At 57.7% G+C, this 115,343-nt stretch carries 97 protein-coding genes, 1 tRNA gene, 2 pseudogenes and 1 riboswitch (2 of these 101 only partly in view); of the genes and pseudogenes, 44 read left to right on the top strand and 56 right to left on the bottom strand.

Features of this window, described 5'->3' with window-relative positions:
• Both thiM and BJP61_RS08110 read right to left on the bottom strand, forming a co-directional pair.
• Nucleotides 1–345, bottom strand: the beginning of a protein-coding gene (thiM, locus tag BJP61_RS08115; protein ID WP_171998117.1) for a hydroxyethylthiazole kinase. It extends 453 nt beyond the left edge of the window; the window shows 345 of its 798 coding nt (coding positions 1–345); the start codon lies at nt 343–345; its stop codon lies beyond the left edge, outside the window.
• A 33-nt stretch (nt 346–378) separates the two neighbouring features.
• Nucleotides 379–475, bottom strand: a riboswitch (TPP riboswitch).
• A gap of 449 nt (nt 476–924) precedes the next feature.
• Nucleotides 925–2,072, bottom strand: a pseudogene (locus BJP61_RS08110) (IS3 family transposase).
• A 194-nt stretch (nt 2,073–2,266) separates the two neighbouring features.
• Here BJP61_RS08110 and BJP61_RS08105 point away from each other — a divergent pair.
• Entirely contained in the window at nt 2,267–2,593 is a 327-nt protein-coding gene (locus tag BJP61_RS08105; RefSeq protein ID WP_038861885.1) for an RcnB family protein, read from the top strand.
• Nucleotides 2,594–2,938: 345 nt separating this feature from the next.
• The gene (locus BJP61_RS08100) at nt 2,939–4,666 is read left to right on the top strand and encodes an ABC-F family ATP-binding cassette domain-containing protein (protein ID WP_171998116.1); all 1,728 of its coding nucleotides are present in this window, start codon (nt 2,939–2,941) and stop codon (nt 4,664–4,666) included.
• A gap of 77 nt (nt 4,667–4,743) precedes the next feature.
• Here the strand turns inward: BJP61_RS08100 and BJP61_RS08095 are convergent, their stop codons facing one another.
• The 5 genes from BJP61_RS08095 to BJP61_RS08075 form a co-directional block, all read right to left on the bottom strand.
• Entirely contained in the window at nt 4,744–5,349 is a 606-nt protein-coding gene (locus tag BJP61_RS08095; RefSeq protein WP_075192825.1) for a hypothetical protein, read from the bottom strand.
• Nucleotides 5,342–6,334, bottom strand: a complete 993-nt coding sequence (locus BJP61_RS08090) for a hypothetical protein (RefSeq protein ID WP_161581351.1) — start codon at nt 6,332–6,334, stop codon at nt 5,342–5,344. Before BJP61_RS08090 ends, BJP61_RS08095 begins: the two co-directional genes overlap by 8 nt.
• Nucleotides 6,335–6,542: 208 nt before the next feature.
• Nucleotides 6,543–8,087, bottom strand: a complete 1,545-nt coding sequence (locus tag BJP61_RS08085) for a methyl-accepting chemotaxis protein (protein WP_038861878.1) — start codon at nt 8,085–8,087, stop codon at nt 6,543–6,545.
• A 110-nt stretch (nt 8,088–8,197) separates the two neighbouring features.
• Complete coding sequence (btsR, locus tag BJP61_RS08080; RefSeq protein ID WP_038861875.1) at nt 8,198–8,923, bottom strand: two-component system response regulator BtsR; 726 nt, start codon at nt 8,921–8,923, stop codon at nt 8,198–8,200.
• On the bottom strand, nt 8,920–10,605 hold the full coding sequence (locus tag BJP61_RS08075; protein WP_038862343.1) for a sensor histidine kinase: 1,686 nt from the start codon (nt 10,603–10,605) through the stop codon (nt 8,920–8,922). Before BJP61_RS08075 ends, btsR begins: the two co-directional genes overlap by 4 nt.
• A 114-nt stretch (nt 10,606–10,719) precedes the next feature.
• Here BJP61_RS08075 and BJP61_RS08070 point away from each other — a divergent pair, with 114 nt between their 5' ends.
• Nucleotides 10,720–11,145 carry a GNAT family N-acetyltransferase gene (locus BJP61_RS08070; protein ID WP_075192821.1) on the top strand — a complete coding sequence of 142 codons (426 nt, stop codon included), beginning with the start codon at nt 10,720–10,722 and terminating at the stop codon, nt 11,143–11,145.
• A gap of 52 nt (nt 11,146–11,197) precedes the next feature.
• Here BJP61_RS08070 and apbC read toward each other — a convergent pair whose 3' ends face one another.
• The 3 genes from apbC to BJP61_RS08055 form a co-directional block, all read right to left on the bottom strand.
• On the bottom strand, nt 11,198–12,307 hold the full coding sequence (apbC, locus tag BJP61_RS08065) for an iron-sulfur cluster carrier protein ApbC (RefSeq protein WP_038861870.1): 1,110 nt from the start codon (nt 12,305–12,307) through the stop codon (nt 11,198–11,200).
• A gap of 375 nt (nt 12,308–12,682) precedes the next feature.
• Nucleotides 12,683–14,071: a diguanylate cyclase gene (locus BJP61_RS08060; protein WP_171998115.1), complete on the bottom strand. Its 1,389-nt coding sequence runs from the start codon at nt 14,069–14,071 to the stop codon at nt 12,683–12,685.
• Between the two features lie 23 nt (nt 14,072–14,094).
• Nucleotides 14,095–15,312 carry an HD domain-containing phosphohydrolase gene (locus tag BJP61_RS08055; RefSeq protein WP_171998114.1) on the bottom strand — a complete coding sequence of 406 codons (1,218 nt, stop codon included), beginning with the start codon at nt 15,310–15,312 and terminating at the stop codon, nt 14,095–14,097.
• A gap of 693 nt (nt 15,313–16,005) precedes the next feature.
• On the opposite strand from BJP61_RS08055, the gene metG reads away from it, so the two are divergent.
• The 3 genes from metG (at nt 16,006) to BJP61_RS08040 (ending at nt 19,146) form a co-directional block, all read left to right on the top strand.
• Nucleotides 16,006–18,039, top strand: coding sequence for a methionine--tRNA ligase (metG, locus tag BJP61_RS08050; RefSeq protein WP_075192818.1), 2,034 nt, complete (start codon nt 16,006–16,008; stop codon nt 18,037–18,039).
• A gap of 193 nt (nt 18,040–18,232) precedes the next feature.
• Entirely contained in the window at nt 18,233–18,976 is a 744-nt protein-coding gene (locus BJP61_RS08045; protein ID WP_038861860.1) for a MerR family transcriptional regulator, read from the top strand.
• 59 nt (nt 18,977–19,035) lie between these two features.
• On the top strand, nt 19,036–19,146 hold the full coding sequence (locus BJP61_RS08040) for a protein YohO (protein ID WP_032967300.1): 111 nt from the start codon (nt 19,036–19,038) through the stop codon (nt 19,144–19,146).
• Here BJP61_RS08040 and BJP61_RS08035 read toward each other — a convergent pair.
• The 5 genes from BJP61_RS08035 to bglX form a co-directional block, all read right to left on the bottom strand.
• The gene (locus BJP61_RS08035) at nt 19,124–19,855 is read right to left on the bottom strand and encodes an ABC transporter permease (protein WP_171998113.1); all 732 of its coding nucleotides are present in this window, start codon (nt 19,853–19,855) and stop codon (nt 19,124–19,126) included. The genes BJP61_RS08040 and BJP61_RS08035 overlap by 23 nt on opposite strands.
• Entirely contained in the window at nt 19,848–20,789 is a 942-nt protein-coding gene (locus tag BJP61_RS08030; RefSeq protein WP_161579867.1) for an ABC transporter ATP-binding protein, read from the bottom strand. Before BJP61_RS08030 ends, BJP61_RS08035 begins: the two co-directional genes overlap by 8 nt.
• The gene (locus BJP61_RS08025; RefSeq protein ID WP_171998112.1) at nt 20,782–21,939 is read right to left on the bottom strand and encodes an ABC transporter permease; all 1,158 of its coding nucleotides are present in this window, start codon (nt 21,937–21,939) and stop codon (nt 20,782–20,784) included. Before BJP61_RS08025 ends, BJP61_RS08030 begins: the two co-directional genes overlap by 8 nt.
• A 29-nt stretch (nt 21,940–21,968) precedes the next feature.
• Nucleotides 21,969–22,877 (bottom strand): ABC transporter substrate-binding protein, encoded by a 909-nt coding sequence (locus BJP61_RS08020; RefSeq protein ID WP_075192813.1) that lies wholly within the window; start codon nt 22,875–22,877, stop codon nt 21,969–21,971.
• Nucleotides 22,878–23,033: 156 nt separating this feature from the next.
• Nucleotides 23,034–25,331: a beta-glucosidase BglX gene (gene bglX / locus BJP61_RS08015; protein ID WP_038861847.1), complete on the bottom strand. Its 2,298-nt coding sequence runs from the start codon at nt 25,329–25,331 to the stop codon at nt 23,034–23,036.
• A gap of 193 nt (nt 25,332–25,524) precedes the next feature.
• Between bglX and dld the strand changes: the two genes are divergently transcribed.
• Both dld and BJP61_RS08005 read left to right on the top strand, forming a co-directional pair.
• Nucleotides 25,525–27,276, top strand: coding sequence for a D-lactate dehydrogenase (dld, locus tag BJP61_RS08010; protein WP_075192811.1), 1,752 nt, complete (start codon nt 25,525–25,527; stop codon nt 27,274–27,276).
• Between the two features lie 92 nt (nt 27,277–27,368).
• On the top strand, nt 27,369–27,923 hold the full coding sequence (locus tag BJP61_RS08005; protein ID WP_075192810.1) for a GNAT family N-acetyltransferase: 555 nt from the start codon (nt 27,369–27,371) through the stop codon (nt 27,921–27,923).
• A 1-nt stretch (nt 27,924) separates the two neighbouring features.
• Here the strand turns inward: BJP61_RS08005 and pbpG are convergent, their stop codons facing one another.
• On the bottom strand, nt 27,925–28,857 hold the full coding sequence (gene pbpG / locus BJP61_RS08000; RefSeq protein WP_038861841.1) for a D-alanyl-D-alanine endopeptidase: 933 nt from the start codon (nt 28,855–28,857) through the stop codon (nt 27,925–27,927).
• A 166-nt stretch (nt 28,858–29,023) separates the two neighbouring features.
• A complete protein-coding gene (locus BJP61_RS07995) occupies nt 29,024–29,611 on the bottom strand; it encodes a Yip1 family protein (RefSeq protein ID WP_171998111.1) in 588 nt (195 codons plus the stop codon).
• Between the two features lie 184 nt (nt 29,612–29,795).
• Here BJP61_RS07995 and BJP61_RS07990 point away from each other — a divergent pair, with 184 nt between their 5' ends.
• A complete protein-coding gene (locus BJP61_RS07990; RefSeq protein WP_161581362.1) occupies nt 29,796–30,362 on the top strand; it encodes a DedA family protein in 567 nt (188 codons plus the stop codon).
• On the opposite strand, the gene BJP61_RS07985 is transcribed toward BJP61_RS07990, so the two are convergent.
• Both BJP61_RS07985 and BJP61_RS07975 read right to left on the bottom strand, forming a co-directional pair.
• Nucleotides 30,359–31,135: an SDR family oxidoreductase gene (locus tag BJP61_RS07985; RefSeq protein ID WP_038861836.1), complete on the bottom strand. Its 777-nt coding sequence runs from the start codon at nt 31,133–31,135 to the stop codon at nt 30,359–30,361. The genes BJP61_RS07990 and BJP61_RS07985 overlap by 4 nt on opposite strands.
• Nucleotides 31,136–31,428: 293 nt before the next feature.
• Complete coding sequence (locus tag BJP61_RS07975) at nt 31,429–32,385, bottom strand: MBL fold metallo-hydrolase (protein WP_171998110.1); 957 nt, start codon at nt 32,383–32,385, stop codon at nt 31,429–31,431.
• Nucleotides 32,386–32,460: 75 nt separating this feature from the next.
• Between BJP61_RS07975 and BJP61_RS07970 the strand changes: the two genes are divergently transcribed.
• On the top strand, nt 32,461–33,399 hold the full coding sequence (locus tag BJP61_RS07970) for a LysR family transcriptional regulator (RefSeq protein ID WP_171998109.1): 939 nt from the start codon (nt 32,461–32,463) through the stop codon (nt 33,397–33,399).
• Here the strand turns inward: BJP61_RS07970 and dusC are convergent.
• A complete protein-coding gene (gene dusC, locus BJP61_RS07965; protein ID WP_038861826.1) occupies nt 33,386–34,318 on the bottom strand; it encodes a tRNA dihydrouridine(16) synthase DusC in 933 nt (310 codons plus the stop codon). The two genes, BJP61_RS07970 and dusC, sit on opposite strands and share 14 nt — an antisense overlap.
• Nucleotides 34,319–34,509: 191 nt before the next feature.
• On the opposite strand from dusC, the gene BJP61_RS07960 reads away from it, so the two are divergent.
• From BJP61_RS07960 to sanA, 4 genes are all read left to right on the top strand, one after another.
• Entirely contained in the window at nt 34,510–34,911 is a 402-nt protein-coding gene (locus tag BJP61_RS07960; RefSeq protein ID WP_075192805.1) for a CidA/LrgA family protein, read from the top strand.
• Complete coding sequence (locus tag BJP61_RS07955) at nt 34,908–35,603, top strand: CidB/LrgB family autolysis modulator (RefSeq protein ID WP_038861821.1); 696 nt, start codon at nt 34,908–34,910, stop codon at nt 35,601–35,603. Before BJP61_RS07960 ends, BJP61_RS07955 begins: the two co-directional genes overlap by 4 nt.
• Nucleotides 35,604–35,731: 128 nt before the next feature.
• On the top strand, nt 35,732–36,616 hold the full coding sequence (gene cdd, locus BJP61_RS07950; RefSeq protein ID WP_171998108.1) for a cytidine deaminase: 885 nt from the start codon (nt 35,732–35,734) through the stop codon (nt 36,614–36,616).
• Between the two features lie 124 nt (nt 36,617–36,740).
• Nucleotides 36,741–37,454 carry an outer membrane permeability protein SanA gene (gene sanA / locus BJP61_RS07945; RefSeq protein WP_007675908.1) on the top strand — a complete coding sequence of 238 codons (714 nt, stop codon included), beginning with the start codon at nt 36,741–36,743 and terminating at the stop codon, nt 37,452–37,454.
• A gap of 186 nt (nt 37,455–37,640) precedes the next feature.
• Here the strand turns inward: sanA and mglC are convergent, their stop codons facing one another.
• The 7 genes from mglC to BJP61_RS07910 form a co-directional block, all read right to left on the bottom strand.
• Nucleotides 37,641–38,651: a galactose/methyl galactoside ABC transporter permease MglC gene (gene mglC, locus BJP61_RS07940; RefSeq protein WP_038861817.1), complete on the bottom strand. Its 1,011-nt coding sequence runs from the start codon at nt 38,649–38,651 to the stop codon at nt 37,641–37,643.
• Between the two features lie 15 nt (nt 38,652–38,666).
• Nucleotides 38,667–40,187 (bottom strand): galactose/methyl galactoside ABC transporter ATP-binding protein MglA, encoded by a 1,521-nt coding sequence (gene mglA / locus BJP61_RS07935; protein ID WP_171998107.1) that lies wholly within the window; start codon nt 40,185–40,187, stop codon nt 38,667–38,669.
• Nucleotides 40,188–40,273: 86 nt separating this feature from the next.
• Nucleotides 40,274–41,269 (bottom strand): galactose/glucose ABC transporter substrate-binding protein MglB, encoded by a 996-nt coding sequence (gene mglB, locus BJP61_RS07930; RefSeq protein WP_038861814.1) that lies wholly within the window; start codon nt 41,267–41,269, stop codon nt 40,274–40,276.
• Between the two features lie 282 nt (nt 41,270–41,551).
• Nucleotides 41,552–42,577, bottom strand: coding sequence for an HTH-type transcriptional regulator GalS (gene galS / locus BJP61_RS07925; protein ID WP_038861813.1), 1,026 nt, complete (start codon nt 42,575–42,577; stop codon nt 41,552–41,554).
• Nucleotides 42,578–42,732: 155 nt separating this feature from the next.
• Nucleotides 42,733–43,890, bottom strand: a complete 1,158-nt coding sequence (gene yeiB, locus BJP61_RS07920; RefSeq protein WP_038861808.1) for a DUF418 domain-containing protein YeiB — start codon at nt 43,888–43,890, stop codon at nt 42,733–42,735.
• Nucleotides 43,891–43,899: 9 nt separating this feature from the next.
• Nucleotides 43,900–44,571, bottom strand: a complete 672-nt coding sequence (folE, locus tag BJP61_RS07915) for a GTP cyclohydrolase I FolE (protein WP_004387461.1) — start codon at nt 44,569–44,571, stop codon at nt 43,900–43,902.
• 125 nt (nt 44,572–44,696) lie between these two features.
• Nucleotides 44,697–45,821 (bottom strand): YbfB/YjiJ family MFS transporter, encoded by a 1,125-nt coding sequence (locus BJP61_RS07910; RefSeq protein ID WP_171999273.1) that lies wholly within the window; start codon nt 45,819–45,821, stop codon nt 44,697–44,699.
• Between the two features lie 123 nt (nt 45,822–45,944).
• On the opposite strand from BJP61_RS07910, the gene fghA reads away from it, so the two are divergent.
• Nucleotides 45,945–46,775, top strand: a complete 831-nt coding sequence (fghA, locus tag BJP61_RS07905; protein ID WP_171998106.1) for an S-formylglutathione hydrolase — start codon at nt 45,945–45,947, stop codon at nt 46,773–46,775.
• A 93-nt stretch (nt 46,776–46,868) separates the two neighbouring features.
• On the opposite strand, the gene BJP61_RS07900 is transcribed toward fghA, so the two are convergent.
• Nucleotides 46,869–48,338, bottom strand: coding sequence for an amino acid permease (locus tag BJP61_RS07900; protein ID WP_038862339.1), 1,470 nt, complete (start codon nt 48,336–48,338; stop codon nt 46,869–46,871).
• A 186-nt stretch (nt 48,339–48,524) separates the two neighbouring features.
• Nucleotides 48,525–49,391: a DNA-binding transcriptional regulator YeiE gene (gene yieE, locus BJP61_RS07895; protein ID WP_038861805.1), complete on the bottom strand. Its 867-nt coding sequence runs from the start codon at nt 49,389–49,391 to the stop codon at nt 48,525–48,527.
• A gap of 116 nt (nt 49,392–49,507) precedes the next feature.
• Here yieE and BJP61_RS07890 point away from each other — a divergent pair, with 116 nt between their 5' ends.
• Together BJP61_RS07890 and nfo are read left to right on the top strand one after the other, a co-directional pair.
• Nucleotides 49,508–50,557 carry a YeiH family putative sulfate export transporter gene (locus tag BJP61_RS07890; RefSeq protein WP_171998105.1) on the top strand — a complete coding sequence of 350 codons (1,050 nt, stop codon included), beginning with the start codon at nt 49,508–49,510 and terminating at the stop codon, nt 50,555–50,557.
• A gap of 73 nt (nt 50,558–50,630) precedes the next feature.
• Nucleotides 50,631–51,491, top strand: coding sequence for a deoxyribonuclease IV (nfo, locus tag BJP61_RS07885; RefSeq protein WP_171998104.1), 861 nt, complete (start codon nt 50,631–50,633; stop codon nt 51,489–51,491).
• A 12-nt stretch (nt 51,492–51,503) separates the two neighbouring features.
• Here nfo and BJP61_RS07880 read toward each other — a convergent pair whose 3' ends face one another.
• From BJP61_RS07880 to fruB, 4 genes are all read right to left on the bottom strand, one after another.
• Nucleotides 51,504–52,319, bottom strand: coding sequence for a sugar phosphate isomerase/epimerase (locus BJP61_RS07880; RefSeq protein WP_171998103.1), 816 nt, complete (start codon nt 52,317–52,319; stop codon nt 51,504–51,506).
• Between the two features lie 131 nt (nt 52,320–52,450).
• Entirely contained in the window at nt 52,451–54,151 is a 1,701-nt protein-coding gene (fruA, locus tag BJP61_RS07875) for a PTS fructose transporter subunit IIBC (RefSeq protein ID WP_075192801.1), read from the bottom strand.
• Nucleotides 54,152–54,167: 16 nt separating this feature from the next.
• The gene (fruK, locus tag BJP61_RS07870; RefSeq protein ID WP_007750403.1) at nt 54,168–55,106 is read right to left on the bottom strand and encodes a 1-phosphofructokinase; all 939 of its coding nucleotides are present in this window, start codon (nt 55,104–55,106) and stop codon (nt 54,168–54,170) included.
• Nucleotides 55,103–56,236 carry a fused PTS fructose transporter subunit IIA/HPr protein gene (gene fruB / locus BJP61_RS07865; protein WP_038861796.1) on the bottom strand — a complete coding sequence of 378 codons (1,134 nt, stop codon included), beginning with the start codon at nt 56,234–56,236 and terminating at the stop codon, nt 55,103–55,105. The genes fruK and fruB overlap by 4 nt, the downstream gene beginning before the upstream one ends.
• A 369-nt stretch (nt 56,237–56,605) precedes the next feature.
• On the opposite strand from fruB, the gene setB reads away from it, so the two are divergent.
• Nucleotides 56,606–57,787: a sugar efflux transporter SetB gene (gene setB / locus BJP61_RS07860; protein ID WP_171998102.1), complete on the top strand. Its 1,182-nt coding sequence runs from the start codon at nt 56,606–56,608 to the stop codon at nt 57,785–57,787.
• Here the strand turns inward: setB and BJP61_RS07855 are convergent.
• Both BJP61_RS07855 and BJP61_RS07850 read right to left on the bottom strand, forming a co-directional pair.
• On the bottom strand, nt 57,784–58,038 hold the full coding sequence (locus BJP61_RS07855; RefSeq protein WP_161579855.1) for a YkgJ family cysteine cluster protein: 255 nt from the start codon (nt 58,036–58,038) through the stop codon (nt 57,784–57,786). The two genes, setB and BJP61_RS07855, sit on opposite strands and share 4 nt — an antisense overlap.
• Nucleotides 58,039–58,058: 20 nt before the next feature.
• On the bottom strand, nt 58,059–58,502 hold the full coding sequence (locus BJP61_RS07850; protein WP_171998101.1) for a GNAT family N-acetyltransferase: 444 nt from the start codon (nt 58,500–58,502) through the stop codon (nt 58,059–58,061).
• A 193-nt stretch (nt 58,503–58,695) separates the two neighbouring features.
• Between BJP61_RS07850 and yeiP the strand changes: the two genes are divergently transcribed.
• Nucleotides 58,696–59,268, top strand: coding sequence for an elongation factor P-like protein YeiP (gene yeiP, locus BJP61_RS07845; RefSeq protein ID WP_007675861.1), 573 nt, complete (start codon nt 58,696–58,698; stop codon nt 59,266–59,268).
• Between the two features lie 66 nt (nt 59,269–59,334).
• On the opposite strand, the gene uxuA is transcribed toward yeiP, so the two are convergent.
• Nucleotides 59,335–60,525 carry a mannonate dehydratase gene (gene uxuA / locus BJP61_RS07840; protein WP_075192797.1) on the bottom strand — a complete coding sequence of 397 codons (1,191 nt, stop codon included), beginning with the start codon at nt 60,523–60,525 and terminating at the stop codon, nt 59,335–59,337.
• 206 nt (nt 60,526–60,731) lie between these two features.
• Between uxuA and BJP61_RS07835 the strand changes: the two genes are divergently transcribed.
• From BJP61_RS07835 to yejF, 9 genes are all read left to right on the top strand, one after another.
• Complete coding sequence (locus BJP61_RS07835; protein WP_075192796.1) at nt 60,732–62,198, top strand: fructuronate reductase; 1,467 nt, start codon at nt 60,732–60,734, stop codon at nt 62,196–62,198.
• 130 nt (nt 62,199–62,328) lie between these two features.
• Complete coding sequence (locus BJP61_RS07830) at nt 62,329–63,315, top strand: GTP-binding protein (protein WP_171998100.1); 987 nt, start codon at nt 62,329–62,331, stop codon at nt 63,313–63,315.
• Nucleotides 63,316–63,346: 31 nt separating this feature from the next.
• Nucleotides 63,347–64,054 (top strand): phosphatase PAP2 family protein, encoded by a 708-nt coding sequence (locus BJP61_RS07825; protein ID WP_171998099.1) that lies wholly within the window; start codon nt 63,347–63,349, stop codon nt 64,052–64,054.
• Nucleotides 64,055–64,479: 425 nt separating this feature from the next.
• Nucleotides 64,480–65,049: a bifunctional murein DD-endopeptidase/murein LD-carboxypeptidase gene (gene mepS / locus BJP61_RS07820; RefSeq protein ID WP_171998098.1), complete on the top strand. Its 570-nt coding sequence runs from the start codon at nt 64,480–64,482 to the stop codon at nt 65,047–65,049.
• A 167-nt stretch (nt 65,050–65,216) separates the two neighbouring features.
• A complete protein-coding gene (locus BJP61_RS07815; protein WP_161579876.1) occupies nt 65,217–66,779 on the top strand; it encodes a cyclic di-GMP phosphodiesterase in 1,563 nt (520 codons plus the stop codon).
• 95 nt (nt 66,780–66,874) lie between these two features.
• Nucleotides 66,875–68,680 carry an extracellular solute-binding protein gene (locus BJP61_RS07810; protein WP_171998097.1) on the top strand — a complete coding sequence of 602 codons (1,806 nt, stop codon included), beginning with the start codon at nt 66,875–66,877 and terminating at the stop codon, nt 68,678–68,680.
• A gap of 8 nt (nt 68,681–68,688) precedes the next feature.
• Nucleotides 68,689–69,789, top strand: a complete 1,101-nt coding sequence (locus BJP61_RS07805) for a microcin C ABC transporter permease YejB (protein ID WP_038861768.1) — start codon at nt 68,689–68,691, stop codon at nt 69,787–69,789.
• Complete coding sequence (locus BJP61_RS07800) at nt 69,786–70,811, top strand: microcin C ABC transporter permease (protein ID WP_171998096.1); 1,026 nt, start codon at nt 69,786–69,788, stop codon at nt 70,809–70,811. Before BJP61_RS07805 ends, BJP61_RS07800 begins: the two co-directional genes overlap by 4 nt.
• Before the next feature lies 1 nt (nt 70,812).
• A complete protein-coding gene (gene yejF, locus BJP61_RS07795; RefSeq protein ID WP_171998095.1) occupies nt 70,813–72,402 on the top strand; it encodes a microcin C ABC transporter ATP-binding protein YejF in 1,590 nt (529 codons plus the stop codon).
• Nucleotides 72,403–72,405: 3 nt separating this feature from the next.
• On the opposite strand, the gene BJP61_RS07790 is transcribed toward yejF, so the two are convergent.
• The 3 genes from BJP61_RS07790 to rsuA form a co-directional block, all read right to left on the bottom strand.
• Entirely contained in the window at nt 72,406–72,750 is a 345-nt protein-coding gene (locus BJP61_RS07790; RefSeq protein WP_038861762.1) for a YejG family protein, read from the bottom strand.
• Between the two features lie 331 nt (nt 72,751–73,081).
• Complete coding sequence (locus BJP61_RS07785; RefSeq protein ID WP_038861759.1) at nt 73,082–74,278, bottom strand: Bcr/CflA family multidrug efflux MFS transporter; 1,197 nt, start codon at nt 74,276–74,278, stop codon at nt 73,082–73,084.
• 15 nt (nt 74,279–74,293) lie between these two features.
• The gene (rsuA, locus tag BJP61_RS07780) at nt 74,294–75,001 is read right to left on the bottom strand and encodes a 16S rRNA pseudouridine(516) synthase RsuA (protein ID WP_038861755.1); all 708 of its coding nucleotides are present in this window, start codon (nt 74,999–75,001) and stop codon (nt 74,294–74,296) included.
• 187 nt (nt 75,002–75,188) lie between these two features.
• On the opposite strand from rsuA, the gene BJP61_RS07775 reads away from it, so the two are divergent.
• Entirely contained in the window at nt 75,189–76,949 is a 1,761-nt protein-coding gene (locus tag BJP61_RS07775) for a DEAD/DEAH box helicase (protein ID WP_171998094.1), read from the top strand.
• A 126-nt stretch (nt 76,950–77,075) separates the two neighbouring features.
• On the top strand, nt 77,076–77,360 hold the full coding sequence (gene rplY, locus BJP61_RS07770) for a 50S ribosomal protein L25 (protein ID WP_004387433.1): 285 nt from the start codon (nt 77,076–77,078) through the stop codon (nt 77,358–77,360).
• Nucleotides 77,361–77,458: 98 nt separating this feature from the next.
• Here the strand turns inward: rplY and yejK are convergent, their stop codons facing one another.
• Entirely contained in the window at nt 77,459–78,463 is a 1,005-nt protein-coding gene (gene yejK / locus BJP61_RS07765) for a nucleoid-associated protein YejK (RefSeq protein ID WP_038861752.1), read from the bottom strand.
• 134 nt (nt 78,464–78,597) lie between these two features.
• Here yejK and BJP61_RS07760 point away from each other — a divergent pair, with 134 nt between their 5' ends.
• The 3 genes from BJP61_RS07760 (at nt 78,598) to BJP61_RS07750 (ending at nt 80,759) form a co-directional block, all read left to right on the top strand.
• Nucleotides 78,598–78,825: a YejL family protein gene (locus tag BJP61_RS07760; protein WP_004387431.1), complete on the top strand. Its 228-nt coding sequence runs from the start codon at nt 78,598–78,600 to the stop codon at nt 78,823–78,825.
• A gap of 19 nt (nt 78,826–78,844) precedes the next feature.
• A complete protein-coding gene (gene yejM, locus BJP61_RS07755) occupies nt 78,845–80,608 on the top strand; it encodes an LPS biosynthesis-modulating metalloenzyme YejM (RefSeq protein ID WP_171998093.1) in 1,764 nt (587 codons plus the stop codon).
• A gap of 74 nt (nt 80,609–80,682) precedes the next feature.
• A tRNA-Pro gene (locus tag BJP61_RS07750) sits at nt 80,683–80,759 on the top strand.
• A 194-nt stretch (nt 80,760–80,953) separates the two neighbouring features.
• On the opposite strand, the gene BJP61_RS07745 is transcribed toward BJP61_RS07750, so the two are convergent.
• On the bottom strand, nt 80,954–81,523 hold the full coding sequence (locus tag BJP61_RS07745) for a DUF4142 domain-containing protein (RefSeq protein WP_075192889.1): 570 nt from the start codon (nt 81,521–81,523) through the stop codon (nt 80,954–80,956).
• Nucleotides 81,524–81,948: 425 nt separating this feature from the next.
• Here BJP61_RS07745 and BJP61_RS07740 point away from each other — a divergent pair, with 425 nt between their 5' ends.
• Both BJP61_RS07740 and BJP61_RS21675 read left to right on the top strand, forming a co-directional pair.
• Nucleotides 81,949–82,578, top strand: coding sequence for a glutathione S-transferase (locus BJP61_RS07740; RefSeq protein ID WP_161579846.1), 630 nt, complete (start codon nt 81,949–81,951; stop codon nt 82,576–82,578).
• 66 nt (nt 82,579–82,644) lie between these two features.
• Nucleotides 82,645–82,841: pseudogene (locus BJP61_RS21675) on the top strand (hypothetical protein); the annotation flags it as partial.
• A 97-nt stretch (nt 82,842–82,938) separates the two neighbouring features.
• On the opposite strand, the gene BJP61_RS07735 reads toward BJP61_RS21675, so the two are convergent.
• On the bottom strand, nt 82,939–83,286 hold the full coding sequence (locus BJP61_RS07735) for a DUF1971 domain-containing protein (RefSeq protein WP_161579845.1): 348 nt from the start codon (nt 83,284–83,286) through the stop codon (nt 82,939–82,941).
• Between the two features lie 90 nt (nt 83,287–83,376).
• Between BJP61_RS07735 and BJP61_RS07730 the strand changes: the two genes are divergently transcribed.
• The gene (locus BJP61_RS07730) at nt 83,377–83,589 is read left to right on the top strand and encodes a KTSC domain-containing protein (protein ID WP_075192886.1); all 213 of its coding nucleotides are present in this window, start codon (nt 83,377–83,379) and stop codon (nt 83,587–83,589) included.
• A 4-nt stretch (nt 83,590–83,593) separates the two neighbouring features.
• Here the strand turns inward: BJP61_RS07730 and norW are convergent, their stop codons facing one another.
• Nucleotides 83,594–84,736 carry an NADH:flavorubredoxin reductase NorW gene (norW, locus tag BJP61_RS07725; RefSeq protein WP_171998092.1) on the bottom strand — a complete coding sequence of 381 codons (1,143 nt, stop codon included), beginning with the start codon at nt 84,734–84,736 and terminating at the stop codon, nt 83,594–83,596.
• 3 nt (nt 84,737–84,739) lie between these two features.
• Nucleotides 84,740–86,170: an anaerobic nitric oxide reductase flavorubredoxin gene (norV, locus tag BJP61_RS07720; RefSeq protein WP_038861728.1), complete on the bottom strand. Its 1,431-nt coding sequence runs from the start codon at nt 86,168–86,170 to the stop codon at nt 84,740–84,742.
• Nucleotides 86,171–86,327: 157 nt separating this feature from the next.
• On the opposite strand from norV, the gene norR reads away from it, so the two are divergent.
• Together norR and BJP61_RS07710 are read left to right on the top strand one after the other, a co-directional pair.
• A complete protein-coding gene (gene norR, locus BJP61_RS07715; RefSeq protein ID WP_161579843.1) occupies nt 86,328–87,845 on the top strand; it encodes a nitric oxide reductase transcriptional regulator NorR in 1,518 nt (505 codons plus the stop codon).
• Between the two features lie 108 nt (nt 87,846–87,953).
• A complete protein-coding gene (locus BJP61_RS07710) occupies nt 87,954–89,447 on the top strand; it encodes a SulP family inorganic anion transporter (RefSeq protein WP_075192883.1) in 1,494 nt (497 codons plus the stop codon).
• A 77-nt stretch (nt 89,448–89,524) separates the two neighbouring features.
• On the opposite strand, the gene BJP61_RS07705 is transcribed toward BJP61_RS07710, so the two are convergent.
• From BJP61_RS07705 to BJP61_RS07685, 5 genes are all read right to left on the bottom strand, one after another.
• Complete coding sequence (locus BJP61_RS07705) at nt 89,525–91,171, bottom strand: multidrug ABC transporter permease/ATP-binding protein (protein ID WP_171998091.1); 1,647 nt, start codon at nt 91,169–91,171, stop codon at nt 89,525–89,527.
• A gap of 79 nt (nt 91,172–91,250) precedes the next feature.
• Nucleotides 91,251–91,895, bottom strand: coding sequence for a DNA oxidative demethylase AlkB (gene alkB / locus BJP61_RS07700; protein ID WP_038861719.1), 645 nt, complete (start codon nt 91,893–91,895; stop codon nt 91,251–91,253).
• A complete protein-coding gene (gene ada / locus BJP61_RS07695) occupies nt 91,895–92,959 on the bottom strand; it encodes a bifunctional DNA-binding transcriptional regulator/O6-methylguanine-DNA methyltransferase Ada (RefSeq protein ID WP_171998090.1) in 1,065 nt (354 codons plus the stop codon). Before ada ends, alkB begins: the two co-directional genes overlap by 1 nt.
• A gap of 72 nt (nt 92,960–93,031) precedes the next feature.
• Nucleotides 93,032–94,075 carry an FAD:protein FMN transferase ApbE gene (gene apbE / locus BJP61_RS07690; RefSeq protein WP_038861712.1) on the bottom strand — a complete coding sequence of 348 codons (1,044 nt, stop codon included), beginning with the start codon at nt 94,073–94,075 and terminating at the stop codon, nt 93,032–93,034.
• Nucleotides 94,076–94,171: 96 nt separating this feature from the next.
• A complete protein-coding gene (locus BJP61_RS07685; protein ID WP_171998089.1) occupies nt 94,172–95,314 on the bottom strand; it encodes a porin OmpC in 1,143 nt (380 codons plus the stop codon).
• Nucleotides 95,315–96,136: 822 nt separating this feature from the next.
• Here BJP61_RS07685 and rcsD point away from each other — a divergent pair.
• Both rcsD and rcsB read left to right on the top strand, forming a co-directional pair.
• Nucleotides 96,137–98,809 (top strand): phosphotransferase RcsD, encoded by a 2,673-nt coding sequence (gene rcsD, locus BJP61_RS07680; RefSeq protein ID WP_171998088.1) that lies wholly within the window; start codon nt 96,137–96,139, stop codon nt 98,807–98,809.
• Nucleotides 98,810–98,825: 16 nt separating this feature from the next.
• On the top strand, nt 98,826–99,476 hold the full coding sequence (gene rcsB, locus BJP61_RS07675; RefSeq protein WP_007676706.1) for a response regulator transcription factor RcsB: 651 nt from the start codon (nt 98,826–98,828) through the stop codon (nt 99,474–99,476).
• 164 nt (nt 99,477–99,640) lie between these two features.
• Here the strand turns inward: rcsB and rcsC are convergent, their stop codons facing one another.
• Entirely contained in the window at nt 99,641–102,490 is a 2,850-nt protein-coding gene (rcsC, locus tag BJP61_RS07670) for a two-component system sensor histidine kinase RcsC (protein ID WP_038861706.1), read from the bottom strand.
• A gap of 195 nt (nt 102,491–102,685) precedes the next feature.
• A complete protein-coding gene (gene gyrA, locus BJP61_RS07665; RefSeq protein ID WP_038861698.1) occupies nt 102,686–105,322 on the bottom strand; it encodes a DNA topoisomerase (ATP-hydrolyzing) subunit A in 2,637 nt (878 codons plus the stop codon).
• Nucleotides 105,323–105,481: 159 nt separating this feature from the next.
• Here gyrA and ubiG point away from each other — a divergent pair, with 159 nt between their 5' ends.
• The 4 genes from ubiG (at nt 105,482) to yfaE (ending at nt 110,384) form a co-directional block, all read left to right on the top strand.
• The gene (ubiG, locus tag BJP61_RS07660) at nt 105,482–106,213 is read left to right on the top strand and encodes a bifunctional 2-polyprenyl-6-hydroxyphenol methylase/3-demethylubiquinol 3-O-methyltransferase UbiG (protein ID WP_075192878.1); all 732 of its coding nucleotides are present in this window, start codon (nt 105,482–105,484) and stop codon (nt 106,211–106,213) included.
• A 340-nt stretch (nt 106,214–106,553) separates the two neighbouring features.
• Nucleotides 106,554–108,839, top strand: coding sequence for a class 1a ribonucleoside-diphosphate reductase subunit alpha (gene nrdA / locus BJP61_RS07655; protein ID WP_038861690.1), 2,286 nt, complete (start codon nt 106,554–106,556; stop codon nt 108,837–108,839).
• 158 nt (nt 108,840–108,997) lie between these two features.
• A complete protein-coding gene (gene nrdB, locus BJP61_RS07650) occupies nt 108,998–110,128 on the top strand; it encodes a class Ia ribonucleoside-diphosphate reductase subunit beta (protein WP_038861682.1) in 1,131 nt (376 codons plus the stop codon).
• Nucleotide 110,129: 1 nt separating this feature from the next.
• The gene (gene yfaE / locus BJP61_RS07645) at nt 110,130–110,384 is read left to right on the top strand and encodes a class I ribonucleotide reductase maintenance protein YfaE (RefSeq protein ID WP_007716129.1); all 255 of its coding nucleotides are present in this window, start codon (nt 110,130–110,132) and stop codon (nt 110,382–110,384) included.
• Nucleotides 110,385–110,521: 137 nt separating this feature from the next.
• Here the strand turns inward: yfaE and glpQ are convergent, their stop codons facing one another.
• The 5 genes from glpQ to BJP61_RS07620 form a co-directional block, all read right to left on the bottom strand.
• Nucleotides 110,522–111,577, bottom strand: coding sequence for a glycerophosphodiester phosphodiesterase (gene glpQ, locus BJP61_RS07640; protein ID WP_171998087.1), 1,056 nt, complete (start codon nt 111,575–111,577; stop codon nt 110,522–110,524).
• 9 nt (nt 111,578–111,586) lie between these two features.
• A complete protein-coding gene (gene glpT / locus BJP61_RS07635; RefSeq protein WP_038861675.1) occupies nt 111,587–112,939 on the bottom strand; it encodes a glycerol-3-phosphate transporter in 1,353 nt (450 codons plus the stop codon).
• 331 nt (nt 112,940–113,270) lie between these two features.
• Nucleotides 113,271–114,467 (bottom strand): nicotinamide mononucleotide deamidase-related protein YfaY, encoded by a 1,197-nt coding sequence (locus BJP61_RS07630; RefSeq protein ID WP_171998086.1) that lies wholly within the window; start codon nt 114,465–114,467, stop codon nt 113,271–113,273.
• 92 nt (nt 114,468–114,559) lie between these two features.
• Complete coding sequence (locus BJP61_RS07625; protein ID WP_038861671.1) at nt 114,560–115,102, bottom strand: YfaZ family outer membrane protein; 543 nt, start codon at nt 115,100–115,102, stop codon at nt 114,560–114,562.
• Between the two features lie 142 nt (nt 115,103–115,244).
• Nucleotides 115,245–115,343 carry the end of a sensor histidine kinase gene (locus BJP61_RS07620; protein WP_038861668.1) on the bottom strand. Its footprint extends 1,338 nt past the window's final position, so only the last 99 of its 1,437 coding nucleotides appear in the window; its start codon lies beyond the right edge, outside the window — the gene reads right to left on this strand; it ends in the stop codon at nt 115,245–115,247.

Genomic DNA, 115,343 nt, shown 5'->3' with positions numbered 1-115,343 from the left:
CTCATGCGCGAAGTCCGTGCGAAGCGTCAGCGCGCCGACCGCGACCGGGTCGAGCGTCCAGGGCGTTCCCGCCGCACGGGCGCTGTCGATAGCCGCGCGCATTCCCTGCTGCTGCGGGCGCGTGAGCGTACCTAAATTAATCAGCAGGGCATCGGCGATGGCCGCGAACTGCGCGGCTTCGTCGGCATCCACAACCATTGCGGGCGAGGCGCCCAGTGCGAGCAGGACATTAGCCGTGAAATTTTGCACCACATCATTAGTGATGCAGTGAACCAGCGGAGCGTGACGGCAAAGTTGAGTGACAACAGGCGCGGCATGGGTGCCGCAAAGCAGGTCAGAAGACATGATTCTCTCCTGCCAGGCGCGAAGACGGGATACCGGACAGGCATCTGACTTCCCTACGCTGGCATTATCCAGATCAGGTAATACGGGTATTTCTCAGCCTTCACAAAGAAGGGCACCCCGAGTCAAATCAATTACAAAACAATGAGTTACACACAAACAAGTTGTAAGTTCTTAGTGTAACCGGGGCCGTAGGCAGGGTGCAAGATTTTTCGATTTATTACAGCAGTTATCACACTCGAAATAGCTGCATCACGTAATCAAGCGCTTTAATGAGTTCATCCGCTTGTATTCCGCTTAGGGTGTACAAAGCGTAGGAAAGTGGTCATTGTCGCAAGCTTCCAATTACTGGCCCTGTCCGGCATTGCCTTCTTCACGCAAGACAGGAGCAAAAGACAAACAACGCCAGTAAAAGGGAGAAAATACTAAAGACCAAAAACGTCACAACATAACCGTATAAGCAAGGTTTTCAGATTTGCCAGAAACTTATATTGATATTCTTGATCTTCCAGACTTAACTAATGCCTTTAGCTGAGTTCTTTTTACGTGCCAGGTTAATAATATTGAATCGCCACGGATAATCTAGACACTTCTGAGCCGTTGATAATATAGGTTTTCATATTCAGCCGGTGGCATCTGCTCGCTCGAACCATGCCGACGCTTACTGTTATAAAACATTTCGATGTAATCAAAAATATCGCTTCTGGCTTCGTTTCTCGTTCCGTAGATCTTTTTCTTAATCCGTTCGCGTTTCAGTAGCTGGAAAAAGCTCGCCGCAACCGCGTTGTCGTGGCAGTTACCGCGACGACTCATGCTGCTTTCAAGACCGTGTGATTTCAGGAACGACTGCCACTCATGGCTCGTGTATTGACTGCCCTGATCAGAGTGAACCAGTACCTGTTTTTGAGGATTACGCCTCCACACCGCCATAAGTCATGCGTTCAGGACAATCTCTTTTGTCATGCGGGGTTGCATTGACCAGCCGATAACTTTTCGGGAGAACAGGTCAACCACCACGGCCAGATACAGCCAGCCTTCGTGGGTTCGGATGTAGGTTATGTCCGTCACCCAACGCTCATCCGGTGAGTCCGGATTGAACTGCCGCTGGAGCCTGTTGGGTGTCACGATGCTGGCTTCGCCTTTACGTGCCCGTGGGCTACGATACCCAACCTGAGCTTTTATTCCGGCACGCTTCATCAGTCGCCAGACCCGGTTCACTCCGCACTGCTGTCCGGTATCACGCAGATCGAGATGGATCTTGCGATAACCATAGACACAGCCAGACTCAAGCCAGAACTGTTTGATCTGCCCGGTCAACATCTGGTCTGCCTGGTGACGCTGTGAATATGGCTGCTGAAACCAAAAATAAAATCCACTCGGATGGACATCCAGAACCCGACAGAGCAAACGAACAGGCCAGCAACACCTGTTGTCGCGGATAAAGGCGTACCTCAGTCGGACAGCTTTGCGAAGTACGCCGCGGCTTTTTTTAATATGTCTCGTTCGTCGGTAACCCGCTTCAGCTCTTTCTGGAGGCGGCGGATCTCGGCCTGAGCATCTGACTGTTCATTATTAGTGGAAGAATCCGGGCCGTACTTCTTTATCCAGGCGTAAAGGCTGTGGGTGGTGACATCGAGACGTGTTGCAACGCTGGAAACAGAATGACCACGATCAATCACCTGTTTGGCTGCTTCAATTTTAAACTCTTCAGGATAACGCTTACCGCTCATGGGCACCTCTCTTTAAGCCATCTTAAATGACTCAGAGGTGTCTGTTAAACCTGTAGCGATTCACTGCGCCGATTGCTATCCGCTTCATTTTTTTATACATAATTAGCCTTGCCCCACGGGCGATGGCGCTGGAAGATGGCGGCCTGACGGTAACAGAAATCAACGGGGCGCGGGCCCTGACATGTGGAGAAGGTATGTTGAAAACCAGAATGATCGTAGCGGGAGTGCTGTTGATGTCGGTGGCTTCTGCATTCGCCGCAGACGGTGTAAAACCGAAAACCATTGATGGCTATGAGGTAAAAGAGTTTATCTCCGATTCACGTAAATTCACCATTGGCGACGTGGTGCCGGATCTCTACCGGACCGAACAGTACAACATTAAACAGTGGCAAATTCGCAACCTGCCCGCGCCGGAAGCGGGCACCCACTGGACCTACATGGGCGGCTACTACGTGCTTATCACCGACGCCGAAGGCAAAGTCGTGCGCGCCATGAACGGCGACATTTTTTATCACCGCTAACTCCCCCGCCTGAAACGCTTGCGAGGTTTCAGGCGCTTTTCTCTCCCTCCCGAAATCCAGCGCCCCCCTTAATAACAGGAGTGGCGAAAAAACACGCCGCTCGCTACACTCGCTCTACCTATTAACCTGATGAATATAAAAGGAGGACTCTTATGCTGTGCTGTGAATTGTTTGACTATTCACATCATTTTGGCGATCGCCAGAGCTCAGGCATCACCGGTATCGTGCTGCGATAACTGGCCCCTGAGCGAAGATCCCATCACCTAATCCCTTCCCAGGGCTTACCAGATTATCGTCAGCGATGTTTGACGAGGCGTTTCTGCGCCTGAAAATTCTGGGTAAGCGATGAGCACATTACTGACTGCGCAGTCTCTGCGTATTGAATCTCCGTTCGGTCCGGTGCTGAACTCTGTCTCTTTCACCCTGAAAAAAGGCGACCGTATCGGGCTTATCGGCCATAACGGTTGCGGGAAAAGCACGCTATTAAAAGCGCTGGACGACACGATTTCGCCTGCCGAAGGCGTCGTGACGCGCGCGGCGCGCTGCCTGCTGGCGCGCGTGGAGCAGCATCTGCCCGGGATGCTGCATCATCAGACCCTGCTGGAGGCGCTGCTGGCGCGGCTGCCTGAAACCGAGCGAGAAAGTAACGCCTGGCGGGCGCAGGCGCTGCTGGCAAGCATGGGCTTTGCCGAATCGGCCTGGACGCTGACCGCCAGATCGCTGAGCGGTGGTCAGCATACCCGGCTGTTACTGGCGCGCGCGCTGATTGTCTCGCCCGATCTGCTGTTGCTCGACGAGCCTGGTAACCATCTCGATCTGCCCACCCTGCTGTGGCTGGAGCAGTTCCTGTCGCGCTGGAACGGCAGCTTTATTCTGGTCTCCCATGACAGCGCGCTGCTGGACAGCGTCACCAACCGCACCTGGGTGTTGCGCGACGGCCAGTTGCACACGTTCGATCTCCCCTGCACTGCCGCACGCGCGGCGCTCTCGGCGCGTGACGACAGCGACGCGCTGCGCCGTAAAGCGGAGCAAAAAGAGATAGATCGCGTCACGGCCAGCGCGAAACGGCTGGCCACCTGGGGCCAGGTGTATGACAACGAAGATCTGGCGCGCAAAGCCAAACAGATGGAAAAACAGGTCACGCGTCTGAAGGAGGAGCAAACCGAACTGGCGCAGGGCAGCCGCTGGCAACTGACGCTTGCCGGCGACGCGCTGGCGGCGGATCGTCTGCTGGAAATGGAAAACCTGGCGGTCAGCGCCGCGCCCGGCACACCAACGCTCTTTACCCTGCCGCTTGCGCGTATTAAAAGCGGCGATCGTGTGGCGCTGCTCGGCTATAACGGCTGCGGCAAATCGTCGCTGCTGCGCCTGTTGTGGCGGCAGTGGCAGGCGCAGGCGGCCACACCGGGCGTTACGTTTCATCCGCGCGTGTCGCTCGGGTATTACGACCAGTCGCTGTATCAGTTGCCTGACGACGCCACGCTGCTGGAGGCGCTGTCGCCATTTGCGCCGGAACTGCAAACGCGCAAGCTGGCGCTCATCAGCGCCGGTTTTCCGTGGGCGCGCCACGGGCAGCAGGTAAGGACGCTCAGCGGCGGCGAGCGCTCACGCCTGCTGTTTGTCGGCCTGTCGCTTGCGCGCTATTCGCTGCTGATGCTCGACGAGCCGACCAACCATCTGGATATGGAGGGCAAAGAGGCGCTGGCGCAAACGCTGCAAACCTTTGAGGGCGGGCTGCTGCTGGTGACGCACGACAGGGCACTGCTGGAGGCGAGCTGTAACCGCTTCTGGCTTGTTGAAGATGGCGTTCTCAGCGAGTGGCATAATATGGAGGCGCTGCTGGCGCGACTGCGTAAAGCGCCAGCGGCCACGGAGGCTGCCCCGGCGAATGCAACCCCTGCTCTGGAAACGCCGGAGCCAGAGCACGACACGCATCTGCTGGAGCGGTTAGTCGAGCTGGAAGCGCGGCTCTTCGCCGATCTCGCACGCAAACCGCGTCATCAAAAACCCGCCTTACAGGCGCAGTGGCGTCAGGAGATAGCGCATATCAGCGCCGCGCTGGGGCTGGAATAAACCAAAAAGCCGCCCTCACGGGCGGCTTTTTTTATGTGGCGGTAAGTACTATGACGTTTTCCCTGTCACAGGCTCTGTTACTGCTTTATTTCATTGAACTGATGTGTGTGCAAAGAAGTTTGTTCGCGCAAGATACGATTATGCAGGCCAAGCGCAATCGTTTTAACGAAGGATTCGCTATTAACACAACGGACGCTAAGCGCCATTAATGTTATTCCCGACAGTGACCCGAAAATATTCCAGCGCCCGACATCACCAGGCGAGTGAAGAGATAGCATGACACTAATAAAAAAAATCAGGCTGGCCAGAAGTGCAACAAAAATGAGTCCCAGATAAAGCTGTAACGCGCGTAAATATCCCCTTGCTATCCACATCATTGCTGGAATTATTAGCAGGCAAAATAGTAAGTTAGTTATCAACATACCAATAATAAAGGTGGGTTCTGGCAACGACAGGCTATGCGAAACAGCCACCCAAAAATAAACTTGTGGAATGGCGAAACTTACTACCGACAACGCCATGCTGGAAATTAAGGGAAAACCAAAGCGTTGCCAGCCCATTGGCAAGCTCACTTTTTCTTTAAGTTGCGCCTTAAGTAACTCAAGTGCGTCTGTTCGCCTGGTTTTAAGGCCATTTTCAACAAAACGGCCCAACTCAATGCTTTGTTTTAAATAATTAGACATCCTTGATCCAACGACTCCCTGCCAGTGAAAACGACTGGATAAGACCAATAACAAACTGGCCGGATTTAGGTAAATTTTGCGGATTTCTGATAGTACCGGAAACGGCACTCCCAGCAAAAGCAGAGGCATTATTAAATGCTTTGATTAATTCGTGTTGCAAGCTCTTTTGTAAGGCTTCGGTAGGGTATCGGCTTGGATAAGCACCCGCCTTAATTAACGCTTTAATCCCATCATTAGAAATACCGGGATTTCTATTGCGTATGATCTCAATAGTTATTCGTTTACGTTCATGCCTGCTCAACGTCCTGAGCCAGTCAAGGGCTTTCGCTGAGGAACCTGTTTTCATCGCCATATAGGCTTTTATTGTACTTCTCAGAGCAACGCTTGCTCCAGCAATAGATATTATATCTAACGCTGTCATCGTAGAGGTATACCAATCCTGAGAATCTAACCAGGCAACATTTTCCTCATAACCGTATCCCATCGCGAATAAGCGACCGACACCTACTGCGCACTGGAAACCTGTAGCAACTGTCCCTGCAGTCATAATTCCCGCGATAATACCTGTCGCCCCTGCAGTAAAAGGAATGACGAGCGTTGCACTTACTGCGATAAATGCTGTCGCAACTAACGCTCCACAAGATATTGCCGTAGAAGTTATTTCTGTTGTAAGTGAAGGAGTCTGCAACGTTTTTGTAACTGCTTTTGCCGCATTCTGGGGTGATATATCATTTACTTTAGTAACAATGACATGGCTTACCGTAGTCTGATTTGGCGTCGCGATACGTCGTGAAGGTCTTACAAGCCATTCGCTGATTCCGTTGGAATAGATGATCCCTACGCGGCTAAAATCACGTGTACGATCCAGTTCTTTTGCTAACGCATCAAAATCAAAATCGACTAAACCCGGACCGCCCCATGTTACTGGCTTAGTGAAAGAAGGGAGATTGTCAGGTGATTTCATCCCTGATAAATAATCTGACATGGCTTTTCCTTGCAGGGTTTGTGGTAGTGAAAGGCTATAAATTTATCCCAACAAAAAAATTAAGAATATTCTCAATAAAGGCTATGTGATTCTTTTATGTGAGTTATCTCATAGCTAAAGTTAAACGTCAGCAGGCAGTTATCGTTCCATACGAATAAACCAAAAAGCCGCCCTCACGGGCGGCTTTTTTATGAGACAGAGTGCGAGATCAGGCAGAGAGGCGGAATTTCTGCACGGTGCTTTGCAGTTCTTCGGTCTGGCGCTCCAGCGCAGCCGCGGCGGCGGAAACCTGTTCCACCAGCGAGGCGTTCTGCTGGGTAACGGTATCCATCTGCGTGATGGCAAGGCCCACCTGCGAGATGCCCTTGCTCTGTTCTTCAGAAGCAGAAGCAATCTGCTTAATGATGGTGCTGACGTTGGAGACGCCACGATAGATTTCAGCCATCGAATCGCCCGCCGCGTTCACCAGTTCAGAACCTTTATCAATACGTTCGACCGATTCGGTGATAAGCGTTTCGATTTCACGGGCAGCCTCGGCGCTGCGGCTCGCGAGGTTACGCACTTCGCCCGCCACGACCGCGAAGCCGCGCCCCTGTTCGCCCGCGCGCGCCGCTTCAACGGCGGCGTTGAGCGCCAGAATGTTGGTCTGGAACGCAATGCTGTTGATCACGCTGGTAATGTCAGCAATTTTCTTCGAACTGCCGGAGATCCCCTGCATGGTCTCGATAACGTTCTGCGCCAGCTGGCCGCCTTTACCGGCGTTTTCCGAGGCAGCATGCGCGAGCTCGCTCGCCTGACGCGCGTTTTCCGCATTCAGGCGCACGGTGGAGGTGAGTTCCTCCATGCTGGCGGCGGTCTGCTCCAGCGCGGCGGCCTGTTCTTCGGTACGCGAGGAGAGATCGTTATTGCCGGCGGAGATTTCCGACGCGCCGCGCCAGATATTCTCGCTGCCGTGGCGGATGGCGCTTACGGCTTCACGCAGCTGATCCTGCATCGCGGTCAGCAGCGGCACCAGTTTCCCGACACAGTTGCGACCAAACGGCTCGACGGGCTGGCTGAGATCGCCTCCGGCGATCAGGGTGAAGTGGTTGCGGATTTTCTCAAGCGGTTTGACCAGCAGCGCCACCAGATAACGGTCAGTCAGCAGCAGAAGCAGCAGGCCGATGATAACCGCGATGATAATGACCGTTTTGGTGGTGGCGGTCATGCTGTCGACATTTTCACGCGTGGCGTCAAGCTTGCTGCCTGCCGCGGCGTTGAATTTCTCGGCGCTCGCGCCAAACGCGCGGCTGAAGACCGGGGTCACTTTACCCGCATGGGCGCGGTACGCCTCTGGCGTGCCTTCGCGCGCGAGCTTCATCTGCGGGATCACGCCTTCATCCAGCAGCTTTTGCCAGTCGGCGATCACTTTCTGCGACACGGCAGGATCGAGCGGGCCCGGCGAGAGTTTTTTAAACTGTTCGAGCTGGCGCGTCATGCTGTCGAGCGCCTGCTGGACGGATTCAAGGGCTTTGGCGTCCGGCGCGCCGTTCTCCATTGCGCGGGTTAAGCGGGTGACGAAGCGGAAATACTGATCGTTACCTTTGCTAAGTACGGTCATTTGCGACACCAGCTGGCGGTCCACGCGGTTGCCGTCGGCCATCGCCGAGAGCGAATAGACGCTGTAGACGCCCACGGCCGCCCATAACACGCAGAGTACGCCGAGCACCGTCAGCATGACGGCGCGGATGGAAAAGTCTTTAAGCAGGCCCATCAAGAAATCCTCATTTTTGCCTGGTACGGATATATCCTCCGTTATCGGCAAGCGAGGAAAAAGATGTACAAAACGGCGGTATTTATTTTACCGCCGTGATCAGCCGGTGATTATCCGCGCAATCCGAGCGCTTCTTTGAGCGTTTTGAGATAGCGACGGCTGACCGGCACCGTCTGGCCATGACGCAGCAGCAGCTCCGCCTGGCCGTTCTCTTCCAGCCGGATCTCTTTGAGGTGCGCCATGTTGACCAGATATTGCCGGTGGCAGCGCATCAGCGGTGTGCGGCTCTCCAGCGTGCGCAGCGTCAGTTCGGTAAACCCTTCCTGCCCCTGCCCGCTGGTGACGTACACGCCGCTCATGCGGCTGGCGACAAACGCCACGTCCTCCATTTGCAGCAGATAAATGCGGCTGTGGCCGGTACAGGGGATAAATTTCAGCGCCTCCTGCCGGGCGGTCAGCGGCGACATATCCTGCTCACGCCGCTCGTTGCGCATGCGCGCCAGCGTCTTTTGCAGGCGCGCGGTCTCGATGGGCTTGAGCAGATAATCAAACGCGTGTTCTTCAAATGCCTTTACCGCGTATTCGTCAAACGCGGTGAGAAAGACAATCCACGGGCGGGTGTCAGGGTCGAGCATACCTATCATCTCAAGGCCGGAGATGCGCGGCATCTGGATATCAAGAAACACCACGTCAGGGCGCAGCCGGTGCACCGCGCCGATAGCCTCAACGGCGTTGGCGCACTCGCCCACGACGTCGATATCCGGCTCCTCTTTTAGCAGCAGACGCAGGTTTTCCCGCGCCAGCGGCTCATCATCGACAATCAGCACGCTAATCATGTCGTTCCCTCCAGCGGTAAACGTAAGGTAATTCGGGTAAAGCGGTCCTGCTCACAGGCGACCGAAATGCCGCACCCGTCGCCAAAGCGCGCGCGCAGTCGTTTATCCACCAGGCTCATGCCCAGACCGTTGCTGTCGGCGTTGGGTTGATAGAGCCCGGCGTTGTCTTCTATTTCCAGCACCAGATGCTGCGCGTCGCGGCTTGCGCGCAGGGCGATTTCGCCTGTGCCGAGCAGTTGCGACGTGCCGTGCTTAATGGCGTTTTCCACAATCGGCTGCAAGGTGAATGCCGGCAGTCGGATGTGTCGCAGTTCGTCAGGCAGGCTGAGGCTGACCCGCAAATGCGACTGAAAGCGCGCCTGCTCAATTTTCAGGTACGCGTTAACGTGTTCGATTTCATCAGCCAGCGATACCACATCCGTCGGGCGCTTAAGATTTTTGCGAAAGAACGTCGAGAGATACTGCACCAGCTGGCACGCCTGGTCACTGTCGCGGCGGATCACCGCCATCAGCGTATTGAGGGCGTTAAACAGAAAATGCGGATTGACCTGGGCGTGCAACAGCTTGATTTCTGACTGGGTGAGCAGCTGTTTCTGGCGCTCATACTGCCCCGCCAGAATTTGTGCCGACAGCAGCTGCGCGATCCCCTCCCCCAGCGTGCGGTTGATAGAGCTGAACAGCCGGTTTTTCGGCTCATAGAGCTTAATGGTGCCAACCACTTTGCGGTTTTCGCCGCGCAGCGGGATAACCAGCGTCGAGCCGAGTTTGCAGTTAGGGTGCAGCGTGCAGCGGTACGGCACCTCATTGCCGTCGGCGTACACCACTTCGCCGGACTCAATCGCCCGCAGCGTCCAGGAAGACGAGATGGGGCTGCCTGGCAGATGGTGATCCATGCCGATGCCCGTAAACGCCAGCAGTTGCTCGCGGTCGGTAATGGCGACCGCGCCGATTTCCAGCTCCTGGCGGATCACCTGCGCCACCTTCATGCTGTTTTCGACGTTAAACCCCTGGCGCAAAATCCCTTCGGTGGCGGAGGCGACCTTCAGCGCTCTGGCGGAAAATGCCGTGGTGTATTTCTCAAACATGGCGCGTTTGTCGAGCAGGATGCGCATAAACATCGCGGCCCCGACGGTATTCGTCACCACCATCGGCGCGGCGATATTTTGCACCAGATGCAGCGCCTCGCTGAACGGGCGCGCGATAAGCAAAATGATGCCCATCTGGACAATCTCCGCCACCAGCGTGATAGCGCCTGCGGTGAACGGGTTGAAGATTTTATCGGTGCGTCCGCGGCGAATCAGCCAGCTGTGAACGATACCGCCCAGTAGCCCTTCGACAATCGTCGAGACCATGCAGCTTAACGCGGTCATCCCGCCGAGCGAATAACGGTGCAGCCCGCCAGTGAGCCCCACCAGACCGCCCACCAGCGGGCCGCCGAGCAATCCGCCCATCACGGCGCCGATGGCACGGGTATTGGCGATGGAATCCTGAATATGCAGCCCGAACCAGGTGCCCATGATGCAGAAAATGGAAAAAACCACGTAGCACAGAAATTTATGCGGCAGGCGAACCGTCACCTGCATCAGCGGAATAAACAGCCGCGTTTTGCTCATCAGCCAGGCGATCACGAGGAACACGCACATCTGCTGGAGCAGCAATAACACCAGATTAAATTCGTACACGGCCACGCTCCGGTCCTGCGATTAAGAGCGCGTAAAATACGCTGCTGTGCCATAACTTTCTATGAAGAAAACCAAAAAACCGTGAGTGAGCGTCGTTTATTAAGGAGGCAGCGCGTGAACATCAGACCCTGGCAGGAGAGCGATCGTCCTTTCCTGCGCACGATTTATTTACACGCCCGACGCGAGGGCTGGCCGTGGCTCGACGGCAGCGAATGGCGGCTGGAGGATTTCGACGCCGACACGCTGGGCGAAACCATACTGGTGGCGGAGGAGGACGGCCACCGGCTCGGGTTTGCGTCGCTCGCCGGGAATGATAATTTTCTGCACCATCTGTTTGTAGCGCCTGAAGCGCAGGGCAAAGGCGTCGGCGCGGCGCTGCTTGCGGCTGTACAGGCGCGCTTTACCAGCACCGGCGCGCTGAAATGTATGGTGAAAAATACGCGCGCGCTGCGCTTTTATGAGCGTCGCGGCTGGGTGCGGGAGGCGAGCGGCGAAGCGCCGGAAGGCGCGTACGAACTGCTGCATTTTCGCCAATCCTGACCCATAAAAAACGCCTCCCGAAGGAGGCGTTTTTCAGGCAGGTTATCGCCCTTTACACCGCGCGAAACGCGATGTCGCCGGGGATCACCTCGCCCTGCCAGTAGAGCTGCGCCGCCACACGGCCCGCCAGCTGGCGGTAAAGGGTGGTGAATTCGCTCTCGGGGCGGGAGACAACGGTCGGCTGACCGCGGTCGAGATCTTCGCGCAGAGTAATATGCAGCGGCATCTGACCCAGCAGTTGGGTGCGGTAGGTTTCCGCGAGTTTTTCCGCGCCGCCGGTGCCGAAGATAGGCTCATGGTGGCCGCAGTTGCTGCAAATGTGCATGCTCATGTTCTCAACAATACCGAGTACCGGCACGTCCACTTTCTCAAACATCACGATGCCTTTTTTGGCGTCGATAAGCGCAATATCCTGCGGCGTGGTCACGACCACCGCGCCGGTTACCGGGATATTCTGGGCGAGCGTTAACTGAATGTCGCCAGTGCCTGGCGGCATATCCAGCACCAGATAATCGAGATCCGGCCACATCGTTTCCTGCAACAGTTGCAGCAGCGCTTTACTCGCCATCGGGCCGCGCCACACCATCGCATTATCGTCCGTCACCAGATAGCCAATGGAGTTAGTGGCAAGCCCGTGAGACATAATCGGGGCCATATGCGTGCCGTCCGGCGACGTCGGGCGCTCGCCTTCCGCGCCCAGCATCGTCGGCACTGACGGGCCATAGATGTCAGCATCGAGAATACCCACTTTGGCCCCTTCGGCCGCCAGCGCCAGCGCCAGGTTAACGGCGGTGGACGATTTCCCCACCCCGCCCTTGCCGGAGCTTATCGCGATGATGTTTTTCACGCCGTTAACGCCCGGCTGATTTTTCACGCGTTTTAAAGTGGCGATACTGTGCGAGAGCTTCCAGTCGATAGCGCTGGCGCCGGTGAGGCGTAGCAGCTCGGCGCTCACCTGCTCTTTAAGCTCTTCAAACCCGCTGCGCCAGGCAAACGGCATTTGCAGCTCGATATGGATAGTGTCATCAAGCCAGGCGACATGATGCAGCGCTTTTAGCGCCGTCAGATTGTGCTTCAGGGTTGGGTGCTGGAAATTGGCCAGCGTCCCGGCGACCAGCGCGCGCAGCGCCTCGGGGGATTTGGCCTGGGATTGCGAATTCATCCCGACTCCTTTGTTGTTCTGATGTTAAAAAATTGCAGTCATAGAATCATAACAGAGTCGCGGGGAGTAAGACGATATTAAACGGCGCGACGGCGTTGGCCTCCCGTGCGCTATAAGCAGACCGGTATATGCCTGCCGGCACGGCGGAGAAAGGCTGACGCGTATTTTACGTCTCGCCGCAGGATGTGATCCGCGCATCCGTAATGCAAGAACCACGCTGGCGCCTTAACCCGAGGCAGCATAATGCTTACGATGCCGGCGGCGATGTGCCGGGCGACTGTAACGAAATACCATAGAGCCAGCCTTTACGGTGTCGTTACTCATAACAGGGCCCCTTTACGAAAGAACCCTGTTTTTTAATGGACGGTTTTAGCGTCAATTCCTCTGAGAGCGGCTCTTCAGTTTTTGCGCATAAAGCGCTTTATCTGCTTTGTATAGCGCGGTGTGCAGATCGTCCGTAAATTCAGCCACGCCAAAAGAGATCGATAACGGCAAAGTCAGATCGCCAAAAACCAGGGGATTAACTTTAAGTTTTGAACATATTCTTTCCGCCATTTTCCGCGCATGGATTTTTTCATTCGTACACAGCACGATAAATTCATCGCCGCCGTAGCGAACGACGACATCTTCATGTCTGACGTTACTTGAAATTATGCTGGCGATATGCGTTAAAGCCGCATCGCCCACCAGATGTCCGTGAGTGTCATTTATTACTTTAAATTCATCACAATCAAAAATGACGAGGCTATTATAATCCTTACCGGACAGATGCGGGATGATCTGACGGTTATAGACCTGCGTTAATGAATCTATGACGGCATGTTTCTGCGTGTTCAGAAAAAGATTTATTGCTTTTATAACCGCAGTAATAATAATTGAAAAAGCGAGCAAAACCGCCAAGAACGTTTTTATATTTTCTTTAATAAAAGCGTAGAGATCAACCTTTGCTTCCAGAATGAAAATTTCCGCAAGCGGTTGACGAAGTACGTTCAATGATAATGCATGAACATCGCAATGCTTCGTGGCGCACAAGCGGCCAGGCCGATCGTGTGAGATATTATTAGCGGTAACGCTGACCCATTCCGGGGCAGGATTCCTGCTAAATACATGCTGCTGCAGTTCTTCCTCACTGATGTCCGTGTACATCACGCCAATCACTTCCCGGGTATAAGAGTTAGTGACAGGCGTTGCAATTGTCATCACCAGATTTTTACTGACCGAGTCACGATAAATCTCATTGAATTCAAGGTGATTATCCCAAAAATCTAAAATGTCTTTTTTCCTTTTCTCATAGGAAAGAAATCGTGCAAAATTACCCGTGAGACTAATGACGTCGCTGTACATCGCAGGCTGTAATTTATTATATTTTTTGCCATTGAAAAAATAAACAAAACCATATTCTGGCGACGAGTAATATCTGTTTTGCAGCGTTTTTTTGGAAAGATAATTTTCAACAAAAGTCACAGCATTTATTTTACTGCAAGATTGCGCGTTAAAGTTACGGTTGGTATAAAGCGCGCCTAAAAGATCTTTTGATTCGCAGTGTTTATTCATATGCGACATCGTAGAGGTTGAAATCATCGACGCAATACTGTCATTGATCGCCTGCTCACGTAACAGAATTTCCGTGACGGATTCAATGGTATTGTTACACACTTCGCGTATGTGGTTGAATGTAATTGCCACCAGAATCATTAATGAAATAAACGCAAAAAAGAGAGTGCCGACCAGGTATCGTTTATTTTTTCTTTTGTTAACAAGCATTGAAATTTTCATACAACCAATTTTTATTTAGCGATTTCGTAGCACTCTTTAGCATTTTCTTCGAAAACGCTAAAGGTTCTTGAGCATATTTTTCCATTTGCACATTCTGTCCGTATAATTGATAAAACTTTATCGAGAGGAAGCGCCTCACGATACGTTCTTTTTTGGCATAGCGCCTGAAAAATATCTGCTATCGCCATTATCCTGCTGGGTAATGAGAGCTGTTCTCCTCTTTTTTTCATGGGATAGCCTGAGCCGTCAATACGTTCATGATGCTCCGCGGCCCAGTCAACCACACTTTCATCAATAATTATGCTACGCAGGATGCCGCGTGTGTCCGTGACGTGACGCTGAATAGTCCTGTATTCGCCCGGCGTGAGTTTCCCACATTTATTCAGTATGCCATCGGCAGTATTGATTTTCCCGAGATCGTGCAATAAGCCAGCAAGATATAATCGGTTGCAGGTTCTTTCATCAAGGTACATCTTCTTACCAATAAAGCTCGCTAACTCGCCGACTTTGAGTGAGTGATGATAGGTAAGAGGGTTTTTCATATCCACAATGGTGGAGAGCAGGCGCGCTAAACTTAGCGTATGCTCATCATTCATGACAGGTAATGATTTATCAAAATTAATCGTCCTGATCATCCCTTCAATATAATCAGCACGCAGATAAAACCAAAAATCATCCAGTTCAGTTAATTTCCTGAGTTCATCCATTAAGCCCGGATAGAATTTTTCAGGGCGCGTGCTTATTGCGAACTCATCAAATAATGAACTCGCTTGCAATGCAGAGCTTCGCTCATTTTCTAATTTTTCATACAAGCGTGATTTATGCAAAAACAGATCGAAATCGTTACTTATCTTCAAAACAGAAGAAATTAAAATATCCTCCTGTGAAATAGCTAACGCTTTCAAAAGATCATAATCATAAAACCGATAACGCGTCGGCGTTGAAAAACTCTCGAAGACCGAGCAATCGCTCAGTTCTACGCGTTGTATGTTAATGAGCGACGGATTTTCCTCGTCCTGCGCTTTTTTATTGTCCCTGGCAGGCGTGGTGTAACCCTGTAACAAGCCACAGATCAAAGCCCGCAGGCAAAAAGCATTACTTTTCTCCATCATTAACGACAGACGATAAGCAATGTACGACGCGTAGACTCCATTAAAAATTAAATTATTTCTAAACCTCTCCTTAGTTCTACATAGAAATATCAATGTATTACCAATATTAAAAACCATTTCTCCTCCTCAATATGGGCCAATCATAAATATTACCTCCTTTTCAAATTCCAAAAACAGAACCAAATCAAAGAAATCTCGAATGCGTCAGCAGATAAACGTTATCAATAATGCGTAATTGCTTATGCATGTAAATAACGTGTGATACATCTGTGTAAAAATGGACTTGATATTATTCCGACGTTGATGAGTTTATAAATAAATGTGGAGAAAAAGTGTTTCGCTCTATTTAACGCCGAGACATTATAACTAATCGCTAGTAATTATCATTCCATTTTTGTTTCTGCTTTTTGCAAATGTGCCAGCATGCTTTCTGTTCAGCTGTAAGAATGTTCGCACGATAATAAATAACCCAACGCACTCTTTTTCGCTCGCGGTAAGCCGCCTGCCACCGTTTAACGGGCTGACGGTAACGCGCTGTGCCAAAAAGAGTGAGCCACTGAACCAGACACAGCGGCGGGCACCCGTGTCCGATGAGCGAGTATGGTGACGCCGCCACACCAAAATCGTCTTACCCGCGCTCAACCCGCTCTTCGCCAGCCGCCAGCCCTGAATGGATGGCCGCGCACGGCATCGCCGCAGGTCGCTCTTTCCTCTGCTTTTTTGCGCGCTTTTGCCGCGGCGCGGTACTCAACGCGGGTTGATTCGGTTACTATGACTGCCCCATTTGCCACAGAAGACGTAATACTCACTATGACTCAAGTCGCGAAGAAAATTCTGGTAACGTGCGCGCTGCCGTACGCCAACGGCTCCATCCACCTCGGCCATATGCTGGAGCACATCCAGGCTGATGTCTGGGTCCGTTACCAGCGAATGCGCGGCCACGAGGTTAATTTCATCTGCGCCGACGACGCCCACGGCACGCCCATCATGCTCAAGGCCCAGCAACTCGGCATCACGCCGGAGCAGATGATTGCCGAGATGAGCAAAGAGCATCAGACCGATTTTGCAGGCTTTAACATCAGCTACGACAATTATCACTCAACCCACAGCGATGAAAACCGCGTGCTGTCGGAGCTTATCTACACCCGCCTGAAAGAAAACGGCTTTATTAAAAATCGCACCATTTCGCAGCTCTACGATCCGGAAAAAGGCATGTTCCTGCCGGACCGTTTTGTGAAAGGCACCTGCCCGAAATGCAAATCCCCGGATCAGTACGGCGATAACTGTGAAGTCTGCGGCGCGACCTACAGCCCGACCGAGCTTATCGAGCCGAAATCCGTGGTGTCCGGCGCCACGCCGGTGATGCGCGATTCCGAGCACTTCTTCTTCGATCTGCCGTCGTTTAGCGAAATGCTGCAAGCGTGGACCCGTTCCGGCGCGCTCCAGGAGCAGGTGGCGAACAAAATGCAGGAGTGGTTTGAATCCGGCCTGCAGCAGTGGGACATCTCCCGCGACGCGCCTTACTTCGGCTTTGAAATCCCGAACGCGCCGGGCAAATATTTCTACGTCTGGCTGGATGCACCAATTGGCTATATGGGTTCGTTCAAAAACCTGTGCGACAAGCGCGGCGACACCGAAAGCTTTGACGAATACTGGAAGAAAGACTCCGACGCCGAGCTGTATCACTTTATCGGTAAAGATATCGTCTACTTCCACAGCCTGTTCTGGCCGGCAATGCTGGAAGGCAGCGGTTTTCGCAAGCCGACCAACCTGTTTGTCCACGGCTACGTGACGGTCAACGGCGCGAAGATGTCCAAATCGCGCGGCACCTTTATTAAAGCCAGCACCTGGCTGAACCATTTCGACGCTGACAGCCTGCGTTACTACTACGCGGCGAAGCTCTCCTCGCGCATCGACGATATCGACCTGAACCTGGAAGATTTCGTGCAGCGCGTGAATGCCGACATTGTTAACAAAGTGGTAAACCTGGCGTCGCGCAACGCAGGCTTTATCGCCAAACGCTTTGACGGCGAGCTGGCGGCGGAACTCGCCGACCCGGCGCTCTACAAAACCTTTACCGACGCGGCGGTCGTCATTGGCAACGCGTGGGAGAGCCGCGAGTTTGGTAAGGCCATTCGCGAAATCATGGCGCTTGCCGATCTCGCTAACCGCTATGTCGACGAACAGGCGCCGTGGGTCGTGGCGAAGCAGGAAGGTCGAGATGCCGACCTGCAGGCGATCTGCTCCATGGGCATTAACCTGTTCCGCGTGCTGATGACCTGGCTGAAACCGGTGCTGCCGGAGCTGTGCGAGCGCGCCGAGGCGTTCCTGAATACCGGGCTGACCTGGGACGGCATCAACGCCCCGCTGCTCGGCCATAAAGTGAATAGCTTTAAGGCGCTGTATAACCGTATCGAAATGAAACAGGTGGAAGCGCTAGTGGAAGCGTCAAAAGAAGAAGTGAAAGCCGCGGCCGCGCCGGCGACCGGCGAACTGGCAGACAACCCTATTCAGGACACCATCACGTTTGACGATTTCGCGAAAATCGACCTGCGCGTGGCGCTTATCGAAAATGCGGAATTTGTGGAAGGCTCCGACAAGCTGCTGCGCCTGACGCTGGATCTTGACGGCGAAAAACGCAACGTCTTCTCCGGCATCCGCTCCGCTTACCCGGACCCGCAGGCGCTGATTGGCCGCCTGACGGTGATGGTGGCGAATCTCGCGCCGCGTAAAATGCGCTTCGGCATCTCCGAAGGGATGGTGATGGCTGCGGGCCCAGGCGGGAAAGATATCTTCCTGTTAAGCCCGGACAGCGGCGCCAAACCGGGGCAGCAGGTGAAATAATTCACCACACCGACGCGCTGCAGGCGTCATAAATAAAGGGGGGATGCACATCTCCCCTTTTTTCGTGCCATGCCCCGTCGTTGAGCATGTCCGATTGCCGTTTTACCCGTAACCGGTCTGGTCTAAACTCTTTTTCCCGGTTCGTGCAACACCTACTACATTTAACGGGTACGATCCCAGGAAGAGAACCAGTATGGCGCTATATACGATTGGCGAAGTCGCCGATCTTTGCGAAGTAAACCCGGTGACGCTGCGCGCATGGCAGCGGCGCTACGGGCTGCTCAAACCCGTGCGCACCGACGGCGGTCACCGCCTGTTCAGCGAGGCGGATATCGACCGCATCCGCGAAATCAAACACTGGATTGAGCAAGGCGTCCAGGTCAGTAAAGTTAAAACGCTGCTTAGCAGCGACAGCGCGGATGAGCCGGAAGGCTGGCGCGAGCGTCAGGAGATGCTGCTTGCGAAACTACGCAGCGGTAACGTCGGCCAGGTCAGAAACTGGGTAAGCGAGCTTGGGCGCGACTACCCGGCCCCGATGCTGGTGCATCATCTCTATACCCCGCTGCGCCGCCGGATGCAGTTGCAGCATGCCACTTTGCATGCGTTGTTAAGTTTACTCGACGGCATTCTGATTAATTATGTTGCGTTCTGCCTGCAATCCGCGTGGAAAAAGCCCGGCAACGACGCGCTGGTGGTCGGCTGGGGGCATCAGGATGCCACGCGACTGTGGCTGGAGGCCTGGCTGGCGGTGCAAAAAGGCTGGCGGGTGGATGTGCTGGCGCAGCCGCTGGTGCAGTTGCGCCCCGAGCTGTTCCCCGGTAAAACGCTGCTGGTATGGTGCGGCGAGCCGCCCGCGCCGCGTCAGCTTGAGCAGATCGCCGCCTGGCGCCAGCAGGGCCATGCGATCTTTTCGCTCCATGAACCTGACACCATTTAAAGGTTCATTAACAGTCGCGCTTCACCGTATAATTACGCGGTTAACATAAGGAGCACAGCATGAAATTAGTCCGAATCAGCCTGATAACCGGCATGGTCCTGATGGCCATCGGCGGTATCGGCGGCGTAATGCTCGCAGGCTACACCGTTATCCTGCATTCCGGTTCATAACCCGCGCCAGGCGCTCGAAGAGTCTGTCTACCAGAATCGCCGCCAGCGCCACCAGCACCGCCCCCTGAATCACATACGCCGTGTTAAAGCCGCTCAGGCCAATGATAATTGGAGTGCCGAGCGTGCTGGCGCCGACGGTAGACGCGATCGTGGCGGTGCCGATATTAATAATCACCGACGTGCGGATCCCGGCCAGCATCACGCCAGATGCCAGCGGTAGTTCCACCTTGCGTAAGATCTGCCCGCGGCTCATGCCGACGCCGCGCGCCACCTCTTTGACATCTTCCGGTACTGCGCTGAGCCCCGCGAGGGTGCCCTGCAACACCGGCAAAAGGCCGTAGAGGATCAGCGCGACGATGGCGGGTTCGCGGCCAAACCCCATCACCGGCACCGCAATCGCCAGCACAGCCACCGGCGGAAACGTCTGTCCGGCGGCGGCAAGCGTCTGGGCGAGCGCGCGAAACTCGCGTCCCCACGGGCGCGTCACCGCAATGCCCACGGCGACGCCGCAGGCGACCGACACCGCGCCTGAAACTACCACTAACCCCAGATGCGAGAGCGTCAGCGCCACAAAGCTCTCCTGCAGGTAGACCGGGCGTGACAGCCCCGGAAACAGCCAGTGGAACAGCCCTTCGCTGTGCGGCATCGCCAGCAGCAGCGCGATAAACGCAAGCGTCAGCCAGAGCAGCGGATCGCGCAGTCTATTCACCCCGCGCCTCCCGCTGATTGACCAGATGGCGAAAGCGCAGCACGCCGCGGTGCGCGCCCTGCGCGTCCACCACCGACAGCGCCTCGCACTGGCGTTCGACAAACAGCGACATCGCCTCGCGAAGCGTTAAGGTTTCGGCCACCGGCTCGCCTTCGCCTGTCCCCGGCTCGATAAACTCCGCGACCTGTTTGAGCGACAACAGCCGCACGCCAAGCTCGCTGCGCCCGAAAAAATCACGCACAAAATCGTTACGCGGCGCGGTCAGCAGCGAGAGCGGCGTGCCCTGCTGCACCACTTCACCGTTATCCATAAGCACCAGATGCTGCGCAAGGCTCAGCGCCTCGTCGATGTCGTGCGTCACCAGCACGATGGTGCGCCCGAGCAACTGATGAATACGGCGCATTTCCTGTTGCAGCGCGGTGCGGGTCACCGGGTCGAGCGCGCCGAACGGCTCATCCATCAGCAACACTTCCGGATCGGCCGCCAGCGCGCGCGCCACGCCGACGCGCTGCTGCTGCCCGCCGGAGAGCTGGTGCGGGTAGCGGTCGCGAAACGCCTCAGGCGCCAGCCCAAGCAGCGTGAGCAGTTCATCCACACGCGCCTGAATGCGCGCCTTCGGCCACTTCAGCAGTTGCGGCACGGTGGCGATATTCTGCGCCACCGTCCAGTGCGGAAACAGCCCGACCGACTGAATGGCATAGCCCATGCGCCGACGCAGCGCCTCCGGAGAAAAACGGCGGATCTCCTCGCCCGCAAAGCGGATCTCACCCGCGTCGTGCTCCACCAGGCGGTTAATCATCTTCAGCGTGGTGGACTTGCCGGAGCCCGAAGTGCCGATAAGCACCGAGAACGCGCCCTCCGCAAACGTCAGGCTGATATCCTTTACCGCAGCACTGCCGTCATAAAATTTACTGACCTGCTGAAATTCAATCATCTCGTTTCGCCTCCAGCGCCCCGATAACCAAGGTAAACAACGCATCCAGCACTACGGCCAGCGCTACCACGGGAATCACGCCGAGCAGCACCAGATCGAGCGCGCTGCTGAGCAACCCCTGAAACACCAGCGCGCCAAAGCCGCCTGCGCCGATAAGCGCGGCGACCACCGCCATGCCCACCGTCTGCACCGCCACGACCCGCAGACTGCGCAGCCACACCGGCAGCGCCAGCGGCGTTTCGACATGCCAGAAACGCTGACGCGCGGACATCCCCATGCCTTTCGCGCTCTCCAGGACCGGCGCGGGCACCTGGCCAAGCCCGGCCACCACGCCGCGCACCAGCGGCAGCAGCGCATAGAGCGTGAGCGCAATCAGCGCAGGCGCCATGCCGGTGCCGGAAACGCCCATCGCGCCAAGCGTCGGAAATTCCCGCGCCAGCCCGGCGAGTGGCGCCATCAGCAGGCCAAAGAGCGCGACCGACGGCACTGTCTGAATAATATTGAGCGCCGCAAACAGGCCCGGCTGCCAGCGCGGACGGCGATGGCAGAGGATCCCGAGCGGCAGGCCAATTATGAGCGCCGCCAGGAGCGTACTGAACAGCAGCGTCAGATGGCGCGCCGTGGCGTCATCAAACACCGTCTGGCGGTTGGCGTATTCTTTGAGAAGCGACAACGCGTCGAAGTGTCCGCTCATCAGCAGCCACAGCGGCGCTATCCAGATCTGCGCGTGCAGCAGCCAGCGCCAGAGGGGCTTACGCGTCAGCCGGCCGATAGCGTCGCTCGCGGCAAGGAGCGCGACGGCCAGCATCAGCCACAGCCCGCTGCCGGGCGACGTGCGCGCAAGGCGGCTGCCCGTCTGGGCAAGCTGCGTCGCCTCCGCGCCCGTGACGTAAAGCAGCGCGATAAACAACCCCTGCGCGCAAATGAGCGCGAGCCACGCCCCTGGCTTTCCGGGAACGCAGGCGAGCAGAAAAAGCAAAAGCGGCAACGCCCAGAGCGCGGGCGCGACGGTGGGAAACAGCGCAGTGAGGCCGAGCGGCGCGCCGGAGACCAGGCGGTTCGGCGCGTGATTTAAAAAGGGCAACAGCGCGGCGGCGGCAAGCAGCGCCGCCAGCAGCACCAGCACCCGGTTATGGCATCTAATCGACAAAACGGTTCCTGCAGGCGAGCGCCGGAGCGCTATTTCACCAGTCCTTTTTCTTTCAGCCACTGCGACGCCACTTTACCGGCATCCAGTCCTTCAACCGCAATCTGGCCGTTCAGCGTTTGCAGCGTTTTCTCATCCAGCGCTTTAAAGACCGGCTCAAACCACTGCGGCATGTCCGGGTACGCCTTCAGCACCGCCTCGCGTACCACCGGCGCTGGCGCGTAGACCGGCTGAACGCCTTTCGGGTCTGTGAGCGTTTGCAGGCCGAGCGCGGCGACCGGTCCGTCGGTGCCATACGCCATCGCGGCATTCACGCCGGAGGTTTGCTGGGCCGCCGCTTTGATAGTTACCGCAGTATCGCCGCCCGCAAGCGACAGCAGCTGGTTCTGGTTGAGTTTAAAGTCGTAGGCTTTTTCAAATGCCGGCAGCGCGTCGGCGCGCTCGATAAATTCCGCCGAGGCGGCAAGCTTAAACGTACCGCCCGCTTTCAGATAACGGCTGAGATCGGCAAGCGAGGTCAGTTTGTTCTTCTGCGCCAGATCCTGACGCACCGCGATGGTCCAGGTGTTGTTCGCCGCCGCAGGCGTCAGCCAGACCAGCTTGTTCTGCTCAGCGTCGAGCTTTTTCACTTTCTCGTAGCCCTGCTGCGCGTTTTTCCAGGCCGGATCGTTTTCCTGTTTAAAGAAGAACGCGCCGTTGCCGGTGTATTCCGGGTAGATATCCAGCTCGCCGGAGGTAATGGCTCCGCGCACCACTGGCGTGGTGCCAAGCTGCACTTTGTTGACCGTTTTCACGCCGTGGCTTTCCAGCACCTGCAAAATAATGTTGCCGAGCAGCGCGCCTTCAGTGTCGATTTTCGAACCCACTTTCACCGGCTCGGCCGCCTGCGCGCCTGCCGCCAGCAGCAACAGACCTGCCGCGCTCCACTGTTTCAGCGTCATGATTTTCCTCTTTTATCCGCTTCGCTAAGGGCTTAAGAGAAAAGCGTAGTTGATAAATGTTACGGGCGGAGGGAAAAGACGGGAAATGGCATTTTTTGGAAGAAAAACGGCATAAAAAAGGGCCGGTTTCCCGGCCCTCTGACTTTCAACAACCGTTTACAGCAGTTCGAATTCGCCCTGCTTCACGCGGGCGGAATCAAGCCCGATAAAGACATTAAACTTGCCAGGCTCGGCGTCATATTTCATACGCTGGTTCCAGAATTTCAGCGCCTCGACGTCGATCGGGAAGCTGACGGTCTGGCTTTGGCCAGGCTTGAGCGTCACTTTCTCAAAACCGCGCAGCTGTTTCACCGGACGACTCATGGACGCCGTAACGTCCTGAAGATACATCTGCACCGCCGTCGCGCCCTCGCGTTTGCCGGTGTTGGTCACCGTCACGCTGGCGGTCACTTTGCCGTCACGTTTCATGGTCGGCGCGGAGAGCTTCACGTCGGACACGCTGAACGTGGTGTAGCTCAGGCCATAACCGAACGGGTACAGCGGGCCGTTGGCTTCGTCAAAGTAGCGCGAAGTGTATTTGTTCGGTTTTTCCGGGTTGTACGGGCGGCCCGTGTTGAGGTGGCTGTAGTAGACCGGGATCTGGCCGACCGAGCGCGGGAAGGAAATTGGCAGCTTGCCCGACGGGTTATAGTCGCCAAAGAGCACGTCGGCGATGGCGTTACCGCCTTCGGTCCCGGCAAACCAGGTTTCCAGGATCGCGTCCGCCTGCTGATCTTCTTTCACCAGCGCCAGCGGGCGGCCATTCATCAGCACCAGCACCAGCGGTTTGCCGGTCGCTTTCAGCGCGCTAATCAGATCGCGCTGGCTCTGCGGAATGGTCAGGTCAGTACGGCTGGACGCCTCATGGGCCATGCCCTGGGCTTCGCCGACCACTGCCACGACCACGTCTGACTGCTTCGCGACGTTCACCGCCTCGTCGATCATTTCCTTCGGCGTGCGTTTATCCACGACCACAGCCGGCTCGTAGAGATTCAGGAAGTCGACAATACCTTTATCGTCGGTGACGTTCGCGCCTTTGGCGAAGAGAATTTTCGCTTTATCGCCCGCCACGTTTTTCATGCCCTGCAGCAGCGTCACGGACTGATCCGCCACGCCCGCCGCTGACCAGCTGCCCATCATGTCGCGCTTGCTGTCAGCGAGCGGCCCGACCACCGCGATAGTGCCGGATTTTTTCAGCGGCAGCGTCTCCAGGCGGTTTTTCAGCAGCACCAGGCTTTCGCGTGCCACGCGACGCGCGTCGTCGCGGTGCAGGCGGCTCTCGGCGTTGGTGTCTTTCGGGTCGGATTCTTTCGGCCCCAGATGACTGTACGGATCGTTAAACAGCCCCATGTCATATTTGACGTTCAGCACGTGACGGGTGGCGTCGTCAAGTTCGGCCATTGTCACTTTGCCGCTCTTGATAAGATCCGGCAGATATTTGCTGTAATACTCATCCGCCATGCTCATATCGACGCCGGATTTAATCGCCACGCGCACTGCGTCTTCCGGGCCGGATGCCGTACCGTGTTTGATAAGCTCTTTAATCGCGCCGTGGTCGGAAATGGTAATGCCTTTAAAGCCCCAGTCGCCGCGCAGCAGATCTTTTAGCAGCCAGCCATCGGACGCCGCCGGGGTGCCGTTCAGGGAGTTAAGCGCAATCATCACGCCGCCGCTGCCCGCGTCGAGCGCCTCTTTGTACGGCGGCATGTAGTCGTTAAACAGGCGCTGGGAGCTCATATCAACGGTGTTGTACTCTTTACCGCCCTCCACGGCGCCGTAAGCGGCGAAGTGTTTCACGCTGGTCATGACCGAGTAGCGGTCCGCCGGGCTTTTGCCCTGCATCGACTCCACCATGGTTTTGCCCATCATGCTGGTGAGATAGGTATCTTCGCCGAACCCCTCCGAGCCGCGACCCCAGCGCGGGTCGCGCGTCACGTCGACCATCGGCGCCCAGGTCATATTCAGACCGTCGTCGGCGGCTTCATACGCCGACACGCGGCCCACGGTTTTCACCGCGTCGAGGTTAAAGGTAGACGCCAGGCCCAGGCTGTTCGGGAAAATGGTGCGCTGACCGTGCAGCACATCGTAGGCAAAAAACAGCGGGATTTTCAGGCGGCTTAACTGCATCACCTGATCCTGCATCGCGCGGATATCCGGACGGGTCACGGTATTGAAAATCGCGCCGACCTGTCCCTCTTTAATCATGTCCCGAATCGCTTCTTTCGGGTTATCCGGCCCCACGCTAATCAGGCGCAGCTGGCCAATTTTCTCATCGACCGTCATTTTTTTGAGTAAATCGGTCACGAACGCATCCCGCGCTTCGGGCGTCAGCGGATGATCGCCGAACTGTTCAGACGCCAGGGCCGGTTGCAGCGCAAGGCTCACGGCCATACCCACAGAACAAAGCCATTTCATAGGATTAACTCTCTTTTAGACGCGGCCGCAACGTTGCCGCCACAAAGATTAAGGTGTGCAGTGTGCCATAAGCCTTAGCAGGGAAGAAGCCAAACGCAAGTTTATACGCTGATTTTTCAACCTTTTCGGACTCGTCGCGAATTCACGGCTATGCTTAGAGACGTGCGTTTTTCTCTGCCACAAGGAGTGGAACATGATCCTGACATCAACCTCCGGTAACCATGAGGTTATCGCGGAGCTGACCCGCATCACCGGCGCCAGCCATCTTCTCACCGACCCGGCCAAAACCGCCCGTTACCGCAAAGGCTTTCGCTCAGGCCAGGGCGAGGCGCTGGCCGTTGTCTTTCCCGGTACGCTGCTGGAATTATGGCGCGTTCTGGAAGTTTGCGTCGCCGCCGACAAAATTATTCTGATGCAGGCGGCTAATACCGGCCTGACCGAAGGCTCGACGCCGAACGGCAACGACTACGATCGCGACATTATTATTATCAGCACGCTGCGCCTCGATAAGCTGCACCTGCTGGATAAGGGCGAGCAGATCCTGGCTTACCCCGGCACCACGCTCTGGCAGCTGGAGCGCGCGTTAAAGCCGCTCGGGCGCGAGCCGCACTCGGTGATTGGCTCTTCCTGTATCGGCGCCTCGGTGATGGGCGGCATCTGCAATAACTCCGGCGGCGCGCTGGTGCATCGCGGCCCCGCGTATACCGAAATGGCGCTGTTCGCGCAGATAGACGACACCGGGCGGCTGCGCCTCGTTAACCATCTGGGCATCGATCTCGGCCAGACGCCGGAGCAGATCCTGGGCCGCCTGGATGATGACCGTATCGACCCCGCCGCGGTGCGCCACGACGAGCGCCAGGCCTCTGACCGTCACTACATTGAGCGCGTGCGCGATATCGAGGCTGACAGCCCGGCGCGCTATAACGCCAACCCGGAGCGGCTGTTTGAGGCGTCCGGCTGTGCCGGGAAACTCGCGGTGTTCGCGGTGCGTCTTGATACGTTCGAGGCTGAAAAGCGCCAGGAGGTGTTTTATATTGGCACCAATCAGCCTGACGTCCTGACGCAGATCCGCCGCCATATTCTCGCGAATTTCCAGAGCCTGCCGGTCGCGGGCGAATATATGCACCGCGACATCTACGACATCGCCGAGCGCTACGGGAAAGACACCTTCCTGATGATCAACAAGCTCGGTACTGACAAAATGCCGTTCTTCTTTACCGCCAAAGGCCGCACCGACGCCTGGCTTGAGAAAGTGCCGTTCGTCAAACCGCACTTTACCGACCGCGTGATGCAAAAACTGGGGGGGCTGTTCCCCGGCCACCTGCCGCCGCGCATGAAAAGCTGGCGCGATAAATATGAGCATCATCTGCTGCTGAAAATGGCGGGCGAAGGTATCGAAGAGGCGCGCAGCTGGCTGACCGCGTTCTTTAAAGAGGCCGAAGGCGATTTCTTCGCCTGTACGGCGGAAGAAGGCAGCAAGGCGTTTCTGCATCGCTTTGCGGCGGCGGGCGCGGCGGTGCGCTACCACGCGGTACATGCCGACGAAGTAGAAGATATTCTGGCGCTGGATATCGCGCTGCGCCGTAACGACACCGAATGGTTCGAGCATTTGCCGCCGGAAATCGACAGCAAGCTGGTGCATAAGCTCTATTACGGCCACTTCTTCTGCCATGTCTTCCATCAGGATTACATTGTTAAAAAAGGGGTGGACGTCCATGCGCTCAAAGAAGAGATGCTGGCGCTGCTGCGCGCGCGCGGCGCGCAATACCCGGCGGAGCATAACGTCGGCCATCTCTATGAAGCGCCGGAGAGCTTAAAACTATTTTATAAGGCCAATGACCCGACCAACAGCATGAACCCCGGCATCGGCAAAACGTCGAAGCAGAAATACTGGGGCGAATCCGCCGGGATCGCACAAACGCCAACGGACAGCGCCTCCCGCTGATTCTGGCAGGCTGTTTTCTTTTTAAGCGCAGGCATAATATATCCCCCATACCGCCGGAGCCCTCCGGCGGTATGTTTTCAGAGGATACAGGTATGGCTGTTGTGGAACATCTCACGGCGTCGAAGGCCGCGATTCGGGACGTCACGCCGGGGGATATCGAAGCCATCCGCGTGATTTATGGCTGGCATGTCGAACACGGTCGCGCCTCGTTTGAAGAAACCGTGCCGACGCTCGCTGAGATGACCGCGCGCGTGAAAAACGTGACGGATCAGGGCCTGCCGTGGCTGGTGGCGGAACTCGACGGCATCGTGGTTGGCTACAGCTACGCCTCGCCCTGGCGCCCGCGCCCCGCGTATCGTTACACCCTTGAAGAATCCATTTACATCGACGCCAGCGTGACCGGTCGCGGCATCGGCAGCCGTCTGTTGCAGGCGCTGATCGAGCGCTGCGAGCAGGGGCCGTGGCGGCAACTGATGGCGGTGATAGGCGATGGCGAGAATAACCGCGGCTCGACGCGGCTGCACCGGCTGCTGGGGTTTGAAGTGGTGGGGAATTTGCGCAGCGTCGGTTTTAAGTTCGGCGGCTGGCGCGACACGCTGATTATGCAGCGTCCGCTCAATCAGGGAGACTGGACGCTGCCGGAATAACTTATTCGGCGCTGTTGTTCGCCATCTGCGCCGCTTTCTGGCGCTTATAGGCAAGCGCCGCTTCAGGCACCGGTTGCGCCTTGCCGGTTTCAAGCCAGGTGCGCAGACGGCTGGCGTCGGCGAAATGGGTGTACTTGCCGAACGCGTCCATCACCACCAGCGACACCGGGCGGTTTTTTATCAGCGTACGCATCACCAGGCAGTGCCCCGCCGCGTTGGTAAAACCGGTTTTGGTCAGCTGTATATTCCAGTTGTCGCGATAGACCAGATGGTTGGTGTTGCGAAACGGCAGCGTATACGGCGGGTTGGAGAAGGTCGCCATCTCTTCGCGCGTGGTGCTGAGCTGACCAATCAGCGGATACTGTTTGGTGGCAATCAGAAGTTTGGTGAGATCGCGCGCCGTCGAGACGTTGTGTATGGAAAGCCCCGTCGGCTCCACAAAGCGTGTGTTGCGCATGCCGAGCGCTTTGGCTTTGGCATTCATGGCGCGGATAAACGCGTCGTAACCGCCCGGATAGTGGTGCGCAAGGCTCGCCGCCGCGCGGTTTTCCGACGACATCAGCGCCAGCAGCAACATATTTTTACGGCTGATCTGGCTGTTTAACCGCACCCGTGAATAGACGCCTTTCATCTCCGGCGTGTGGCTGATATCTACCGTCAGCTTCTCATCAAGCGGCAGGCTGGCGTCGAGCACCACCATTGCGGTCATCACTTTGGTAATAGACGCAATCGGACGCACCAGGTCCGGATGGCTTGAGAACAGCACTTCATTCGTGCGCAGATCGACTATCATGGCGCTGCCGGAGGCGATTTGCGGCTCGGCGGCGGACACAGAGGGCGCGGCCGCTTTCGCGGCGGCGAGCGCGGGCGTGGAAAGCGGCGCGGTCAGCAGTAGCGCAAGACTTAACAGGGAAAGACGAATTTTTGTCGACATGGCGAAAGTTCGGAAAATAATTCACGCGCGTAATCAAACGCACCGCCACCAATGATAATAACTATTGATGGCTGGCGCGGGCATGATACTCCGGCCTTCGCGTTTCCCGCTACAGGAGATTCAGTGCACGCTGCGGCACCGCCGGTTTTTACACCGGCGGCTCGCGTCAGAACAGATGATAGCCGTAGCCCCAGAGCAGTACGGTCAGCGCCAGCAGCACTTCCAGCAGCAGGACGCCGATAGCGAGCGTCGAACCGGAAAAACGCAGCCCCTCTTCCTCGTTGATACTGAGAAACGCCGGGATACCGACGTAAAGCAGATACCCGGTATAGAGCAGCGCCAGTGTGCCCACCAGCCCGCAGAGCCACACCAGCGGATAGAGCGCCACGACGCCGCTTAGAAAAAGCGGCGTCGCCACATAACCCGCAAAGACCATACAGCTTGCCAGCGACGGACGATGCGGGAGGTCACGCGCCATCCACCTGATAACACGGCCCATAATGGCGACGCCCGCCAGCATCAGCGCATAGAACAACACCGCCAGATAAAAACCGGTAAACAGCGACAGCCGGACCACGTTGCCGTCACCGAAATCCCAGCCAATCTGGGTGGTGCCGATAAACGCGCAAATCACGGGGATCGCCGCCATGATGAGCACGTGGTGAGTATAGTGATGCGACACGGTTTCGTTTTCGCGGCGAATCACCTGCATTTCGCGAAAGGGATGGGCTAAAAGCCCCCAGACATGGTTCATAACGCCCCCTGACACAGACCGCCCGGAACGGGTGCTTTAAGTATAATTCAGCCCCATAGATTAAAAAGTAAACAGCACAAAAACGCGCGGGCGGTTGGCCGGGCAAGGCGCGGCGAGCGCGTTATACTTCTGGTTTCGCGCATGTCGCGAACGCAGGCAACGCAAACGGGAGCATTTTTGATTCATGGATATCAATAACCTGATTGAGCAGTACGGTTATCTGACGCTGTTTTTCGGCAGCCTGGCGGAGGGGGAGACGGTGACGCTACTGGGCGGCGTGGCGGCGCATCAGGGGCTGCTGCATTTTCCGCTGGTGGTGCTGGTAGTCGCGCTCGGCGGCATGATAGGCGACCAGTTGCTTTATCTCGCAGGACGCCGCTTTGGCACCCGCGCCCTGGGACGCTTTTCCCGCAAGCAGAAGCAAATTACGCGCGCCCAACAACTTATCCAGCGCCATCCGGCGTGGTTTGTGATTGGCACCCGCTTTATGTACGGTTTTCGCATTATCGGGCCGCTGCTGATTGGCGCGAGCCATATCCCGCCGAAGCTTTTTCTGCCGCTCAATATTCTCGGCGCGGTGGTCTGGGCGAGTCTGTTTACCACGCTGGGGTATCTGGGTGGTGAAGTGATCGAGCCCTGGCTGCATCGGCTCGATCATCACCTCAAACAGCTGATTTGGGTGGCGCTGGCGGTGGGGATTGTCCTGCTGCTACGCTGGCTGTGGCATAAGCGCAGCAGCAAAGAGGATTAAGACGCCTGCGCTTTAAACTGCGGGTTCACCAGCGTAAAACCGCCGTCGATGATAAACGACTGGCCGGTGGTATAGGTGGCGCCCTCGGAGCAGAGCCACGCGACGATGCTGGCTATCTCCTCGGTTTCGCCAGGGCGCGCCAGCGGAATATTCGGCATGGAGCCGGGCGTCGCGTCGCCTTCTTTCATGTCATTCATCGGCGTGGCGATAGCGCCCGGCGCCACGGCGTTCACCAGAATGTTATGCTCAACCAGCTCCAGCGCCATCGATTTGGTTAACCCGCCGAGCGCATGTTTGGCGGCGGTGTACGCGCTCGCCTCCGGCAGCGGCGTGTGCTCATGCACCGAGGTGATATTGACGATGCGCCCGCCCTGCCCCTGTTTCACCATCGCCTTCGCGGCAATCTGCGAGCAGAGAAACGCGCCGTCGACATCCACCGTCTGGATACTGCGCCATTCGTCGAACGTCATCTCCAGAAACGGGGCTTTGATCATCGCGCCCGCGTTATTGACCAGCGCGTCAATACGCCCGAAGCGGTCGATCAGCTCCTGAATGGCATTCGCGCCTTCCGGCAGGTTGCTGAGGTTGAGCTGGATAAGCTCAGCGCGCCGCCCCAGGCTTTCCACTTCACGCGCCGTCTCTTTCGCGCCTTCGTCATCGCTATGCCAGGTGATGCCAATATCAAAACCCTGCTTCGCCAGGAAAATCGCACACTTCTTGCCGATGCCAGAATCTGACGCGGTGACAATCGCCACTTTGTTTGCAGAACGCATGGTGCCTCCGGGTAGTTGCGGTAAAGCGTTAAGTATAGCGATGCCTGAAAATTCAGCGCCGACTGGCAGGCTAACGCAATCTGCACTTTTTTCTGCCGCCCCGGCAGGAGCTTCTATACTGATAATTACCTTCATGGATCAACAGGATCCCGCAAAGACAATAAGGAGTGGCGATGAAATATATTCTGTGGGCGGTACTGATTATTTTTCTGATTGGGCTGTTGGTGGTTACGGGCGTGTTTAAGATGATCTTCTGATCTACCGGGCGCCGCCTGTCCGCGGCGCCCATTCTGTTATTGCGCGCCGTGGCTGCTGTAGTTAACCGGCACCCAGCGATACCCTTCTCCCTGCGCTTTTATCTTACCGATCCCCGGAAACGCGATATGCGCCGACGCGACCCAGGCGTTGCTTTGCGCTGCCATTTTCAGGGTTTTCTCTCTCGTTGCCACCGCGCCGTCCTGGTTGACGTCAAAATGGATAGCCACCTGAGGCTGCGGCATCTGCACCGCTTTGACATGAATAATATCGCCCCACAGCAGCAGTGTTTCGCCGCCGCGGCTCACTTTGTAGATAACGCTGCCGGGCGTGTGGCCGGGCGCGGGCAGCGCCTCAATGCCTGGCATAATCTGCGTTGGCGCGCGGAACGTGCTCAGTTTGCCCGCGTCAATGACCGGGCGCAGCGAACGTTCGGATTCCGCAAAGGTGTGGCGCTGGCTCTCTTCCACCTCGTTTTTCCGGGCGGGATTTAGCCAGAGATCGACATCGCGCTGATCCACCCGCACGGTGGCGTTCGGGAAGACCAGCTTGCCGTCGCGCTGCACGCCGCCGGAGTGATCGCCATGCACGTGCGTCAGCAGGACGGTGTCGATTTGCGCAGGATCGATACCCGCAGCGCGCAGATTCTCTGGCAGATGACCGCCCGCGTCGCCCATCAGCGGGCCTGCGCCGGTATCCACCAGAATCAGCGTGTCGCCGGTGTTGATGACATAGGTGTTAATCGAGGTTTCAACCTGCGAGGTCAGCGCGTCGTCGGCGAGCCGCGCATTGAGCGCCTGTGGCGTGATGCGGGTTAAGAGTTTATCCGTCGGAATGGTCACGGTGCCGTCGGAGACGGCCGTTATCTGCCAGTCGCCCAGCATCATGCGGTAATAGCCCGGCGCCTGCGCCGGGTTAACGGCGAGCGGGGCGGCACTGACGTGCGCGGTAAAGGTGACGCTAAAAAGCGCCAGCAAGGCGGCAGTGATTTTCATCGTGTTTCTCCAGGTGATTTGCCTTGCCGAAGTATCAACGCCGGAATACTATCACTCCAATTGATTGGAGCCATAATGACTATCAAAGAAAACGATTTTCGTAAAATCGATCTCAATCTGTTGATCGCTTTCGCCGTGCTGTTTCGCGAGCAGAGCGTATCGATGGCGGCTGATAAACTGCATCTCGGCCAGCCCGCCGTGAGCGGCGCGCTCTCGCGCCTGCGCGATATGTTCGACGATCCGCTGTTTATCCGCAGCGGCCACCGGATGCAACCGACCGCGCGGGCCGTCGCCCTGCACGCCGAGCTGATGCCGCTGCTGGAGCAGCTCCAGTCAGCACTGTTCCAGCAGGCCGATTTTCATCCGCAGCAGGCGAGCGCCACCATTACGCTTGGCATGACTGACTGGGTGGAGATGTGGCTGATGCCGCAGCTGATCCCGGCGCTGCGCGAAGCGGCACCAGGTCTGCGCCTGAGCGTGGTGGCGAGCTCGCCGTTTAACGACACGCGCCGTCTGGAAGAAGGCGAGCTGGATATGGCGATAAGCGTGGCGTCGCCCGGGCCGCGCTGGCAGGAGCGCGAGGTGCTGGTGAGTATGCCTTTCGTCACGCTCTGGCACCCGTCGCAGCTTACGCTTAACACGCCGCTGACGCTTGCCGATTACGTGCGTGAACCACATCTGATGGTGACGTACCGCGAGGCGACGAGTAGCCTGATAGATACCCTGCTGGCACGCCAGGGCGAGCGCCGCAACGTCTGCTATACCACCCCGCATTTTGCCGGCCTGCCAGGGCTGCTGATGCAAATGCCCGCGCTCGCCACGGTGCCTGCGGGCCTGTGCGACCCGTGGCAGACGGCGTGGGGGCTTGCCGCAAGCCCGGTGCCGCTGGACGTGCCGCCGTTTGACGTGGCGCTGCTCTGGCATCAGCGCCATAACAGCGATCCGGCGCTGATGTGGCTGCGCGGGTTTATTCGCACGCTGCTGGCGAGCGGCGAGACAATCAGTGGCGGTTGATCGCCTGCGCGATAGCCGCTGAGGTGGTCAGCGCGCGGATCTCGCTGAAAAGTTCCGTCGCCTCGGCGTACTCTTTACGCAGATAGCCGAGCCACTGTTTAATGCGCGCCACGTGATACATGCCCGTGTCGCCCTGCTTCTCCAGCCGGGTATATTTTTGCAGCAGCTTTACCACATCCGGCCACGGCATGCGCGGCTCGTTATATTTGATAACGCGGCTTAAATTCGGCACGTTGAGCGCACCGCGACCAATCATAATCGACTCGCAGCCCGTCGCCGCGAGACAGGCCTGAGCGCTGGCATAGTCCCAGATTTCGCCATTGGCGATAACCGGAATAGAGAGGCGTTCGCGGATCTCGCCGATGGCCTGCCAGTTGATACGCTCCGCTTTATAGCCATCCTCTTTGGTGCGCCCGTGCACCACCAGCTCCGTGGCGCCGGCCTGCTGTACAGCGTCGGCGATTTCAAAGCGCCGCGCGCCGCTGTCCCAGCCGAGACGAATTTTTACCGTAACCGGCAGATGCGCGGGCACCGCTTCGCGCATCGCCTTCGCGCCGCGATAGATAAGGTCGGGATCTTTTAACAGCGTGGCGCCGCCGCCGCTGCCGTTCACCAGCTTCGACGGGCAGCCGCAGTTAAGATCGACGCCCCACGAGCCGAGCGCCACCGCGCGGGCGGCGTTCTCAGCCAGCCACTGCGGATGCTGGCCGAGCAGTTGCACCCGCACCCGCGTACCGGACGGCGTGCGGCTCTCGTTATGGAGTTCCGGGCAGAGTTTATAAAACGACTTTACCGGCAGCAGGCTATCCACCACGCGCAGAAACTCCGTGATGCAGAGATCGTAATCATTCACCCCGGTGAGCAGTTCACGCACCAGAGAATCAAGCACGCCTTCCATCGGCGCCAGTAAAACACGCATAACGCTACCCGCTAAAAAAAGAGGCGCTATGGTAGCGCCTCCCCATCGCGAAGGGAATGCGCTGGCGCGGCGTCAGAGTGTAAAAGAGCGCCCGCCGAAAAGTTTAGGTATGCTCAGGAGACGCCTGTGATCGGTAGCACAGTTTTAGATTTAATTGTATGATGAATGCGTTCGGTTAAAGGTTACCCTCTATGAGCACAATGCTGACTTCTCTCTGGCAACTGGTACGCGCTTTTATTTTGATTTACGCCTGTCTTTATGCAGGCATCGCGCTCGCTGCGCTGCTGCCGATTACGATCCCCGGCAGTATCATCGGCATGCTGATCCTTTTTCTGCTGCTCGCGTTTCAGATCCTCCCCGCGAAATGGGTGCAGCCCGCCTGTCATCTGCTGATCCGTTACATGGCGCTGCTGTTTGTGCCGGTGGGTATCGGCGTGATGCAGTATTTCGACGTACTGCAGGCGCAGTTCGGGCCGGTGGTGGTCTCCTGTTTTATCAGTACGCTGGTGGTGTTTATGGTGGTGAGCTGGAGCTCGCATCTGGCGCACGGCGAGCGCAAAGTGATTGGTCAGAAAAGGAGCCGTGAAAAATGATCCAGAATATCTGGTGGTCCCTGCCGCTGACGCTGCTGGTGTTTTTCGCCGCCCGTAAGCTTGCCGCGCGGCTGAAAAGCCCGCTGCTGAACCCGCTGCTGGTCTGTATGGTCGTGCTGATCCCCTTCCTGATGCTGACGGGTATTTCGTATGAACGCTATTTCCAGGGCAGCCGTGTGTTGAACGATCTGCTGCAACCCGCCGTGGTGGCGCTGGCGTTCCCGCTGTATGAACAACTGCACCAGATCCGCGCGCGCTGGAAGTCCATCATTACCATCTGCTTTGCAGGCAGCGTGGTGGCGATGGTGACGGGCACCTCTATTGCGTTGTTGATGGGCGCAAGCCCGGAAATCGCGGCATCAGTCCTGCCCAAATCCGTTACCACGCCGATTGCGATGGCCGTGGGCGGCAGCCTTGGCGGCATTCCGGCCATCAGCGCGGTGTGCGTGATTTTCGTCGGCATCCTTGGCGCTGTTTTCGGCCACGCGCTGCTGAACGTAATGCGCATTAAAACCAAATCGGCGCGCGGGCTGGCGATGGGCACTGCCTCGCATGCCCTCGGCACGGCGCGCTGCGCGGAACTGGATTACCAGGAAGGCGCGTTCAGCTCGCTGGCGCTGGTGATTTGCGGGATTATCACGTCGCTGGTGGCACCGTTCCTGTTCCCGCTGATTCTGGCGTTATGGCGTTAAAACTTGCGATACGTCGCGCATTTTCTTTTTAAATTTCATTTGTTGCATAGCCAGTGAGAGTTAAATCACATATAAAGCCTCAGGAGCGCCGTAAACTACGGTTCCGGTTACTTATTTGAGGCTTTGCCATGCACCCACGTTTTGAAACTGCCTTCGCACAGCTGCCGGCTGCGCTGCAAGCCGCTCTGGCTCCGCTGCTTGCCGATCCCCATTTTCCGGCGATGTTCAGCGCCGAACAGGTTGCTGAAATTCGCCGCCAGAGCGGACTGGATGACGACGCGCTGGCCTTCGCGCTGCTGCCCCTGGCCGCCGCCTGCGCGCAAACTGAAATATCCCACTTTAACGTTGGCGCCGTAGCGCGCGGCCTGAGCGGCGCGCTCTATTTCGGCGCCAATATGGAATTTCGCGGCGCGGCGATGCAGCAGACCGTTCACGCCGAACAGAGTGCTATCACCCATGCGTGGATGCGCGGTGAAGCTGGCCTTGCGGCCATTACCGTTAATTACACGCCGTGCGGCCACTGCCGTCAGTTTATGAATGAGCTCAACAGCGGGCTGACGCTGCGTATTAACCTGCCGGGCCGCGCGCCGTCAAAACTGGGCGATTACCTGCCGGACGCCTTCGGCCCGCGCGATCTGGATATCAAGACGCTGATTTTCGATACCGAAAACCACGGCTATGCGCTGCACGGCGACGCGCTGACCCAGGCGGCTATCGCCGCAGCGAACCGCAGCCATGCGCCTTACAGCCAGTCGCCTTCCGGGCTCGCCATTGAAACCCGCGATGGCGCGGTGTTTACCGGCAGCTACGCTGAAAACGCCGCGTTCAATCCGTCGCTGCCGCCGTTACAGGCCGCGCTGAATCTGCTGAGCCTGAACGGCTACGGCTGGCATGACATTCAGCGCGCGATGCTTGCCGAGCGCAGCGATGCGACCATTGTACAGCGCGACGCCACCGCCGCGACGCTGAATGCGCTGGGCTTTGCCGACCTCAAGCTGATAGCGCTCGCCTGATCCACCGCTGCGGGCGCCCTGCCCGCAGCGACGAAAAATGCTTCAACCGGACGTTCGATTCTTGCTCTTGCCCGACGGGTAAAGTAGCCTTGAGTCTCTTTCCTTATTGCTTCGAGCTGCCTGAATGTTAAAGCGTTTGTTATACAGCCTGCTGGCCCTGATTGGCGTACTGCTGTTAACGGCGCTGCTGCTTGACCGCTGGATTAGCTGGAAAACCGCGCCTTATGTCTATGACGAGCTGCAGGATTTGCCGTGGCGTCAGGTGGGCGTGGTGCTCGGCACCGCCAAGTATTACCGCACCGGCGTGATTAACCAGTATTACCGCTACCGCATTCAGGGCGCGCTGAACGCCTATAACAGCGGCAAGGTGAATTATCTGCTGCTGAGCGGCGATAATGCCCAGCAGAGCTATAACGAGCCGATGACGATGCGCAAAGATTTAATCGCCGCAGGCGTCGATCCGGCGGATATCGTGCTGGATTACGCCGGTTTCCGCACGCTCGATTCCATCGTGCGTACGCGGCGCGTGTTCGATACTAACGACTTCATCATCATTACCCAGCGCTTCCATTGCGAGCGCGCGCTGTTTATCGCGCTGCATATGGGGATTCAGGCGCAGTGTTACGCCGTGCCGTCGCCGAAAAATATGCTGTCGGTACGGGTGCGTGAGTTTGGCGCGCGTTTAGGCGCGCTCGCGGATCTCTATATCTTCAAACGCGAACCGCGCTTTCTCGGCCCGCTGGTGCCTATCCCCGCCCTTCACGAAGTGCCCGACGACGCGCAGGGCTATCCCGCAGTGACGCCGGAACAGATGCTTGAGTTGCAGAAGAAGAAGTAAGCGTAACGGGTAAAGGTGGAGCGCTATGCTTACCCGCTCCAGGCCTAAAGCGGCATTGAGATTTTCAGGGAGACACGTAAGTAAAGCGCCCCTTGCATGTGAAAAGCCGCCCCACATAAACCCGCGCCCCTGCCCCATAAAAAAAGCCCCCGCTGGCGGAGGCTTTTTCGGTATGACAAACAACAGTTATTTTTTACGCGCGTATTTCAGCGAATCCAGGGCAACCGCGAAGATGATAATCGCGCCCTTGATGATGTACTGCCAGTACGGGTTGATGCCGATATAGGTCAGACCGTAGTTAATTACGGTAAAGATTATCACACCGGTCACGACGCCCAGCACCGTACCCACGCCGCCGCTGAAGGAGACCCCGCCCACCACGCACGCGGCGATGGCGTCAAGCTCATACATAAAGCCCAGGTTGTTGGTGGCAGAGCCGATACGGCCCGCTTCCAGCAGCCCGCCGAAGGCGTAGAACACGCCGGAGAGCGCATAAATCATCAGCAGGTTCAACGCCACGTTGACGCCGGAGACTTTCGCCGCTTCCGGGTTGCCGCCGATGGCGAAAATGTTCTTACCGAAGCGGGTTTTGTTCCACAGGATCCAGACAAACGCCACGGCAATCAGCGCGTAGAATGTAATGTAGGAGAGTCTGAAGCTGCCGAGCGCCACAAAGCCCTGCGTAAAGGTCGAGAAACCGCTGTCGAAGCCGGAAATCGGCGATGCGCCCACGAAGTCGTAATAGAGCGAGTTGATACCGTAAACGATAATCATCGTGCCCAGGGTAGTGATAAACGGCGTGACGTTCAGGTACGCGATGATAATGCCGTTAATCAGACCAATCACGGCGCCGATAGCGCAAACAATCAGGATCACCAGCGGGATCGGCATGGTCGCCATCTCCGGGAACACCTTGTTGGCGTTTTCCATCGATTGCAGCAGCGTCGCCGCCACCACCGCCGCCAGACCCACCTGACGCCCTGCGGAGAGGTCGGTGCCCTGGGTGACAATCAGCCCCGCCACGCCAAGCGCGATAATAATACGCACCGATGACTGGGTAAGAATGTTACTTAAGTTCAGCAGGCTTAAAAACGTTGGGTCCTGGAAAATAATAATGGCCAGCAACACTAAAAGGACGACGTAAATACCGCCTTCTTTCAGATAAGTGAGAAAACTCTTCTTATTTAACGCACTCATGAGGAGCCCCTGATATTAAAGGTGCAAAGACGCAAGACGCAGAATTTCGTTTTGCGTCGTCGTTTTGGTGTCAACAATCCCGGAAACGAGGCCATTGCTCATTACCAGAATACGGTCAGTTATCCCTAACAGCTCAGGCATTTCAGAGGAGATAATAATGATCCCCTTGCCCTTTTTCGCAAGCTCGGCAATGAGCTGATAGATTTCAAATTTCGCGCCTACGTCAATCCCGCGGGTCGGTTCATCGAGCATTAATATTTCCGGCTGGGTCAGCAGCCAGCGCCCAATAATAACCTTCTGCTGGTTACCGCCGGAAAGCGAACCTATCTGGGTGCGATGGCCCGGCGTTTTTACGCGCATCGAGTCAATGACCCACTGGGTATCGCTTTTCATGCGGGAATTGTCCAGCAAACCGATTTTGCTTTTGTAGTTGCGAATATTGGAAATCAGGGAGTTGAAGCCGATATCCAGATAAGCATAGATCCCCGTTGAGCGGCGCTCCTCGGTCACCAGCGCGAAACCATTATTAATGGCCTCATTCGCGTTATGGTTATTAATCTTTTTGCCATGCAGACTAATCGTACCGCCAGATTTTTCACGGATACCAAATAACGTTTCCACGATATCGGTACGTTTCGCGCCCACCAGCCCCGCAATGCCGAGAATCTCGCCTTTATGCAGATCAAAAGAGACGTCGCGAATAGACGGCTGGCGCAGCGAGGTCAGATTGCGTACCTCAAGGATCACTTCGCCGGGCTTGTTTTCACGATCCGGGAAGCGCTGGTTAAGCGAACGACCCACCATCATGGCGATGATCTTATCCATATCCAGCCCGTCGAGCGGCTGAGTGGCGATCCACTGACCGTCGCGCAGAATGGTGATTTCATCGCACAGCTGGAAGATCTCTTCCATTTTGTGGGAAATATAAACGATGCCGCAGCCGCGCTCTTTCAGCTTGCGGATAATCTTAAACAGATGATTAACTTCTTTCTCAGTCAGCGAAGACGTCGGTTCATCCATGATGACGATTTTGGCGTCATAAGAAAACGCTTTGGCGATTTCAATCATCTGCATCTGCGATACGGAAAGCGTACCCACGCGAGCTTTCGGATCAATATCAATATCCAGCTCGTCGAAAATCGCTTTGGTATCACGAAACATTTTTTCCTGGTCGACAAACATGCCTTTGGTCGGATAACGGCCGAGCCACATGTTGTCCATTACAGAACGCTGTAATACCAGGTTTAATTCCTGATGGACCATCGAAATTCCATTCTCAAGTGCTTCTTTGGCAGAATGGAAATCTATTTCTTTCCCCTGGAAGAGAATACTGCCGGAATCTTTCTGGTAGATCCCGAAAAGGCATTTTAATAACGTTGACTTGCCCGCGCCATTCTCGCCCATCAGAGCATGAATAGAATGAGGGCGAACTTTTAAATTCACGTTATCGAGTGCCTTAACGCCCGGGAAGCTCTTGTTGATATTCGTCATTTCCAACAAGTATTCGCCTGGCGACTGCGTATTATTGCTGACCATATTTATACCTGGCTGCGAGAGTGTTGTCTGAGCATGGCACGGCTTAACAGGGGCGCAAAAGGCGCCCCGTAAGAACTTCGCAATTATTATTTACCGGTGATTTCCGCCAGGTTGTCTTTATCAACGCCGACGTAAGGAATGCGCACCACTTTATTTTCAATTTTCCAGTTGGTGCCATCTGCCGCGCCTTTACCTGCCGCCAGGTTTTTGGCAAGGTCAAACGTCGCTTTCGCCTGGTTATTGGCATCGTTCAGTACGGTACCGGCCAGCGCGCCAGATTTCACCAGCGCCAGGGCTTCCGGCAGCGCATCCACGCCGAAGACCGGCACAGCGGATTTGTTATGCGCTTTCAGCGCTTCTACCGCGCCCATCGCCATCGCGTCGTTGTTCGCGATAACCACTTCGATTTTGTTCGCGTTCGGGCCAGAGAGCCACGCGTCCATTTTGTCTTTGGCCTGAGCGGTGTCCCACATGGCGGTATCCAGTTGCAGCTGCTGGGTTTTGATGCCCTTGTCGTTCAACTCTTTGATAACGTAGGTAGTACGCGCTTCCGCATCCGGATGGCCCGGTTCGCCTTTCAGCAGCACGTACTGGATCTGACCGTCTTTGTTAAGATCCCAGCCCGCGTTGGCTTTCCAGTGCTTGGCAATCAGATCGCCCTGGATAATGCCGGATTCTTTTGAGTCGGTGCCCACATAATAGGCTTTGTCATAGCTGTCCAGCGCTTTGCGAGACGGCTCTTTGTTGAAGAACACGATAGGGATGTTCTGCCCACGCGCTTTTTCGATAACGGTGCCTGCGGCAGCCGGGTCAACCAGGTTGATCGCCAGAGATTTGACGCCTTTCGCCAGCAGGACGTCAATCTGATCGTTCTGCTTGGACTGGTCGTTCTGGGAGTCGTTCATCAGCAGCTGAACGTCGGACGACGCAGAAGCCTCTTTTTCAATCGCCTTGCGCACGACGGACATAAAGTTGTCGTCATATTTATAAATGGTTACGCCAATACGGTCGGCCGCCTGAGCAGCAGTGCCAAAAAGCATGCAGGACATAACGGCAGAGAGGGTCAACACCTTCTTATTCATGGTATCTCCGGTTTTTATGCAGGGTAGCTATCGTGAAAAACGGGCGGCAGGACGGTAAGGAGAAAAGCCTTACTGAATGCCGAAGTTCACTAATAAAAAACTCTTCCTTGCTCGGTAATGCTCCAGTAAAGCTTTTTTGTGGCTCCGGGCCGGCAGATAACGTCAGTGTTAAATCGCCGTTACATAATGTTTCAGGCCCATGAGACGCCGTCATCATAGACAGCGCAATGTTAATATACTGTGAATTTACTCACAGATTGAAAGCGGTTACATCACGCCGGTTTATAAACTAGTGATCGGGGCCACACTTTGTCTCGCCGCCACGGAATGGCGCCGCACTAGGGTCGGCATGAAACAGTGCGTCGCCCCCGGATCCAGCTCTCCTGCGGCTCCCTGTAACGCCAGCTCGGTGGCGAGCTTCGCCATGGAGACCACAGGATACCGCACGGTGGTGAGCTGCGGGTCGGTGTAACGGGCAATCGGAATATCATCGAAACCAATGACTGACACATGCTGCGGCACCAGGATGCCGTTATCTTTCAGCGCCGTCAGCGCGCCCGCCGCCATGCTGTCGTTATAGGCGAATACGGCGGTAAGCTGAAGGTTGCGGCCCAGCAGCTCTACCATCGCCGCCTCTCCGCCCTGCATATCCGGGCTACCGGTGCCGACCCAGCTTTCCGGCGGCTGTACGCCGTCGTCAGCCAGCGCCCGCTGCCACCCTTCGCGACGTTTATCGTTATCGTCAATCTGATGGCTGGAGGCGAGATAGCCGATGCGCTGATGGCCGCTGCTTTGCAGCATGCGCGTCGCCATCATGGCGCCGGTGACGTTATCAAGCCCGACGCAGCGATGCGCGTAGCCGGGCACGATGCGGTTAATCAGCACCATGCCGGGCACCTGTTCAAGGAAGGTCGAAAGCTCGTCGTCGCTGAGCGATTTGGCATGGACGATAAGCGCGCTGCACCGCTGGCGGATCAGCACTTCAATGGCGTGACGCTCTTTTTCCGCCTCGTGATAGCTGTTGCCAATCAGCACATATTTGCCATGCTGCTGCGCCACCACATCGACCGCTTTCACCAGCGCGCCGAAGAAGGGATCGGAAACGTCCATCACCACCACGCCGATGGTGTCGCTGACTTGCGTGGCGAGCGCTTGCGCGTTGGCATTCGGGCGATAGCCGAGCTGCGACACTGCCTGCATCACCGTTTCACGCGTTTCAGGGCTGACCAGTGCGCTGTTATTGAGAACCCGGGAGACAGTCGCGACAGAAACCCCTGCCAGACGGGCGACGTCACGAATGGTGATCATGGCGACCACCCTGAAGAGCTGAAATGCGTCTCACAGAAACCCCCTGTGTTAAGTCAGGAGGCTATTCTGGCAGTGTGCTGCCACGCGCTGCGTGAAGCGCATCACAGCGCTGGAAACGGTTACATGCGATTTGTTAACGATTGTGATCCAGATCGTTATCTGGATGATGCGGATTGCGGTGCGCCTGCGGCGAGGCGGGTCAGACGCCGCCACAGCCACTCCAGCGGCCCCTGACGGAAGTAGCGCAGCCAGAGCACGGAAAAGACAAGGTTAACCGCCCAGACCGCCGGCACAAACGCCAGCAGCGCAAACCGGTCGAATTTCATAAAGAGGCCGAAGTGGTTAAAAAGCGTGGTGCAGATGAGGCTTTGCAGCAGATAGTTGGTGAGCGCCATCCGCCCCACGCAGGCGACGGCGGTCATCAGTCTCAGGCGCGCCAGCCACGGCCAGTAGCCGAACACCAGCGCCGTATAGCCAAGCGCCTGAAGCGGCGCGCCGAGCTCGCGCGGCGCCTGAAGAATAAACGCGCACCAGCGGTAATCCCAGCCGAGCCGCCACTGAACGATAATCGCCGGCAGGTTAATCGCCACGCCAAGCGCCACCAGCCCGAAGCCCGTGCGCCGGTAGTGCCGCTGGCTGAATTCGCCGCGTAGCCAGCCGCTGCGCATCAGCGCCGCGCCGGTCAGCATCAGGCCCGCCAGTTGCCAGCCATACTGCGCGCCGAGCGCCAGCAGCATCGAGGAGAGCAGATTGAGGCGATTGCGGATGGCTTCCATACCGCCTTCGAGACGCCAGAATTTCTCATAGAACAGATCGCCCGCCTGCGGCGTCCAGGAGCGGTTCATGCTGTCACCGGACATCATGCCGAGCAGCAGCAGCACCGCAATGCCAATGAGATAGAGCACCACGCCGGTTTTAAACAGCGACTTCACGCTCTGGGCGTCGCGCACCATGCGCCAGCAGACCAGCCCCACCAGCCCGTAAGCCAGGAGGATATCGCCGTCCCAGATAAAAATCGCGTGAATGAACCCGAGCAGCACCAGCAGCGTCAGACGCGCCTGGATCCACCGTTTGCCGCGCGGCAGCAGCATTTGCAGCCCGGCGCCGAACAGCAGCGCGAAAAGCGTGAGGAATTTGACCTGCGCGAAGAGATCAAGCAGCGCCCATGTCCAGGCGTCGCGGTCAGTGATAGCGCCATACCAGGCGGGATTGAGATAAGCCGCCTTCGGCAGTCCAAAGGCGGTGATATTGAGCAGAAGGATGCCGAGAATCGCCAGGCCGCGTACCGCGTCGAGGGTAATATTTCTCGTCATCCTGGCGCCTTAGCCGTTGTGGTGACGCACGGCGCGCAGAAACTCCTGGCGCGTGTTCTGGCTGGACTTAAACAGCCCACCGAGCGACGTTGTGGTGGTGGCGCTGGTGGCGTCGCGGATGCCGCGCGCTTTCACGCAGTAGTGCACCGCGTCAATGGAGACCGCCACGTTATTGGTGCCGAGCAGGGTTTGCAGCGCCACCAGCACCTGCTGGGTCAGACGCTCCTGCACCTGCGGGCGCTGGGCGAAGAACTGTACGATGCGGTTAATTTTAGACAGGCCAATTACCGCGTCTTTCGGGATATACGCGACGGTCGCTTTGCCGTCGATGGTCACGAAATGGTGTTCGCAGGTGCTGGTCAGCGTGATATCGCGCACCGTCACCATCTCATCCACCTTCATTTTATTTTCAATGACGGTGATTTTCGGGAAGTTGGCGTAATCGAGGCCGGAGAAGATTTCATCCACGTACATCTTGGCGATGCGGTGCGGGGTTTCCATCAGGCTGTCATCGCTCAGATCGAGATTAAGCAGTTGCATAATTTCGGTCATATGGCCTGCGATCAGGCGCTTGCGGGTTTCGTTATCCAGTTCGTTGACTGGCGGACGCAGCGGCGTTTCCAGACCGCGCGCGACCAGCGCTTCATGAACCAGGGCCGCTTCTTTACTGAGTGATGGCATTGTTATTTTCTCCAGCAGGTGTAACCAGACTCTGCCCGGCCGGGGCTGAGCGTGCGCTCATTGTGCGTGAGCTAACGCACATAATCCAGTGGCCGGGGCGAAATTGTTGAAATCGTCGTGGCCTTTCAGGCGCGTCGCCAGACCAGCGCGCCGCCGACAAACAGCGCCACGCCCGCCAGCCACAGCGCGGGTTCCAGCTGGCCGGTGAAGTGGCTGGAGAGCGCGGAGGTCACGGGGCCGACCAGTTGCCCCACCGCGTAACCGGTGGTGAGCAGCCCTGCCAGGTAACGGGTGTGCTGTGGTGCCAGCTCGCGCCCGCATTGTAACGAGAGTTGCACCGCGCAAAGGAACCCGCCGCCGACCAGCAGCGACCCGACCACCAGCCCGGACAGCCCCGGCAGCAGCGCGGCCGCCAGCACACCCAGCCCCTGGAGCCAGAGCACAACGGCGAGCCGCTGCGGCGCCGTGCCGCGTGTTCGCCAGAGAATGCTGAGCGCAATCCCCACCACCGACGCCGCGCCGAACACCGGCCAGACGAACTGCGCAAAAAGGCTGCCGGGAAAACGCGCCGCCGCCATTTGCGATAAAAACGTTGCGGGCAAAATATAGCCGTAGCCCGCAAGGCTGTAGCTCCAGACGAGCCGTTTTAGCGCGGGCGTCAGCACCAGCGGCGCGGGCGGCGCATCCGCCCGATGCAGTTGCCCTTTACGGGGCAGATACCGGGCGATAAGCGCAATCAGCGCCAGCGCCAGCACGCCGTAAATCACCCAGCCCTGCGCCGCGCTTAACGCCGCGCCCTGGATCCAGACCGCCAGCAGACCGCTTATCGTGATGCCAACCCCAGGCCCTGCAAACACCGCCGCGCTCAGGCCCGGCTTGCCGTGATGGGCGAGTTGTTCATTGGTCCAGCCCGCGGCCATCACAAGCGCCCAGCCGCTCATGCAGCCAATCACAAAGCGCACCACGCCGTGCGACCACGGGCCGTCCGCCAGCGCCGACACCAGCGTCAATAGTACCGCTCCCCAGACCCCCGCATGCAGACGGTACTCCACATGACGCCGGGCGCGCATCGCGTCCCATGCGCCCAGCAGATAACCGAGATAGTTAGCGGCAGCCACCAGCCCCGCGCTGGTCAGCGTCAGCTGGCCTTCGCCCACCATTAACGGCACCTGCGGCGTAAAAGCGAAACGCCCAATCCCCATCGCCACGACCAGTGACAGAAAACCGGTTAATGCAATACGCAGCGCCACGCCGCCCCCAATTGTTAAAATAAAGTTATCAATATGGTGCGCCATGATGCCCACCCGGTGAAGTGAAACTTGCTCACCTGGCGTTTAAACTGCACTATCCGGGTTTGAAAAAAAGGAGCCACTATGGAACTGCTCGAAGAACACCGCTGTTTTGGCGGGTTACAACAGCGCTGGCGTCACGACTCCCGCGTGCTTAACTGCCCGATGACCTTCAGCCTCTTTTTACCGCCCGACGCGCAGACCCCGCCGCCGGTGGTGTGGTGGCTGTCGGGGCTGACCTGCACCGATGAGAACTTCACCACCAAAGCGGGCGCGCAGCGTGTCGCGGCAGAGCTGGGGCTCGCGCTGGTGATGCCCGACACCAGCCCGCGCGGCGATGACGTGGCGGATGACGCCGGCTATGACCTCGGCAAAGGCGCCGGTTTTTACCTGAACGCCACCGAGGCGCCGTGGGCGGCGCATTACCGAATGTTTGATTATCTGAGCAATGAGCTGCCGCAGGTGCTGGCGGAAAACTTTACGCTCGCGCCAGAAGCGGCCATCAGCGGGCACTCAATGGGCGGCCACGGCGCGCTTATCATGGCGCTGAAAAATCCGGGGCGTTTCCGCTCGGTATCGGCGTTCGCCCCCATCGTGAATCCGGCCGGGGTGCCGTGGGGTAAAAAAGCGTTCGGCGCCTACCTCGGCGACGATACGCAGCGCTGGCAGGCGTGGGACAGCTGCGCGCTGATGGAAAACGCCGACCCGGCGCACGCCATCCCGACGCTTATCGATCAGGGCGACAGCGATCCGTTCTTCGGCGAACAGCTCCAGCCCGAGCGTCTCGATGAAGCCGCGCGCGAGGCCGGTTGGCCGTTAACCTTGCGTATGCAGCCCGGTTATGACCATAGCTATTATTTCATCGCCACGTTTATTGAAGAGCATTTGCGCTTCCACGCGCAGCATTTGCGTTAACAGACGAGCGCGGTGGGGTTAAAGGTCGTGCCGGTCAAGGGCACTCGCCATCAAACCCGCCGTAATAAAAAAGGGCGCTTGCGCGCCCTTTTCTTATTTCTTCAGATGATCCGGGAATTCCATATCGCGATAACGCACAAAACGGGTGCCCTTCGCGAACTTATAACCAAACCAAATCAGCAGGAACAGCGGGATGCCGATATAAGTGGCCGCCACGGCCGCCCAGTCGATGGTATCCGCCAGGAATGCCTGATAGTTCTGGCCAAGCGTGATGATAAGACACAGCACGAAGGCGAAAATCGGGCCCAGCGGGAAGAAACCGGAACGGTACGGCAGGTTATTGATATCGTTGCCCTGCATCACATAGCCGCGGCGGAAACGGTAATGGCTGATGGCGATGCCAAGCCAGGCGATAAAGCCCGTCATCCCGGAGGTGTTAAGCAGCCACAGGTAGACCGTCTGGTTGCCGAACATGGAGGTCAAAAAGCACAGCCCGGCGATAACCGTCGTCGCATACAGCGCGTTACGCGGCACGCCGCCTTTAGAGAGCTTCGAGAAAATGCGCGGCGCTTTGCCGTCGCAGGCGAGCGTATAGAGCATACGGGTGGACGCATACATCCCCGAGTTGCCCGCCGAAAGCACCGCCGTCAGGATCACCGCATTCATAATCGCCGCCGCGCCCAGCAGACCCGCATGTTCGAATACCAGGGTGAACGGGCTGACGCTGATGTCTTTCACATCGTTGCGCAGCAGGCTCGGGTCGGTGTACGGAATAATCAGGCTGATAATCAGAATGGCGAACACATAGAACAGCAGGATACGCCAGAACACCTGGCGCACCGCGCGCGGAATGTTCTTCTCCGGATCTTCAGATTCGCCCGCGGCGATGCCGATAAGCTCGGTGCCCTGGAACGAGAACCCGACGATCATCGCCACGCCTATCATCGCCGAAAAGCCGCCCGCGAATGGCGCGTCGCCAATCTTCCAGTTGCTCCAGCCAGCGGGTTCAGAGCCTTTGAAGATACCGACAATCATCGCGATACCCACCAGGATAAAGATAATCACGGTGGCGACTTTAATTAAGGAGAACCAGTATTCCGCTTCGCCGAAGCCCTTCACGGAAATGACGTTCAGCAGGAACATGATGCCGAGGAACAGGGCGCTCCAGATCCAGCCCGGCGTGTCCGGGAACCAGTAGCTCATCACCAGTTGCGAGGCCACGAGGTCAACCGCGATGGTTACCGCCCAGTTGTACCAGTAGTTCCAGCCCAGCGCGAAGCCAAAACCCTCTTCAACATACTTCTGGCCGTAAGTGGAAAACGACCCGGACACCGGCATGTATGCCGCCAGTTCGCCGAGGCTGGTCATCAGGAAATAGACCATCAGGCCGATGAGAATATAGGAAAACAGCGCGCCGCCAGGGCCCGCCTGAGAAATAGTCGCACCGGAGGCGACGAAAAGTCCTGTGCCGATGGAGCCGCCAATGGCGATCATGGTCAGGTGGCGCGCCTTCAGTTCGCGACGCAGCGCAGGCGCTTGTGTGGTTTTAGATTCGGAAACCATATAAAAATAATGCCCATCCATCAAAAGAGGCGCGATTGTAGCAGAGTTACCGCGGACTACCTGGTGGAAAAACGCGGTTATAAGAGAGCTTCATGATCGCCGGAGGATTATAAGTAAAGCAGCGAATCGGGGCGGCGGCGGAAAAAAAACTGATAATGAGCGCGCCGTGTGACGCGCTCCGCGAAATCAAAGTTCGCAATAACGCAGAAAGCGCGACAGCGCGCTGGAGAGGTGTTTCTGGCGGTGATGGATGCGATAAAGCGTACGCACCAGCGGCGGCAGCGGCAGTTTTACCTCCACGAGCGAGCCGGTTTCCAGCTGCTCGGCGATAACCCGGCGCGACAGACAGCTAATGCCAAGCCCGTGGCGCACCGCGTGTTTAATCGCCTCTGAATTGCCAAGCTCCATGCTCAGGCGAAACTGCGGCAAATGCGAGAGCAACAGGTAATCGACAATCTCCCGGGTGCCGGAGCCTTTTTCGCGCAGGATCCACGGCGTGGCGGCGAGGCGTTCCAGCGTCACCTCCCCTTCCAGCAGCGGGCTTGCGGGCGACGCGAATACCACCAGCTCATCTTCAAGCCAGGGCTGCGCCACGATCTCCGCCATATGACACGGCCCTTCGATAAGCCCGATATCAACGCGAAAATCGCAGACCGCCTGTACAACGTCCTGACTGTTGCCAACGCTCATCTCAAGCGGCAGATCCGGGAAGTCCCGCCGGTAGCGTGCGATGATTTCCGGCAGAATATAGTTGCCGATGGTGCTGCTGGCATAAACGCGGATCGCGCCGTTGTCGTTGCGAAACAGCCGTTCGATTTCACCCGCCTGCTCCAGCAACGCCACGGTGCGCGGGTAGAGAAGCCGCCCGTGTTCATTGACCACCAGCCGCTTGCCGACGCGGTCGAACAGCTGCACGCCAAGCTGTCCTTCAAGATCGGTGAGCGCCGCGCTGACGGCGGATTGCGACAGTGACAACATCTGGGATGCCTGGGTCGTCGAGCCGCTTTTCAGCACTTCGGCGAACACTTCCAGCTGGCGTAAGGTGATGTGCATGATGACCTCGTTCGGACGCTACGCGCTTACCACTTATTAAGATTAATTATAAATATATAATCAATTTTATTTTTATACCAGAGGGGCATAAGCTTATTCCATCACAGGAGGACGCTATGACCACACTGACATTTTCCGCCCGGCATCATGGGCTTACACATTTTCTGCCCGGCCTTGCGCTGACCGGCGCGCTAACGGCCGTCGCGCTCTGGGGCGGCGCGATCCCCGCCGTCAGCAACGCCGGTTTCAGCGCGCTTACCCTCGCCATTCTTGGCGGAATGATTATCGGCAATACGCTCTATCCGCGCCTGCACAGCCGCTGCGACGGCGGCGTGCTGTTCGCCAAACAGCATCTGCTGCGGCTTGGCATCATTCTTTACGGGTTTCGTCTCACCTTCTGGCAGATAGCCGACGTGGGCGCGAGCGGCGTGCTGGTGGATATCCTGACGCTCGCCAGCACCTTTACCCTTGCCTGCTGGCTTGGGCAGAAAGTCTTTAAGCTTGACCGCGAAACCAGCTGGCTGATTGGCGCGGGCAGCAGCATCTGCGGCGCGGCGGCGGTGCTGGCGACCGAGCCCGTTGTAAAAGCGCAGGCGAGCAAAGTGACCGTGGCGGTCGCGACGGTCGTGATTTTCGGGACGCTGGCGATTTTCGTTTATCCGCTGCTGTGGCCGTGGCTGGCGCCGTGGTTTAACGAACAGAGCTTCGGGGTCTATATCGGCTCGACGGTGCATGAAGTGGCGCAGGTCGTGGCGGCAGGCCATGCGGTCAGCCCGGACACCGAAAACGCGGCGGTTATCGCTAAAATGCTGCGCGTGATGATGCTCGCTCCGTTCCTGCTGCTGCTGGCAGGCCGCGTGAAACAGCTCGCTCCGCGCGGCGGCGAACAGGCGGGTAAAATCACCATTCCGTGGTTCGCGCTGCTGTTTATCGCCGTGGCTGCGTTTAACTCGCTGCATCTTCTGCCGGCGAGCCTGGTGCAGGCGCTGGTGACGCTCGACACCATTCTGCTGGCGATGGCGATGGCGGCGCTGGGGCTGACCACCCATGTCAGCGCGCTGAAAAACGCCGGCGTGCGGCCGCTCCTGATGGCGCTGGTGCTGTTCGCCTGGCTGATTGTCGGCGGCGGCGCTATCAATCTGGCGGTCACGCATCTGCTGGGTTGAACGGACGCGCCTTTCCCTGCCAGGCCCGCTATGATAAAACGTTCCCCCTTTGCGGGTATGACAGGAGAAAACGATGAAGTTTACAGGCGCGCACGTTAGCGCATCGGGCGGGGTCGCTAATGCCCCGGCCCGCGCGGCGGAAATCGGCGCGACAGCCTTTGCGCTGTTTACCAAAAACCAGCGCCAGTGGCGCGCGGCGGCGCTGACGCCTGCCGTCATCGACGCGTTCAAAGCCGCCTGCCGCCAGCACGGCTTTGGCCCGGGGCAGATCCTGCCGCACGACAGCTTTTTAATTAACCTCGGACACCCGGAGCCGGAAGCGCTGGAGAAATCCCGCGCGGCGTTTATCGATGAGCTGGAACGCTGCGCGCAGCTCGGGCTGACGCTGCTGAACTTCCACCCCGGCAGCCATTTGCAACAGATAAGCGAAGACGCCTGCCTCTCGCGTATCGCCGAGTCGGTGAATATCGCGCTGGATAAGACCGAAGGGGTAACGGCGGTGATTGAAAACACCGCAGGTCAGGGCAGCAATCTCGGCTTCCGCTTTGAACACCTGGCGGCGATTATCGACCAGGTAGAAGACAAATCCCGCGTCGGCGTCTGCATCGACACCTGCCACGCATTCGCGGCGGGTTATGATCTGCGCACCGAAGCGGATTGTGAAAAGACCTTCGCGGAGTTCGACCGCATCGTCGGCTTTCAGTACCTGCGCGGCATGCACCTGAACGACGCTAAAAGCGCGTTCGCGAGCCGGGTCGACCGCCACCACAGCTTAGGCGAAGGCAACATGGGCTTTACACCGTTTCGCTGGATAATGCAGCAGCCGCATTTCGACAATATTCCGCTGATTCTGGAAACCATTAATCCCGATATCTGGAAAGAAGAAATCGCCTGGCTGAATGCGCAGCAAACCGGCGGTGCGCAGGCGCGCTGATTAACACGCATCTCAACGCCGCGCGTTAAGCTGCTCTGCAAGCCGCGTCAGCGAGGCAAACCCGGCGCGGGCGCTCTCAATAGCGGGCGCCTGCTGCCAGACGTCGCTGAACACTTCCAGCGACCACGGCCCCTGATACCCGCGTTGCATCAGCGTGCGCGCAAACGCTGCCACTGGCAACTCGCCCTCGCCGGGGTAGGCGCGAAAATGGCGGCTCCACTCCTCTACCGGTAAGTTTTTACGCGGCGCGTCGGCAAACTGTGTAAAAAAGATTTTTTCAGGCGGGATCGTATCGAGTTCCAGCGTATCCCCGAGCGCCAGCACATGGAAGCTGTCGAGCACCAGGCCGAGCGCCGGATTGTCCACAGCCTGCACGCGCGCCCACGCCTGGGTATAGCGATTCACATGGCGGCCCCAGGCCAGCGCCTCGTAGCCCACCCGCGCGTCGAATTCCGCCGCGAGCGCCGCCACACGCGCTAAATCCTCCACCTGCCGCGCCGGGTCGGCGCTGCTCTGCGCCGCCAGATTGCTGCACAGCAGCAGGTCGCGACAGCCCATTTCGCGCAGGGCCTCAAAGGTGCGGCACGCGCGGTCGCGCGTCTGCGGCCACTGTTGCGGCGGCGCTCCTTCAATATTACGCAGCGGCTGAAAGAGAAAAATCGTCAATCCCAGCTCCTGGCACAATGCGGCGAGGCGCGCCGGGCTTTCGCCCCAGGCGGTGAAATCCGGTTCAAAAATCTCCACGCCGTCGAAACCGGCCTGCGCGATGGCGCGCAGTTTTTCCGGCAATGTTCCGGCGACGCAGACGGTGGCGATTGAGCGAAGCACAGCGTCCTCCTGTGAGTTTTGTCAAAGACTTAAGTGTTGACGCAAACCGTGCGGAGGGCAAAAAAAGAGGGGTAACGAGAAGTGACAACGGGGATAAAAAAACTCCCTGCCGGAGCAGGGAGTCTTCATCGTCAGGCTGCTTTCGCCGCCATTTCGCTTTCCGGACGTTTCAGGAAAGCGTAAACCAGACCCGCCAGCAGCGCCCCTGCCACGATGGCGAGCAGGTAGCCCAGCACCGGGCTGATAGCGCCTGGGATGAGCAGCACGAACAGACCGCCGTGCGGCGCCATCAGTTTCGCGCCCACCGCCATAGAGATAGCGCCGGTTACCGCGCCGCCCACGATGCAGCAAGGGATGACGCGCATCGGATCACGCGCCGCGAACGGGATAGCCCCTTCGGAGATAAAGCACAGGCCCAGCACCAGCGCCGCTTTGCCCCCTTCCTGCTGGCCTTTGTCGAACTTACGACGGGCCACCAGCGTTGCGATACCCATTGCCAGCGGTGGAACCATACCGGCCGCCATAATCGCCGCCATCGGCGCATAAACCTGAGAACTGAGCAGGCCAACACCGAAGGCATACGCCGCTTTATTGACCGGGCCGCCCATGTCAGTACACATCATCGCGCCAAGGATAGCGCCCAGCAGAACGGCATTGCCCGTTCCCATGCTTTGCAGCCACGCGGTCAGGCCCGCCAGGATTTTCGCAACCGGCGTGCCAATCACGTAAATCATCGCCAGACCGACAATCAGGCTTGAGAACAGCGGAATGATGAGGATTGGCTTCAGCGCCTCCATGCTCTGGGGCAGCTTCACTTTGCCGCTGATGGCTTTCGCCACGTAGCCTGCGAGGAAGCCCGCGATAATACCGCCGATGAACCCGGAGCCGGTGCTGACCGCCAGCATACCGCCGATAAGGCCTGGCGTTAGACCCGGACGGTCAGCGATAGAGAACGCGATGTAGCCGGCAAGCACAGGCACCATCAGCGCGAACGCGGAGCCGCCGCCGATTTTCATCAGCGCCGCCGCGAGCGTGCCTTCCTGTTTAAAGGCTTCGATACCGAACACGAAGGAGAGCGCAATCAGCAGACCGCCCGCCACCACCATCGGCAGCATATATGAAACGCCGGTCAGCAGGTGACGGTATGGACCGCCGCCGCCCTGGGCTTTCTGGTCGCCCTGCGCGGACGCCGTCTGGCCGGAAGGCTGATACGGCTTCGCGTCGGCCACCGCTTTATCGAATTCCTGCGCGGTTTTCTTCAGCGCAAGACCGGTGGTGGTGCGATACATCGGCTTACCGGCAAATTTCGCCAGATCCACTTCGATATCCGCCGCCACGATAACCAGATCAGCCTGCGCCACTTCTTCCGGCGTGATAGCGTTGCCCGCGCCAACCGAACCGCGCGTTTCCACTTTCACCCACCAGCCGCGTTTTTTAGCTTCAGTTTCAATCGCTTCCGCCGCCATAAAGGTGTGCGCGACACCGGTCGGGCAGGCTGTCACCGCCACGACGCGTTTCGGGCCGCTGGCGCTGACGTTTGCCGCTGGCGCTGCCGCAGCAGGCGCGCTGTAAGGCGCGGCGTGAGATTTCGCTTCGCTTAAGAAAAGCTCCGGGTGCGCCACGGCGCGGTTAATATCGCCGAGGTAAACCTTTTTGCCGTTCAGCGAGGTGTCGCCCGGCACGGCGTTGCCGATAACAATCGCCAGCTCCGCATCGTTCGGGTTGTCAGTCAGTTCCAGATGCGCTTTTGGCGCGGCGGCGCCAAGCAGCGTTTTCGCCATATAAGCGCGGGCCTGTCCACACCCGGGCTCGATAATCAGCAGCGTTTTCATTATGCCTCTCCTGCTGTTAGTGGAAGGGTTTTAAGTCGACACGCGCCATCATGGCGGCCAACTGTGTCCTGTCGGTGATGCCGACGTTGCTCTGGCTGACCGCCAGCGCCGCCACCGCCGTTGCAAGACGTAGGGTATGTTCACTGGATTCACGCATCAGCAGGCCGTAAATGAGACCGCCGACCATGGAATCCCCTGCCCCGACCGTACTGACGACTTCACAGGACGGCGGTTTGGCGATCCATTCACCCGACGCGTTCACCCACAGCGCCCCTTCCGCGCCCAGAGAGATCACCACATGGGCGATACCCTGTTCGCGAAGCGCGTGAGCCGCCTCGATAACATCTTTCAGTTCCGGCAGTTTGCGACCGGCCCAGATCTCCAGCTCGCGGCGGTTCGGCTTCACCAGCCACGGCGCGGCTTTCAGCCCGGCCACCAGCGCCTCGCGGCTGCTGTCGAAGATAATGCACGGGCACTGGCTGCGCAGGCGGGTCATCCAGTCGGTAAACGCCTCCGGGGAGACGCCCGACGGCAGGCTGCCGCTGACGCAGACCATGTCGAACTGACCAAGCCAGGTTAAGGAGTCGTTAACGAAACGCTCCCAGTCGGCAGGCGTCACTTCAAAACCGGAGAAGTTGAGGTCGGTCACTTCGCCGTCTTTCTCCGTCAGCTTGACGTTGATGCGGGTACGGCCCTGCACCACCTGGAAACGGTTGGCGATGCCGAGTTCGCTGAACAGCTGCTGAAAGCCGTCCTGGTTGTCTTTGCCAAGAAAACCGCCGACGGTGACGTCGATACCTAAATCTTTGAGCACTTTGGCGACGTTAATGCCTTTACCCGCCGCGTGCAGGCCAGTGGTCCGCACGAGGTTAACTTCGCCGCGCTCAATCTCTGCGCAGTAACCTACCAGGTCGTATGCCGGGTTAAGGGTAATGGTGGCGACGCGTCTGCTCATGCTGCGCCCTCCCCGAGGCCGGCGTTAATGGCTTCGCCGATGGCGTCCAGCGCCGCCTGCGCGTCATCGCCCTGCGCGGTAAAGCGCAGGCGATGACCTTTCTTCACGCCCAGCGCGACGACTTTCATCAGGCTGCGGCCGTTGGCCGGTTTGCCGGAGCCGTCAAGGTTGGTCACGGTGACATCGCTGCTGAACTGCTTGATGGTATTCACCAGCACAGTGCCTGGGCGGGCGTGCAGGCCGTGCTCGTTGCGCACGGTAAACTCGGCGCTCAGCACATCGTCGGCCAGCGCGTCGTCGCTGGTCAGAAGCGACAGCAGCGTGGCGGCGTCAGCGTTCAGCAGACGTTCAGCTTTATTGGCGATCAGCAGTTCGCTGACGCGGCCCAGCACCTGCAAGGGCTGGTCGTCGGCAACGGCGACGGTCAGCAGGAGACCGACGGTTTCGCCCTCCTGCGTAAACGGCTGCGCCGGACGGCACGCCGCAACGGCGCTGGTCAGGTTGCCATTCGGGCTGTCGGCAAGCCAGACGCCCTGACCGAGATTCAGCGGCTTCGCGTTAATCACATGGCTGACGAATTCCGCGTCCACCGCGCCTGCCTCGCTGAGACGACCGGCGTTCAGCGCCTGCAACGTCACCAGGCTTGTCGCCGCGACGTCAAGCGTGATGGTGTCGTTATCAAGCTTCATGCCCGCGCTTTGCTTCTCGCCCATCAGCAGGGCGCGCAGCTCTTCCGCCGTGGCGGCGGTTTTCAGCTGTTCAGCAATGGCGTCGTCGCTCAGTACATGCGTGAGCTGACGCAGCAGACCGAGATGTTCGTCAGAGCTGGCGGCGATGCCAATAGCGACATAGGCGATTTGATCCTCGCCCCAGGCCACGCCCTGCGGGAACTGAAACACCTGAACGCCAGTTTTCAGCACCTGATCGCGGGTGTCGGTCGTCCCGTGAGGAATAGCGATACCGTTGCCTAAGAAGGTAGACGTTTGCTGCTCGCGGGCCAGCATGCCGTCAACATAACCGGCGCTGACGTTGCCTGCGTTTACCAGCGCGTCAGCCACCTGACGAATCGCCGCTTCTTTATTACCGGCCTGTGCGCCGGGATGGATATCCTGAACAGATAACTGGAACATGGTCTCCTCGCTTGCTGAACCCGAATCGTTTCAGCCGTTGTGAGAAAAAGAGCGTTATCCCGTCAAATGAGCGAAAACGAGATAACGCTGAAACGTTTCAAGAAAGTCTGCATTTTCCATAGCCCGTGCGCAAGAAAAGCCGTTATTCACGTATTGAATATTAGAGATCCCGCACATTTCATCCTTTAGTGAAACGCGACGGCATTCTGTTTCAGCCGGTTTCAGCAGGCGTCAGCTCGCTTTTACAACGTGGCGTTTCATTCTGAAATACCATTTTGATTTTTTGTGGCGTCTCACCCGCTGGCCGCTGTTCAAAGTATGGCAAGGGGCGTAAACTCCGCCCCCTTCTTTCCTGATTTTGTTTTCATTATGCAAAACGACTCCCTCGCCACGCCGCAAAGACCGCTCGACTTCACCTCCGCCTCGTTTCTGATTGTCGCCTTTCTCACCGGTATTGCCGGCGCGCTGCAAACCCCGACGCTCAGCCTGTTCCTGACGGAAGAAGTGCACGCCCGCCCGGCGATGGTCGGCTTCTTTTTTACCGGCAGCGCGATCATCGGGATTTTCGTCAGCCAGTTTCTGGCGGGCCGTTCCGATCGCAAGGGCGATCGCAAGTCGCTGATTTTCGCCTGCTGCCTGTTAGGCGCGCTGGCGTGTCTGCTGTTCGCATGGAACCGCAACTATTTCATTTTGCTGTTTGTGGGCGTGTTCCTGAGCAGTTTTGGTTCCACCGCCAACCCGCAGATGTTCGCGCTGGCGCGCGAGCACGCTGACCGCACCGGACGTGAAGCGGTGATGTTCAGCTCGATTCTGCGCGCGCAGGTGTCGCTCGCCTGGGTGGTCGGCCCGCCGCTGGCCTATGCGCTGGCGATGGGTTTTGGTTTTCAGACGATGTATATCAGCGCCGCCGCCGCGTTTGTGCTCTGCGCGCTGATGGTCTGGTTTTTCCTGCCGTCGATGCGCCAAGAGCCGCTCGCCACCGCAGCGCCTTTAGAAGCGCCCCGCCGCAACCGTCGCGACGCGCTGCTGCTGTTTTCGATTTGTACGCTGATGTGGGGCACTAACAGCCTCTACATCATTAATATGCCGCTGTACCTGATTAACGAATTGCACCTGCCGGAGAAACTGGCGGGCGTGATGATGGGCGCGGCGGCAGGGCTTGAGATCCCGGTAATGCTCATTGCGGGCTATTACGCCCGGAAATTCGGCAAACGCTTTCTGATGCGCGTCGCCGTTGTGGCGGGCGTACTGTTTTATCTCGGTATGCTGACGCTGCAAAGCCCGGCGCTGCTGCTGACGCTACAGCTGCTGAACGCTGTCTATATCGGAATTCTGGCGGGAATCGGGATGCTCTATTTCCAGGATCTGATGCCAGGCCAGGCGGGCGCCGCCACAACGCTCTACACCAACACCACGCGCGTGGGATGGATAATCGCCGGCTCGCTTGCGGGGGTGATTGCAGAACTCTGGAATTACCACTCGGTGTTTTACGTGGCGCTGGGCATGACCGCGGGCGCGGTCTGGTGCCTGTGGCGCATTAAAGACGTTTAAGGCGCGGTGAGCGCCTCAAGATGGATGAGAAACGCCATCGCCGCGTGGCGGTTTGTGCCGCACATCTCCTGCGACGGTTGCAGGCCGCCGCAAACTTTCGGGCGCAGCGGCGAGCCAAAAAGTTTACAGCGCAGGCGTTCGTCAAGCTGGACGCAAGGCGTATTCGCCGGCTTGCCGTCGGGCATACCGGGAATGGGGCTTGAGATCGACGGTGCGGTGCAGCAGGCGCCGCAGTCGGGGCGACAGTCCATAAACTCTCCGTGACGACGCGCTACGCGCCGGTCAGTGATTTTTCAAGCAGCAGCCGGTAATCTGCGGCCTCGCCCTTTTTTTCCACTTCAATAATCTGATAGCCGTTACGGATAAGCAGCATCAACATGGCGCGAAACCGGTTGCGGGTTTTCACGCGCAGCCGCCGGTAGCCATTTTCCTGCGCCCAGCGCTCCTGCGTCTCAAGGAGGCGCTGCGCCACGCCGTCGCGTCGGTACGTGGGCACCACGCCGCCGAGCCAGCTGTAAAATTCGCCGGGCGCCGTTTCATAACCGAGCTTAAAACCCACCGGCTGCGCCTCGTCATACGCCACCAGCGCGCAGGCGGCGCGCTCGCCGATACGCTGGCGGATAGCGTGCGCGTTATGCAGCCCGGCGAACTCCGGGATCAGACGGTAAACAGCGGCGGTCTCTTCAGGCAGGACATGACGGATGGAAATCGACATAGCGCGCTCCTCGCGTGAAAGGCGGGCATTGTAGCGTTTTGCCCGGCCGGGTACAGCCCTGACGCCGAAAAAGCCCGCCGCGCGTCGCTTTTTCGGCACGTCTCGCAATGTACGTAATTCCGCTTGCCTGGCGCGTGTCTCGCGAGTAACTTGTCGCGATATTTTGCATATTCCAGCTTAACAGGACACTCCGATGCCAAGAGCGAACGAAATTAAAAAAGGTATGGTGCTGAATTACAACGGCAAACTGCTGATTGTAAAAGATATCGACATTCAGTCCCCGAGCGCGCGCGGCGCGGCCACACTGTACAAAATGCGGTTTTCCGACGTCCGCACCGGGCAAAAAGTGGAAGAGCGCTTTAAAGGCGACGATATCCTGGACACCATCACGCTGACCCGCCGCTTTGTGGATTTCTCCTACGTCGACGGCAACGAGTATGTCTTTATGGATAAAGAAGACTACACGCCGTACACCTTTACCAAAGACCAGATCGAAGAAGAGCTGCTGTTTATGCCGGAAGGCGGCATGCCGGATATGCAGGTACTGACCTGGGACGGCCAGCTGCTGGCGCTGGAGCTGCCGCAGACCGTGGATCTCGAAATCGTCGAGACCGCGCCTGGCATTAAAGGCGCGTCTGCAAGCGCCCGCTCCAAGCCTGCGACACTCTCCTCCGGCGTAGTGATTCAGGTGCCGGAATACCTGAGCGCCGGTGAGAAAATCCGTGTGCATATCGCCGAGCGCCGCTATATGGGCCGCGCCGAATAAGCGTTAACTGAGTAAAACAAAAGCCCCGCGCTGCGGGGCTTTTTTTATTTCTGCGTGACTTACGGTTTACAGCAGATCCGGGAACAGCACCTTTTTCAGCGCGAGCTCCACGCCGCGTACTTCGGCAAGCCCTTTCAGGCGGCCAATCGCCGAATAGCCGGGGTTGGTTTTCTTACGCAGATCGTCAAGCATCTGATGACCGTGATCCGGGCGGAACGGGATCGGGCGCAGATCGCCTGCTTTTTTACGGCGCTGCTCTTCGGTCAGGATCGCCTTCACCACCGCCACCATATCGACGTCGCCATACAGGTGCGCCGCTTCGTGGAAGGTTTTCGGGTTCGCTTCGCGGCAGGTGGCGCGCAGATGCGTGAAGTGAATACGATCGGCGAAGGTTTCCACCATCCGCACCAGATCGTTATCGGCGCGTACGCCGTAAGAGCCGGTGCACATGGTAAAGCCATTATAAATGCTGTCGACCGTCTCTTTGAGCCACTGCATATCTTCGATAGTTGAGACAATGCGTGGCAGACCGAGGATCGGGCGCGGCGGATCGTCCGGATGCACGGCCAGGCGCACACCCGCTTCTTCCGCCACCGGTACGATAGCTTTCAGGAAATAAGCCATGTTGTCGCGCAGCGCGGCTTTATCGATGCCGTCATATTCAGCGAGACGCGCGCGGAACTGATCCAGCGTGTAGCCCTCTTCCGCGCCCGGCAGGCCGGCGATGATATTACGCGTCAGCGTCTCAATCTGCGCCTCGCTCATGGCGTGGAAATAGTCCTGCGCCTGGCGCTGCTCTTCTTGCGTATAATCCTGGTGCGCGCCGTCGCGCTTTAAGATGTGCAGTTCAAACGCGGCGAAGGCAATTTGATCGAAACGCAGCGCTTTCGAGCCGTCCGGCAGCGTATATTCGAGATCGGTGCGCGTCCAGTCGAGGATCGGCATAAAGTTGTAGCAGACAGTGTCGATGCCGCAGGCCGCCAGATTGCGAATGCTCTGCTGGTAGCGGGCGATATAGAGATCGTACTGACCGGTATGGGTTTTGATATCTTCATGTACCGGGATGCTTTCCACCACCGACCAGGTGAGCCCTTTTTGCGCAAGCTGCGCCTGACGCTTTTTGATCTCCTCTACCGGCCAGACTTCGCCGTTCGGGATGTGATGCAGTGCGGTGACGATGCCGGTTGCCCCGGCCTGTCTGATGTCATCCAGCGATACCGGATCGTTCGGCCCATACCAACGCCAGGTTTGTTCCATCGCCCTCTCCTTAAAAAGTTGTTATACCAATATTGCGAGAACTCATGGTAACTACCATACATGTTTAACCAGAACCGTCAAACCGCGCGCTAGCCTGTATTGATCCAGCTCACAAACCCCGGATATTTACGGCATACCAATTCAATTTGCTGTCATATAACTTTACACTAAGTTTGTTAAATAATGGTTATCAGGATATGTGAGAAATGAATAATATCGCTTCCGCCACGCTGCCTGCTGCGGTTCAACGTCCGGGCTACGACCGCAGCGCCCTGCAAAGCCGTATCGTGCATTTTGGTTTCGGCGCGTTTCACCGCGCCCACCAGGCGCTGCTGACCGACCGTGTGCTTAATCTCAACGGCGGCGACTGGGGCATCTGCGAAATCAGCCTGTTTAGCGGCGATGAGCTGATGACCGCGCTGCGCGCGCAGGACCATCTTTATACCGTGCTGGAAAAAGGCGCCGACGGCAATCAGGCTATTATTATTGGCGCGGTGAATGAATGCCTCAACGCAAAGCTCGACGGCATGGACGCGATCATTGAAAAATTTTGCGAGCCGCAGGTCGCTATCGTCTCGCTAACCATCACGGAAAAAGGCTACTGCATCGACCCGGCCACCGGTCATCTGGATACGCAAAACAGCCGCATCGTGCATGATCTCGACAACCCGCATCAGCCGCACTCCGCGCCAGGGCTGTTGGTGGAGGCGTTGCACCGCCGCCGCGAGCGCGGGCACGCCCCGTTTACCGTGCTCTCCTGCGATAACATTCCTGATAACGGCCATGTGGTGCGTGAAGCGGTGCTCGGCATGGCGCATAAGCGCGACCCGGCGCTGGCGGAATGGATTGCCGAAAACGTCACGTTCCCCGGTACGATGGTCGACCGTATTGTGCCGGCGGCAACACCGGAATCCTTACAGGAAATTGCCGATACGCTGGGCGTCGCCGATCCGTGCGCCATCAGCTGCGAGCCGTTTATCCAGTGGGTGGTTGAGGATAATTTCGTCGCGGGCCGTCCTGCCTGGGAAGACGCGGGCGTGCAGATGGTCGACGACGTTCTGCCCTGGGAGCAGATGAAGCTGCGAATGCTGAACGGCAGCCACTCTTTTCTGGCGTATCTCGGCTATCTGGCGGGATATCAGCACATCAGCGACTGCATGAATGACGCGAATTTCCGCGACGCGGCGCGCCAGCTGATGCTGCGCGAGCAGGCGCCGACGCTGCGCATTCAGGGGGTGGATCTCACCGGGTACGCCGACAGCCTCCTTACGCGCTTCGCCAATCCGGCGCTGAAGCATCGCACCTGGCAAATCGCAATGGACGGCAGCCAGAAGCTGCCGCAGCGTATGCTGGATTCCGTGCGCTGGCATTTGCAGCACGGCGGCGAGTGGTCGCTGCTGGCGCTGGGCGTGGCGGGCTGGATGCGCTACGTCAGCGGCGTGGATGACCGCGGCCAGCCCATTGATGTGCGCGATCCGCTGGCGGAAAAAATCGCGGCGCTGGTGCAGTCGAGCCACGAAGATGAGCGCGTCGGCGCGCTGCTGACGCTGAAAGAAGTATTCGGCGAGGAGCTGGCGCAGCATCCGCTGTTTATCCACACCCTGAACGCCGCGTGGCAATCACTCTGCCGACTTGGCGCAAAAGAAGCGGTGGCGCGCCTCGCACGCCGCTGATTTTAACCCTGAATGCTTTTAACGCGGATGCGGCGCCTGCTCGTCCGCGTTGCCTCTTCTCATCCCTGCCATTTTTATCCAGAATGATGCCTGATGATTTATTTCCGCCAGATATTTATCAGGAGCGCATGTGACTCGTACCAATCTTATTACCGGCTTTCTTGGCAGCGGCAAGACCACCACCATCCGCCACCTGCTGGCCCATAAAGATCCGGCGGAAAAATGGGCCGTGCTGGTGAATGAATTTGGCGAAGTGGGCATTGATGGCGCGCTGATGGCTGACAGCGGCGCGCTGTTAAAAGAGATCCCCGGCGGCTGCATGTGCTGCGTCAACGGCCTGCCGATGCAGGTGGGGCTCAATACCTTACTGCGCCAGGGCAAACCGGACAGGCTGCTGATTGAGCCGACCGGACTGGGACATCCTAAACAGATTCTGGATATGCTCACCTCGGCGGTGTATGAGCCCTGGATAGACCTGCGCGCCACGTTGTGCCTGCTTGACCCGCGCCAGCTGCGGGATGAGAAATATGTCGCAAATGAAAACTTCCGCGACCAGCTCGCCGCGGCGGATATTATCGTCGCCAATAAACAGGATCGCAGCGACGAAGAAAGCCTGGCGGCGCTGCGCGCCTGGCGTGAGGAATATGCGGCTGACCGTGAGCTGGTGTTCGCCACCCAAGGCAAAATCGACCTCGCGCTGCTTGATAAGCCTCGCCTTAATCTGCGCGAACTGCCCGCGAGCGCCCATCACGCCCATTCGCATGCAGCGCGCAGCGGCCTTGCAGCGCTGAGCCTGCCGGATAATAAGCGCTGGCGACGCAGCCTCAATAGCGGCCAGGGGCACCACGCCTGCGGCTGGATTTTTGATGCCGACACGGTGTTTGACACGACAGGCATTCTCGAGTGGGCGCGGCTTGCGCCGGCGGAGCGCGTTAAGGGCGTGCTGCGTATTCGCGAAGGGCTGGTGCGTATTAACCGCCAGGGCCTGGATCTGCATATTGAAACCCAGAGCGCGCCGCCGCCGGACAGCCGCATCGAGCTGATTACCGCCGAGAATACTGACTGGAACGCCCTGCAATCGGCCTTGTTGAAGCTTCGTTTAGACGAATCGCTTTAACGTTACCCTTTTGCGAAAAAATCAGACTGTCATGACTAACACACGTATCCCCGCGATCCTGCTGCTGAATCTTGCAGGCGCCGCTCTCTTTCTTTCCTGGTATCCGCCGGCGCAGACCGGCTTCTGGTTTACCCTCGATGCCGGGATTTTCCACTTTTTCAACCACCTTGCGGCCACCAGCCATAGCTTTTTATGGTTCCTGGCGATAACCAATAACCGCGCGTTCGACGGCTGTTCGCTGCTTGCGATGGGGCTGCTGCTGCTCTGGTACTGGCGTCGCGCTACGCCATCAGGCCGTCGCTACATTATTATCATGGGCGTGGTGATGCTGCTCTCGGCGGTGGTGCTGAATCAGCTTGGTCACCTGCTGCCGGTGTCGCGTCCGAGCCCGACGCTGACGTTTGAAGACAGCCTGCGCGTGGGGAACGTGGTGGGAATTTCGACTAAAGACGCCTCGACCGACAGTTTTCCGGGCGACCACGGTATGATGCTGCTTATATTCGCCGGTTTTATGTGGCGCTATTTCGGCGTTAAAGCCTTTACGCTCAGTATGCTCATATTCTGCGTTTTCGCCCTGCCGCGCATGATGATTGGCGCGCACTGGTTCACGGATATAGCTGTTGGCTCTTTGTCAATCATTTTTATTGGTCTTCCGTGGATTTTATTGACGCCGCTTAGCGATAAAATAATTACCTGGCTTAATAATCATCTGCCCGGTAAAAAAACAACAACTCCATAACAATTAATTAATAGATTAAAAATAACATCAACAGGGATCGTTAAGGGTCCCTGTTTATTTTTTGCCCTAACCCTGCCAGACGCTTTTTGCAAGACTTTCACAGATTCGTCATAAAAATGAAGGCGTTGACTATTTTTACGTCAGTTTTTGAGGCGTTCTCTTTTCCCGTCTTTACGGTTCTTGACCATTACAATTTCTTATAAAAAAATGATTAAAACCACTCGCCATATGGGCTTTGTTCAGGTAATCTCGGGAGCGTTTTGCGGTTTAAGGGCATTTATTGGTAATGCAAATAAAAGTGTGCACTAACACACAATTTAGCTCACCAGGAATTGTCTTACCCCCCAGAGCTCATTAGTCTCGGCACGTTTAGCATCTTTTATAACGATTTTTATCGTTAAGGACTTCAAGGGAAAACAAACAAAATGGTCAAATCTCAACCAATTTTGAGATATCTCACTCGGGTCATCCCCGCTGTGGCTGTGGCAATTCTGCTGTCAGCATGTAGCTCTACCAATACCGCAAAAAACATGCATTCTGAGACGCATGCAGTAGGTGAAAACGACGGGCTGTTACTGCAAGCCTCTCAGGATGAATTTGAACAGATGGTTCGTACGCTGGATGTGAAATCCCGCATTATGGATCAGTACGCTGACTGGAAAGGCGTGCGCTATCGCCTCGGCGGCAGCACCAAAAAAGGCATCGATTGTTCCGGCTTCGTGCAGCGCACCTTCCGCGAACAGTTTGGTTTAGAACTGCCGCGCTCAACTTACGAGCAGCAGGAAATGGGTAAATCGGTTGACCGCACCCGCCTGCGTACAGGCGACCTGGTGTTATTCCGCGCCGGCTCGACGGGCCGCCACGTGGGCATTTACATCGGCAACAACCAGTTTGTGCATGCGTCAACACGCAGCGGCGTGATGATCTCCAATCTGGATGAACCGTACTGGAAGAAGCGCTATAACGAAGCGCGCCGCGTACTTGGCCGGAGTTAATACTCAGCGTGACGATTTCCCTTGATTGTCTGTGCTGAACGATAAAAAAACGCTGCTGATGCAGCGTTTTTTTTGTCTGCGCGCCAGCCGCGCCCTTTCTCCCTCACTTTCTGCGGTATTGTCTGTTAAGCTGATGCCACGCTCGTTGCTCGCACGGGAACTGAATGATGTTATCCAGTCCGCCTTTTGCATCAACCCTCTCCACTCCCCGTAAAATCCTTCTTGTCGGCATGGCGACAGGAATTGCCCTGGCGTTTATTGTCACGCTCGCTGCCCGCGGCTGGCTGCATCAGCAGCGAGAAGCGCAGTATGATCTGCTGGCGCGCGACATCCATCAGTACCTCAACACCTATTTCACGCAGTTGAAAGCCTCCGCCGATGCACTGCAGCCGCTGACGCTCGCCGAATGCGGCGCGGTTTCCGCCGAACTCACGTCGCGCGCGGCATTTAACGTCAACGTGCGCGCGTTTTTGCTGATAAGAAACGGCGCGGCGTATTGCTCCTCCGCGACTGGCAGGCTGCAACTGCCGCTTCGCGACTTCGCGCCGGACATCGATACCCGTAAAGCGGTGGATATCAGTATTATTCCCGGCACGCCGATGATGCCGGATAAGCCGTCGATCGTGATGTGGTTTGGCAATCCGCTGATGGAAGGCCGCGGGATCGTTACGACGCTTAACGTCAACCTGACGCCCTATCTTATCTACACCGCGCGCCAGAACGATCTTAACGGTCTGGCGCTGGTGGCGAAAGATCGCGCCCTGACTACGTTTTCCGGCAGGGCGATGACGCCCGACGAACTTCCCGCCGAGCCGCTACGCAGTGAAAGCGTGCAGGGTTATCCGCTCAAACTTTATCTCTACGGCGACACCATGCCTGCCGAAGACCGTCATCTGGCGCTGTTGCTGGGTTTATTGCTGGGTGTCCTTGGCGGCGTGCTGACGGTTGTCCTGCTGGCGCTGCGCGCGCGATCCGGGCGGGAGATTGTCAGCGGCATTAAGCGTAACCAGTTTTTTGTGGTCTATCAGCCGGTTGTGGACGCCGCCACGCGCCAGATCCGCGGCGTCGAGGCGTTAATGCGCTGGAAACATCCGACCGCAGGCATGATCCCGCCGGACGCGTTTATCAGCTTCGCCGAGGCGCAGGGGCTTATCGTCCCGCTTACCCGACACCTGTTTAAACTCATCGCCCAGGATGTGCCTCGCCTGCAGCAGTCGCTGCCGCCCGGGGCCAAGCTCGGCGTGAATATCGCCCCCGGCCATCTTCATTCAGCGCAGTTCAAAACCGATATTCAAAAGTTTCACGCCTCGCTGCCGCCGGACTATTTCCAGCTGGTGTTTGAAATGACCGAGCGCGACATGATCCGCGAAGAAGAAGCGCTCGATCTCTTCGACTGGCTGCACAAGCAGGGTTATGAAATAGCGGTTGACGATTTCGGCACCGGGCACAGCGCGCTGATTTACCTTGAGCGCTTTACGCTCGATTACCTGAAAATCGATCGCGGTTTCGTCAACGCGATTGGTACCGAAACCATCACCTCGCCAGTGCTTGACGCCGTGATAAGCCTTGCGAAACGCCTGAATATGGTGACGGTCGCCGAAGGTGTGGAGACGCTTGAGCAGGCGAAATGGCTGAGCGAGCGCGGCGTCAATTTCCTGCAGGGTTATTATTTCAGCCGCCCGGTGCGTGCCGCCGAGCTGCCGGCGAGCATGAAGGAGATGGACTCATAACGCGGGGCTATTTCACAATCGCGCGCGGCTCCCTTATTATGCAGCCATGCTGTTACCGCGCCCGTTCAGGCCCCGCAGAAGGACATACCACCTCAATGATTGCACGCGCGTTCGTTTTGCTGTTTCTGATGTTCAGCGCTGTTTGTCAGGCGCAGACCATTCATGAAAGCTACTCGCTGGCGGTACTCGGGGAACCGAAGTATGCCGTCAACTTCAACCATTTCGATTACGTCAACCCGGCTGCGCCGAAAGGCGGCAACATCACGCAGGCGGCGCTCGGCACCTTTGATAATTTCAACCGCTACGCGCTGCGCGGCAACCCTGGCGTGCGCACCGAAACGCTTTACGACACGCTGTTTACCAGCTCCGACGACGAGCCGGGCAGCTACTATCCGCTGATTGCCGACATGATCCGCTACCCGGATGATTTTTCCTGGGCGGAGGTAACGATTAACCCGCAAGCGCGCCATCACGACGGCTCGCCCATCACCGCCAAAGATGTCGCGTTCACCTTTCATAAATTCATGACCGAGGGCGTGCCGCAGTTTCGTCTGTACTACAAAGGCGCCACGATGAAAGCTATCGCGCCGCTGACTGTGCGCATCGAGCTGGCGCAGCCGGGTAAAGAGAATATGCTGGGCCTGCTGACGCTGCCGGTGATGCCGGAAAAATACTGGCGCGACCATAAACTTAGCGATCCCCTTTCCACGCCGCCGCTGGCGAACGGCCCTTATCGCGTCAGCCAGTGGCGCATGGGGCAATACATTGTCTATTCCCGCGTGAAGGATTACTGGGCCGCGAATCTGCCGGTCAACCGCGGCCGCTGGAATTTCGACACCATCCGCTACGATTACTACCTGGATGACAATGTCGCTTTCGAGGCGTTCAAGGCAGGCGCGTATGATTTCCGCCCGGAAACCAGCCCGAAAAACTGGGCAACGCGCTACAACGGCAGCAATTTCGAGCGCGGGTATATCATTAAAGACGAGTTTGAAAACACCACCGCACAGGATGCCCGCTGGCTCGCGTTCAATATTCAACGGCCGTTTTTCGCCGACCGCCGGGTACGTGAGGCCATTTCGCTGGCGTTTGATTTCGAGTGGATGAACAAAGTGCTCTTTTATAAGGCCTGGCGTCGTCCGAACAGCTATTTCCTGAATACCGACTACGCCGCGCGCCATTACCCGGACGCCGACGAGCTCACTCTGCTGGCGCCGCTGAAAAAAGCGGTGCCGCCGGAAGTCTTCACGAAAATTTACGAGCCGCCGGTATCGCGCGGCGATGGTTTCGACAGGGACAATCTCATTAAAGCGCTGGCCTTACTAAAAGAGGCAGGCTGGGAATTGAAAAACAACAAGCTCGTTAACCGCGCGACCGGCAAACCGTTCGCCTTTGAACTGCTGCTCGGCTCAGCGGGCAATAACCAGTGGGTGCTGCCGTTTCAGCACAGCCTGGCGCGGCTCGGCATGACTATGACCATTCGCCAGGTGGATAATTCGCAGCTCACCAACCGACTGCGCAAACGCGATTTCGACATGATGCCGACGCTCTATCGCGCTGCGCCGTGGCCCGACACGGGGTTGCAGATGAGCTGGGCGTCAGACTACATCGATTCCTCCTGGAATACGCCCGGGGTGCAAAACCCGGCGGTGGATAAGCTCATTGAGCAGATTATTGAAAACCAGGGCAATCAGCAGAAGCTGCTGCCGCTTGGCCGCGCGCTCGACCGCGTACTGACCTGGAACTACTACATGATCCCGATGTGGTACGCTGCGACGGATCGCGTGGCAGTGTGGAATAAATTCTCCCGCCCCGCCACGCGCCCGCTCTACACTCTGGGCTTTGATACGTGGTGGTATGACGTCAACAAAGCCGCCGCCCTGCCAGAAGCCCGGCGCTAAGGAAAATTATGGGCGCTTACCTGCTTCGCCGCTTGCTGCTGCTGATCCCGACGCTCTGGGCCATTATCACTATTAACTTTTTTATTGTTCAGATAGCCCCTGGCGGCCCGGTCGACCAGGCGCTCGCCGCCATCCAGTTTGGCGGCGGCACCGGCGTGCCGGGCGTTCAGGGCGGCGAGATGAACAGCGCTTCCCGCCCGCAAAACGGCGTGGTGAATGTGAACGAGAGCCACTATCGCGGCGCGCGCGGGCTTGACCCGGAAGTGATCGCCGAGATAACCCACCGCTACGGATTCGATAAACCGCTGCATGAGCGTTACTTCAACATGCTGTGGAACTACGCCCGTTTCGACTTCGGCGACAGCCTGTTTCGCAGCGCCTCGGTGCTGGATCTGATTAAAAACAGCCTGCCAGTGTCGATAACGCTCGGCCTGTGGAGCACGCTGATTATCTATCTGGTATCGATTCCGCTCGGCATTCGTAAAGCGGTCAACAGCGGCAGCCGCTTCGACGTCTGGAGCAGCGTGGCGATTATCACCGGCTACGCCATTCCGGCGTTTCTGTTCGCCATTCTGTTAATTGTCGTCTTCGCGGGCGGCACCTGGTTCGATCTCTTCCCGCTGCGCGGGCTGGTGTCGGCCAACTTTGACACGCTGCCGTGGTACCAGAAAATCACCGACTACCTCTGGCATATCACGCTGCCGGTGCTGGCGACGGTGATTGGCGGCTTCGCGACGCTCACCATTCTCACCCGCAATGCGTTTCTTGATGAGATCCGCAAACAGTATGTGGTGACGGCCCGAGCGAAAGGGCTTGGCGAGCAGCAAATCCTCTGGCGTCACGTGTTTCGCAACGCCATGCTGCTGGTGATTGCGGGCTTTCCGGCGACCTTTATCTCCATGTTTTTCACCGGTTCGGTGTTGATCGAGGTGATCTTCTCGCTTAACGGCCTCGGGCTGCTGGGCTATGAAGCCACCGTTTCGCGCGACTATCCGGTGATGTTCGGCACGCTCTATATTTTCACCCTGGTCGGCCTGCTTTTAAATATCCTCAGCGATATCACCTATACGCTGGTTGACCCACGCATTGATTTCGAGAGGCGCGGATGAGGGGATTGAATCCGGTGAATCAGGCGCGATGGGCGCGGTTTCGCCATAACCGGCGCGGTTACTGGTCGCTGTGGATTTTCGCGGTCATTTTTGTGTTGAGCCTGTTTTCGGAGCTTATCGCCAACGATAAACCGCTGGCGGTGCGCTATCAGGACCACTGGTATTTCCCGCTGGTCACTGCCTATAGCGAGAGCGATTTCGGCGGCCCGCTCGCGACGCCCGCTGATTATCAGGATCCCTGGCTGCGCCAACGGTTACAGGACAACGGCTGGGTGCTCTGGGCGCCAATAAGATTCAGCGGCACCGCGATTAACTTCGCCTCCGAGCGCCCCTTCCCCGCCCCGCCGTCAGCACAAAACTGGCTCGGTACTGACGCCAACGGCGGCGACGTGCTGGCGCGCATTCTCTACGGCACGCGCATCTCGCTGCTGTTCGGGCTGATGCTGACGATATGTGCGAGCGTCACCGGCATTACCGTTGGGGCCGTTCAGGGCTACTACGGAGGCAGAATCGATCTGTTCGGCCAGCGTTTTATTGAAATCTGGTCGGGCATGCCGACGCTGTTCCTGATAATTTTGCTCTCAAGCGTAGTGCAACCGGGTTTCTGGTGGTTGCTGCTAATTACGGTGCTGTTTGGCTGGATGACGCTGGTGGGCGTGGTGCGCGCCGAATTTCTGCGCACCCGCAACTTTGACTATATTCGCGCCGCCCAGGCGCTGGGCGTCAGCGACAGGGCTATCATCTGGCGTCATATGTTGCCCAATGCGATGGTGGCGACGCTGACGTTTCTGCCGTTTATTCTTTGCGGCTCGATTACCGTGCTGACAGAGCTTGATTTTCTGGGCTTTGGGTTACCGTTAGGCTCGCCGTCGCTCGGCGAACTGCTCCTGCAGGGCAAAAATAACCTTGAAGCGCCCTGGCTTGGGCTGACCGCCTTCTTCTCGCTGGCGATTTTACTGTCGCTGTTAATTTTTATCGGCGAAGCGGTTCGCGACGCCTTTGATCCGAGTAAGGCGGTCTGATATGGCGCATCCTTTGCTTTCCATCGACAACCTTTCCATCGCGTTTCGCCAGCAGGGCGTCGAGCGCCTGGTGGTGGATTCGCTGTCGCTTACCATTGATCCGGGCGAAACCCTGGCGCTGGTGGGCGAGTCGGGCTCCGGTAAGAGCGTCACGGCGTTGTCGATATTGCGCCTGCTCCCGTCCCCGCCGGTGGTCTATCCGCAGGGTGATATCCGCTTTAAGGGACAGTCTCTGCTTAACGCCGGCGAGCGTGAATTGCGCGCGGTGCGCGGCAACCAGATAGCGATGATTTTCCAGGAGCCGATGGTCTCCTTAAACCCGCTGCATAGCGTCGAAAAGCAACTTTACGAAGTGCTGTCGCTGCACCGCGGCATGCGCCGCGAGCCCGCCCGCGCCGAGATCCTCACCTGTCTTGACCGGGTCGGCATCCGCAACGCCGCGCAGCGGTTAAACGACTTTCCGCACCAGCTCTCCGGCGGCGAACGCCAGCGCGTGATGATTGCGATGGCGCTGCTGACGCGTCCCTCGCTACTGATTGCCGATGAACCCACCACGGCGCTGGACGTCACGGTGCAGGCGCAAATTCTGCAACTGCTGGCGGAACTCAAACGCGAGCTCAATATGGGCCTGCTGTTTATCACGCATAACCTGAATATCGTGAAGCGGCTCGCGGATAACGTGGCGGTGATGCAAAACGGACGCTGCGTGGAGCAGAACCGCGTCGGGCCGATTTTCACCGCGCCCGCGCATGACTACACCCGGCGGCTTATCGCCGCTGAGCCGGATGGCGAGCCGGTGCCGCTCCCCTCGCCTGCCGCGCCGCTGCTGCACGTGCGCGACCTGAGCGTGGCGTTTGAACAACGCCGCGGGTTGTTCCGGCGCCGGTCGGGTTATCATCATGCGCTGAAAAATTTAAGTTTTACGCTGCACGCGGGCGAAAGTCTGGGGCTGGTGGGCGAGTCGGGTTCCGGTAAAAGCACCTCCGGGCTGGCGCTGCTTCGCCTGATCGCCTCAAAAGGCGAGATTATTTTTGACGGCCATCCTTTGCACCAGCTTAACCGCCGCGCGCTATTGCCGCTGCGCCGCCGCATTCAGGTCGTGTTTCAGGACCCTAACTCCTCGCTTAATCCGCGTCTTGACGTATTAAGCATTATCGCCGAAGGGCTGCGCGTGCATCAGCCGACGCTCACGCCGTCGCAGCGCGAGACGCAGGTGATTGACGTGATGCGTGAAGTGGGTCTGGATCCCGAAACGCGCCATCGCTACCCGAGCGAGTTTTCCGGCGGCCAGCGCCAGCGCATCGCCATCGCGCGGGCGTTGATCCTTAAACCAGAGCTGCTGATCCTCGATGAACCGACCTCCTCGCTCGATCGCACCGTGCAGGCGCAGATCCTGGCGCTGCTGAAAAAATTACAGCAGACGCACCGGCTCGCTTACCTGTTTATCAGTCACGATTTACAGGTGGTACGCTCGCTGTGTCATCAGGTCGTGGTGTTACGTCAGGGAGAAGTGATTGAGCAGGGCGACTGTCGGGAGATTTTCGCCGCCCCGCGTGAGGCCTATACGCGCGAGCTGTTAACGCTGCGCTAACGTTCAGAAAGGATTCTGGCCGGAAAACGGCTCAGCGATGGCCACGCCGAAGTTCTTCAGACGGCAGGTGGCCGCAAATTCGTCCTGATGATTCACAAACAGACACGGCTCGCCTTCGCACTCCAGAACAGAACAATCCACCGAGATATCGCTCAGCGCCTGGCTGAGCTTATGCATGACCGGCCAGGCTTTTTCACCATCCGGGCTCAGCAGGCGTAAGCCCACCAGACAGTTGTCGCAATCCGGCCCCTGGTGCGGAATCGGTTCAACTTTTGAACCGGCAAAACCCGTACTCCACCGATAGCTCTGCGGCAAGCGATGAATGATTGAGAGTTGTAGCGTATTCAAGATAGTGTCCCCGGAAACATAAATTTTACAAGTCATTCACAAGAAGATTAACACATGTTGACAAAAAGTGATCGCGTCAACAAAGAAAACGGTTTCATGGCGAGCGCAGACGGGTTATTTCCTCATCAGCGAGGCGGTTATTTTGTGCGTTGGCTCCCATTTTGGCGCTATATGTACCCCGTTCTGCGCCCTGACACAACCTTTTTTAATACAAGGCTGTGACTTTTTACATGCTTTACTTTTACATTCGAGAAACATATACCCCGCAGACGATGGACATCGCGCAGGCAGTCAGGGAGAGAATATGGGGGAGAAAACCTCCCCGGAAGGATCACGCGGCGCGACGACGCGGCCGGCTGGCGTAAAGGTAGAAAAGAATCGAGCAGGTGGCGCAGAAGAAAATCGAGAGCAGCATCGGCCACGCGGAATTGAAGGTCGCCATGGAGAGCAGCGCGCCCATGATAGCGCCGATGCCGAAGCGGAACGTCCCCGCGAGCGACGAGGCCGTACCTGCCATATGCGGGAACTCATCCAGAATAACCGCCATCGCGTTAGACGCCACCAGCGAAACGCAGCCGACAAACGCGGCCACGCCAAGCACCAGCGACCAGAAACCGACATCAAACTGCGCGCTTAACACCAGCCACACCGCCATCGCGAACTGAATAAACAGCCCGGCGCGGAACATCTTCAGCGCCCCGACGCGGCGCACAAAGCGGCTGTTGATGATGGTCATCACAAACAGGAACACAATATTGAGCGCGAAGTAGTAGCCGAAATGCTGCGGCGAAACGTGGTTGAGCTCAATATACACAAACGGTCCGGCGCTTAAAAACGAGAACATGCCCGCAAAGCTAAAGCCGCTCGCCAGCATATAGCTCAGTACGCGTTTATGTCGAAACAGCGTGGCGAAGTTACCAAGCGTGGTGCGAAAGTGAAACTTCTGGCGGCGCTCCACCGGCAGCGTTTCACGTATAAGAAAGAAGATCATGGCGCAGGCCAGCAGCGCCAGTACGGCGAGGATCCAGAAGATAATATGCCAGTTGAACCAGACCAGCACGGCGCCGCCCGCCATCGGCGCCAGCAGCGGCGCGATGGTGGTCACCAGCATCACAAAGGACATCATGCGCGAGAACTCTTCCTTCGGATAGATATCGCGCATCAGGGCGTTGATAACGACGCTCGCCGCCGCAGCGGAGAGCCCGTGCAGGAAGCGCATATAAATCAGTTGGTCGATAGTCTGCGCGAGCGCACAGGCGATAGCGGCCGCCGCGAAAATCAGCGTGCCGCCGAGGATCACCGGCTTACGTCCCAGACTGTCGGCCATCGGGCCATAAAACAGTTGCCCGATAGCGAAGCCCAGAATATAGGTGCTGAGCGTCATCTGGGCGCTGCCCGCCTCGACGCCAAACTCGTTTGCGATAACCGGCAGCGCCGGCAGGTACATATCGATAGAGAGCGGCATCAGCATGGCCAGCAGGCCAAGAATAAACACAATACCCAGCGACGAATTCTGCCTGGTGGTCACAATATGCTCCTGAATTTAGCGCGACGGCATGCCAACGCTGGCAATTTCGTCTTCGGTTAACGGACGATATTCGCCAGGTTCCAGCGCAGGGTCGAGTTCAATCGCCCCGATACGCTCGCGGTGCAGGCCGACGACATGGTTGCCTACCGCCGCAAACATGCGCTTCACCTGATGGTAGCGCCCTTCGCTGATGGTCAGACGAACCTCAGTCGGGGTGATCACCTCAAGCTGCGCGGGTTTGGTGAGATCTTTTTCGTTATGCAGCTGTACGCCTTTTGCAAACAATGCGGCGGTGTCGTCCGCCACCGGCGACTCGAGCGTCACCCGATACGTTTTCTCGCAGTGGTGGCGCGGTGACGTAATGCGGTGCGACCACTGGCCGTCGTCGGTCATCAGCACCAGCCCGGTAGTGTCAATATCCAGACGCCCGGCGGCGTGCAGCTTATGGGCGACCGGCTCGTCGAGGAAATAGAGCACCGTCGGGTGATCCGGATCGTCAGTCGAGCAGACGTAGCCCTGCGGTTTATTCAGCATAAAATAGCGCGGGCCGTTCTGCTGGGTCAGCGGATTGCCGTCATATTCGACGTCGTGGTCCGGCAGCAGTTTAAAAGCGCTGTCTTTTACAATGTCGCCATTCACCGTCACCCGGCTGGCGCGAATTTCACGGGAAGCAATAGCGCGGCTGACGCCAAGCTGCTGGGCGATAAATTTATCAAGTCGCATTACGTTTATAAGCCTGTTGTTGACGTTTATAAGCCTGTTGATGCAGTTCCGACGCGGGGCGGGCAAGGCGCCCGTCAACATTCATGAAGCGGAATCAGAGCGGTCAGTATAACGGGCAATGGCCCGCTCACAAGATGAAATTGATTCGTGGCATAATATTAGCGTGATCCCTTTTTCTGACAGGCCCATGTCCTTTACTTTACGTCCCTATCAGCGCGAAGCGGTGGATGCCACCCTGAACCATTTTCGCCGCCACGACGCGCCAGCGGCGATCGTCCTGCCGACCGGCGCCGGCAAAAGCCTGGTTATCGCCGAACTGGCGCGGCTCGCGCGCGGCCGCGTGCTGGTGCTCGCCCATGTTAAAGAGCTGGTGGCCCAAAACCATGCCAAATATCTGGCGCTGGGGCTGGAAGCCGATATCTACGCGGCGGGCCTCGCGCGCAAAGAGAGCCACGGTAAAGTGGTGTTCGGCAGCGTGCAGTCGGTGGCGCGCAACCTCGACCATTTTCAGGGCGAATTCTCGCTGGTGATTGTCGATGAATGCCATCGCATCAGCGATGATGACGACAGCCAGTATCAGCAGATCCTCACGCACCTGCGTAAGCAGAATCCGCGCCTGCGGCTGCTGGGGCTGACCGCCACGCCGTTTCGCCTCGGCAAAGGCTGGATTTATCAGTTCCACTATCACGGCATGGTGCGCGGCGATGAAAAAGCGCTGTTCCGCGACTGCATCTACGAGCTGCCGCTGCGCTATATGATTAAGCATGGCTACCTGACGCCGCCAGAACGCCTCGACATGCCGGTGGTGCAGTACGATTTCAGTCGCCTGCAGGCCCAGAGCAACGGGTTGTTCAGCGAAGCCGATCTCAACCGGGAGCTGAAACAGCAGCGGCGTATTACGCCGCATATCGTGAGCCAGATTGTCGAATTTGCCACCGACCGGCGCGGCGTGATGATTTTCGCCGCCACCGTCGAGCATGCCCGTGAAATTACGGGCCTGCTGCCTGCGGGCGAAGCGGCGCTCATTACCGGCGAAACGCCGGGGCGCGAGCGCGACGCTATTATTGAAGCGTTTAAAGCCCAGCAGTTGCGCTTTTTGGTAAACGTGGCGGTGCTCACCACGGGTTTTGACGCGCCGCATGTGGATTTAATCGCTATCCTGCGCCCGACCGAATCGGTCAGCCTGTATCAGCAGATTGTCGGGCGCGGGCTGCGCTTGTCGCCAGGCAAAACCGACTGCCTGATCCTTGATTACGCGGGTAACCCGCACGATCTGTACGCGCCGGAAGTGGGCGCGCCCAAGGGCAAAAGCGACAACGTGCCGGTGCAGGTCTTCTGCCCCGCCTGCGGTTTCGCCAATACGTTCTGGGGCAAAACCACCGCCGACGGCACGCTGATTGAACATTTCGGCCGGCGCTGTCAGGGCTGGTTTGAGGATGACGACGGCCACCGCGAGCAGTGCGACTACCGTTTCCGTTTTAAAAACTGCCCGCACTGCAACGCGGAGAACGACATCGCGGCGCGGCGCTGTCGCGAGTGCAACGAGGTCCTGGTGGACCCGGACGATATGCTGAAAGCGGCGCTGAAGCTCAAAGACGCGCTGGTGCTGCGCTGTAGCGGCATGCAGCTTCAGCCGGGCGTTGATGAGAAAGGCGAATGGCTGAAGGTGACTTATTACGACGAAGATGGCGCGGATGTCAGCGAGCGTTTTCGTCTGCAGACGCCCGCGCAGCGCACCGCCTTTGAACAGCTGTTTATCCGCCCGCACACCCGCACGCCGGGCGTGCCGCTGCGCTGGATAACCGTCAACGACATCGTGGCCCAGCAGGTGCTGCTGCGCCATCCGGATTTTGTGGTGGCAAGGCTCAAAGGCCAGTACTGGCAGGTGCGTGAAAAGGTGTTCGACTACAATGGCCGCTTCCGGCGCGCTAATGAATTACGCGGTTAACGGCGGTTTTCATTGCCCCTGCGCGCTCAAATGGCTATAATGCCGCCCGCTTTTGCATCCGCAAAGCCAGTCATTTACCTGTTGCTGGGTCGCCTGTAACAGGCTTCTTTATTAAGAGAGATGTCAATGTTTACTATCAACGCTGAAGTACGTAAAGAGCAGGGTAAGGGTGCGAGCCGCCGCCTGCGTCACGCCAACAAGTTCCCGGCTATCGTTTACGGTGGCACCGAGGCTCCGGTTGCAATCGAACTGGACCACGACAAAGTGATGAACATGCAGGCTAAACCGGAGTTCTACAGCGAAGTGCTGACTCTGGCTATCGATGGCAAAGAAGTTAAGGTAAAAGTTCAGGCTGTACAGCGTCACCCGTACAAACCGAAACTGCACCACATCGATTTCGTTCGCGCGTAAGTGCGATGAAAGAAAAAACGCCGCGCTATGCGGCGTTTTTTTTGCCTGATATTCAGGAAAATAAGGGCGACGCGTGCGCCCTTTTTCATGCCTGACGCTTATTTCCCGGACAGGCGGCGCTGCAGCTGATCCCGCAGGTTCGGCGGCGTGCCTTTGATAGTCAGCGTGTCGGTCGCCGGGTCCCAGAAAATACGCTCGCCAAGCAGCATGGCGTCGAAATTAATCGTAAGCCCTCCGCCGCTGCCGGCGTATTTAGTGAGCTGGCGCAGCGTGCTGCGATCCGCCGGGAACGTCTCTTCCAGCTCATAGCCCTGCTCCGCCGTAAACTCCTGGAAGCTTTTCTCACCGAAATTCGGCAGCTCTTTTGAGAGTTCAGAGAGCGCAATCTCTTCGCCCGCCTGCAGTTGTTCATTGCAGTAGCTGTAGACCTGCGCGCGCACATTCTGACGCTCGGCTTTATCGAGCTGCGCCTCGGCGGTGAAATCGTCCAGCGCCTGCAACAGCCCGCGGTTCTGCGCTTTGGTATCGAGCCCGACGCTCGCGCCCAGGAAATCCATAAAGAAATCGGCGACTTTGCGCCCGACGCGCCCTTTGAGGAACGTCAGGTAGCGGGTCGACTCCGGATTCGTTTCCCATTCGGTCAGATCGATGCGCGCGACGATATCGGCATGGTTGATATCGAGATAGTGCGTGGTGCTGATATCGAGCTGTTCGTTAACACGCATGCTGCTCAGGTTGTTCAGCACCGCCACCAGCAGATACTCCACCGCCAGATAACGATAGTGACAGAACAGCACGACGCCGCCGTCCGCAAACGGATATTTCGCCAGCTCATCGCGCAGGCGACCGGTGGCCGCGCGGCTGAACGCCAGGAAATCGTCATCGCCGCGACGGCACTGGCGCAGCGCCTCGGCAAGTTCGCTCTCTTCGTTAAAAAGGCCGTAGGCTTTGCTTTTCGCGCTGTAGACGCGGTGCAGCTCGGCCATCATTTCCGTAACGGTATTGCCTGGTTCAAGCAGCGAGTCGCGCAGGATAAGCTCCAGATTCTGCTCATCGCGCTTAATTAACTGATGTAAGGCAATCTGGTTGATATCCAGACTCATGATAAACTCTCCTGTTGGGCAGGGGCGTATTCAACCACTGCCCGCCGTCCTGCGCAACCGCAGATAAAAATGCAGAAATAAAGCCACTGCTACGGTAAGATATTGGACTTTCCTGAACAAACTGATGTTGAGTTATGCCACAACTATCCCGCTATAGTGATGAACGCGTTGAAGAATTACTGACTGAACTGGCGAGCGTGCTGTCAAAGCACAAGGCGCCGACCGACCTTTCCCTGATGGTGCTGGGGAACATGGTCACCAATGTTATCAATAACAGCGTGGCCCCCGCGCAGCGCAAGACGCTGGCGCGCTCCTTCGCGGAGGCGTTGCAATCCTCCATTCGCGACGATAACGCGCATTAAGGAAGAACGTTAAAAAGCTATGGTGACTAACCGTCAGCGCTACCGTGAAAAAGTCTCCCAGATGATAAGCTGGGGGCACTGGTTCGCTCTGTTCAATATTCTGCTGTCGATTGTTCTTGGTAGCCGCTATCTGTTTATCGCCGACTGGCCCACGACGCTGACGGGCCGGGTTTACTCTTACGTAAGCCTGGTGGGCCATTTTAGCTTTCTGGTCTTCGCGACGTATCTGCTTATCCTTTTTCCGCTGACATTCATCGTGATGTCGCAGCGGCTGATGCGTTTCCTGTCGGCCATTCTCGCGACCGTCGGGATGACGCTGCTGCTGGTCGACAGCGAAGTCTTTACCCGCTTCCACCTGCACATTAATCCGGTGGTCTGGCAGGTGGTGATTAACCCCGAACAAAGCGAAATGGCACGCGACTGGCAGCTGATGTTTATCGCGGTGCCGGTGATTCTGCTTATCGAGATGCTGTTCGCCACCTGGAGCTGGCAGAAGCTGCGCAGCCTGACGCGCCGACGCCGTTACGCGCGCCCTGTGGCGGCGCTCTTTTTCGCGTCGTTCGTTACCACCCATGTGATGTATATCTGGGCCGACGCCAATTTCTATCGTCCCGTCACGATGCAGCGCGCGAACCTGCCGCTCTCGTACCCCATGACGGCGCGCCGTTTTCTGGAAAAACATGGTCTGCTGGACGCGCAGGAATATCAGCGCCGACTGGTGGAACAAGGCGATCCGGAAGCCGTCAGCGTACAGTACCCCCTAAGCGACCTGCGCTACAGCGATATGGGTTCGGGCCATAATGTCCTGTTTATCACGGTCGACGGTCTGAATTATTCGCGCTTTGAAAAACAGATGCCGTCGCTGGCGCAGTTCGCGCGCGACAACATTAACTTTACCCAGCATTTCAGTTCCGGAAACCTGGCGGATAACGGCATTTTCGGCCTGTTCTACGGGATTTCACCAGGCTATATGGATGGGGTGCTGGCGGCTCGCATTCCGGCGGCGCTCATCACCGCGCTTAACCAGCAGGGCTATCAGCTCGGCCTGTTCGCTTCCGATGGGTTCAGCAGCTCGCTGTATCGTCAGGCGTTGCTTTCTGACTTCTCGCTCCCGACGGCGCAGCCGCAAAGCGACGAACAGACCGCCTCGCAGTGGGTAAGCTGGCTGAATAAATATGCTTCCGAGGACAACCGCTGGTTCTCATGGGTGTCATTCAACGGCACTACCGTTAATGAAGATACCCAACAGGCGGCCTTCGCGCGCCGTTACGCCCGTGCCGCAGGCAATGTGGACGCGCAGATCGCTCGCGTGCTGGACGCCCTTAAATCAAGCGGCAAGCTCGAAAATACCGTCGTGATTATCACCGCAGGCCGCGGCGTTCCGCTTGGCAAACAGCAGGACAGCTTCGGCTGGGATCGCTCGCGTATTCAGGTGCCGCTGGTTATCCACTGGCCGGGCACGCCTGCGCAACGCGTCACGAAGCTTACCGATCATCAGGACGTGATGACGACCCTGATGCAGCGTCTGCTGCACGTGCGCACGCCAGCGAATGAGTATTCGCAGGGCGAAGATCTCTTCTCCCCTGCCCGCCGCAACAACTGGGTGGTAAGCGCGGATAACAACACGCTGGCGGTCACCACGCCGCAGATGACGCTGGTGCTGGATAACAACGGCAACTACCGGATGTATGACCTGCGCGGCGAGCGGATGGACGAGGATAAACCGCAGCTCAGCCTGCTGTTGCAGGTGCTGACGGATGAAAAACGGTTCATTGCTAACTGATTGATTAATTATAAATCACTCAATGGGGCGTCGCTTGCAATCAGCGTGAAAACGGGTAGTATAAGCCTCCACGTCGGCACGTAGCGCAGCCTGGTAGCGCACTGTCATGGGGTGTCAGGGGTCGGAGGTTCAAATCCTCTCGTGCCGACCAAAAAATCCCGAAAAAACCAGCCATTAGGCTGGTTTTTTTATGCCTGCGATTTGGCGAGGGCCAACCGCTCCGTCATTAAGGGCTGTGCTGCTTTGACACCGCCGCCTTGCCGCCACAGATCATGGCGGCGGGTCGTCAGCGACGTATTCAACGCCCTCAGAGCCAGGTAGCAGGACGTCTGTCCGCCAGATAACCTATTTATTTATCTGCTGAGCGGACTTCAGGTGCTGCTCAACGACCGGCGTATGTGCATCGGCCAGGGCCTTCACATCCGGATCCTGAATCTTCGTAGCGTCACTCTGCAGCGTCGACAACACCATCTGGTGATCTTTCGTGCCGGCGTTTTCCATATACATCTTGTCAAAGGCATCGCCGCTCTGTTTTTCCAGCTCGCTGGCCATAGCCTTATGACTGGCGTCCGGCTCAGTCGGCAGTGTCACGCCCTTCTGCTGGGCGACAGTCTGGACTTTAGTCAGAGCCGCGCCGTGGTCATCGACCATCTTCTGAGCGAAGGTTTTGACGTCGCTGCTTTGGGCTTTGCTCAGCGCTATCTTGGCGGCGGCGATTTCATTGATATTGGCCTGCGCCATGTCCTTCAACGCTTTTTCGTCGCCGGCGCTGAGTTTAGCGCTCGATTGGGTCTGACCTGCAGCCCCAGCCTGCTCGGTGCTTGTCGGCGTCCGGGCTTGCGCACTCACCGTACTGAACATCGCTGCGACTACCGATACGGCCAGCAGCCCTTTCAAGGTTTTACGCTTCTGCATTTTGTTCTCCTGAGGGTCATGGGTAAGGCTGATGTCAGATAACGGGGCGTTGGTCGCTTCATCGTTAAATGACAACGGCAATGGTCAGTATAGTGCATCAACCATTTAAGACCGGCGGCGGCAGCATAGCCCTCTGGAGAGGACGACAGGCGAGGGTTATAAATACCGACATGTGCTGGCACAGCAGGCGAGGCGGCTGCGTGTTAGCATCGTGCTGAAATGTTTACCTATTGCCCCGGCCCACGACGGCGCGCCCGTGTCACAGGCCCCCCTCATCGCCTTACGATAAAAAATTACACCGTCGGGATTGTGCCGCCATCTATCACATATTCCATACCTCGCTTAACACCGCGCCGCGCTCTATTACCTTACCCGCCAGCCTGGTCTGCTAAGATGAAATAATTACCCTCAACGGAAAGCGCATTATGTATCACCTTTACGGCACCGCTCGTTCTGGTTCTGCCGCCATTGAGATGGCGCTCAGAGCATGCAACGCTGAATACCAGGTGTGTAAGGCCAGCTCATGGCAAAAAGAGAGCAGCACTGAAGAATTAAAACAGCGTAACCCGTTAGTGCAGATCCCCACGTTAATTCTTCCTGATGATTCAGTTCTTACTGAAAGCGCAGCCATCATCATTCATCTCGCGATGGAATATCCGCACGCCGGGCTTCTCTCTTCGGACGCGTGCGTTCGCGCGCAGCAATTACGGGGGCTGGTTTATATCGCGGCTAACTGTTACGCCTCGGTTGGCATTATTGACTACCCCGAGCGCTGGCTGCCAGACAGCGCAGAAGATCAACACACGCAGCTTGCGCAGGGGGCCTGCCAAAAGCTTTATCAGCAATGGGATATCTTTAGCGACATCTTTTATGGTACGCAGGCCTGGCAGCCAGAAAGCCCTGGCGGACTGGAAATGCTGGCCTGTGTCGTCACCCGGTGGAGCAGGACGCGCGAGCACCTGCGCCTCTCCCGACCCGATTTCTGTTCTTCCCTGACAGAAATTGAGAACGATGCGCTTATCAGGGCAGTCACCGACTATCACTGGGGAACCTGACGCGCTGGTTTTCTGCCTCAGCTGCTGTCTTATCGCCTTTTACACAAGAGGTTCACACACCATTATGAAGGCGAAGCGCTTTTCGCACGATGATGTCAGCAAAGGGGGTCAATTGTATTGCACAACGCTACCCCGGTGTCATTGAGGGTTTCTTTCAGCCTGGCGGCATTAGCCAGGCAGCTTGTCCTCTGATGTGGCATAGTTGTGCGCATTCGTTCAGCAGATACGCCCTGATATTCTCATTTTCATCCGTCCATTTTTAATATGTGTCACCAGATAAGCCGTAACTGAAAAGGCGCACCACGAAAAACCAGCCGTTACGGCTGGTTTTTATCCGTCAAATTCGCATCACAGCACGCTTTATTTGCGCGTATTCACCACCTGCCCGATACCGGCGCCCTGCAGCGTCACGTCCGGGTCGGCGAAAAAGTCGATATTGAAATATGTATCGTCGGTGAGCAGCTCAATACGGTGCCATTTTTGCGGCGGGCTGATGCCAAACTGCCCGGCGTCGATAATCACTTCCATATCCGACGCTTTCGCGTCGCTGTCGGCGAAGCCGTAATATTTCACCGCGCCCTGCATCACCGACAGCCGGCCATAGACGCCCGCGCGGGTGTTGTGCCGGGTAAACAGCGCCGCAGGCGCGGTCTCTTTATTCCAGAATGGCGTGGCGCGGGTATGTACATAATGTTGCGGAATACGCATCGTAAACCTCCTCAAATCGGTGTTGCCGCCGGGGCGGCGGCGTTTCAACGCTATACTTACTGTCAGTCTTTCATCAGCCGCGAGGGCGATATGCAACGAGAAACGGTCATGTCCCGCAGCCTGGCGTCGGTCGGTTATGACTGGGACAGCCGGGTGCTGGAGATAGCCTTTCATAACGGCGCGGTTTACCACTACCAGAACGTGCCGGAGCAGGTTTATCTCGCGCTGGGCCGCGCCCTGTCGAAGGGGCGCTATTTTCGCAAAGCCATTAAAGACCGCTTTCCTTACCAGCGCGTGGAGTAGCGGCTCAGTGGGCGCTCGCGTTGAGTTCTTTAAGCAGCCCAAACGCCTGCTTCATGCGCTCCTCGCTGACCACAAACGCGCGCAGCGTGCCCTGCCCGTCCAGCCCGCGCGCCACCACGCCATCCGCGGTGATGCGCATCTCCCAGTCCAGCTCGCGGTTGGCCGTGTCACCTGCCAGATGCAGGGGCATTAGCGGCGTTTTCACTTTCACCAGCATCGCGGGCAGCGTCAGGTTTTGCGCCGCGCCGCAGAGATTCCTGGCAAGCGTCATGGCGCAAAGCTGGGCAGGCTGTAAGAACGGCAGCAGACGTCCACGGATTTCGGCGCAATCACCGAGCGCGTAAATATCCGGATGGCTGGTGGCGAGCCGGTCATCCACCACAATACCGCGCCGGGTGACGAGGCCCGCGCTTTTCGCAAGCGTCAGATCAGGACGCAGCCCGATGGCGCAGACGACCGCGTCAACGCTCTGCTGATGCCCGTCGGTTAAGGTCGCGACCAGCGAGTCATGATGGCGCGCCAGCGACGAAAGCCCCGTGCACAGCCGCAGCGTTACGCCGTTTTGCGCCAGCACCGTTTGCAGGCGCGCGCTGATTTCCGGCACCAGCACTGAGGAGAGCAAACTCGTACCGGTGTCCACCAGCGTCACCTGTTTCCCGGCGCGGTTGAGATCCATCGCAAGCTCGGTGCCGATAAGCCCGCCGCCCAGCAGCAGTACGCGTTTCGCGTCACGCAGCGCCGCCTCGCAGCGGCGATACTCCTGCTGGCTGTTAAGCGTGAACATCAGCTCGCTGCCCTCCACCGGCGGCACTATCGCCTGCGCGCCGGTCGCGAGCACCAGTTGTCGCCAGGGGAAAGTGCCAGCGGTTGTCGTCACGGTGCGCGCGGCGGTATCTATCGCCGTCGCCTGAGTAAACGGATGCAGCAGAATATGGCTCTGCTCCGCCCATTCACCCGCCGACTGCCGGGTGAGGTCATCCGCGCGCTGCCCGTTGGTGAACACATGGCTGAGATCGGGTTTGTTGTAGTCATCGCCGCTGTCCGCCGCGATAACCCGGACAGGACGCGTGCTGTCCTGCTGGCGCAGGTGGCGCACCAGTTGCCGCGCGGCGAAGCCGGAGCCGATAACGATCAGTTCCTGAGTCATGATTCAGCCCTCGTACACGTCAAAAACCGATTTGCCGAGGCCGCATTCCGGGCAGAGGAACGTCTCCGGCACCGCGTCCCACGGCGTGCCGGGCGCGACATCCTGATTCGGCTCGCCTTGCGCCGGGTCGTAGACCCACTGGCAGACGGTGCAGATCATGCACTGGCCTACGGGTTCGTCAGGCTCCTGGAACGCCACGCCGCTGTCGTCGGCGGGCGCAGCCGCGACGGGCAGCGGTGAGAGCGCCCAGGCACGGGCAATCTCGCGACCATGCTCGCGGCACGCCTCCAGCGCGTCGAGGTCCGGTCGCCATTTGGCTTTCAGGCTTAGCGACATCTCAAACCCGGCGTCCTGCAAACGCGTGGAGAGACGGTCTACCGCGCCCCCGCTCCAGCCGTGGGAGCCGAACGCGCTGGCGCGCTTGTTGCGAAAACGCAGCCCGGTCATCTCCTCCACCAGGCCCGCGATTTTCGGCATCATCACGTTATTCATGGTCGAGGTGCCGACCAGCACGCCTTTGGAGCGAAAGACGTTGGTAAGGATTTCGTTTTTATCGCTGCGGGCGACGTTAAAGATTTTCACCGCCACGCGCGGATCCACTTCCGCGATGCCCTGGGCGATAGCGTCCGCCATCAGACGGGTGTTGTTAGACATGGTGTCGTAGAAAATCGTGATGCGATCTTCCTGATAATCCGCCGCCCATTTGAGGTACAGCTCGACAATCTGCGTCGGGTTGTCGCGCCAGACCACACCGTGAGAAGTGGCAATCATCTCCACCGGCAGGTTAAAGCCGAGGATCTCGGTGATTTTCGGCGTCACCAGGCGGCTGAACGGCGTCAGGATATTGGCGTAGTAGCGCAGGCATTGCTCGAACAACTCGGTCTGGTCCACTTCATCGTTAAAGAGATGCTCGTCGCAGTAGTGCTGGCCGAAGGCGTCGTTGCTGAACAGCACCGCGTCGCCGGTCAGGTAAGTCATCATGCTGTCCGGCCAGTGCAGCATCGGGGTCTCGACAAAGATCAGCTTTTTGCCGTTGCCGATATCCAGCGTATCGCCGGTTTTCACCACGTTAAAGTTCCACTCCGGGTGATGGTGATGCCCGTTTATGGAATCGATACCGTTCGCGGTGCAGTAAATCGGCGTATCCGGGATGCAGTTCATCAGCTCGGAGAGCGCGCCCGCGTGATCCTCTTCGGCGTGGTTGATAATGATGTAGTCGATATCCGCAAGATCGATTTCGCTGCGCAGGTTATTGACAAAATCGCGGCTGAATTTGTGGTCGACGGTGTCGATCAGCACATTTTTCTCTTCGCGGATAAGATAGCTGTTGTAGCTGCTGCCTTTTAAGGTTTTGTACTCGGTGCCGTGAAAATCACGTACTTCCCAGTCGCGCTGGCCAACCCAAAAAATATTGCTTTTAACATGAATGTTCATTGCACGGTTCCTCTGAAATAACACTCTTTGCATCAGGTATTGCAGACACCGTGCCAGTTTTTATTTTATTGATTTTAAAAGAATTAAATTTTCTACATTGTCAAAAACACAATCACCGCGTATTGTATTTTTGACACGACATTGTGGAATTGACACCATGACGCTATCCGCACATGCGCTCGCCGCGCTGGCCGTCGACATACAAAACGGGCTGCCGGGCCGCGACCGCTTTAACCGTATGATCGCCAGCATTCATCACCTGCTGCGCTGCGACGCCACCGCCCTGCTGCGCTATGAAAACCGGCAGTTTCGCCCGCTGGCGACGGCGGGCCTCGCGCCGGATGTGATGGGCCGCCGTTTCAGCCTGGCGGCGCATCCGCGCCTTGAAGCCATCGCCCGCGCCGGCGACGTGGTGCGCTTTCCTGCCGACAGCGACCTGCCGGACCCTTACGACGGGCTGATCCCGGAGCGCCAGGAGCTGCACGTGCACGCCTGCGTCGGGATGCCGCTGTTCTCCGGGCAGACGCTCATCGGCGCGCTGACGCTCGACGGCATGTGCGCCACGCAGTTTGACGCCTACAGCGATGACGAGCTGCGCGGCGTCGCGAGTCTTGCGGGCAGCGCGCTGCATAACGCGCTATTAATGGAGCAACTTGAGAAAACCGCCGCGCCCTTCAGCCGGGCGTTAGAACGCGTGCAGCCAGACGAGCAACTGGAGATGATTGGCGAATCGGCCCCGATGCAACAGCTCAAAAAGGAGATAACGCTGGTGGCGCCGTCGGATCTCAACGTGCTGGTTCTCGGCGAAACCGGCGTCGGCAAAGAACTGGTGGCGCGCGAGCTGCACGCGAGGTCGGCCCGGGCCGCGAGCCCGCTGGTCTACGTCAACTGCGCCGCCCTGCCGGAAAGCGTGGCGGAAAGCGAGCTGTTCGGCCACGTAAAGGGCGCGTTCACCGGTGCCATCCACGACCGGCGCGGCAAATTTGAGCTTGCCGACAACGGCACGCTGTTTCTTGATGAAGTGGGCGAACTGCCGCTGACGCTTCAGGCGAAGCTGCTGCGGGCGTTGCAATACGGCGACGTGCAGCGCGTCGGGGAAGATAAACTGTTGCGGGTGGATGTACGCATCGTCGCCGCCACCAACCGCTCTCTGCGCGAGGCCGTCGCGCAGGGCGGCTTTCGCGCCGATCTCTACCATCGCCTGAGCGTCTTTCCGCTACATGTGCCGCCGCTTCGCGAGCGTGGCGATGACATTCTGCTGCTGGCGGGGTTTTTCTGTGAAAAATGCCGGGTGAAATTCGGCCTGAATCGCGTCGCGCTAAGCCCGCAGGCGAACGCGTGGCTGATGGCGCAGCGCTGGCCTGGCAATATTCGCGAACTCGAACATGCGCTCTATCGGGCGATTATTGTGGCGCAGGCAGAGAGCCGCGGCCCGGAGCTGCTGCTGCTGCCGCACCACTTCGCTCCTGGCGACGCCGTGCCCGCGCCTGTCGCGGCCACGCACGCCGCCACGCCGCAGGTCGAAAACCTCCAGCACGCCACACGTCAGTTTCAGCGCGACTATATCCGGCGCGCGTTGCACCTCGCCGGGCATAACTGGGCGGCCTGCGCGCGGCTACTGGAGATGGACCCCGGCAACCTCCACCGGCTCGCGCGTAAGCTCGGCCTGAAATAGACCGTCGCCATTGCGCAAGGCTGGCATTTTGCCGCCTTGCTCTGTACCATCGCCCGTCCCTGCTGCCCGTAAAGGGCGGCGCTGATAATAAAACACCTGCAAATACTCATGTCTGATACTCAAAACACGGCTCGGGCTATCCCTGAGCTCTCTGTGGCGCATGTGCTGCGCACGCCGCGCCTGCTGATGCGCGAAACGCTGGCGGGCATCCTGACTGCGCTGGCGCTGATCCCGGAGGTTATCTCCTTCTCGGTGATTGCGGGCGTCGACCCAAAAGTGAGCCTGGTGGCCTCCATTGTCCTGTGCTTTAGCATGTCGATTCTCGGCGGCCGTCCGGCAATGGTAACGGCTGCCGCAGGCTCGGTGGCGTTGGTCATCGGCCCGATGGTGCATCAACACGGCGTCGGCTACATTCTGCCCGCGCTGGTGCTGGGCGGGATTATCCAGATCCTGTTCGGGCTGTTCGGCCTTGCGCGCATGATGCGCTATATCCCCCGCTCAGTGATGACCGGTTTCGTCAACGCGCTCGGTATCCTGATTTTTATGGCGCAGGTGCCGCACGTCTGGGGGCAGAATCAGATGGTATGGCTGCTGTTCGCCGCGACGCTCGCCATCGTGCTGCTGCTGCCGCGCATCACCAAAAGCGTGCCGTCGCCGCTGGTGGCGATTGTCGCGGTGACGGTTATCGCCTGGGCCTGCGGCCTGACCCCGCCGACGGTCGGCGACGAAGGCCCGATGACGCCGGGCCTGCCGGGCTTCACGCCATTGCTGGTGCCGCTCAATCTGGAGACGCTGAGCATCATCTGGCCCTGCGCGCTGAGTATCGCGTTCGTCGGGCTAATGGAATCGCTGCTGACCGCGCGTCTGGTGGATGACATCACCGATACGCCATCAAGCAAGCGCCGCGAATGCTGGGGGCTTGGCGTCGCCAATATTCTGAGCGGGTTTTATGGTGGCATCGGCGGCTGCGCGATGATCGGCCAGACGGTGGTAAACGTGGAGCTGGGCCGCGCCCGATCGCGCTTTTCTACCCTCGCCGCCGCGCTGGTGCTGTTGCTGATGGTGACGGGGCTGAGCGCCGTGATGGCGCAAATCCCGATGGTTGTGCTGGCAGGCATTATGATGGTGGTCGCGGCTAAAACCCTCAACTGGCACAGCATTGCGCCAGCGACCCTGAAGCGGATGCCGGTGTCGGAAACGCTGGTGATGGTGGTGACCGTTATCGCCACCGTCTGGACCGGCAACCTCGCCATTGGCGTTGCGGGCGGTGTGCTGTTCGCCATGATGCTGTTCGCCCGTCGCGTTGCCCACGTGGTCCGTGCCGAGCGCGAGGTTATCGATAACGGCGCGGCGGTGCGCTACCGCGTGCGCGGCCCCCTCTTTTTCGCCAGCAGCAACGACCTTTACGAGCATTTCCGCTACGCTGAGGATCCGGCGCGGGTGATTATCGATTTAACCCACGCGCAAATCTGGGACGCCTCGACCGTCGCGGCGCTGGACGCCATCGAAACGCACTATCAGCGCTATAACGCGAAAGTGGAGATTGAAGGGCTGGATCTGCGCAGCCACGACTTCCACCAGCGGCTGAGCGGCAAGCTGTGATATAAAAAACCACCGTCGGCGCGGTGGTTTCGTGAGAAAGCGGAAGAGAAAACTTCCGCTTTTTTTATGCGCGCCGGTTAGCTGCCGGTGCGCGCCAGCACGTCGCGGCTCGCAAGCTGGCGCTCTTCGCCGGTGAGCTCCGAAAGGACGCCCTGGCGCATCTCCAGCAGGCGGTCGGCATGGATGAAGTAGTGATCGTCATGGCTGATGGCGAAGACGGTTTTGCCCATCTCTTTCATCAGCGGCAGCAATGCCTGATAAAACTCGCGGCGGAAATGCGGGTCCTGGTCGGCGGCCCATTCATCCAGCAGAATGATGTCACGCCCTTCCGCAAGCGCCAGCAGCAGCGCCACGCGCTTTTTCTGCCCTTTCGAGAGCTTCAGGTTGAGGATTTTGCCGTTCTCAAGCGTCAGTTTATTCACCATTTTCAGGCGGTTCAGCCAGGTTTCCACAAGCGCCGGATCAGCCTCTTCGCCGTCTGGGCCGAGCAGTTTGTCAAACAGCCAGACATCGGTGAATACCGCCGAGAAGTGCTGTCGGTACGCGTCCATGTCCTCTGCGCCGAGCGGTTTGCCATCCAGCAGGATCTCGCCCGTAGCCGGTGTATACAGGCCAGTCAGCAGCATTGCGAGCGTCGATTTGCCGCTCCCGTTGCCGCCAATCAGGAAGAGCAGTTCGCCACGATGAAGGGTAAGGTTAATCGGCCCGACGCTGAAGCTGCCGTCGTGGTAGGTAAACGTGACGTCACGCAACTCCAGCGTCTGCCAGCGAGCGTTGCGCTCAGGACGGCTGAACGCCGGGGCGTACGGCGCGAGCTGAAACTGTTTGAGCTTATTGAACGCCACCTGGGCTGCGAGCAGCGTTGGCAGCGCTCCCATCGCCGAGAGCAGCGGCGTGCGCAGAAACAGCAGCGCCAGCGAATAGGTAGCCGCGACCGTGGTATCGGCCCAGCCGAGGCCGTTTGACATCCAGAACACCAGGCCAATCACGCCCAGCATCATGATATTCGACCAGTTAACCGCGCTCAGATGGAACGTATCGGCGCGGATAATGTGCTGACGGTAGCGCGCCGCATCCGGCTTATAGATTTTGTCGAAGATATAGGCCGCGCGCTCGCGGTTAAGCGAAAGCTCTTTGCGCCCCTCCAGTACGGTCTGGAAATCGTCATACAGGCTGTCTTCCACCTCGCGAAGCGTGGCGAGATGTTTATAGACGCGCTGCACCAGCAGGTAGCCTGTCCAGAGCGTGACGGCAATCCACATCGCGGTCACCAGCAGCATTTTGCCGGATAACCAGCCGAGATAGGCAGCGCTGCCGAGCGTTAAAATGACGCCCTGCACCAGCTCCGGCAGGCGTACAAACGCGACGGTGATATTGCGCACGTCGCTGGTAAGCCCCGCCAGCAGCGTGGCGCTGCCGAGCTTTTCGATCTGCTCGACCGGCGTATCCATAATGCGTTTGATAAATTCGCTGCGCAGCCGGTAGACAAAGTGGTGGCCAAGCATGGTGAGCGCCAGCTGGGAGCCGAGCGTGACCGCCATCAGCAGCACCAGCAGACCGAGAAATTCCGGCAACACCGAGGCGTTTAAATCGACAGTTGCAATCAGACGCTGATTAATAAAGGCGATAAGCCCGATGCCGAGCGCCGCACTGGCGAGGCTCAGCAGGAGCACCAGAGAAAAGGGCCAGCGATACTGGCGCCAGACGAGGCGCAGAAGTTCCATAAATAAGCATGACTCAGGCAGTGAAAAACAGCGAGCAGTTTAAACGGCTCTGCGGACACGGCAAGAATAATTCTTATTTTTATTTGCGCGCCTGGCGGAACGTGAGGTTATAGCGATATTCCCCGGTAGCCGGATGCTGACCGGGCTTCAGCGGCTGTATGCCATGATAGAAAAGCCGCGACGGCCCGCCCCAGACCACCACGTCGCCATGCTCCAGCAGCAGGCGTTTGAGCGGATCGTTGCGTTTCAGGCCGCCAAACTGAAACACGGCGGGCAGCCCAAGGGAGACAGAGACAATCGGCGCACGCAGATCCGGCTCGTCTTTATCCTGATGCAGCGACAGTTTGGCGCCCGGCGCGTAGCGGTTAATCAGGCAGGCGTCGGGCGTGAAATCGGGATACCCTGCGGCGCGCGCGGCAGCGTCGCACAACGTGCGAAAGGCGCCGGGCATCGCGGGCCAGGGCGCGCCGGTTTGCGGATCCACCTGCGCATACAGATAGCCTTTAAGATTGGTGCTCCAGCCCACCTCGCCGCAATTGGTCATTGCAACGGACATGGTATAGCCGCCTGGCGTCACCATATGGCGAAACGGCGAACGGGCCGCCACTGCCTCAATACCCGCCATTAATGCGGGCGCGCTGGCGAGCGCGAAACGGCGCAGCACTACCGCGCCGTCGGCGAGCGGTTCTTCCCAGGGTTCGGCATCGGCAAAAAGATCGAGCATCAGGTCTCCTGTTCACGTTCGCGGGCGAGCAGCCGCGCCTTGCGGGCCGCTCCCCAGCGGTAGCCGGAGAGCGCGCCGTCGCGGCGCACCACCCGGTGACACGGCACCACTATCGCCAGTTTATTGGCCGCACAGGCGCTGGCGACCGCGCGCACCGCCTGCGGATTGCCGGTGCGTGCCGCCAGTTGCTGGTAGCTGATGGTGCTGCCCGGCGGCACGGCCTGCAACGCCTGCCAGACCCGCAGCTGAAACGCGGTGCCGCGTAAATCAAGCGGCAGCGCCAGCTCGCCCTGCGGCGCGTCTATCCACGCTGTCACCTGCGCCACCTGGGCGGCGAATGCCGCGTCGGGCGCGAGACGCTGCGCGTGCGGAAAAATCGCCGCCAGTTCGGCTTCAAGCGCGGCGGCGTCATCCGCCAGCAACACGGCGCACAGCCCGCGATCGCTTGCCGCCACCAGACAAAGCCCCGCCTCGCAGGGCGCGATGGCGTAACGAATCGTCATCTGTTCCCCGCCGCGCCGGTACTGACGTGGACTCATGCCCAGCGCGCGGTCGGCTTCACGGTAAAGGGCGCTACCCGACGAAAACCCCGCCTCCCAGAGCGAATCGGTAACGGTCATTCCTTCACGGAGCGCTGTCTGGAGTTTTTGCGCCCGCAGGGCGTTTTGCCAGCCTTTCGGCGTCATACCGGTCACGGCTTTAAACTCGCGGTGAAAATGAAACGGGCTCATGGCGGCGCTGTCGGCAAGCGCCGCCAGCGTCAGCGGGGTCTCGCTCTGCGCCATCAGGCGACACGCGGCGGCGATGCGCTGCGCTTTTTGCGCCTGCGGCGTCAGCCCCGCGGGCTGGCAGCGTTTACAGGGACGAAAGCCCGCCGCGCAGGCCGCCGCCGCATCCGGGTAGAAGCGGACGTTGGCGCGTAGCGGACGGCGCGCGCGGCACGACGGCCGGCAAAAGATGCCCGTCGTCACCACGGCGAAGACAAAGGCGTTATCGGCACGCGCGTCGCGGTTCTCCACCGCCTGCCAGCGGGCGTGCTCGTCGGTAAAATCTGCTACGTTCATGGCGCTCTCCTTCTTACAGGTTAGCGTGACTTTGCCCGACTGGCCGCCTTTTAACACTCACGTTCTTGCTCTTTAATTTTCGCTTTGTTCAAGAAAGGTTTTGAACTGCGGCGACATCCAGGTGGCGAAGCCGTCGCCCTCCCGGGTGATGAAATAGACTGCGAGCTTCTCGCGCAGCGCCACGGCCTTCGCTTTTTCCGGGCCGAGCACCATCAGGCCGGTGTCCCAGGCGTCGGCTTCGAGCGCCGTCGGCGAAATCACCGTGACCGAGACCAGCTTATGCGTAATCGGCCGACCGGTCGCCGGATCGATGACGTGCGAAAGGCGCTTACCGTCGAGCTCATAATAGTTGCGGTAGCTGCCGGACGTGCTGATGCCGTGGCCGTTGATATCAACCACCGCCTGGACGGCGTTTTCCCGATCGGTCGGCTTCTGTATCGCCACGCGCCATGGGCGGCCGCCGGGGTTCATGCCACGGCTGGCGAGCGCGCCGCCCACCGACACCAGATAACGGCTGACGCCCTCTTCTTCCATCAGGCGCGCCAGATGATCGGCAGCGTAACCTTCCCCTACGGTCGAGAGGTCAACAAAGAGATCGGGCAGGTCTTTTTGCAACCACTGCTGCCCGGCGCCGTTAATGACCTTAAGGCGCGACAGCCCGGTGCGTGCGCGGGCGGCGTCAATCTGCGCCTGATCCGGCGTTTTCACCGGCTGTTTATCCGGCCCGAACCCCCAGAGGTTAACCAGCGGCCCGATGGTGATATCCATCGCGTTATCGGTTTTCGCGCCGACGCGCAGCGATTCAGTCACAATATCCGCCATCGCTTCATCCACCGGCCAGGGCGCGGTGGTGCGGGCGTGGTTAAAGCGCATCAGCGCCGAATCGTCTTTCCAGGTGGACAGCAGCCGGTCGTCGGCATCAAGCCGCGCCTGAATTTTGTCACGCAGCGTCTGCGCGCGCGCGGCATCCACGCCCGCCAGACTGACGCGCCAGGAGGTGCCCATCGTTTTGCCTTCCAGCACCAGCGCCTGCGGGGAGGATGTCGGGGCGTTGTCGCATCCGGCGACGGTCAAAGCGACGGCCAGCAGCGCGGTGCGTATACCAGATAATTTCACGCGTTTCTCCTCTGTAACGGCGGCCCAAGGTTACCTCATTTTTTGCAGACATAAAAAAAGGAGCCCGCAGGCTCCTTTGGCACATCAGGTCGGAGATTAGAACTGGTAAACCAGGCCTACCGCTACGACGTCATCGGTACCGATGCCAGCCGCGCGGGTGAACGCGTTGTCATCCAGCAGGTTGATTTTGTAATCAACGAAGGTGGACATGTTTTTGTTGAAGTAGTAGGTCGCGCCCACGTCAACATATTTCAGAATGTCCTGGTCGCCGTAAGAAACGCCGGTGGTTTTGTTAGCGATGTCTTTACCGCGGGACTGCAGGTACGCCACAGACGGACGCAGGCCGAAGTCGAACTGGTACTGTGCAACCACTTCGAAGTTCTGCGCTTTGTCAGCGAAGCCGTAGATGTCGCTGCGGTCATCAGCGGTGCCAGTAGAAGTACCGAAACGGGTCGCGTTGTAAGTCTGGGAGTACTGCGCCGCCAGGTAGATGTTGTTCGCGTCGTATTTCAGGCCGCCGGAGTAAACTTCCGCGTGGTCGCCTTCGCCATAAACGCCTGCGCTGTTCTGGTCAGCGGTACGTTTGGAAGAAGCCATCGCACCACCGACGCTGAAGCCTTCGCCCAGATCGTAGGTCAGGGACATGCCGTAGCCGTCGCCGTTCTGTTTCAGCAGGCTACGACCACCAGCGGCGTCGTTCTCACCGGAAACGCTGCCGTTTTTACCCTGGTATTGCAGGGCAAAGTTCAGGCCGTCAACCAGACCGAAGAAGTCGGTGTTGCGGTAAGTCGCGATGCCGTTGCCGCGAGACTGCAGGAAGTTGTCAGCACCGTAGGTGTCGCCGCCGAATTCCGGCAGAACGTCGGTCCAGGAGGTCACGTCGTAGATAACGCCGTAGTTACGGCCGTAGTCGAAAGAACCTGCGTCGCCGAATTTCAGACCTGCGAACGCCACACGGGTCCAGGACTGGTTGTCGCTTTCAGAGGTGTTGCCCTTGATCTGGTATTCCCACTGGCCGTAACCGGTGATCTGATCATTTACCTGGGTTTCGCCTTTGAAGCCGATACGCATGTAGGTCTGATCGCCATCATTGCTGTTGTCGTCAGAGAAGTAGTGCTCAGCGTCCACTTTACCGAACAGATCTAATTTATTGCCGTCTTTATTATAGATTTCTGCCGCGTTTACGCTGCCTGCAACCAGCAGTGCCGGTACCAGCAGGGAGAGAACTTTAACTTTCATTATATTAACCCTCTGTTATATGCCTTTATATACTTATTATTGCCACTGCTCACTAATTCTCTGAACTAGTGGGCGAAGCCATTGTCCGAAACCGGAGCCGAATAATCCAACAGGAATATGATACGAAAACTTTTTAGGTGTTTCACAATATCTACAAAATGTAACAATATATTAATACCAAGGAACTTTTTTCCGCACTAATCGCTAAATATATTCGCACAATTAATCAAGAAACTATAAATAATTCTTAAAAATCAACAAAATAACCATTCGGATTAGTTACCGCACTGAATGCCAAAACCTAATGAGAAGAGTCCACTAGAATTACTCTCGCTATCATCATTAACTTTATTTATTACCGTCATTCATATCTGAATGTTCGTTTTACCCCTATTACCGCCGGATGCTTGCATCCGGCATTTTTTTGCCCAATTTTTAGTTTCAACTATTTGCGGGTAAATTAAAGTAAAATTAACGACTATTAAATAATCACATTGCCGTTATTTTGTTCGTCTGCGAATAAAAATGACAATAATGGCTGTCCGCCTCGTCTTTTATCTCTCCCCTTCCATGCCCGATCCAACCGCAGTTTCAGACCGTTCTCACCATCTGGTAAATCATACGTTTCGCTTTATACTTCAATGTTTGCGATACTGTTAAAAGAAGACAGGTGTCGACCCGACAAGCCCTGTGCTACGGGCGTTGCGCTCCGGTTTCGCCGCGACGCCGCAGGACAAGAAGGCTAAAAAATGGATAGCTGCCGCCCGCGCAGCACGGTTCTTTTTTCTTTACACGGCGCAGGCCGGTGGATTACGCACAATAATGAGTCAGCCAGACGCAATGATCCCCAATAAATTTTCCCTTATGCCGGGCAGCATTACCCGTTTCTTCTTATTACTGATCGTGGTGCTTCTGGTGACGATGGGCGTGATGGTGCAGAGCGCCGTTAACGCCTGGCTGAAGGATAAAAGCTATCAGATTGTCGACATTACCCACGCGCTGCATAAACGTGTGGATACCTACCGCTACGCCACCTGGCAGATTTACGACAATATCGGCGCGAACGCTGCTGGTCAGAACGGCGAAGGGCTACAGGAAACGCGTCTGCGCCAGGATGTCTATTATCTCGAAAAACCGCACCGCAAAACCGAAGCGCTGATTTTCGGCTCTCACGACAGCTCGACGCTGGATATGACGCAGCGGATCTCAAGCTATCTCGATACGCTGTGGGGCGCGGAGAGCGCGCCCTGGTCGATGTATTACCTGAACGGCCAGGATAACAGCATGATCCTTATCTCGACGCTGCCGCTCAAAGATCTCTCCTCCGGCTTTAAAGAGAACTCGATTAACGCGATTGCCGATTCGCGTCGCGCCGAAATGCTCCAGCAGGCAAACGCCCTGGACGAGCGCGAAAGTTTCTCGCCGCTGCGCAAGCTCGCCTGGCAGAACGGCCACTATTTCACCCTGCGCACCACTTTTAACCAGCCGGGCCATCTCGCGACGGTAGTGGCGTTTGATATTCCGATTAACGATTTGATCCCGCCGGGAATGCCGCTGGAAAGCTTCCGCCTGGAGCCCGACAGCAGCCAGAGCGCCCTCGCAGGCCAGGATAAAGAAGACCCGGACAGCGTCAACATTAACTTTAACAGCACGCGCATTGAGATCTCTTCGGCGCTGACCAGCACCCAGTTGCGGCTTATCTGGGAAGTGCCGTTTGGCACGCTGCTGATGGAAACGCTGCAAAATATCCTGTTGCCGTTACTGTTGAATATCGGCCTGCTGGCGCTGGCGCTTTTTGGCTATACCACGTTCCGCCATCAGCCGAGCCGCCCGGTAGAGACCGCAACCAGCAGCACCAATAACGCCGAACTGCAAATGCTGCGCGCGCTGAATGAAGAGATCCTGAGTGTCCTGCCGCTGGGCCTGCTGGTACATGATCAGGAATCCAGCCGCACCATCATGAGCAATAAAATCGCCGATCACCTGCTGCCGCATCTGAATCTGCAAAACATCACCTCGATGGCGGATCAGCACCAGGGCATTATTCAGGCGACGGTGAATAACGAACTCTACGAGATCCGGCTTTTCCGCAGCCAGGTGGTGCCGCGCACGCAGATTTTTATTATCCGCGATCAGGATCGTGAAATTCTGGTGAACAAAAAACTCAAGCAGGCACAGCGCCTGTATGAGAAAAACCAGCAGGGGCGCTCCGCGTTTATGCAGAATATCGGCGCGGCGCTGAAAGACCCGACGACGCAGCTCGCCCGTCAGGCGGCGCTGATTGAAGCGCCGGAAAGCCAGGTGCTCGCCGAGCAGGCCGAACGTATCGCCCGTCTGGTGGATGAAATTCAGCTGGTGAATCAGCTGGAAGCCGATTTCTGGCGTCCGACGCCGAGCGATTTCACCATTCAGGAGCTGATAGACGAAGTCGTGCCGGAAGTGCTGCCGGTTATCAAACGTAAGGGCCTGCAGCTGCTTATCAATAACCAGCTCTCCGCCAATGAAGAGCGCCACGGCGACCGCGAGGCGCTGCGTAAAGTGCTGCTGATGCTGTTGCACTACTCTGTGACGACAACGCAGATTGGCAAAATCACGCTGGAGATCATGGCCGAAGAAGGCGCCCGTGAGCGTCTGCTGTTCCGCGTGCTGGATACGGGCGAAGGTATCAGCAACAGCGAAATCGATAATCTGCACTTCCCGTTCCTTAACGATACCTCCACCGATCAGTTCGGCAAGGCCAACGGGCTCACTTTCTATCTGTGCAACCAGCTGGCGCGCCGCCTCGGCGGGCATCTGAATATCAAAGCCCGCAAAGAGCTCGGCACGCGCTATTCGCTGCACGTGACGATGCCGGTGGAGCCAATGGAGACCGAAGAGAGCGACGAGCGTCTGCTGGATGACGTTATCGCAATGATTGATATTACGTCGAACGAAGTACGTAATGTGGTGGTGCGTCAGCTCGAACAGTGGGGCGCATCCTGTATCACGCAGGACGAAAGATTATCGAGTCAAGAGTTTGATATATTTTTAACGGATAATCCGTCTAATCTTACTGCCAACGGCCTGCTTTTAAGCGATGATGAGGCCGGCGTACGACGCATCGGACCGGGACAGCTGCGCGTCAACTTTAATATTAGTCACGCCATGCAGGAAGCAGTGCTACAACTAATTGAAGAGCAACTGGCTCAGGAAGATATTCCTGAATCCCCAATGGGCGGCGATGAAAATGCGCAGCTTCATGCCAGCGGCTATTATGCGCTGTTCGTCGATACGGTACCGGATGATGTTCAGAGATTGTATACTGAATCGTCCGCCGGCGATTTTGCTGCGCTGGCGCAGACCGCGCACCGCCTGAAGGGCGTGTTCGCGATGCTGAATCTGGTTCCCGGCAAACAGTTATGTGAAACACTGGAGCATCTTATTCGCGAGAAGGATGCCACAGCCATAGAAAAATATATCAGCGACATTGACGTTTACGTCAAGAGCCTGCTGTAGCAAGGTAGCCTAATACATGAACAATATGAACGTAATTATTGCCGATGACCATCCGATTGTTCTGTTCGGCATTCGCAAATCTCTTGAACAAATCGAGTGGGTGAATGTTGTCGGTGAGTTCGAAGATTCCACAGCATTAATTAACAATTTGCCGAAGTTAGACGCGCACGTCCTTATCACCGACCTTTCCATGCCGGGCGATAAATACGGCGACGGCATTACGCTTATTAAATACATTAAGCGTCATTTCCCGACTTTATCTATTATCGTGCTGACCATGAACAACAACCCGGCTATTCTGAGCGCCGTGTTGGATCTCGATATCGAAGGGATTGTTCTCAAGCAAGGCGCGCCGACCGATCTGCCGAAAGCGCTGGCCGCGCTGCAAAAAGGCAAGAAGTTTACCCCGGAAAGCGTCTCCCGCCTGCTGGAGAAAATCAGCGCTGGCGGCTATGGCGATAAACGCCTGTCGCCGAAAGAGAGTGAAGTGCTGCGCCTGTTCGCAGAAGGTTTCCTGGTTACCGAAATCGCCAAGAAACTGAACCGCAGCATCAAGACCATCAGTAGCCAGAAGAAATCGGCGATGATGAAGCTCGGCGTGGATAACGATATCGCGCTGCTGAACTACCTCTCCTCTGTCAGCCTGACGCCTGCGGATAAAGAGTAATGCCTCCCGTCCCTGCCCGCGCGGGCAGGGACATCCCGCTGTTCCCCGCCCTGCTTTTCACACCGAAAGATGAATGCCGCTTATGGGTCATTGATGCGTTTTGCTTATCGGTTTTGTCACGCCGCGTGCAGGCGCACCGCCGCCAGTGACGAGGCGCCCTGCGATCATACGCGCGCCTTGCGCACCCGGTCAGCATAGACCGCCAGCGTCTGTTTCAGCACGTCCAGCGTTACCGGCTTGGAGAGACAGCTGTCCATTCCCGATTCAATACAGCGCTGTTTCTCTTCTGCCAGCGCATTCGCGGTCACGCCCACAACCGGCAGCGTCAGGCCCAGCTGGCGAATACGCTGCGTCAGGCGATAGCCATCCATGTTCGGCATGTTGACGTCGCTTAAAACGATATCGATATGGTTTTTGCTGAGCACGTTGAGCGCGTCCACACCGTCATTGGCGGTGCGGCACTGGTAGCCCAGCGTACCAAGCTGATCGGCGAGCAGACGGCGGTTAATCGGATGGTCATCCACCACCAGAATCATCATATCTTCGTTCTGCTCGGCGCTCGCGGCGGCGGCCGGCAGCGTCGGTTCGCTGCCCGGCACTTCAACATTGATGCTGTAGATACGGCCCAGCAGGGTCAACAGCTCATGCGGCGCGGCCACGCTGTGCATCCAGACGCCAGGGCTGCGCTCTACCGGCATGCCGATGTGGCGGCGGCAGAAGAGGATCGCCGCCCTGCCCTGCCACGCGACGCAATTCTCGTCGTCGGTGATCAGAATGTCGTCTTTGTCCGGTGTTTCACCGTGATGGTTCTGAACACGAAGATTGTTGCGCGTCAGCATCCCTTGCAGATATTCGCAGAGCGACGCGTTACGCACCGCCAGCCAGAAGCGTTTATTAGAAAGCCCGTCGACGTTCGGTTTCGGCGGCAGCTGCGCCTGCCACTGCGGAATGCGGATAGTAAACTGACTGCCCATGCCCGGTTCGGTGTCGACTGAGATATCGCCATCCATCATGTTGATCAGTTTTTCGCAGATAGCGAGCCCCAGCCCGGTGCCCTGGAAATTGCGCTGCACGCCAGTGCCGACCTGGAAGAATGGATCGAACAGACGCACCACTTCTTTCGCCGGAATACCGACGCCGGTATCGCGCACGCGGAAGCAGAGGTAATCGCCCTGGGTGCCGACATGCAAAATAATGCAGCCGATATCGGTAAATTTAATGGCGTTGCTGAGCAGGTTGGAAATCACCTGCTGCAGGCGCATTGGGTCGCCAAGCAGCGTCATGGGCACGTCCGGCTCGATAAAACAGTACAGCCCGAGCTGTTTGCGCACCACCAGCGGCTGATAGTTGGCGGTGATGTGGCTCATCACTTCGCGCGGGGAAAACTCCCGAGGTTCGATTTTCAACTGCTCCGACTCGATTTTTGAGAAATCGAGAATATCGCTGATTATCTTCAGCAGCAGGCTGGAGGAGTTGTGCATTGCAGTCACGAGCCTGTCGACGCCTTTCGGCAGCTCCTGAGTCTGCAACAGATCGAGGTTGCCGATAATGCCGTACAGCGGCGTGCGCAGCTCGTGGCTGACGGTCGCGAGGAACATCGATTTCGACTGGCTCGCCTGCTCCGCCGCCTGGGCCATCTCCTGCAGCGACTCTTCCATTTTGACGCGCGCCGAGACATCCACCAGCACGCAGATCGCTACGTTTTCATTGCGATAGCGCGAATGGACGAAGCTGATTTGCAGGTTAGTATTGTTGCTGGTGAGCACGTCGACAAAATTCACCTGCTGTCCGCAGATAATCTGCGTCAGCCGCTGGCGGTCCTCGTGCGTCAGCATATTCAAGTAGTTATGCGCAAGCTCGTTGGAAATAATATTGGTGCCGTCCTGGGTGCGCAGAATACAGATCCCGACCGGCGCAGACGCGACGATTTTACGGTTGAACTGCTCATGCTCTTCGAGACGCTGAGCGTCGTTTTCCGCCGGGATGAAAATGCGCCGCTCATACATGCGCGCCAGCGTAAACAGGACAATCCCCACCAGCACGTTCAGCAGCACGGCGTTGAGGATAAGCATCCGGATGCGCTCCAGCACTACATCAACCGGTACGGAATAGACGATGCTTAATGACGACGGCGGCAGGCTCTTTTTCAGGATCAGCTGCTTAAAGCCCGACGTATAGCCAAACCACGCGCGCTCCTGCTCCCATTCGCCGTCGCGCTCAAGACGCGTCTCCGGGCCAGTCAGCGCAAACAGCGGACGGTCATTTTCATCAAGGATTGTCACGCCCATCGGCATGCTGCCGGGCGTAAAGAAGTTTTCCATGCGGATGGTCTGTTCGATACCCAGCAGACCCTGCAGGCGGTTCGCCAGATATACCGGCGTCAGGGAATAGAAATAACCGACGCCCGGGCGCGGCCCCTGCGACACCCAGAACAGGCTGTTGCCGCGCTCATCCTGCGGCGCGTTGCGGTATTTCACGATGCGCTCATGCAGCGCCTGTAGCGTTTTGTCGCGCTCAAGGGGGATTTCACGCAGGCCAAAATCCGCCATGCACAGATTATCGGAGCCAATCAGAAACACGCGGTTTAAATCGTAGGCGGCCGAGAAGTTGTCGTGCCAGTAGCGTAAAAACCAGGAGAGCGACTGCAGAGAACCGCGCCAGCTGGTGCCGAGCGTATTACAGTCGGAATCGGAAAACAGCGGCACAAACGTCGGCGCGGTGAGCGGATCGTTCTGCCCGCGCCCGTTTTTCAACAGCGCGTCGATATTATCCAGCCGGTTTTCGGCAACATACTTCAGCTCTTTCATGACGTCAGAGGTGCGCTGAATGTAGCGCTGCGCCTGATCGTAGCTCAGGTTAAATTCCTGACGAATTTCCGACTCTTTTACGTGCAGCGCGTTTACGATGTAAAACACCGAAAACAGGGCGATAAGCAGCCAGAGCAGCAGCGCCAGCGCCCGGAAAAGATAACGCGACACCTTAAGCGTCGAGCGGAAAGAGACGAAGTATTTCAAAGGGGCACCAGCTAGCCGTGAGGTCACAAAAAGGAATGCCGTTAAGGTAGCCGCAAAACCCTTGTGCCGCAACGGCAACGACATTATCCGGCGATATTCAGAGCAGCCTGGCGCCTTGCGCGCCGAAAAAAAGAAAGGGCCGGTAAAACCGGCCCTTTCGTGTGGCAACGCGTTGTCTGCGACAGCGCGTGACGATTACTCGTCAGCGTCATCCGCCGCATCGTCATCAGCGTCGGTTTCCGGCGCGATTTCATCGTCGCCTTCCGCCACGCTGCCGTCGATGGAGTCGAGCTCTTCGTCATCCACCGGCTCGGCGACACGTTGCAGCCCTACCACGTTTTCATCTTCCGCCGTGCGGATGAGGATAACGCCCTGGGTGTTACGGCCCACCACGCTGATTTCCGATACGCGCGTACGCACAAGCGTACCGGCATCGGTGATCATCATTATCTGATCCGCGTCGTCTACCTGCACCGCGCCAACCACCGGGCCGTTGCGATCGGTGACTTTGATGGAGATAACCCCTTTGGTCGCGCGCGATTTGGTGGGGTACTCTTCCACTGCGGTACGTTTGCCGTAACCGTTCTGGGTGGCGGTCAGGATAGCGCCTTCGCCGCGCGGCACGATAAGCGACACGACGCTGTCGCCTTCGCCGAGGCGAATACCGCGTACGCCGGTGGCGGTACGCCCCATCGGACGTACAGCGTCTTCTTTAAAGCGCACCACTTTGCCCTGCGCGGAGAACAGCATCACTTCGTCCTTACCGGCGGTCAGGTCGACGCCAATCAGCTCATCGCCTTCGTTCAGGTTCACCGCGATGATCCCGGCGGTACGCGGACGGCTGAACTCGGTCAGCGCCGTTTTCTTCACGGTACCGCTGGCGGTCGCCATAAAGACGTTGACGCCCTCTTCGTACTCGCGTACCGGCAGAATCGCGGTGATACGCTCATTCGCTTCCAGCGGCAGCAGGTTAACGATAGGACGCCCACGGGCGCCGCGGCTCGCTTCCGGCAGCTGATAGACTTTCATCCAGTAGAGACGACCGCGGCTCGAGAAGCAGAGGATCGTGTCGTGGGTGTTGGCCACCAGCAGGCGGTCGATAAAGTCTTCTTCTTTGATACGCGCGGCGGATTTGCCTTTACCGCCGCGGCGCTGCGCTTCGTAATCCGTCAGCGGCTGATACTTCACATAGCCCTGATGAGACAGGGTGACCACCACATCTTCCTGGTTGATCAGGTCTTCAATGTTGATATCGGCGCTGTTCGCGGTGATTTCGGTGCGGCGCTCGTCGCCGAACTGATCGCGGATCAGCTCCAGCTCTTCGCGGATCACTTCCATCAGGCGATCGGCGCTGCCGAGAATATGCAGCAGCTCGGCAATCTGGGTCAGCAGCTCTTTATACTCGTCGAGCAGTTTTTCATGCTCAAGGCCGGTGAGCTTTTGCAGACGCAGGTCGAGGATCGCCTGAGCCTGTTGCTCGGTCAGCCAGTATTTACCGTCGCGAATACCGAATTCCGGCTCCAGCCACTCCGGACGCGCGGCGTCATCGCCCGCACCTTCCAGCATCGCTTTCACGTTGCCGAGATCCCACGCCTGCGCGATCAGGCCCGCTTTCGCTTCCGCCGGCGTTGGCGCGCGGCGAATCAGCTCAATGATCGGGTCGATGTTAGCAAGCGCAATCGCCAGCGCTTCTAAGATATGCGCGCGATCGCGGGCTTTGCGCAGTTCAAAAATGGTACGACGGGTCACCACTTCACGGCGGTGGCGAACAAACGCCGCCAGAATATCTTTCAGCGGCATGATCTTCGGCTGACCGTGGTGCAACGCCACCATGTTGATGCCGAAAGAGACCTGAAGCTGCGTCTGTGAATAGAGGTTATTGAGCACCACTTCGCCGACGGCGTCGCGTTTAATTTCAATAACGATACGCATGCCGTCTTTGTCAGACTCATCGCGCAGCGCGCTAATGCCTTCAACGCGTTTTTCTTTCACCAGCTCGGCGATTTTCTCGATCAGGCGCGCTTTGTTCACCTGATACGGAATTTCGTGCACGATGATGGTTTCACGGCCGTTCTTCGGATCGACTTCGACTTCCGCGCGCGCGCGAATATAGATTTTGCCGCGACCGGTGCGATACGCCTCTTCAATGCCACGACGGCCATTGATGATGGCGGCGGTCGGGAAATCCGGGCCAGGGATGTGTTCCATCAGCCCTTCAATGCTGATGTCTTCATCATCGATATAGGCGAGGCAGCCGTTAATCACTTCCGTCAGGTTATGCGGCGGAATGTTCGTCGCCATCCCGACCGCGATACCGGAAGCACCGTTTACCAGCAGGTTCGGGATTTTGGTCGGCATGACGTCAGGGATTTTTTCCGTGCCGTCATAGTTATCAACAAAATCAACGGTTTCTTTATCGAGGTCGGCCATCAGTTCATGGGCGATCTTCGCCAGACGGATTTCCGTATAACGCATCGCTGCGGCGGAGTCGCCGTCGATAGAACCGAAGTTGCCCTGACCATCCACCAGCGTGTAGCGCAGCGAGAACGGCTGAGCCATACGCACAATGGTATCGTAGACGGCGGAATCACCGTGGGGATGGTATTTACCGATTACGTCACCAACGACACGGGCGGATTTTTTGTAGGCTTTATTCCAGTCATTGCCCAACACGTTCATGGCGTAAAGTACGCGACGGTGTACCGGTTTGAGGCCATCTCGGACATCCGGAAGCGCGCGGCCGACAATAACCGACATCGCGTAATCCAGATAGGAGTTCTTTAACTCTTCCTCAATGTTGACCGGTGTAATTTCTCTGGCAAGGTCGCTCATCTGACCGTTATCCCTCTACTGTGTCCCGGATTCAAAGGTCGCAAATTATAACACAGCCGCGCCCTATTCGGTAAACCGAATAGCCCCGTCAGGCCGCTTTATTCCCCACTGACGCCTGTTATACTCGACGCTCTTGCGAAGAAAGGAGTAGAGGCGTCCATGAATGCTGAAAAACCGCCCGTTGCGCACAACGTAGACTTAGAAGAAATCGCCAAATTTGAAGCTGTCGCTTCGCGCTGGTGGGACACTGAAGGGGAGTTTAAACCGCTGCATCGCATTAACCCGCTGCGTCTTGGCTATATCGCCGAACGCGCCGGCGGGCTGTTTGGGAAAAAGGTGCTGGATGTCGGTTGCGGTGGCGGCATTCTTTCTGAAAGTATGGCCCGCGAAGGAGCGAACGTTACGGGACTCGATATGGGCGCCGAGCCGCTCGCGGTCGCGCGCCTGCACGCGCTGGAAAGCGGCGTGGAGCTGGAGTATGTCCAGCGCACGGTAGAAGAGCACGCGGCGCAGCATCCTGGCGCTTATGACGTGGTGACCTGCATGGAGATGCTGGAGCACGTGCCGGACCCGCGCTCGGTGGTGCAGGCCTGCGCAAAACTTGTGAAGCCCGGCGGCCACGTCTTTTTCTCCACGCTCAACCGCAACGCCAAATCCTGGCTGATGGCGGTGGTCGGCGCGGAATATGTGCTGCGTATGGTGCCCAAAGGCACGCACGACGCCAAAAAGTTTATCCGCCCTTCCGAACTGCTGGGATGGATCGACGAAACCCCGCTTGAAGAGCGTCATATTATCGGCCTGCATTACAACCCGCTGACCAACCGCTTCAAGCTCGCGCCTGGTGTTGATGTTAACTACATGTTGCATACACAGGCTAAAAACCCTGCCTGATAGAAGCTTTTGGTATTAAAAATTGCGCAACGTTCTGTTGCGCAATTTCTTTCCTGACCAGGAAATCAGCGTTCGATCAAATTTTCATTTTTTTTCCTGCCGCCTTGACAAGCCCTCAAGCCCTTATGCAATGAGGACTTACTTAATTTCCGGATTTTGCAAACGCAAATTAATACCGAAATCAAGCCTTGTTCTCAAAAGAATCCGAACTAGAATACTCACCATATAGCGTTTCACTTATCTCAAACCCCCTATATATAGTATTTATCCACAAGTTAGTCACTTGTGGATAAGCGGGGGATATTTCTATTTTCACGGATTTCACGGACAGGTATTACCCATGAATCAGAGTCTGCTGGTAACAAAACGAGATGGCAGCCAGGAACGCATTAACCTGGATAAAATTCATCGTGTTCTGGACTGGGCTGCGGAAGGTCTGCATAACGTCTCCATCTCCCAGGTAGAGCTGCGTTCTCACATTCAGTTCTACGACGGCATCAAAACCTCCGATATTCATGAGACCATCATCAAGGCGGCGGCGGACTTAATCTCCCGCGACGCGCCGGATTACCAGTACCTGGCCGCGCGCCTGGCGATTTTCCACCTGCGTAAAAAAGCCTACGGCCAGTTCGAGCCGCCGAAGCTTTACGATCACGTGGTGAAGATGGTTGAGCTGGGCAAATATGACCATCACCTGCTGCAGGATTACAGCGAAGAAGAGTTTGCGCAGATGGACGGCTTTATCGACCACTGGCGCGACATGAACTTCTCCTACGCCGCCGTGAAGCAGCTCGAAGGTAAATACCTGGTGCAGAACCGCGTGACCGGCGAGATCTACGAAAGCGCGCAGTTCCTCTACATCCTGGTGGCGGCGTGCCTGTTCTCCAACTATCCGCGCGAAACCCGCCTGGATTATGTGAAGCGCTTCTACGACGCGGTCTCCACCTTTAAAATTTCACTGCCGACGCCGATCATGTCTGGCGTGCGTACCCCGACCCGTCAGTTCAGCTCCTGCGTGCTGATTGAGTGCGGCGATAGCCTGGATTCCATCAACGCGACCTCCAGCGCCATCGTGAAATACGTTTCCCAGCGCGCCGGTATCGGCATCAACGCGGGCCGCATCCGTGCGCTCGGAAGCCCCATTCGCGGCGGCGAAGCGTTCCACACCGGCTGCATCCCGTTCTATAAGCATTTCCAGACTGCGGTGAAATCCTGCTCCCAGGGCGGCGTTCGCGGCGGCGCGGCGACCCTCTTCTACCCGATGTGGCATCTGGAAGTGGAAAGCCTGCTGGTGCTGAAAAACAACCGCGGCACCGAAGCGAACCGCGTGCGTCACATGGACTATGGCGTGCAGATCAACAAGCTGATGTACCAGCGTCTGCTGAAAGGCGAAGATATCACCCTCTTCAGCCCGTCTGACGTGCCCGGCCTGTACGATGCGTTCTTCGCCGATCAGGACGAATTCGAGCGTCTGTACACCAAATATGAGCAGGACGAGAGCATCCGCAAACAGCGCATTAAAGCGTCTGAGCTGTTCTCCCTGATGATGCAGGAGCGCGCTTCCACTGGCCGTATCTACATCCAGAACGTGGATCACTGTAACACCCACAGCCCGTTCGACCCGGTCGTCGCGCCGGTGCGCCAGTCCAACCTGTGCCTGGAGATAGCCCTGCCGACCAAACCGCTGGAAGACGTTAACGACGAAAACGGCGAAATCGCGCTCTGCACCCTCTCCGCCTTCAACCTGGGCGCTATCGAGAACCTGGACGAGCTGGAAGAGCTGGCTATCCTCGCGGTGCGTGCGCTTGACGCTCTGCTGGATTATCAGGATTACCCGATCCCGGCGGCGAAACGCGGCGCAATGGGCCGTCGTACCCTCGGCATCGGCGTGATTAACTTCGCGTACTACCTGGCGAAGCACGGCGTACGTTACTCCGACGGCAGCGCCAACAACCTGACGCACAAAACGTTTGAAGCCATTCAGTACTACCTGCTGAAAGCCTCCAACGAGCTGGCGAAAGAGCAAGGCGCGTGCCCGTGGTTCAATGAAACCACCTACAGCAAAGGCATCCTGCCTGTCGACACCTACAAGAAAGACCTGGATGCGATTGCAAACGAGCCGCTGCACTACGACTGGGAAAGCCTGCGCGAATCCATTAAAACGCACGGTCTGCGTAACTCCACGCTGTCCGCGCTGATGCCGTCCGAGACCTCGTCGCAGATCTCCAACGCCACCAACGGCATTGAGCCGCCGCGCGGCCACATCAGCATTAAAGCGTCGAAAGACGGCATTCTGCGTCAGGTTGTGCCGGACTACGAACAGCTGAAGGATCAGTACGAGCTGCTGTGGGAAATGCCGGGTAACGACGGTTATCTGCAACTGGTGGGCATCATGCAGAAATTTATCGACCAGTCGATTTCTGCGAACACCAACTACGATCCGACGCGCTTCCCGTCAGGCAAAGTGCCGATGCAGCAGTTGCTCAAAGACCTGCTGACCGCGTATAAGCTCGGCGTGAAGACGCTGTACTATCAGAACACTCGCGACGGCGCGGAAGACGCCCAGGATGACCTGGCGCCATCCATTCAGGATGACGGCTGCGAAAGCGGCGCATGTAAGATTTAAACGCAGGGCGGGGAAACCCGCCCTCTTGTTGTTAAGGCGGCAGGAGGCGCTTTGCCTGCCTGCCCTGGGAAATAATCGCAACAGTCATCTGTAAGGCGGGGAAGCGAAGCGCCACCCGCCGTTAACAACCGATATTGTTTGCAGACAGGATTTACGTCATGGCCTACACCACATTTTCACAGACGAAAAACGACCAGCTTCTTGAACCCATGTTCTTTGGCCAACCGGTCAACGTGGCGCGTTACGATCAGCAAAAATATGAAATTTTCGAAAAGCTTATCGAAAAACAGCTGTCGTTTTTCTGGCGCCCTGAAGAAGTGGACGTTTCCCGCGACCGCATCGATTTTCAGGCGCTGCCAGAGCATGAAAAACACATTTTCATCAGCAACCTGAAATACCAGACGCTTCTCGACTCCATCCAGGGCCGTAGCCCGAACGTGGCGCTGCTGCCGCTGATCTCCATCCCGGAGCTGGAAACCTGGGTGGAAACCTGGGCGTTTTCCGAGACCATCCACTCGCGCTCTTACACACATATCATCCGCAATATCGTCAACGATCCGGCGGTGGTGTTTGACGACATTGTTACTAACGAGCAGATCTTAAAACGCGCCGAAGGCATCTCGCACTACTACGACGACCTGATCGAGATGACCAGCTACTGGCATCTGCTGGGCGAAGGCACCCACAGCGTCAACGGCAAAACCGTGACCGTGAATCTGCATGAGCTTAAGAAAAAGCTCTACCTGTGCCTGATGAGCGTCAATGCGCTGGAAGCGATCCGCTTCTACGTCAGCTTCGCCTGCTCCTTCGCCTTCGCCGAGCGCGAGCTGATGGAAGGCAATGCCAAAATTATCCGTCTTATCGCCCGTGACGAAGCGCTGCACCTTACCGGCACTCAGCATATGCTGAACCTGATGCGCAGCGGCGAGGACGATCCGGAAATGGCTGTGATCGCCGAAGAGTGCAAACAGGAGTGCTATGACCTGTTCGTGCTGGCCGCGCAGCAGGAGAAAGAGTGGGCGGAATACCTGTTCCAGGGCGGTTCGATGATCGGTCTGAACAAAGACATTCTGTGCCAGTACGTCGAGTACATCACCAACATCCGTATGCAGGCGGTGGGCCTGGATCTGCCGTTCAAGACCCGCTCCAACCCAATCCCGTGGATCAACACCTGGCTTGTGTCTGATAACGTGCAGGTGGCGCCGCAGGAAGTGGAAGTGAGCTCTTATCTGGTCGGCCAGATCGATTCAGAAATCGACCACGACGATCTGAGCAGCTTCCAGCTCTGATATGGGTCGTATTACGCTTCGCGTGACGGGCACCGAGCTGTTGTGCCCGGACGAACATCCTTCTCTGCTGGTGGCGCTGGAGTCACACGCGGTGACGGTAGAATACCAGTGCCGCGAGGGCTATTGCGGCTCCTGTCGCTGCAAGCTGGTCGCAGGCCAGGTGCAGTGGCTGACCAAACCGCTGGCGTTTATTCAGGAAGGCGAGATATTACCCTGCTGCTGTAAACCGCAGGGCGATATCGAGATTGAAATGTAGTGGCATCAGGTGGCGCAGCGCCTGGCCGGCCTGGATTACCGGGTGTTTTCAATAATGCAGGCCGGGTAAGGCGCAAGCCGCCTCCATCGTGATGGACGGGCCTGTGACGCATCGCCCGCCCCTTACCCGTTCTGACCTCACCTCGCTTTTAAAAATTGCACCGCTTTATCCGGGAAATCGGTAAACAGCCCGTCCACCTCCGCCTTGTGATACAACACGTCATAAAGCTGATTGACGTCCGTGGCGTAATCCGGTAACTGGTCGGCGCGCACCGTATACGGGTGCACCTGCAAATGGCTGTCGTGCGCTTCTTTTGCCATCGCGGTCAGCGTCACCTTCTCTTTCGTCGAGCCTTCCGCCACCAGCATATGGTAATCCGGCCCGATACCGTCGGCGTACTGGGCTATCTGCTTCATCGCGCCCGGCTTAAACATCCAGTCGTAGCTGTAGTTTACCCATTTGCCGTCCGGCTGCTTCTGCTGGGTTTCGTTCCAGTCGCTGTAGGCGATAAGCTGCACCAGCTTCAGATCCATCTTAAGCTTCGGCTCCAGCTCGTTCTTAATACGCTTAAGCTCAATGGCGTCAAAACATTGCAAGTAAACCTTATCCTGCTTCGTGGTGTAGCCATATTTTTTCAGGGTGTCGAGGGTCTTCGCAGCGATGTCTTTCCCTTCCTGATGATGGAACCACGGCGCTTTGATCTCCGGGTAGATGCCGATGTTTTTGCCGGTAGCGTGGTTCAGCCCCTGCACAAACTCGATCTCCTCTTCAAAAGTATGCACCCGGAAATCCGATTTACCCATCGGGAAACGGCCCGGGAACGTCTGTACTTTTTTGCCGTTGTCCAGCTCAAAGCCTTCGGTAAACCGGAGCGATTTAATCTCCGCAAGCGTAAAGTCGATGGCGTAGTAACGGCCATCTTTACGCGCGCGATCCGGGAACCGCTCGGCGATATCGGTCACGCGATCCAGATAGTGATCGTGAAGCACCACCAGCTGGTCGTCTTTGGTCATCACCAAATCCTGTTCCAGATAATCGGCGCCCTGCGCGTAGGCCATCGCTTTAGCGGGCAGCGTATGCTCCGGCAGATAGCCGCTGGCGCCGCGATGGGCGATAACCAGCTTATCCGCCGCCAGTGCGCCTGCCGACATCACGCCTATCGCCAGCGCCGCCAGCGTCATTTTCAGTGTCATCGGTGCTCCTTATCCGCGTTTCGCCTGCATGTCGTGGTGATGCTTATGCTCACCCACCATCACGATAATCAACAGCAAGACCGCCAGAATGCTGCCGCCGATCATCACCATAAAGCCGCCGTCCCAGCCGAAGAAATCGACGGTGTAACCGACGATGGCGCTCGCCGCGACGGAACCGCCAAGATAGCCGAACAACCCGGTAAAGCCCGCCGCGGTGCCCGCCGCCTTTTTCGGCGCCAGCTCCAGCGCATGCAGGCCAATCAGCATCACCGGGCCGTAAATCAGAAAGCCGATAATAATCATGCACGCCATGTCGACATGGGGGTTGCCCGGCGGGTTGAGCCAGTAAACGATCGTGGCGATGGTCACCAGGGTCATAAAGAACACGCCGGTCGCGCCGCGGTTGCCGCGGAACACTTTGTCCGACATCCAGCCGCAAATCAGCGTGCCGGGGATGCCCGCGTATTCATAGAAGAAATAGGCCCAGGAGGACTTATCCAGCGCGAAATGCTTTACCTCTTTTAAATAGGTCGGCGACCAGTCGAGAATGCCGTAGCGCAGCAGGTACACAAACACGTTGGCGATGGCGATGTACCACAGCAGCTTATTGGGCAGCACATACTGCATGAAAATCTGCTTCGCGGTCAGCTCTTCTTCGTGCTTCTCGTTATAGTCATCCGGATAGTCGTTTTTATACGCTTCGATCGGCGGCAGGCCGCAGGATTGCGGCGTATCGCGCATCAGGGCAAAGGCGATAACCGCCACAAGAATTGCGCCGAAGGCGGGCATATACAGCGCGGCGTGCCAGTCGTTAAACCACGCCATGCCGAGCAGAAACAGCAGCGGCGGAATGCCGCCGCCCACGTTATGGGCGCAGTTCCACACCGAAACAATACCGCCGCGCTCTTTCTGCGACCACCAGTGCACCATGGTGCGCCCGCAAGGGGGCCATCCCATGCCCTGGAACCAGCCGCACAGGAACAGCAGTACAAACATCACCATGATGCTGGAGGTCGCCCACGGCACAAAGCCCATAAACAGCATCACCGATGCCGCAAGGATCAGCCCTGCCGGCAGAAAGACGCGCGGATTCGAGCGGTCGGAGACCGAACCCATAATGAATTTCGAGAATCCGTAAGCGATGGAAATGCCAGACAGCGCAAATCCCAGATCGCCGCGCGAAAAGCCCTGCTCCACCAGATACGGCATCGCCAGCGCAAAGTTTTTACGCACCAGATAGTAAGCGGCATAGCCGAAGAAAATCCCCATAAAAATCTGCCAGCGCAGGCGACGATAGTGCGGATCTATCTCGCCCTCAGGCAGCCTTGCGCGATGCGGGGCGGGTTTAAAAATACTTAACATCACTGTCTCCTGCTTATTAGGTATCAAACTATTCGTTTTGTTTATGTTTCCTTAGCGAGCGTGATAGTAGGTAAAAAGGATTATTTATGCTGTGAAACATCGCACAAATTGTTACAGATTTATGACAATCGAACACAAAGGCGCATTTTTACACGCTGTCTTTTTCGGTTTATGCGCGTTTTCTTTCGTTTAGGGTCAAAAGAGCAGAAATATGCACCAGGCAGGTGCAGAAGCGTTAATCAGACAGGGGCCGTCAGGCAGCGGAAACCAGAGGCAGAGAAGATAAAAAGTACGCGGGCGCGCGGCGCTGTCGCCCGCGCCCGCCGTAGGGTCAGACGTTTAGCGTTTCGACCACCTGCACCCAGCCCTGGCTTGCAGTCACGTCTTTGCCGTTCAACCAGCGGCGCACCAGCGTCAGCGCCATCATCGCGCAAATCTCCTGGCGGATACGCCGCGCATAGCGACTGGCGTTAAAGCGCAGGCGCACGGCCTGTGTGCCCTGCGGCGTGGTCAGGGCAATATTGAGCTCATCGTCTTCAAAGCTTGCGATACTCAGCGCTAAATCCGCGAGATGGCGGCGGCGGCGATCTCCATTCCAGTGCGCGGTCTGCGCCAGCGTCTCGACCTGCGCGGGCAGCACTTCGCTCGCCAGCAGCGGCGCGTCGGCCTCACTGAGTTGCTGCGCCAGCAGGCCCGCGGTGAACTGCTCGCTCAGGGTAATGCTGAGCTGCTGTTCACGCAGACCGCGGGCAATCTGCATCGGCAGCGTTTCTGTCCCTTCAAAAATCAGGCTGTCGCCCGCCACTTCACGCACGGTCGGCCAGATAGCCTCCATCTCAGCACGGCGAGAAGCCGGCCCGGTGAGCTTAAGCTCGATAATCGGCGTTGAGGAGCGATAGCCCATCACCACATCCGGCGGCAGCGTCAGGGTATCGAGCTGTGCGGCGAGATCGCTTTCGGAGCGCCCGAACGTGGTCAGACGCAGACAGAGCGGCGGCTCGGGGAAGGTAAAGCGCGCGCGCAGGCGTGGCAGGATCTCATGCTCCACCATCCGTTTAAATTCTGACGGTACGCCGGGGGTGAAGAAAATCAGACAGCGGTTGAGTTTAATGGCGAACCCGCAGGCGGTGCCGACCGGGTTGGCTATCATTTCGCTGCCCGCCGGCAGCAGCGCCTGTTTGCGGTTGCTCGGCGCCATCGCCCGACCGCGCTCCATGAAAAACCGCTCCATTGTCGCCAGCCAGCCTTCGTGCAGTTCAAGCTCCACGCCCAACGCACGCGCCGCCGCTTCGGCGCTCAGATCGTCGCTGGTCGGCCCCAGGCCACCGTTAACAATGAGGATATCGGCGTGTTGGCTGCGCTCGGTCAGCGCCGCCACCAGCGATTCCAGGCTGTCGCCCACGGTATTGCGCCGGGTTAACGGCAATCCCTGATCAAAAAACAGCGAGGCCAGCCAGGCGGCGTTCGTATCGACAATCTGACCATGCAGCACTTCGTCGCCGGTCGAGAGCATTTCTGTCTGTAGCATTATTTTCTCCGCATGAAGGGAAGGCTTTACTATAGCGCGCAGAGAAAGGAAGAAGGAAAAAAACAGGCGCAGCGGTGGCCGCGCCCGGAAAATCAGAAGCCTGCGCTCACGCCGAGGTACGGGCCGTCAGCCACTTTGCTGTCGCGATCGCCATCTTTACCGGTCATGTTGATATAGCGGTAACCGGCTTCAATGCTGAGAGGACGGAACAGAGAGAAACGCGCGCCCGCGCTCGCTTCCTGGTAATCATTCACGCCGCTGGAGAGCGAATCCGGCGAGTAGTAGTAGTCGCCAAACAGGGAGAAACGCTGCCCGATATCCCAGCGCACACCGCCACCGACAGCCGCCGCGTAGCCTTCATCCCCTTCGTTCGGGTTCAGGTAAATCGCCTTGACGCCCGGCGTGACCATAAACGGCCCCAGCGGCATGTTGAAGCCCAGGCCGACGCCGACGATATCGCCGTGATCGTCGTTATGCGCCCAGTTGCCGGTCAGTTGCAGGCCGCTGCTTTCGGTGCCGAAACCTGCGCCCATGTTGGTGTAATGCTCGCCCACCGAGCCGTTAACGCTAATAGCGCTGGCCTGCGTGGCGGCCAGCAGCAGGCTGGCCATTGCTAAACGAAATATGTTTTTCATTCCATGTATCTCAAAAAAAAGAAAAAAGGACCCTGTAAACGCAACGCGGCATTGTACCTGTATCCGGTCTGCAATCAACGTGGCGCGGCCCGCGCGCCGCAATGAGAGGGTAAAAAAGAGAAAACATCTATGCCGAAAAGCATTAAACGCCGCTTTGGCCGGGCGGCGCGCGATGAAGCGGCAACCGCACGCGGACCAGCAATCCGCCGAGCCTGTCGCCGTTGAGCAGTTCCGCGCGGGT

Origin of the sequence: Cronobacter sp. JZ38, assembly GCF_008932145.1 — a bacterium.
GTDB classification, from domain to species: domain Bacteria; phylum Pseudomonadota; class Gammaproteobacteria; order Enterobacterales; family Enterobacteriaceae; genus Cronobacter; species Cronobacter muytjensii.
This window is presented reverse-complemented; position numbering and strand designations above follow the sequence as displayed.

What these genes read in the sequence shown, in the direction of transcription:
- BJP61_RS08105 (WP_038861885.1), top strand. Translation starts at nt 2,267, where the DNA reads ATGTTGAAAACCAGAATGATCGTAGCGGGAGTGCTGTTGATGTCGGTG.
- BJP61_RS08100 (WP_171998116.1), top strand. Translation starts at nt 2,939, where the DNA reads ATGAGCACATTACTGACTGCGCAGTCTCTGCGTATTGAATCTCCGTTC.
- BJP61_RS08095 (WP_075192825.1), bottom strand. Translation starts at nt 5,349, where the DNA reads ATGTCTAATTATTTAAAACAAAGCATTGAGTTGGGCCGTTTTGTTGAA.
- BJP61_RS08090 (WP_161581351.1), bottom strand. Translation starts at nt 6,334, where the DNA reads ATGTCAGATTATTTATCAGGGATGAAATCACCTGACAATCTCCCTTCT.
- BJP61_RS08085 (WP_038861878.1), bottom strand. Translation starts at nt 8,087, where the DNA reads ATGGGCCTGCTTAAAGACTTTTCCATCCGCGCCGTCATGCTGACGGTG.
- btsR (WP_038861875.1), bottom strand. Translation starts at nt 8,923, where the DNA reads ATGATTAGCGTGCTGATTGTCGATGATGAGCCGCTGGCGCGGGAAAAC.
- apbC (WP_038861870.1), bottom strand. Translation starts at nt 12,307, where the DNA reads ATGAATTCGCAATCCCAGGCCAAATCCCCCGAGGCGCTGCGCGCGCTG.
- BJP61_RS08060 (WP_171998115.1), bottom strand. Translation starts at nt 14,071, where the DNA reads ATGCTTGTTAACAAAAGAAAAAATAAACGATACCTGGTCGGCACTCTC.
- BJP61_RS08055 (WP_171998114.1), bottom strand. Translation starts at nt 15,312, where the DNA reads ATGGTTTTTAATATTGGTAATACATTGATATTTCTATGTAGAACTAAG.
- metG (WP_075192818.1), top strand. Translation starts at nt 16,006, where the DNA reads ATGACTCAAGTCGCGAAGAAAATTCTGGTAACGTGCGCGCTGCCGTAC.
- BJP61_RS08045 (WP_038861860.1), top strand. Translation starts at nt 18,233, where the DNA reads ATGGCGCTATATACGATTGGCGAAGTCGCCGATCTTTGCGAAGTAAAC.
- BJP61_RS08040 (WP_032967300.1), top strand. Translation starts at nt 19,036, where the DNA reads ATGAAATTAGTCCGAATCAGCCTGATAACCGGCATGGTCCTGATGGCC.
- BJP61_RS08030 (WP_161579867.1), bottom strand. Translation starts at nt 20,789, where the DNA reads ATGATTGAATTTCAGCAGGTCAGTAAATTTTATGACGGCAGTGCTGCG.
- BJP61_RS08020 (WP_075192813.1), bottom strand. Translation starts at nt 22,877, where the DNA reads ATGACGCTGAAACAGTGGAGCGCGGCAGGTCTGTTGCTGCTGGCGGCA.
- bglX (WP_038861847.1), bottom strand. Translation starts at nt 25,331, where the DNA reads ATGAAATGGCTTTGTTCTGTGGGTATGGCCGTGAGCCTTGCGCTGCAA.
- dld (WP_075192811.1), top strand. Translation starts at nt 25,525, where the DNA reads ATGATCCTGACATCAACCTCCGGTAACCATGAGGTTATCGCGGAGCTG.
- BJP61_RS08005 (WP_075192810.1), top strand. Translation starts at nt 27,369, where the DNA reads ATGGCTGTTGTGGAACATCTCACGGCGTCGAAGGCCGCGATTCGGGAC.
- pbpG (WP_038861841.1), bottom strand. Translation starts at nt 28,857, where the DNA reads ATGTCGACAAAAATTCGTCTTTCCCTGTTAAGTCTTGCGCTACTGCTG.
- BJP61_RS07995 (WP_171998111.1), bottom strand. Translation starts at nt 29,611, where the DNA reads ATGAACCATGTCTGGGGGCTTTTAGCCCATCCCTTTCGCGAAATGCAG.
- BJP61_RS07990 (WP_161581362.1), top strand. Translation starts at nt 29,796, where the DNA reads ATGGATATCAATAACCTGATTGAGCAGTACGGTTATCTGACGCTGTTT.
- BJP61_RS07985 (WP_038861836.1), bottom strand. Translation starts at nt 31,135, where the DNA reads ATGCGTTCTGCAAACAAAGTGGCGATTGTCACCGCGTCAGATTCTGGC.
- BJP61_RS07975 (WP_171998110.1), bottom strand. Translation starts at nt 32,385, where the DNA reads ATGAAAATCACTGCCGCCTTGCTGGCGCTTTTTAGCGTCACCTTTACC.
- BJP61_RS07970 (WP_171998109.1), top strand. Translation starts at nt 32,461, where the DNA reads ATGACTATCAAAGAAAACGATTTTCGTAAAATCGATCTCAATCTGTTG.
- dusC (WP_038861826.1), bottom strand. Translation starts at nt 34,318, where the DNA reads ATGCGTGTTTTACTGGCGCCGATGGAAGGCGTGCTTGATTCTCTGGTG.
- BJP61_RS07960 (WP_075192805.1), top strand. Translation starts at nt 34,510, where the DNA reads ATGAGCACAATGCTGACTTCTCTCTGGCAACTGGTACGCGCTTTTATT.
- BJP61_RS07955 (WP_038861821.1), top strand. Translation starts at nt 34,908, where the DNA reads ATGATCCAGAATATCTGGTGGTCCCTGCCGCTGACGCTGCTGGTGTTT.
- cdd (WP_171998108.1), top strand. Translation starts at nt 35,732, where the DNA reads ATGCACCCACGTTTTGAAACTGCCTTCGCACAGCTGCCGGCTGCGCTG.
- sanA (WP_007675908.1), top strand. Translation starts at nt 36,741, where the DNA reads ATGTTAAAGCGTTTGTTATACAGCCTGCTGGCCCTGATTGGCGTACTG.
- mglC (WP_038861817.1), bottom strand. Translation starts at nt 38,651, where the DNA reads ATGAGTGCGTTAAATAAGAAGAGTTTTCTCACTTATCTGAAAGAAGGC.
- mglA (WP_171998107.1), bottom strand. Translation starts at nt 40,187, where the DNA reads ATGGTCAGCAATAATACGCAGTCGCCAGGCGAATACTTGTTGGAAATG.
- mglB (WP_038861814.1), bottom strand. Translation starts at nt 41,269, where the DNA reads ATGAATAAGAAGGTGTTGACCCTCTCTGCCGTTATGTCCTGCATGCTT.
- galS (WP_038861813.1), bottom strand. Translation starts at nt 42,577, where the DNA reads ATGATCACCATTCGTGACGTCGCCCGTCTGGCAGGGGTTTCTGTCGCG.
- yeiB (WP_038861808.1), bottom strand. Translation starts at nt 43,890, where the DNA reads ATGACGAGAAATATTACCCTCGACGCGGTACGCGGCCTGGCGATTCTC.
- folE (WP_004387461.1), bottom strand. Translation starts at nt 44,571, where the DNA reads ATGCCATCACTCAGTAAAGAAGCGGCCCTGGTTCATGAAGCGCTGGTC.
- fghA (WP_171998106.1), top strand. Translation starts at nt 45,945, where the DNA reads ATGGAACTGCTCGAAGAACACCGCTGTTTTGGCGGGTTACAACAGCGC.
- BJP61_RS07900 (WP_038862339.1), bottom strand. Translation starts at nt 48,338, where the DNA reads ATGGTTTCCGAATCTAAAACCACACAAGCGCCTGCGCTGCGTCGCGAA.
- yieE (WP_038861805.1), bottom strand. Translation starts at nt 49,391, where the DNA reads ATGCACATCACCTTACGCCAGCTGGAAGTGTTCGCCGAAGTGCTGAAA.
- BJP61_RS07890 (WP_171998105.1), top strand. Translation starts at nt 49,508, where the DNA reads ATGACCACACTGACATTTTCCGCCCGGCATCATGGGCTTACACATTTT.
- nfo (WP_171998104.1), top strand. Translation starts at nt 50,631, where the DNA reads ATGAAGTTTACAGGCGCGCACGTTAGCGCATCGGGCGGGGTCGCTAAT.
- fruA (WP_075192801.1), bottom strand. Translation starts at nt 54,151, where the DNA reads ATGAAAACGCTGCTGATTATCGAGCCCGGGTGTGGACAGGCCCGCGCT.
- fruK (WP_007750403.1), bottom strand. Translation starts at nt 55,106, where the DNA reads ATGAGCAGACGCGTCGCCACCATTACCCTTAACCCGGCATACGACCTG.
- fruB (WP_038861796.1), bottom strand. Translation starts at nt 56,236, where the DNA reads ATGTTCCAGTTATCTGTTCAGGATATCCATCCCGGCGCACAGGCCGGT.
- setB (WP_171998102.1), top strand. Translation starts at nt 56,606, where the DNA reads ATGCAAAACGACTCCCTCGCCACGCCGCAAAGACCGCTCGACTTCACC.
- BJP61_RS07855 (WP_161579855.1), bottom strand. Translation starts at nt 58,038, where the DNA reads ATGGACTGTCGCCCCGACTGCGGCGCCTGCTGCACCGCACCGTCGATC.
- BJP61_RS07850 (WP_171998101.1), bottom strand. Translation starts at nt 58,502, where the DNA reads ATGTCGATTTCCATCCGTCATGTCCTGCCTGAAGAGACCGCCGCTGTT.
- yeiP (WP_007675861.1), top strand. Translation starts at nt 58,696, where the DNA reads ATGCCAAGAGCGAACGAAATTAAAAAAGGTATGGTGCTGAATTACAAC.
- uxuA (WP_075192797.1), bottom strand. Translation starts at nt 60,525, where the DNA reads ATGGAACAAACCTGGCGTTGGTATGGGCCGAACGATCCGGTATCGCTG.
- BJP61_RS07835 (WP_075192796.1), top strand. Translation starts at nt 60,732, where the DNA reads ATGAATAATATCGCTTCCGCCACGCTGCCTGCTGCGGTTCAACGTCCG.
- BJP61_RS07825 (WP_171998099.1), top strand. Translation starts at nt 63,347, where the DNA reads ATGACTAACACACGTATCCCCGCGATCCTGCTGCTGAATCTTGCAGGC.
- mepS (WP_171998098.1), top strand. Translation starts at nt 64,480, where the DNA reads ATGGTCAAATCTCAACCAATTTTGAGATATCTCACTCGGGTCATCCCC.
- BJP61_RS07815 (WP_161579876.1), top strand. Translation starts at nt 65,217, where the DNA reads ATGTTATCCAGTCCGCCTTTTGCATCAACCCTCTCCACTCCCCGTAAA.
- BJP61_RS07810 (WP_171998097.1), top strand. Translation starts at nt 66,875, where the DNA reads ATGATTGCACGCGCGTTCGTTTTGCTGTTTCTGATGTTCAGCGCTGTT.
- BJP61_RS07805 (WP_038861768.1), top strand. Translation starts at nt 68,689, where the DNA reads ATGGGCGCTTACCTGCTTCGCCGCTTGCTGCTGCTGATCCCGACGCTC.
- BJP61_RS07800 (WP_171998096.1), top strand. Translation starts at nt 69,786, where the DNA reads ATGAGGGGATTGAATCCGGTGAATCAGGCGCGATGGGCGCGGTTTCGC.
- yejF (WP_171998095.1), top strand. Translation starts at nt 70,813, where the DNA reads ATGGCGCATCCTTTGCTTTCCATCGACAACCTTTCCATCGCGTTTCGC.
- rsuA (WP_038861755.1), bottom strand. Translation starts at nt 75,001, where the DNA reads ATGCGACTTGATAAATTTATCGCCCAGCAGCTTGGCGTCAGCCGCGCT.
- BJP61_RS07775 (WP_171998094.1), top strand. Translation starts at nt 75,189, where the DNA reads ATGTCCTTTACTTTACGTCCCTATCAGCGCGAAGCGGTGGATGCCACC.
- rplY (WP_004387433.1), top strand. Translation starts at nt 77,076, where the DNA reads ATGTTTACTATCAACGCTGAAGTACGTAAAGAGCAGGGTAAGGGTGCG.
- yejK (WP_038861752.1), bottom strand. Translation starts at nt 78,463, where the DNA reads ATGAGTCTGGATATCAACCAGATTGCCTTACATCAGTTAATTAAGCGC.
- BJP61_RS07760 (WP_004387431.1), top strand. Translation starts at nt 78,598, where the DNA reads ATGCCACAACTATCCCGCTATAGTGATGAACGCGTTGAAGAATTACTG.
- yejM (WP_171998093.1), top strand. Translation starts at nt 78,845, where the DNA reads ATGGTGACTAACCGTCAGCGCTACCGTGAAAAAGTCTCCCAGATGATA.
- BJP61_RS07745 (WP_075192889.1), bottom strand. Translation starts at nt 81,523, where the DNA reads ATGCAGAAGCGTAAAACCTTGAAAGGGCTGCTGGCCGTATCGGTAGTC.
- BJP61_RS07740 (WP_161579846.1), top strand. Translation starts at nt 81,949, where the DNA reads ATGTATCACCTTTACGGCACCGCTCGTTCTGGTTCTGCCGCCATTGAG.
- BJP61_RS07735 (WP_161579845.1), bottom strand. Translation starts at nt 83,286, where the DNA reads ATGCGTATTCCGCAACATTATGTACATACCCGCGCCACGCCATTCTGG.
- BJP61_RS07730 (WP_075192886.1), top strand. Translation starts at nt 83,377, where the DNA reads ATGCAACGAGAAACGGTCATGTCCCGCAGCCTGGCGTCGGTCGGTTAT.
- norW (WP_171998092.1), bottom strand. Translation starts at nt 84,736, where the DNA reads ATGACTCAGGAACTGATCGTTATCGGCTCCGGCTTCGCCGCGCGGCAA.
- norV (WP_038861728.1), bottom strand. Translation starts at nt 86,170, where the DNA reads ATGAACATTCATGTTAAAAGCAATATTTTTTGGGTTGGCCAGCGCGAC.
- norR (WP_161579843.1), top strand. Translation starts at nt 86,328, where the DNA reads ATGACGCTATCCGCACATGCGCTCGCCGCGCTGGCCGTCGACATACAA.
- BJP61_RS07710 (WP_075192883.1), top strand. Translation starts at nt 87,954, where the DNA reads ATGTCTGATACTCAAAACACGGCTCGGGCTATCCCTGAGCTCTCTGTG.
- BJP61_RS07705 (WP_171998091.1), bottom strand. Translation starts at nt 91,171, where the DNA reads ATGGAACTTCTGCGCCTCGTCTGGCGCCAGTATCGCTGGCCCTTTTCT.
- alkB (WP_038861719.1), bottom strand. Translation starts at nt 91,895, where the DNA reads ATGCTCGATCTTTTTGCCGATGCCGAACCCTGGGAAGAACCGCTCGCC.
- ada (WP_171998090.1), bottom strand. Translation starts at nt 92,959, where the DNA reads ATGAACGTAGCAGATTTTACCGACGAGCACGCCCGCTGGCAGGCGGTG.
- BJP61_RS07685 (WP_171998089.1), bottom strand. Translation starts at nt 95,314, where the DNA reads ATGAAAGTTAAAGTTCTCTCCCTGCTGGTACCGGCACTGCTGGTTGCA.
- rcsD (WP_171998088.1), top strand. Translation starts at nt 96,137, where the DNA reads ATGAGTCAGCCAGACGCAATGATCCCCAATAAATTTTCCCTTATGCCG.
- rcsB (WP_007676706.1), top strand. Translation starts at nt 98,826, where the DNA reads ATGAACAATATGAACGTAATTATTGCCGATGACCATCCGATTGTTCTG.
- gyrA (WP_038861698.1), bottom strand. Translation starts at nt 105,322, where the DNA reads ATGAGCGACCTTGCCAGAGAAATTACACCGGTCAACATTGAGGAAGAG.
- ubiG (WP_075192878.1), top strand. Translation starts at nt 105,482, where the DNA reads ATGAATGCTGAAAAACCGCCCGTTGCGCACAACGTAGACTTAGAAGAA.
- nrdA (WP_038861690.1), top strand. Translation starts at nt 106,554, where the DNA reads ATGAATCAGAGTCTGCTGGTAACAAAACGAGATGGCAGCCAGGAACGC.
- nrdB (WP_038861682.1), top strand. Translation starts at nt 108,998, where the DNA reads ATGGCCTACACCACATTTTCACAGACGAAAAACGACCAGCTTCTTGAA.
- yfaE (WP_007716129.1), top strand. Translation starts at nt 110,130, where the DNA reads ATGGGTCGTATTACGCTTCGCGTGACGGGCACCGAGCTGTTGTGCCCG.
- glpQ (WP_171998087.1), bottom strand. Translation starts at nt 111,577, where the DNA reads ATGACACTGAAAATGACGCTGGCGGCGCTGGCGATAGGCGTGATGTCG.
- glpT (WP_038861675.1), bottom strand. Translation starts at nt 112,939, where the DNA reads ATGTTAAGTATTTTTAAACCCGCCCCGCATCGCGCAAGGCTGCCTGAG.
- BJP61_RS07630 (WP_171998086.1), bottom strand. Translation starts at nt 114,467, where the DNA reads ATGCTACAGACAGAAATGCTCTCGACCGGCGACGAAGTGCTGCATGGT.
- BJP61_RS07625 (WP_038861671.1), bottom strand. Translation starts at nt 115,102, where the DNA reads ATGAAAAACATATTTCGTTTAGCAATGGCCAGCCTGCTGCTGGCCGCC.